102 protein-coding genes, 1 tRNA gene and 1 pseudogene (1 of these 104 only partly in view) are annotated in these 115,343 nt (G+C 61.1%); 42 read left to right on the plus strand and 62 right to left on the minus strand.

Features of this window, described 5'->3' with window-relative positions; all coding sequences use genetic code 11:
* Together phbB and HYPMC_RS18880 are read right to left on the minus strand one after the other, a co-directional pair.
* Positions 1-654, minus strand: the 5' portion of a protein-coding gene (gene phbB, locus HYPMC_RS18875) for an acetoacetyl-CoA reductase (protein WP_013949680.1). It extends 75 nt beyond the left edge of the window; the window shows 654 of its 729 coding nt (coding positions 1-654); its start codon is at positions 652-654; its stop codon lies beyond the left edge, outside the window.
* A 90-nt stretch (positions 655-744) separates the two neighbouring features.
* A complete protein-coding gene (locus tag HYPMC_RS18880) occupies positions 745-1,935 on the minus strand; it encodes an acetyl-CoA C-acetyltransferase (protein ID WP_013949681.1) in 1,191 nt (396 codons plus the stop codon).
* Between the two features lie 278 nt (positions 1,936-2,213).
* Between HYPMC_RS18880 and phaR the strand changes: the two genes are divergently transcribed.
* The gene (gene phaR / locus HYPMC_RS18885; RefSeq protein WP_024276462.1) at positions 2,214-2,855 is read left to right on the plus strand and encodes a polyhydroxyalkanoate synthesis repressor PhaR; all 642 of its coding nucleotides are present in this window, start codon (positions 2,214-2,216) and stop codon (positions 2,853-2,855) included.
* 28 nt (positions 2,856-2,883) lie between these two features.
* Here phaR and HYPMC_RS18890 read toward each other — a convergent pair whose 3' ends face one another.
* The 4 genes from HYPMC_RS18890 to mtgA all read right to left on the minus strand — a co-directional run bounded on the left by HYPMC_RS18890 (position 2,884) and on the right by mtgA (position 6,980).
* Positions 2,884-4,656, minus strand: coding sequence for a bifunctional diguanylate cyclase/phosphodiesterase (locus HYPMC_RS18890; protein WP_013949683.1), 1,773 nt, complete (start codon positions 4,654-4,656; stop codon positions 2,884-2,886).
* Positions 4,657-4,846: 190 nt separating this feature from the next.
* Entirely contained in the window at positions 4,847-5,260 is a 414-nt protein-coding gene (locus HYPMC_RS18895; protein WP_013949684.1) for a hypothetical protein, read from the minus strand.
* 194 nt (positions 5,261-5,454) lie between these two features.
* On the minus strand, positions 5,455-5,640 hold the full coding sequence (rpmF, locus tag HYPMC_RS18900; protein ID WP_013949685.1) for a 50S ribosomal protein L32: 186 nt from the start codon (positions 5,638-5,640) through the stop codon (positions 5,455-5,457).
* A 185-nt stretch (positions 5,641-5,825) separates the two neighbouring features.
* Positions 5,826-6,980 (minus strand): monofunctional biosynthetic peptidoglycan transglycosylase, encoded by a 1,155-nt coding sequence (gene mtgA, locus HYPMC_RS23875; RefSeq protein WP_013949686.1) that lies wholly within the window; start codon positions 6,978-6,980, stop codon positions 5,826-5,828.
* 193 nt (positions 6,981-7,173) lie between these two features.
* On the opposite strand from mtgA, the gene HYPMC_RS18910 reads away from it, so the two are divergent.
* On the plus strand, positions 7,174-8,079 hold the full coding sequence (locus HYPMC_RS18910) for a polyprenyl synthetase family protein (protein ID WP_013949687.1): 906 nt from the start codon (positions 7,174-7,176) through the stop codon (positions 8,077-8,079).
* Positions 8,080-8,099: 20 nt separating this feature from the next.
* Here HYPMC_RS18910 and HYPMC_RS18915 read toward each other — a convergent pair whose 3' ends face one another.
* The 6 genes from HYPMC_RS18915 to HYPMC_RS18940 form a co-directional block, all read right to left on the minus strand.
* On the minus strand, positions 8,100-8,765 hold the full coding sequence (locus HYPMC_RS18915) for an outer membrane protein (protein WP_013949688.1): 666 nt from the start codon (positions 8,763-8,765) through the stop codon (positions 8,100-8,102).
* Positions 8,766-8,964: 199 nt separating this feature from the next.
* Positions 8,965-10,287, minus strand: coding sequence for an NAD(P)/FAD-dependent oxidoreductase (locus tag HYPMC_RS18920; protein ID WP_013949689.1), 1,323 nt, complete (start codon positions 10,285-10,287; stop codon positions 8,965-8,967).
* A gap of 216 nt (positions 10,288-10,503) precedes the next feature.
* Positions 10,504-11,769, minus strand: coding sequence for a flavodoxin-dependent (E)-4-hydroxy-3-methylbut-2-enyl-diphosphate synthase (ispG, locus tag HYPMC_RS18925; protein WP_013949690.1), 1,266 nt, complete (start codon positions 11,767-11,769; stop codon positions 10,504-10,506).
* Positions 11,770-11,815: 46 nt separating this feature from the next.
* Positions 11,816-12,619, minus strand: a complete 804-nt coding sequence (locus HYPMC_RS18930; RefSeq protein ID WP_013949691.1) for a metal ABC transporter permease — start codon at positions 12,617-12,619, stop codon at positions 11,816-11,818.
* Entirely contained in the window at positions 12,620-13,366 is a 747-nt protein-coding gene (locus HYPMC_RS18935; RefSeq protein ID WP_035575856.1) for an ATP-binding cassette domain-containing protein, read from the minus strand.
* A gap of 163 nt (positions 13,367-13,529) precedes the next feature.
* Positions 13,530-14,024 (minus strand): Fur family transcriptional regulator, encoded by a 495-nt coding sequence (locus HYPMC_RS18940; RefSeq protein WP_013949693.1) that lies wholly within the window; start codon positions 14,022-14,024, stop codon positions 13,530-13,532.
* Between the two features lie 300 nt (positions 14,025-14,324).
* On the opposite strand from HYPMC_RS18940, the gene HYPMC_RS18945 reads away from it, so the two are divergent.
* Positions 14,325-17,669 carry a hypothetical protein gene (locus tag HYPMC_RS18945; RefSeq protein WP_024276469.1) on the plus strand — a complete coding sequence of 1,115 codons (3,345 nt, stop codon included), beginning with the start codon at positions 14,325-14,327 and terminating at the stop codon, positions 17,667-17,669.
* A gap of 86 nt (positions 17,670-17,755) precedes the next feature.
* On the opposite strand, the gene HYPMC_RS18950 is transcribed toward HYPMC_RS18945, so the two are convergent.
* Positions 17,756-18,604, minus strand: coding sequence for a fumarylacetoacetate hydrolase family protein (locus tag HYPMC_RS18950; protein ID WP_013949695.1), 849 nt, complete (start codon positions 18,602-18,604; stop codon positions 17,756-17,758).
* A 245-nt stretch (positions 18,605-18,849) separates the two neighbouring features.
* On the opposite strand from HYPMC_RS18950, the gene HYPMC_RS18955 reads away from it, so the two are divergent.
* The 3 genes from HYPMC_RS18955 to HYPMC_RS18965 all read left to right on the plus strand — a co-directional run bounded on the left by HYPMC_RS18955 (position 18,850) and on the right by HYPMC_RS18965 (position 21,850).
* Positions 18,850-19,425: a PRC-barrel domain-containing protein gene (locus HYPMC_RS18955; protein WP_013949696.1), complete on the plus strand. Its 576-nt coding sequence runs from the start codon at positions 18,850-18,852 to the stop codon at positions 19,423-19,425.
* 57 nt (positions 19,426-19,482) lie between these two features.
* Complete coding sequence (locus HYPMC_RS18960; protein ID WP_013949697.1) at positions 19,483-20,742, plus strand: MFS transporter; 1,260 nt, start codon at positions 19,483-19,485, stop codon at positions 20,740-20,742.
* 202 nt (positions 20,743-20,944) lie between these two features.
* On the plus strand, positions 20,945-21,850 hold the full coding sequence (locus HYPMC_RS18965) for a MipA/OmpV family protein (protein WP_013949698.1): 906 nt from the start codon (positions 20,945-20,947) through the stop codon (positions 21,848-21,850).
* 9 nt (positions 21,851-21,859) lie between these two features.
* Here HYPMC_RS18965 and HYPMC_RS18970 read toward each other — a convergent pair whose 3' ends face one another.
* The 3 genes from HYPMC_RS18970 to HYPMC_RS18980 form a co-directional block, all read right to left on the minus strand.
* Positions 21,860-25,006 carry a multidrug efflux RND transporter permease subunit gene (locus tag HYPMC_RS18970; RefSeq protein WP_013949699.1) on the minus strand — a complete coding sequence of 1,049 codons (3,147 nt, stop codon included), beginning with the start codon at positions 25,004-25,006 and terminating at the stop codon, positions 21,860-21,862.
* A 1-nt stretch (position 25,007) separates the two neighbouring features.
* Positions 25,008-26,204, minus strand: coding sequence for an efflux RND transporter periplasmic adaptor subunit (locus tag HYPMC_RS18975; protein ID WP_024276474.1), 1,197 nt, complete (start codon positions 26,202-26,204; stop codon positions 25,008-25,010).
* A gap of 273 nt (positions 26,205-26,477) precedes the next feature.
* Complete coding sequence (locus HYPMC_RS18980; protein WP_041300383.1) at positions 26,478-27,899, minus strand: PLP-dependent aminotransferase family protein; 1,422 nt, start codon at positions 27,897-27,899, stop codon at positions 26,478-26,480.
* A gap of 110 nt (positions 27,900-28,009) precedes the next feature.
* On the opposite strand from HYPMC_RS18980, the gene HYPMC_RS18985 reads away from it, so the two are divergent.
* Entirely contained in the window at positions 28,010-28,870 is an 861-nt protein-coding gene (locus HYPMC_RS18985) for a DMT family transporter (RefSeq protein WP_013949702.1), read from the plus strand.
* A 15-nt stretch (positions 28,871-28,885) separates the two neighbouring features.
* Here HYPMC_RS18985 and HYPMC_RS23440 read toward each other — a convergent pair whose 3' ends face one another.
* The 5 genes from HYPMC_RS23440 to HYPMC_RS19010 form a co-directional block, all read right to left on the minus strand.
* The gene (locus HYPMC_RS23440; RefSeq protein ID WP_050976823.1) at positions 28,886-30,721 is read right to left on the minus strand and encodes a bifunctional 2-polyprenyl-6-hydroxyphenol methylase/3-demethylubiquinol 3-O-methyltransferase UbiG; all 1,836 of its coding nucleotides are present in this window, start codon (positions 30,719-30,721) and stop codon (positions 28,886-28,888) included.
* A gap of 130 nt (positions 30,722-30,851) precedes the next feature.
* Positions 30,852-31,712: a DMT family transporter gene (locus HYPMC_RS18995; protein ID WP_013949704.1), complete on the minus strand. Its 861-nt coding sequence runs from the start codon at positions 31,710-31,712 to the stop codon at positions 30,852-30,854.
* Between the two features lie 240 nt (positions 31,713-31,952).
* Positions 31,953-32,039: transfer RNA gene (locus tag HYPMC_RS19000), tRNA-Leu, on the minus strand.
* Between the two features lie 67 nt (positions 32,040-32,106).
* A complete protein-coding gene (locus HYPMC_RS19005) occupies positions 32,107-32,625 on the minus strand; it encodes a thioredoxin family protein (protein WP_013949706.1) in 519 nt (172 codons plus the stop codon).
* A gap of 115 nt (positions 32,626-32,740) precedes the next feature.
* Entirely contained in the window at positions 32,741-33,670 is a 930-nt protein-coding gene (locus HYPMC_RS19010; protein WP_013949707.1) for a ketopantoate reductase family protein, read from the minus strand.
* A 175-nt stretch (positions 33,671-33,845) separates the two neighbouring features.
* On the opposite strand from HYPMC_RS19010, the gene HYPMC_RS19015 reads away from it, so the two are divergent.
* The gene (locus tag HYPMC_RS19015; RefSeq protein WP_155831283.1) at positions 33,846-34,133 is read left to right on the plus strand and encodes a hypothetical protein; all 288 of its coding nucleotides are present in this window, start codon (positions 33,846-33,848) and stop codon (positions 34,131-34,133) included.
* A gap of 287 nt (positions 34,134-34,420) precedes the next feature.
* On the opposite strand, the gene aspS is transcribed toward HYPMC_RS19015, so the two are convergent.
* Positions 34,421-36,223, minus strand: coding sequence for an aspartate--tRNA ligase (aspS, locus tag HYPMC_RS19025; protein ID WP_024276481.1), 1,803 nt, complete (start codon positions 36,221-36,223; stop codon positions 34,421-34,423).
* A 279-nt stretch (positions 36,224-36,502) separates the two neighbouring features.
* Between aspS and rnd the strand changes: the two genes are divergently transcribed.
* Positions 36,503-37,657, plus strand: coding sequence for a ribonuclease D (gene rnd / locus HYPMC_RS19030; protein WP_024276482.1), 1,155 nt, complete (start codon positions 36,503-36,505; stop codon positions 37,655-37,657).
* Positions 37,658-37,819: 162 nt separating this feature from the next.
* On the opposite strand, the gene HYPMC_RS19035 is transcribed toward rnd, so the two are convergent.
* From HYPMC_RS19035 to HYPMC_RS19065, 7 genes are all read right to left on the minus strand, one after another.
* Positions 37,820-38,758, minus strand: a complete 939-nt coding sequence (locus tag HYPMC_RS19035) for a DnaJ C-terminal domain-containing protein (RefSeq protein WP_013949712.1) — start codon at positions 38,756-38,758, stop codon at positions 37,820-37,822.
* A gap of 77 nt (positions 38,759-38,835) precedes the next feature.
* A complete protein-coding gene (locus tag HYPMC_RS19040) occupies positions 38,836-40,371 on the minus strand; it encodes a Ppx/GppA phosphatase family protein (RefSeq protein WP_013949713.1) in 1,536 nt (511 codons plus the stop codon).
* Between the two features lie 13 nt (positions 40,372-40,384).
* Complete coding sequence (locus HYPMC_RS19045) at positions 40,385-42,553, minus strand: RNA degradosome polyphosphate kinase (protein ID WP_013949714.1); 2,169 nt, start codon at positions 42,551-42,553, stop codon at positions 40,385-40,387.
* A gap of 97 nt (positions 42,554-42,650) precedes the next feature.
* Positions 42,651-43,325 (minus strand): DnaA ATPase domain-containing protein, encoded by a 675-nt coding sequence (locus HYPMC_RS19050; protein WP_013949715.1) that lies wholly within the window; start codon positions 43,323-43,325, stop codon positions 42,651-42,653.
* A gap of 3 nt (positions 43,326-43,328) precedes the next feature.
* On the minus strand, positions 43,329-44,420 hold the full coding sequence (locus HYPMC_RS19055; protein WP_013949716.1) for an AI-2E family transporter: 1,092 nt from the start codon (positions 44,418-44,420) through the stop codon (positions 43,329-43,331).
* Positions 44,421-44,476: 56 nt separating this feature from the next.
* Complete coding sequence (locus tag HYPMC_RS19060; RefSeq protein WP_013949717.1) at positions 44,477-45,031, minus strand: CDP-alcohol phosphatidyltransferase family protein; 555 nt, start codon at positions 45,029-45,031, stop codon at positions 44,477-44,479.
* Between the two features lie 195 nt (positions 45,032-45,226).
* Positions 45,227-46,363, minus strand: coding sequence for a DUF2066 domain-containing protein (locus HYPMC_RS19065; RefSeq protein WP_013949718.1), 1,137 nt, complete (start codon positions 46,361-46,363; stop codon positions 45,227-45,229).
* Positions 46,364-46,602: 239 nt separating this feature from the next.
* Here HYPMC_RS19065 and purM point away from each other — a divergent pair, with 239 nt between their 5' ends.
* Entirely contained in the window at positions 46,603-47,739 is a 1,137-nt protein-coding gene (gene purM / locus HYPMC_RS19070) for a phosphoribosylformylglycinamidine cyclo-ligase (protein ID WP_013949720.1), read from the plus strand.
* A gap of 38 nt (positions 47,740-47,777) precedes the next feature.
* Here purM and HYPMC_RS19075 read toward each other — a convergent pair whose 3' ends face one another.
* Positions 47,778-49,598, minus strand: coding sequence for a methanol/ethanol family PQQ-dependent dehydrogenase (locus HYPMC_RS19075; RefSeq protein ID WP_013949721.1), 1,821 nt, complete (start codon positions 49,596-49,598; stop codon positions 47,778-47,780).
* Positions 49,599-49,850: 252 nt separating this feature from the next.
* Here HYPMC_RS19075 and HYPMC_RS19080 point away from each other — a divergent pair, with 252 nt between their 5' ends.
* Both HYPMC_RS19080 and HYPMC_RS19085 read left to right on the plus strand, forming a co-directional pair.
* Positions 49,851-50,108: a hypothetical protein gene (locus HYPMC_RS19080; RefSeq protein ID WP_013949722.1), complete on the plus strand. Its 258-nt coding sequence runs from the start codon at positions 49,851-49,853 to the stop codon at positions 50,106-50,108.
* Positions 50,109-50,320: 212 nt separating this feature from the next.
* Complete coding sequence (locus HYPMC_RS19085) at positions 50,321-51,424, plus strand: glycosyltransferase family 1 protein (RefSeq protein ID WP_013949723.1); 1,104 nt, start codon at positions 50,321-50,323, stop codon at positions 51,422-51,424.
* A gap of 74 nt (positions 51,425-51,498) precedes the next feature.
* Here the strand turns inward: HYPMC_RS19085 and HYPMC_RS24360 are convergent, their stop codons facing one another.
* Positions 51,499-51,867, minus strand: a complete 369-nt coding sequence (locus HYPMC_RS24360) for a hypothetical protein (RefSeq protein WP_157135475.1) — start codon at positions 51,865-51,867, stop codon at positions 51,499-51,501.
* A 154-nt stretch (positions 51,868-52,021) separates the two neighbouring features.
* A complete protein-coding gene (locus HYPMC_RS19095; RefSeq protein WP_083832134.1) occupies positions 52,022-53,329 on the minus strand; it encodes a glycosyltransferase in 1,308 nt (435 codons plus the stop codon).
* Positions 53,330-53,560: 231 nt separating this feature from the next.
* Between HYPMC_RS19095 and purN the strand changes: the two genes are divergently transcribed.
* The 4 genes from purN (at position 53,561) to HYPMC_RS19115 (ending at position 57,915) form a co-directional block, all read left to right on the plus strand.
* Positions 53,561-54,214 (plus strand): phosphoribosylglycinamide formyltransferase, encoded by a 654-nt coding sequence (gene purN / locus HYPMC_RS19100; RefSeq protein WP_013949726.1) that lies wholly within the window; start codon positions 53,561-53,563, stop codon positions 54,212-54,214.
* A gap of 191 nt (positions 54,215-54,405) precedes the next feature.
* Positions 54,406-55,767, plus strand: a complete 1,362-nt coding sequence (locus HYPMC_RS19105) for a cytochrome P450 (RefSeq protein WP_013949727.1) — start codon at positions 54,406-54,408, stop codon at positions 55,765-55,767.
* 403 nt (positions 55,768-56,170) lie between these two features.
* Positions 56,171-56,368 carry a hypothetical protein gene (locus HYPMC_RS19110; RefSeq protein WP_013949728.1) on the plus strand — a complete coding sequence of 66 codons (198 nt, stop codon included), beginning with the start codon at positions 56,171-56,173 and terminating at the stop codon, positions 56,366-56,368.
* Positions 56,369-56,601: 233 nt separating this feature from the next.
* Positions 56,602-57,915, plus strand: a complete 1,314-nt coding sequence (locus HYPMC_RS19115; protein ID WP_013949730.1) for a dicarboxylate/amino acid:cation symporter — start codon at positions 56,602-56,604, stop codon at positions 57,913-57,915.
* On the opposite strand, the pseudogene HYPMC_RS19120 reads toward HYPMC_RS19115, so the two are convergent.
* Together HYPMC_RS19120 and ndk are read right to left on the minus strand one after the other, a co-directional pair.
* Positions 57,912-58,427, minus strand: a pseudogene (locus tag HYPMC_RS19120) (DinB family protein). The gene HYPMC_RS19115 and the pseudogene HYPMC_RS19120 sit on opposite strands and share 4 nt — an antisense overlap.
* A gap of 49 nt (positions 58,428-58,476) precedes the next feature.
* Positions 58,477-58,899: a nucleoside-diphosphate kinase gene (ndk, locus tag HYPMC_RS19125; RefSeq protein ID WP_013949731.1), complete on the minus strand. Its 423-nt coding sequence runs from the start codon at positions 58,897-58,899 to the stop codon at positions 58,477-58,479.
* A gap of 239 nt (positions 58,900-59,138) precedes the next feature.
* On the opposite strand from ndk, the gene HYPMC_RS19130 reads away from it, so the two are divergent.
* The 4 genes from HYPMC_RS19130 (at position 59,139) to HYPMC_RS19145 (ending at position 63,311) form a co-directional block, all read left to right on the plus strand.
* The gene (locus HYPMC_RS19130) at positions 59,139-60,545 is read left to right on the plus strand and encodes a GYF domain-containing protein (RefSeq protein WP_244420928.1); all 1,407 of its coding nucleotides are present in this window, start codon (positions 59,139-59,141) and stop codon (positions 60,543-60,545) included.
* Positions 60,545-60,895, plus strand: a complete 351-nt coding sequence (locus HYPMC_RS19135; RefSeq protein WP_013949733.1) for a DUF3147 family protein — start codon at positions 60,545-60,547, stop codon at positions 60,893-60,895. The genes HYPMC_RS19130 and HYPMC_RS19135 overlap by 1 nt, the downstream gene beginning before the upstream one ends.
* Positions 60,896-60,934: 39 nt before the next feature.
* Positions 60,935-62,836, plus strand: coding sequence for an ABC-F family ATP-binding cassette domain-containing protein (locus HYPMC_RS19140; protein WP_013949734.1), 1,902 nt, complete (start codon positions 60,935-60,937; stop codon positions 62,834-62,836).
* Positions 62,837-63,026: 190 nt separating this feature from the next.
* On the plus strand, positions 63,027-63,311 hold the full coding sequence (locus HYPMC_RS19145; RefSeq protein WP_013949735.1) for a hypothetical protein: 285 nt from the start codon (positions 63,027-63,029) through the stop codon (positions 63,309-63,311).
* 308 nt (positions 63,312-63,619) lie between these two features.
* Here the strand turns inward: HYPMC_RS19145 and glyS are convergent, their stop codons facing one another.
* The 7 genes from glyS to HYPMC_RS19185 form a co-directional block, all read right to left on the minus strand.
* Positions 63,620-65,833, minus strand: a complete 2,214-nt coding sequence (gene glyS / locus HYPMC_RS19155) for a glycine--tRNA ligase subunit beta (protein WP_013949737.1) — start codon at positions 65,831-65,833, stop codon at positions 63,620-63,622.
* A gap of 142 nt (positions 65,834-65,975) precedes the next feature.
* Positions 65,976-66,497 carry a hypothetical protein gene (locus HYPMC_RS19160; protein ID WP_013949738.1) on the minus strand — a complete coding sequence of 174 codons (522 nt, stop codon included), beginning with the start codon at positions 66,495-66,497 and terminating at the stop codon, positions 65,976-65,978.
* Positions 66,494-67,441, minus strand: a complete 948-nt coding sequence (locus tag HYPMC_RS19165) for a glycine--tRNA ligase subunit alpha (RefSeq protein WP_013949739.1) — start codon at positions 67,439-67,441, stop codon at positions 66,494-66,496. Before HYPMC_RS19165 ends, HYPMC_RS19160 begins: the two co-directional genes overlap by 4 nt.
* 191 nt (positions 67,442-67,632) lie before the next feature.
* The gene (locus HYPMC_RS23880) at positions 67,633-67,836 is read right to left on the minus strand and encodes a hypothetical protein (RefSeq protein WP_013949740.1); all 204 of its coding nucleotides are present in this window, start codon (positions 67,834-67,836) and stop codon (positions 67,633-67,635) included.
* 18 nt (positions 67,837-67,854) lie between these two features.
* Positions 67,855-68,688, minus strand: coding sequence for a S49 family peptidase (locus HYPMC_RS19175; RefSeq protein WP_013949741.1), 834 nt, complete (start codon positions 68,686-68,688; stop codon positions 67,855-67,857).
* Positions 68,689-68,781: 93 nt separating this feature from the next.
* The gene (locus HYPMC_RS19180) at positions 68,782-69,585 is read right to left on the minus strand and encodes a tRNA1(Val) (adenine(37)-N6)-methyltransferase (RefSeq protein WP_050976824.1); all 804 of its coding nucleotides are present in this window, start codon (positions 69,583-69,585) and stop codon (positions 68,782-68,784) included.
* The gene (locus HYPMC_RS19185; protein ID WP_013949743.1) at positions 69,572-69,805 is read right to left on the minus strand and encodes a DUF2007 domain-containing protein; all 234 of its coding nucleotides are present in this window, start codon (positions 69,803-69,805) and stop codon (positions 69,572-69,574) included. Before HYPMC_RS19185 ends, HYPMC_RS19180 begins: the two co-directional genes overlap by 14 nt.
* A gap of 103 nt (positions 69,806-69,908) precedes the next feature.
* On the opposite strand from HYPMC_RS19185, the gene HYPMC_RS19190 reads away from it, so the two are divergent.
* Entirely contained in the window at positions 69,909-70,925 is a 1,017-nt protein-coding gene (locus HYPMC_RS19190; protein ID WP_013949744.1) for a polyprenyl synthetase family protein, read from the plus strand.
* 29 nt (positions 70,926-70,954) lie between these two features.
* On the opposite strand, the gene HYPMC_RS19195 is transcribed toward HYPMC_RS19190, so the two are convergent.
* The 3 genes from HYPMC_RS19195 to HYPMC_RS19205 all read right to left on the minus strand — a co-directional run bounded on the left by HYPMC_RS19195 (position 70,955) and on the right by HYPMC_RS19205 (position 75,626).
* Positions 70,955-71,821 carry a 4-(cytidine 5'-diphospho)-2-C-methyl-D-erythritol kinase gene (locus tag HYPMC_RS19195; RefSeq protein ID WP_041300396.1) on the minus strand — a complete coding sequence of 289 codons (867 nt, stop codon included), beginning with the start codon at positions 71,819-71,821 and terminating at the stop codon, positions 70,955-70,957.
* Between the two features lie 67 nt (positions 71,822-71,888).
* Complete coding sequence (locus tag HYPMC_RS19200) at positions 71,889-73,703, minus strand: tetratricopeptide repeat protein (protein WP_041301123.1); 1,815 nt, start codon at positions 73,701-73,703, stop codon at positions 71,889-71,891.
* A 240-nt stretch (positions 73,704-73,943) separates the two neighbouring features.
* Positions 73,944-75,626: an electron transfer flavoprotein-ubiquinone oxidoreductase gene (locus HYPMC_RS19205; RefSeq protein WP_013949747.1), complete on the minus strand. Its 1,683-nt coding sequence runs from the start codon at positions 75,624-75,626 to the stop codon at positions 73,944-73,946.
* A gap of 139 nt (positions 75,627-75,765) precedes the next feature.
* Between HYPMC_RS19205 and HYPMC_RS19210 the strand changes: the two genes are divergently transcribed.
* Both HYPMC_RS19210 and moaB read left to right on the plus strand, forming a co-directional pair.
* On the plus strand, positions 75,766-76,644 hold the full coding sequence (locus HYPMC_RS19210; RefSeq protein ID WP_013949748.1) for a uracil-DNA glycosylase: 879 nt from the start codon (positions 75,766-75,768) through the stop codon (positions 76,642-76,644).
* Between the two features lie 20 nt (positions 76,645-76,664).
* Positions 76,665-77,207, plus strand: coding sequence for a molybdenum cofactor biosynthesis protein B (gene moaB, locus HYPMC_RS19215; RefSeq protein WP_013949749.1), 543 nt, complete (start codon positions 76,665-76,667; stop codon positions 77,205-77,207).
* An 11-nt stretch (positions 77,208-77,218) separates the two neighbouring features.
* Here the strand turns inward: moaB and HYPMC_RS19220 are convergent, their stop codons facing one another.
* Entirely contained in the window at positions 77,219-77,926 is a 708-nt protein-coding gene (locus HYPMC_RS19220; protein ID WP_013949750.1) for a TIGR04283 family arsenosugar biosynthesis glycosyltransferase, read from the minus strand.
* Positions 77,927-78,079: 153 nt separating this feature from the next.
* Between HYPMC_RS19220 and HYPMC_RS19225 the strand changes: the two genes are divergently transcribed.
* The 4 genes from HYPMC_RS19225 to HYPMC_RS19240 all read left to right on the plus strand — a co-directional run bounded on the left by HYPMC_RS19225 (position 78,080) and on the right by HYPMC_RS19240 (position 83,661).
* On the plus strand, positions 78,080-79,192 hold the full coding sequence (locus HYPMC_RS19225; RefSeq protein ID WP_013949751.1) for a PA0069 family radical SAM protein: 1,113 nt from the start codon (positions 78,080-78,082) through the stop codon (positions 79,190-79,192).
* A gap of 32 nt (positions 79,193-79,224) precedes the next feature.
* On the plus strand, positions 79,225-79,866 hold the full coding sequence (locus HYPMC_RS19230; protein ID WP_013949752.1) for a ribonuclease HII: 642 nt from the start codon (positions 79,225-79,227) through the stop codon (positions 79,864-79,866).
* A 173-nt stretch (positions 79,867-80,039) separates the two neighbouring features.
* Positions 80,040-81,155: a site-specific DNA-methyltransferase gene (locus HYPMC_RS19235; protein ID WP_013949753.1), complete on the plus strand. Its 1,116-nt coding sequence runs from the start codon at positions 80,040-80,042 to the stop codon at positions 81,153-81,155.
* 319 nt (positions 81,156-81,474) lie between these two features.
* On the plus strand, positions 81,475-83,661 hold the full coding sequence (locus HYPMC_RS19240; RefSeq protein ID WP_013949754.1) for a bifunctional diguanylate cyclase/phosphodiesterase: 2,187 nt from the start codon (positions 81,475-81,477) through the stop codon (positions 83,659-83,661).
* 12 nt (positions 83,662-83,673) lie between these two features.
* Here HYPMC_RS19240 and mutY read toward each other — a convergent pair whose 3' ends face one another.
* Complete coding sequence (gene mutY, locus HYPMC_RS19245) at positions 83,674-84,804, minus strand: A/G-specific adenine glycosylase (RefSeq protein ID WP_013949755.1); 1,131 nt, start codon at positions 84,802-84,804, stop codon at positions 83,674-83,676.
* A 98-nt stretch (positions 84,805-84,902) separates the two neighbouring features.
* On the opposite strand from mutY, the gene HYPMC_RS19250 reads away from it, so the two are divergent.
* From HYPMC_RS19250 to HYPMC_RS19290, 10 genes are all read left to right on the plus strand, one after another.
* A complete protein-coding gene (locus tag HYPMC_RS19250) occupies positions 84,903-85,445 on the plus strand; it encodes a DUF721 domain-containing protein (protein ID WP_013949756.1) in 543 nt (180 codons plus the stop codon).
* A gap of 145 nt (positions 85,446-85,590) precedes the next feature.
* Positions 85,591-86,262, plus strand: coding sequence for a DsbA family protein (locus HYPMC_RS19255; protein WP_013949757.1), 672 nt, complete (start codon positions 85,591-85,593; stop codon positions 86,260-86,262).
* A 12-nt stretch (positions 86,263-86,274) separates the two neighbouring features.
* A complete protein-coding gene (locus HYPMC_RS19260; RefSeq protein WP_013949758.1) occupies positions 86,275-87,087 on the plus strand; it encodes a DsbA family protein in 813 nt (270 codons plus the stop codon).
* Between the two features lie 62 nt (positions 87,088-87,149).
* Complete coding sequence (gene smc, locus HYPMC_RS19265) at positions 87,150-90,611, plus strand: chromosome segregation protein SMC (RefSeq protein ID WP_013949759.1); 3,462 nt, start codon at positions 87,150-87,152, stop codon at positions 90,609-90,611.
* A 121-nt stretch (positions 90,612-90,732) separates the two neighbouring features.
* Positions 90,733-91,050 carry a hypothetical protein gene (locus HYPMC_RS24570; RefSeq protein WP_013949760.1) on the plus strand — a complete coding sequence of 106 codons (318 nt, stop codon included), beginning with the start codon at positions 90,733-90,735 and terminating at the stop codon, positions 91,048-91,050.
* A 244-nt stretch (positions 91,051-91,294) separates the two neighbouring features.
* Positions 91,295-91,702 (plus strand): AtpZ/AtpI family protein, encoded by a 408-nt coding sequence (locus HYPMC_RS19270; RefSeq protein ID WP_013949761.1) that lies wholly within the window; start codon positions 91,295-91,297, stop codon positions 91,700-91,702.
* A gap of 20 nt (positions 91,703-91,722) precedes the next feature.
* Positions 91,723-92,472, plus strand: a complete 750-nt coding sequence (locus tag HYPMC_RS19275; protein WP_013949762.1) for a F0F1 ATP synthase subunit A — start codon at positions 91,723-91,725, stop codon at positions 92,470-92,472.
* A gap of 92 nt (positions 92,473-92,564) precedes the next feature.
* The gene (locus HYPMC_RS19280; RefSeq protein WP_013949763.1) at positions 92,565-92,789 is read left to right on the plus strand and encodes a F0F1 ATP synthase subunit C; all 225 of its coding nucleotides are present in this window, start codon (positions 92,565-92,567) and stop codon (positions 92,787-92,789) included.
* Positions 92,790-92,836: 47 nt separating this feature from the next.
* A complete protein-coding gene (locus tag HYPMC_RS19285; RefSeq protein WP_013949764.1) occupies positions 92,837-93,394 on the plus strand; it encodes an ATPase in 558 nt (185 codons plus the stop codon).
* A 12-nt stretch (positions 93,395-93,406) separates the two neighbouring features.
* Entirely contained in the window at positions 93,407-93,898 is a 492-nt protein-coding gene (locus tag HYPMC_RS19290; RefSeq protein ID WP_013949765.1) for a F0F1 ATP synthase subunit B, read from the plus strand.
* A 97-nt stretch (positions 93,899-93,995) separates the two neighbouring features.
* On the opposite strand, the gene HYPMC_RS19295 is transcribed toward HYPMC_RS19290, so the two are convergent.
* Complete coding sequence (locus HYPMC_RS19295; protein WP_244420929.1) at positions 93,996-94,601, minus strand: hypothetical protein; 606 nt, start codon at positions 94,599-94,601, stop codon at positions 93,996-93,998.
* 259 nt (positions 94,602-94,860) lie between these two features.
* Here HYPMC_RS19295 and ispH point away from each other — a divergent pair, with 259 nt between their 5' ends.
* Genes ispH through rnhA form a run of 3 tightly spaced genes read left to right on the plus strand, consistent with a single transcriptional unit; the run spans position 94,861 to position 97,311 of the window.
* Positions 94,861-95,832, plus strand: coding sequence for a 4-hydroxy-3-methylbut-2-enyl diphosphate reductase (ispH, locus tag HYPMC_RS19300; protein WP_024276499.1), 972 nt, complete (start codon positions 94,861-94,863; stop codon positions 95,830-95,832).
* A 22-nt stretch (positions 95,833-95,854) separates the two neighbouring features.
* Complete coding sequence (locus tag HYPMC_RS19305) at positions 95,855-96,826, plus strand: homoserine kinase (RefSeq protein WP_024276500.1); 972 nt, start codon at positions 95,855-95,857, stop codon at positions 96,824-96,826.
* Positions 96,823-97,311: a ribonuclease HI gene (gene rnhA, locus HYPMC_RS19310; protein WP_013949770.1), complete on the plus strand. Its 489-nt coding sequence runs from the start codon at positions 96,823-96,825 to the stop codon at positions 97,309-97,311. Before HYPMC_RS19305 ends, rnhA begins: the two co-directional genes overlap by 4 nt.
* Here the strand turns inward: rnhA and HYPMC_RS19315 are convergent.
* Together HYPMC_RS19315 and HYPMC_RS19320 are read right to left on the minus strand one after the other, a co-directional pair.
* On the minus strand, positions 97,303-97,800 hold the full coding sequence (locus HYPMC_RS19315) for a peroxiredoxin (protein WP_013949771.1): 498 nt from the start codon (positions 97,798-97,800) through the stop codon (positions 97,303-97,305). The genes rnhA and HYPMC_RS19315 overlap by 9 nt on opposite strands.
* A gap of 58 nt (positions 97,801-97,858) precedes the next feature.
* Complete coding sequence (locus tag HYPMC_RS19320; RefSeq protein ID WP_013949772.1) at positions 97,859-98,686, minus strand: protein-disulfide reductase DsbD domain-containing protein; 828 nt, start codon at positions 98,684-98,686, stop codon at positions 97,859-97,861.
* 175 nt (positions 98,687-98,861) lie between these two features.
* Between HYPMC_RS19320 and HYPMC_RS19325 the strand changes: the two genes are divergently transcribed.
* The gene (locus HYPMC_RS19325; RefSeq protein ID WP_024276502.1) at positions 98,862-99,479 is read left to right on the plus strand and encodes a YqgE/AlgH family protein; all 618 of its coding nucleotides are present in this window, start codon (positions 98,862-98,864) and stop codon (positions 99,477-99,479) included.
* Between the two features lie 56 nt (positions 99,480-99,535).
* Here HYPMC_RS19325 and HYPMC_RS19330 read toward each other — a convergent pair whose 3' ends face one another.
* The 12 genes from HYPMC_RS19330 to coxB all read right to left on the minus strand — a co-directional run bounded on the left by HYPMC_RS19330 (position 99,536) and on the right by coxB (position 113,841).
* Positions 99,536-103,519, minus strand: a complete 3,984-nt coding sequence (locus HYPMC_RS19330; protein ID WP_013949774.1) for a bifunctional diguanylate cyclase/phosphodiesterase — start codon at positions 103,517-103,519, stop codon at positions 99,536-99,538.
* The gene (locus tag HYPMC_RS19335; RefSeq protein ID WP_013949775.1) at positions 103,519-104,127 is read right to left on the minus strand and encodes a GNAT family N-acetyltransferase; all 609 of its coding nucleotides are present in this window, start codon (positions 104,125-104,127) and stop codon (positions 103,519-103,521) included. The genes HYPMC_RS19330 and HYPMC_RS19335 overlap by 1 nt, the downstream gene beginning before the upstream one ends.
* Positions 104,128-104,133: 6 nt before the next feature.
* Positions 104,134-105,435 (minus strand): pitrilysin family protein, encoded by a 1,302-nt coding sequence (locus HYPMC_RS19340; protein WP_013949776.1) that lies wholly within the window; start codon positions 105,433-105,435, stop codon positions 104,134-104,136.
* Positions 105,432-106,847 (minus strand): threonine synthase, encoded by a 1,416-nt coding sequence (gene thrC / locus HYPMC_RS19345; RefSeq protein WP_013949777.1) that lies wholly within the window; start codon positions 106,845-106,847, stop codon positions 105,432-105,434. The genes HYPMC_RS19340 and thrC overlap by 4 nt, the downstream gene beginning before the upstream one ends.
* A gap of 97 nt (positions 106,848-106,944) precedes the next feature.
* On the minus strand, positions 106,945-107,739 hold the full coding sequence (locus tag HYPMC_RS19350; RefSeq protein WP_024276507.1) for an SURF1 family protein: 795 nt from the start codon (positions 107,737-107,739) through the stop codon (positions 106,945-106,947).
* A 2-nt stretch (positions 107,740-107,741) separates the two neighbouring features.
* Entirely contained in the window at positions 107,742-108,035 is a 294-nt protein-coding gene (locus HYPMC_RS19355; RefSeq protein WP_348623845.1) for a DUF983 domain-containing protein, read from the minus strand.
* Positions 108,036-108,272: 237 nt separating this feature from the next.
* Positions 108,273-109,211 (minus strand): cytochrome c oxidase subunit 3, encoded by a 939-nt coding sequence (locus tag HYPMC_RS19360; RefSeq protein WP_013949780.1) that lies wholly within the window; start codon positions 109,209-109,211, stop codon positions 108,273-108,275.
* A 122-nt stretch (positions 109,212-109,333) separates the two neighbouring features.
* Positions 109,334-109,951: a cytochrome c oxidase assembly protein gene (locus tag HYPMC_RS19365; RefSeq protein WP_013949781.1), complete on the minus strand. Its 618-nt coding sequence runs from the start codon at positions 109,949-109,951 to the stop codon at positions 109,334-109,336.
* Entirely contained in the window at positions 109,951-110,130 is a 180-nt protein-coding gene (locus HYPMC_RS19370) for a protein CoxF (protein ID WP_013949782.1), read from the minus strand. The genes HYPMC_RS19365 and HYPMC_RS19370 overlap by 1 nt, the downstream gene beginning before the upstream one ends.
* Before the next feature lie 6 nt (positions 110,131-110,136).
* Positions 110,137-111,060 carry a heme o synthase gene (locus tag HYPMC_RS19375; protein WP_013949783.1) on the minus strand — a complete coding sequence of 308 codons (924 nt, stop codon included), beginning with the start codon at positions 111,058-111,060 and terminating at the stop codon, positions 110,137-110,139.
* 87 nt (positions 111,061-111,147) lie between these two features.
* Complete coding sequence (gene ctaD / locus HYPMC_RS19380; RefSeq protein WP_013949784.1) at positions 111,148-112,773, minus strand: cytochrome c oxidase subunit I; 1,626 nt, start codon at positions 112,771-112,773, stop codon at positions 111,148-111,150.
* An 84-nt stretch (positions 112,774-112,857) separates the two neighbouring features.
* Positions 112,858-113,841 (minus strand): cytochrome c oxidase subunit II, encoded by a 984-nt coding sequence (gene coxB, locus HYPMC_RS19385; RefSeq protein ID WP_013949785.1) that lies wholly within the window; start codon positions 113,839-113,841, stop codon positions 112,858-112,860.
* Between the two features lie 353 nt (positions 113,842-114,194).
* On the opposite strand from coxB, the gene HYPMC_RS19390 reads away from it, so the two are divergent.
* A complete protein-coding gene (locus HYPMC_RS19390; RefSeq protein ID WP_244420930.1) occupies positions 114,195-114,839 on the plus strand; it encodes an invasion associated locus B family protein in 645 nt (214 codons plus the stop codon).
* A gap of 42 nt (positions 114,840-114,881) precedes the next feature.
* Here HYPMC_RS19390 and HYPMC_RS19395 read toward each other — a convergent pair whose 3' ends face one another.
* A complete protein-coding gene (locus HYPMC_RS19395; protein ID WP_013949787.1) occupies positions 114,882-115,301 on the minus strand; it encodes a hypothetical protein in 420 nt (139 codons plus the stop codon).
* Positions 115,302-115,343 lie beyond the last annotated feature (42 nt).

Here is a 115,343-nt window from a genome sequence, read left to right on the forward strand (position 1 = left end):
GAACACGACGCAGCGTGCGATCTCGTTCGGCTCGCCCAAACGGCCGACGGGAATTTGCGGAAGAATGCTTTTCTCCAGGACTTCCTGCGGCACAGCCTTGACCATTTCGGTCGCGATATAACCGGGGCAGATAACATTGACCGTAATGCCCGCGCGAGCGCCTTCCTGAGCGAGCGCCTTGGTGAAGCCGATGTCGCCGGCCTTCGACGCCGAATAGTTCACTTGGCCCATCTGGCCTTTCTGGCCGTTGATGGACGAGATGTTGATGACGCGGCCGAACTTGCGCGCGCGCATGCCTTCCCAGACCTGACGCGTGACGTTAAAAAGACCGTTCAGGTTGGTGCCGATGACGTCGTCCCACTGCTGCTTCGTCATTTTGTGGAACATGACGTCACGCGTGATGCCAGCGTTGTTCACGAGCACGTCGATGGGGCCGACATCTTTCGCGATCTGCGCGACGGCCTTCTCCGTTGCTTCGTAGTTGCCGACATCGAACTTGTAGACGGGAATGCCCGTTTCGATCTGAAAGGCTTGTGCAGCCTGATCGTTACCAGCGTAGCTCGCTGCCACCCGATAACCGGCGCTCTTCAGAGCGATCGAAATCGCGTGGCCAATGCCGCGCGTGCCTCCCGTGACGAGGGCAACCCGTGCCATAGCAGTCTCTCCCTAGATTTTCTGATTGTGAGTGTCGATGGAAACGCAGCCGCTTGAATACAAGCGGCTGCGCGATGGATTTGATCCGGCTCAGTCGCGGGCGACGCACATGGCGACGCCCATGCCGCCGCCGATGCACAGCGTGGCGAGACCCTTCTTGGCATCGCGGCGCTGCATCTCATAGACGAGCGTGTTCAGGATGCGCGCGCCCGAGGCGCCGATCGGATGACCGATGGCAATCGCACCGCCGTTGACGTTGACCTTGTCGGTATCCCAGCCAAGGCCCTTGTTCACGGCGATCGCCTGCGCGGCGAACGCTTCGTTGGCTTCGATCAGGTCGAGATCGTTGACCGACCAACCGGCCTTCTCGAGTGCCTTCTTCGACGCCGAGATCGGGCCGGTGCCCATGATCGACGGATCGACACCGGTCGTCGCCCACGAGACGATGCGAGCGAGCGGCTTGATCCCGCGCTTCTTGGCTTCCTCGGCGCTCATCAGCACGACGACGGCCGCACCGTCGTTGATGCCGGACGCGTTGGCGGCGGTGACGGTGCCCTCTTTCGGATCGAAGGCCGGACGCAGCTTGGCGACGCTATCGTAGGTGACGCCGTCCTTGATGTATTCGTCCTGCTCGACGACCGTGTCGCCCTTGCGGCCCTTAATGGTGACGGGGATGATCTCGTCCTTGAACTTGCCAGCCTTGCGCGCGGCTTCAGCTTTGTTCTGCGAGGCAACGGCGAATTTGTCCTGCTCTTCACGCGTGATCTGCCACTGGCGCGCGACGTTCTCGGCCGTCGTGCCCATGTGATAGTTGTTGAAGGCGTCCCAGAGGCCGTCCTTTACCATCGTGTCGATCAATTTCATGTCGCCCATCTTGGTGCCGTCGCGCATGTGCGCGGCGTGGGTCGACTGGCTCATGCTTTCCTGACCGCCCGCGACGACGATCGACGCTGCGCCGGTCTGGATCTGCTGCATGCCGAGAGCGACGGCGCGCAGGCCCGAGCCGCAAATCTGATTGATGCCCCAAGCCGGGGAATCAACCGGGATGCCGGCGCCGACCGACGCCTGACGCGCCGGGCCCTGGCCCTGAGCGGCGGTCAAAACCTGACCGAGGATCACTTCGGAAACGTCGCCTGCCGGCACGTTCGCACGCTGGAGCGCGGCTTTGATCGCAATCTCTCCAAGCTTCGAGGCCGGCAGCGAGGCCAGCGCTCCGTTGAAGGAACCGACGGGTGTACGCGCGGCACCCGCAATAACGATCGTCGAAGCGTCTTGGCTCATTTGCGGCCCCTCCCTGGGCAGAGTAATCTTTTTCGTGAAGATTTATCGAAAGCCTTGCTGCTGCGCCAGTTTTTACGGCGTCAATCTGAAGACGAAAACAGTTTGCAGTGAGCGGCCATATTCAGCAATTGCGACCTCTTGCCTAGACTGCCCAATTGCGCTGGCTCAGGCCCGCCCAAAGGAGTGACAGAAACGTCTGGCGAAGGGCCCCCAGGGTGTGGTACGCTGCCGCAGTGCAGCAACCCGCTGATAAGCCGTCGATAGAGAACGCGAACGCGATGTTGACCAACCCAGATCCTCAAACGCAGGCGCCTAAAAAAGAAGCGGTCGTTATTAAGAAGTACGCCAACAGGCGGCTCTATAACACCGAGACGAGCACCTACGTGACGCTCGAAGATCTCGCGAAGATGGTTCGCGGCGATCGGGACTTCGTCGTTTACGATGCCAAGAACGGCGATGATCTTACTCACGCAGTTCTGACGCAGATCATCGTTGAACAGGAAAGCCGTGAAGGCGGACAGGCCTTGCTGCCGATTCCGTTCCTCCGCCAGCTCATTCGTTTTTACGATGATAGCATCGCGCGGATGGTGCCGAGCTACCTGCAGTTCAGCCTCGAGCATCTGGCGAAAGAGCAATCGCGGTTCCGCGAGCAGTTCGCATCGGCGTTTTCCAATCCGGCCGCGGCCTTCGAGTTCTATCAGCAGCAGGCTCGCCAAAACATGGCGATGTTCGAGCAGGCCATGTCGATGTGGGCGTCGTTCGGGTCGCCCGGCAGCGGCAAGCCTGGCGAAGGTCAGCCGTCTTCCGCGCCAGCCGCGACGACAGAATCTACGGGAGACCGCAACGAGCTCGACGAACTCAAGTCGCAGCTTTCAGCCATGCAGCAGAAGATCGAGAAGCTCTCGCAGTCGCGTCCCTAAGCGACTGCGAAAATGCGCGGCGAGACCGTCAGGCGGCTTCGACGTAGTCGGTGCTGTCGAACGGCATGCCGTAATAATAACCTTGCATGTAGGTTATTCCGGCGCTCTTCAGAAAACGGGCAGAGCGCTCGTCTCCCACCCACTCGGCAACCGTCTCCATACCGAACGTATTGGCGAGTTCGATCATCGTCTTGACGAAGATCTGATCGCTCGTGTCGTCGGCAAGATTTTTGACGAAGGCGCCGTCGATCTTGACCATGTCGACGTTGAGCCGCTTCAAATTCTTAAATGACGTGTAACCGGCGCCGAAATCGTCGATGGCGACACGGCAGCCCAACTCGTTCAACGTATCGACGAAATTCACCGATTGATCGAGTTCTTCGAGCGCAACGGTTTCCGTGATCTCGACGATCATCCGCGGCAACACGTCGGGGCGATCCCGGGTCAGACGGCGCAGCGCCGTCACCCATTCGAGATCGGAACAGGTCAAGCCGGAGACATTCACGGACAGCGTCAGTTCGCGGTGCCGCTTCAGCAGATCGACCGTCAGCTCCAATGTCCGGCGGTCGATCAGACGCGAGAGCCCGAGATGCTCGGCGATCGGCACGAATTCGCCGGCCGAGACGAGGCTGCCATCGGGACGCTCCATGCGGAGCAACGCTTCGTAGATCTCGGCCTTGCCGGTTTTCGTCGAAATCATCGGCTGCAGGACGAGACGCATGCGGTTGTCGTCGAGCGCGGCAATGACGCCCTCGGCGATCGATTTGTTGCGCATGCGGTTGCCTTCGGCCGACGGCGACGGCTCGTGCGCGATAAAGCAATCGAAGCGTTTCGATTTGGCGACATCGAGGGCGCGCAGCGCGAAGTTCACCGTGTCCTGCACCGATTTCGCTTGGTCGGGAATGATGACGCCGCCCAGAGAGATCGTCGCCGACAATTGGACGACTGAGGTTTTGATCGTGGTCTCGCGCACGGCTTTAATGAAGCGGTCGGCGGCAATGCGAAGCGCGCCTTGTCCGCAGCCGAGCATAATGATCCCGAACTTGTTGGACGAATACCGGCCGATGACGTCTCCGCCGCGCAGCTTTTCGCGAATGCGGCGGCCAACCGCAGCGATGACCTGGTCGCCGATTTCGATACCGAACGTCTCGTTGATAACGGCCAAATTGTTGACCGAGATCATCAGGAAGGCGCACGGCTGATAGTGCCGCTCGGCGCGGGCGAGCACGGCACCCAAGGCTTCGGTCAGGCGCGTGCGGTTGAGCAGACCAGTCAATTCGTCGAGATCGTTGCGAACGAGCAGGCGCTGCTGTTCCAGGTATTCCTCGGAGATGATGCGAATGACGCCACGCGCACGCGCCGCATGGCCGTCGGCGCCGGGCCACCAGCGGCCCTGATCTTCGACGCGGATCTCATGTTCGCTGCGCTGGCCGTTTGGACGCAGCCGGTATTGCAGACGATAGGGCACGCCGCGTACGCGGTCGGCGCCGACGCTGCGTGACAAAGCTTCCAGGCGAGAATTCAGATGCTCGGGTGCAATCAGAGCGTGATAGGCGGCACCCGTCGCGATCTTGCTCATGTCTCTGACGCCGAGGATGTCAGCCGCATTGCTTTCCCACTCGACGCGGCCGGTAGTCAGATCCCAGACGTAGGCCGTCTCCTCGATCGACGACAGGATGCCGACGAGATCGAGCCCTTCGGTCTCAGTCAACGGATCGGGACTATCTGGCGAGGCTGACTGCGGCCGAGCCTCTGGAGCCGGGCCGGTACCATTTTCGTCAGCATTCGGCGCGGAAACCACGGCGTGCTCTCGGTTTACTCACAGCAGGCCTTCCAACTTTCGTCGGAGATGGAAGGTGCCGAAACAATCGGGAAATTATTCCGGTTTCGTTAATGAGCCGTGAACACTTGGCCGCCATTGGCGCGCGGCAGACCGAAGGCGGGTGCATGGGCCGCCTTCCGTACCGCCGTCATCGTCGGATTGCTAAAACTTAGTGGTCGGCGCCGATGTTGAGATCGCGGCGGGCGACGCGGATGCCGATCGTGTAACCGCCGATCACGTCGATCAAGCAAGCCACAAGGATCAGGAAGAACACCGACGTTGCGGCCTGCGCGACGAGCAGGAATTCCGCACCGACGGCCATGAAGACGATCATCGACAAAGCATGATCAATTAGCGTCGAGGTGGTCGTGAAGGTGGACTTCACGATCTCGATGAAGAGCAGGATGAGCGTCACGAGCAGGATGAGGTCACCCCAACCGAATTTCCAATCGCCGCCGCTCAGGAGATGGATCCGGAAAATGTAGTGATTGGGGTCCGTCAGAACTTCGGGTCCCATCGTCATTACGACCGCGTTGTAAAGGAGGAAGGCGAGAACCAAGAGCGGAAGGGCTCTGATCGACATGAAGCTCTCCTGAGATTTCAATCACCCCGTGGCCAGCTCGCTCAGACCGGACTTTGCAAGCCAGACTCTCGGGCGCGGCCGGGGTTTATAGGCACGCTCCGCCTCGTTTGCCAAGCAACGGTGACCGGCGCAAGGCAACGCACGCCGGAACCTCGGCTCCGGCGCTACACAACCCTTTTCGTCGCTGAAACGACTTACTCTTCGTTGGCCGGCGGCAGAATCTGGCGGCCGCGGTACTTACCCGACTTGAGGTCGATGTGGTGCGGACGGCGGCGTTCGCCGCTGTCCTTGTCTTCCACGTACGCCCGGGCGGTCAGGGCGTCGTGCGAACGGCGCTGCCCCCGCTTCATCGGGGACGTTTTTTTGCGTGGAACTGCCATCAGTGTTGCTCCAAAAGTGACATCCCACCCCACAAATGCGGGCGGGCCGCCGAACATGCGGCGGAAATGCCGAACGTCTTAATTGCTGGATGAACCGGCGGCGCCTTGTTTTGGGCGCGCTCAGTACCTCGGGCGGGGCTTATACGCAAGTTAGAGGAGAAAAGCCAGTCCCCTGCGAAGCCATCTTAATAGGGCCTTCTGGGCAGGACGCAAGCGAACTGACCCGATGGGGCGAGCCGCATCCGGACTTGGATTGCATTGGCAAGGCGCTGAAGCCCCGGCCCCGGCCGGCCGGCGTTTCGCTCCAATGGGTTAGGCAGCGACACGGCCAAGCGCGCCGCGTCCCGGACCGACAGGCTTCGGGCTGGCTTATCGAAATGATGTTCGGCCGCCGCGCCGATGCCGAAAATGCCCGGCCCCCACTGGGCGATATTGAGGTAAATTTCCATGATCCGGCGCTTCGACCAGATCACCTCCGTTAGATAGGTCAGCGGCAGCTCGATGGCCTTGCGGACGTAACTCTTGGACGGCCACAGAAACAGGTTTTTCACGACCTGCATCGAGATCGTGCTGCCGCCCCGCGCGCGGCCATCCGTGTTTTCTATCGCTTCCTCGATCGCTTCGAGATCGACTCCGGGATGCTGGCAGAAGCGAGCATCTTCACTGAGTATGACGGCACGAACGATGTTCGGCGAAATCTGACCGAACGGCACCCATTCCTGGACCACGGGCTGGCCGGTGAGCCAATGCTGCAGCATCAGCATCGAGGCCGGAGGATTGACGAAACGATAAGCCACGATCAGCGCCAGAACGAGCGCCAGCCAGCCGATGGCGATCCAGGCCAGCAGCTTCAATCCGCGCTTCAAGAGTGCCCAAACGCTTCCAGAGGGCTGCGGAGGGCGATCTACAGCGGTGGCGGGTTCTATTCCCGCGTCGTCTGCCCTTAGCGGTTCGGGGCGCATAGCCGTGTCGATGCGAAGGCCGTCCGAAGCTGCCTGAGGGGGCGTCTGGAAATGCGGCTCGAACATCCGCTGCGGGATCATATGGCCGAGATCGGTGCTCGCGGCGGCTGTGGGGGACGGCAGCACGAGTTCGGCAATATCGAGGGGCTTGTGGGGCTTGATTTCGCGGAGCGCCTCCGCGGCCGCCGTTTCGATTGCTGAGAGCGATCGTGACGAGGCTTCAGCGTCAATCTCGGAAAAGATAGCGTCTGCCGAGAGCGTGCCAGCCGCAGCATGCGCATGGCTGCCCGCAGGCATCGCGAGAGCAGGCGCGGGCGATGTGCTCGGCTCAGGCCGAAAGGCGCGCGCAGGCAGCGGCCGCGGCGGCTGCAGCGACATTTCGGCCTCCGCCGGCCGGGAGGGAGCCCTTTGCGGCACATTCATAGGCGGCGCGGCAGATAACCCCGATGTCTCGTCCGGCCGATCCATGCTTTGCTTCAATCGATCACGTTGTGCTAACCGCGTGCCATATATCGCCGAACCATGGCCATGTTTGAGCAGTGGTCGGATTCTCGGGGGAGAGCATAAGGCAGTGTCACAGTTTCTTGTCCAGCTTGGCAACTCTGCAACAGTCGTCGAAGCCTATTTAACCGCTGCTCTCGCCCGACAGGAAAGCGAGGGCACCCCTGCGCGCCTCGCTGAAGCCATCCGCCATGCCGTCCTGGGCGGCGGCAAACGCTTCCGGCCCTTCCTGGTTTTCCACAGCGCTGCGCTATTCGGCGCGACCAAGGAAGCGGCACTCCCGGCTGCGGGAGCCATAGAATGCATCCATTGCTATTCGCTGGTGCACGACGACCTGCCATCGATGGACAATGACGAGCTTCGGCGCGGCCGCCCGACAGTGTGGAAGGCCTATGACGACTGGACCGCCATTCTCGTTGGCGATGCGCTGCAGGCATTTGCTTTTGAGCTGGTTGGACGGCCGGAGAGCAACAGCAATCCGAGTATCAGAGCCGATCTCGTGCACATTCTTGCCGTCGCCTCAGGCGCGATCGGCATGGTCGGCGGCCAGCAACTCGATCTCGAAGCGGGGAAACTCAGCAATCAGCCGACGCCGACGATCGAAAGCATCATGCGATTGCAGGCGATGAAGACCGGCGCGCTGATTACGGCGGCGTGCGAGATGGGTGCCGTCGTTGGTGGTGCGAAGCCGGAGGAACGCGCGGCGCTGAAGACTTATGGCGAGCACCTGGGTGTTGCGTTCCAGATCAGCGACGATCTGCTCGATGCGGAAGGATCAAGCGCCGATACGGGCAAAGCTACCGGCAAGGATGCCGCCGCCGGAAAAGCGACGCTCATCGGCATGCTCGGAATCAAAAAGGCGCGTAGCCACCTCGACCGTTCGATCGCGGCAGCTATCGCAGCCCTCAACGTGTTCGGAGAAAAGGCAGAGCCTCTCGCCGACGCTGCGCGGCTTATGGGCCGCCGCGACAGCTAGCGAGAGGCGAGATCGGCGCGTTACCAGAACTTGTAGTTCAAGCCGACGCGAACGGTCTGGAAGTCGTTGTTGATGCGATCGCCGCTCGAGAGCGTATCGTCGCCGAAGCCCATGTAGAGATACTCGGCCTTCATGCTCCAGTTCGGAGCAAACGCCCACTCGACACCGCCGCCGGCTGCATAGCCAGCCTTGGTGTCGTTGTCGCGGAAGTTTCCGATGCCTGCGAGGTTGACGTTGGTATCGAAGTCCGCAACGGCGAGACCGGCCGTGCCATAAACCAGGAACGGTCCGCTCGCGTATCCGAGACGTCCGCGCACGGTCGAAAACCAGTTCACACTGCTATGCGCCGTGTCACCGAACTGATCGAACGCGCTGCCGCTGATATCCGCGCCCTGGAAATCGCCTTCAAAGCCGAAGACGAAATTGCCACGCTGCCAATTATAGCCGATCTGACCACCGCCAAAGCCGCCTTCGGGCTTCGTGAAAGTCGAGTTCGACCAGCCGTAGCCGCCGTTGATACCGATATAAGCGCCCTGCCAGATCGAAGGCTCACTATACTGAACAACTGGAGCCGCCGGCGGATTGTAAGGCTGGTAAGGACCGAGATCGGCTGCCCAAGCGCTTCCGCTTGCAGTCAACGCGAGCACAGCTCCGCCCAAGAGGGACTTAGCGATTTGCGATTTCATTTTTAGAACCCCGTCACAGTAGGCCCAGCGGCCCAATCGTACGCACTAACGCCAACAACCCATTTGGGGTTCCAGTTGGACAATTTCGATGCGCAAACCGATACGCTGGTATGCATCAACTAGCGGCCACGAATGGCCTAGGTATTTCTGAAATGCCCTATTAACGGGTGGATACTAATAACGCGTTGATTAAACGCAATCAGACTCGCGCCGCTAATCCACTTTTATCTGCATTGATCTTTTCTTTACGAGCCATCCGCTTATCCCGCAGTTTAAGAAGCGGTAATATCCAGTGTGCGAGCCTAATTTCGCGCCGGGATTTCTCGGGATCGACGAGATGGGACGTCGGCAGTTTCTGCGTGAATGAACTCTCCATGAGTGTACCCAGCGGAAGCTGAAGCTCGTCCTGTAAGGCGATCATACGTGCGTAAAGTTCAGAGAGCGGCGTGATCAATCGACCGAAACCGTTGCGCGCCTGCGCCCAGCCAACAAGATAAAGACCGCGCAATCCTGGCGGAAATGCGCCGCCGTAAACTTGCACGACGTTATTCTTCACATCGACGAGGCCTTCGGGCAGAAACGGGAATGTGGTGTTGAAGCCCGTTGCCGCAACGATCATGTCGTAGGTGCCGGTCGTGCCATCGACGAATGTGACCGTGTCGCCATCGACGTGATCGATAGCCGGACGCGGCTTCACGCGACCCAGGCGAATGGCATTCAACAGATCCGTTCCGAACGCAGGATGACGCTCAAAAATTTTATGTTTGGGACGCGGCAAACCGTAACGACGATAGTCGCCGATACTGATGGCGATGATTGATTTCAAGATCGCGCGCTGCAGGAAGATCGGCAGCCCCCAGATCGGAAGGTCCGTCAGCGGACGACCGAGAAACGTTTTCGGCAAATACCAATAGCCTGACTGCAAGCTGATATCGCACGATTTGCCGAAGCGCCCGGCATCGACAGCCATATCGACACCAGAGTTGCCGCCGCCGATGACAAGCACGCGCTTGTCGTCGAACTGGTGCGGAGCGACATAATCCTTCGAGTGCAGCAGCTCGCCCGTGTAGGTGCCCTGGAACGTCGGGTAGCGCTTATCCCAATGGTGGCCGTTGCAGACGATGACGCCCTTGTACGTCCGCTCCTCACCGTCGGCGAACTTCACGGTCCAATGACCGGCGTCATCCGGCGCGGCGTGAACGACCTGCTTATTGAATTCGGCGTTGGCGTAAAGTCCGCGATCCTTCGCAAAATCGGTCAGATAGCTGAGCATCTGGTCGGCCGACGGAAAATCCGGAAAATCATCCGGCATCGGGTAGTCGGTATATTCCGTCGCCTTTTTGGACGAAACGATGTGCGCGTTACGATAAACGCCGTGCAGCCAGTTGCCACCCACGCCTGGCGCGGCGTCGATCAGATCGAAGGGAACGCCGCGGTGCTTCAAGGCGGCGGCCATCGCTAAACCCACAGGGCCTGCGCCAATGATGATGTGACGCTCGAGCGTGCTTATACCTTCGCTCATTCTCTGAAATATCCTTGATGGCGGATGCTCATGCATCCATCAGCAACGCGTCCGCAAGGCGGAGGGTCCCTGGGAAGCGGTCGTAATCGTCCGCTTCGATACATCATTGACCGACCGCAATGCGAGCGCAGCAACGTCGCAAACGCCGCACTTAGGCGGCGATTTTCCAAGAATTACTTAAGAAATAGCCGCTTTCTTGCTTAATCGGAAGGGCAGCTATTCGGCAGCCTCACCGCCGGCAACGGCGCCCGCGCCGAAGCGGCGAGAAATATAGTCCTCGACGATGGCCTTGAAGTCTCCGGCAATATTAGGACCGCGGAGCGTCATGGCCTTTTTGCCGTCGATGAATACGGGGGCGGCGGGACTTTCTCCCGTGCCCGGCAACGAGATGCCCACGTCGGCGTGCTTGCTCTCGCCGGGGCCGTTCACGATGCAGCCCATCACGGCGAAGTTGAGCGTTTCGACGCCGGGGTACTGCGTCTTCCAGTCGGGCATACGATCGCGGATCATATCCTGGATGTCACGCGCCAGTTCCTGGAATACGGTCGATGTCGTGCGGCCGCAGCCGGGGCATGCGGCGACAACCGGCACGAACGAGCGCAGACCCATCGTTTGCAGAAGTTCCTGCGCGGCGCGGACTTCCTGCGTGCGGTCACCGCCGGGCTCAGGCGTCAGCGAGAAGCGGATGGTATCGCCGATGCCTTGCTGCAAGAGAATGCCCAGAGCAGCGGAAGACGCAACGATGCCCTTCGAGCCCATGCCGGCTTCCGTCAGACCCAAGTGCAGCGCGTAGCGGCAGCGGTCGGCTAGCATGGCGTAGACGGCCAAGAGATCCTGGATCGAGGAGACCTTGCCGGATACGATGATCTTGTTGGCGTTAAGGCCCATTTCCTCGGCACGTTGCGCCGACATCAGCGCCGACTGCACCATGGCTTCGTGCATGACGCTGCGTGCGGGTTTCGGCTCGGCGGACTTGGCGTTCTCGTCCATCAAATGCGTCAGCAGCTCAGCGTCGAGCGAGCCCCAGTTGACGCCGATGCGGACCGGCTTGTTGTACGTCATCGCCATGTCGATGATGGCGCCGAACTGCTTGTCTTTCTTGTCCTTGAAGCCGACGTTGCCGGGATTGATGCGGTATTTGTCGAGAGCTTCAGCGCAATCGGGATTTTCGCCCAGGAGCTTGTGGCCGATGTAGTGGAAATCGCCCACGAGCGGAACGTTGACGCCGCGCTTGCGCAATTGATCGCGAATATGCGGGACGGCTTTCGCGGCTTCGTCGCGATCGACCGTGATACGGACAAGCTCCGAACCGGCGCGCGCCAAGTCTGCGACCTGCTTCACCGTGGAGGCGACGTCCGCCGTATCGGTGTTGGTCATCGATTGCACGACGACCGGCGCTCCGCCGCCGACCTGCACGCCGCCGACCGTCACTGCTGTGGTCTTGTGGCGCGGTTTCATCGTGATGCTGTCGCTATGCAACATCGAATTGCCTTTCCCGTCCCTGGTCCCGCTCCTGGGGCCCCGAGTTCTAGCGCCCTCTCGCGCTTCCCGCCAGAAGCGATATGGCCGCGATTGTGCACAGCGCTATGACGATTGAAGGGCCGCCGGGAACGTCGCTCGATAATGACAGCCAAAGGCCCAGAATTACGCCCAGAATCGCGATTGCGGCGGCCAGGACGGCCATCCGCTCCGGGGTTGTGGATAGTGGCCGGGCGGCCACTGCCGGAACGACAAGAAACGCCATGACGAGCAGAACGCCGACGATTTTCATGGCGACTGCGATGACGATGGCTAGCAAGAGGTCGAAGGCAGCGCGGGACACGCGCGGGTTGATGCCCTCGGCGGTCGCGAGGTCCTCGTGCAGCGACAGGCGGACAAGCGGCTTCCAGAGATAGAGCGTTGCGGCCATCACGGCGGCGCCGCCGACGTAAATCCAGACGAGATCGCCGGACGTGACCGCGAAAACGTCGCCGAAGAGGTAGCTCATCAGGTCGATGCCCGGACCTTTGACGAGCGAGATCGCGGCGATGCCGAGCGCCAGCGTCGCGTGGTGTGTGAGCCCAAGCGCGGAATCGAGCGGCACCGTTTTCTGCCGTCCGAGCAGCGTCAGAATACCCGCAGCAGCAATGGCAGCGATGACGACGGCGAGCGTCAGGTTGATGTCGGCGGCGAGCCCCAGCGCCACGCCGAGCAAGCTCGCCTGCGATAGCGTTTCGCCGACATAGGACATGCGCCGCCAGACGACGATGCAGCCGAGCGGCGCCGCGATGACAGCCAAGCCGACTGCCGCGAAGAAGGCGCGCCAAATGAAAGGATCAAGTCCAGCGATCACTCAGGTGCCTCGCCCCGGCATTGGCGTTTGCGTCGCCGGTTCGATGAGCGGCTCGGTTTCGCCGGTCAAGCCATGCTGATGATCGTGGTGGTGGCGGTAGACGCCGAGCGCCGTTGCGGCGTGCGGCCCGAAGATGCGGACGTATGACGCGTGTTGGGACACATCCTCGGGTTTGCCGGAACAGCAGACGTGGCCGTTGAGGCAAATCACGCGATCGCTCTTCGCCATGACGACATGAAGATCGTGCGAGACGAGCAGGACGCCCAGATTGTGGCGATCGCGCAGGCAGCCGATCATGTCATAGAGGTCGGCTTCACCGGTAAAATCGACGCCGCTCGCCGGTTCATCGAGGATGAGAAGATCGGGACGGCGCAACAGCGCGCGGGCGATCAGAACGCGTTGGGTTTCGCCGCCGGACAGCTTCGAAAGCTGCTGATCAAGCGTGCGAGCAGCGCCCGTTTCTTCCAAGGCGCGCTTGATCTCGTCGGTCGTGACGTTCGCGCCGAGTGCCAGGAACGAGGCGACCGTCATCGGGATTGTGGAATCAACATCGAAGCGTTGCGGGACGTAGCCAATGCGGGTTGAAGCCGGCTTCTCGATGCGTCCGCGGGTCGGCCGTTCGATGCCGAGCAGGAGCCGGACGAGTGTCGTTTTGCCCGCGCCGTTCGGGCCGATGAGCGTGACGATCTCACCGCGGTGAACATCGAGGTCGATATTCCAGAGCACCTCGCGGCTGCCGCGGGTCATCGCCAGCCCGCGTGCCGAGATCAACGCTGTCGTATCGAAGGGCCGAGCCTTTTCTTGTAAAGGCGCGTGCTCGTGATGGTGGCCGCAACTACACGCTGCGGCCTCCTCCGTGAGGGCATTCCCTCGTGCGTCGTCCAAAGCTGACAAAACGGCAGTCTCCGTGTCAGGCCGTGCGGCGGGCGGCGGCGCATTCGCGGCACGTGCCCGAGACTTCGACGAAGCGGACGCGGGTCTCAAATTCGGTGTTGGCCGCAGCCGTGTCGATGGCGCGGAAGATCTCGTCGCCGTCGACCTCTTGCACGGCGCCGCACTTTTCGCAGCTCAGAAAGATCGGCGGGCGGCCGGTGCGCGGCTTGTCCATGCGCCGGCAGGCGAAATAGGCGTTCTTGCTTTCGAGGCGATGGACGACGCCCGCTTCAAGCAGCGCATCGAGGGCGCGGTACACCGAGATCGGGGCGAGGCGCGTGCCCTTCTTGGCCAGCCGGTCGAGGACCTCGTAGGCACCGACGCTGGCCTGGGTCGAGGCGATCTCCTCGAAAACCTTACGGCGAAGGTCGGTGAACCGGATATTCTTTTCAGCGAAAATCGCGGTCGCCTGCTCAAGAGATGTCTTCAAGCGGTCCCTTGCCCTCTGCTCGTCGGCTGCGTTCGCTATCATGGTCATCCTCTAGAGCCCGGCCGAAGGCCAAACCGTGGAACTGATGCCTCTCCGGACGATATAACATGTCGGGATGGCGGACCATCCGGTTCAAGGGCCGCATGCCTTATTTTATCCCCGTGCGGCGCGACCAAGGTAAGATGCGCCGGTGGCTGGCGGAATGGGTGAGATTCTCAAAAGAAGTTCATCCGATGAGCACATTTCGTCTTAATGTCGCCGCCAATCAGCCCGCTGGGGCGCGCAATTTTAACCAACGCGGCCGGCGATTCGACGGGCGCACTGGCTGGGAACGACTTCAGGATGGACGTCAAGTTTTTGATCGACAGACTGGCGGAAAATGCCCGGCCGATCGGTATTGCCGTTGTCATTGCCTGCATCCTCACCCTCCTGCTGCGCAGCCGGATTGCGCGACGGCTGAGGGCCGCCATCGAAGAAACGATTTTTTCCAATTGGCGCCTAGCCTTACTCGGTACGACCGGCCTCGTGCTTTCTGCCGCGGCGGGCTGGCGCACATGGGAAGGCATGTACAATTTCACCGGCGAACCCCTGCTCTCCGGCATGGTGACGTTCGGCATCCAGGGCATCATGCTGATCGTCGCGTGGCTGATCGGCGAGAGTTTCGCTACGGGGATGAACCGGCAATCGCGACCGGGACAATCAGCACTCGCAAGCTCGGGGGCGCAGCCGTGGATCGGCACCTTCATCGGGCTTTTGCTGTTCCTCACCTGTTTCGTGTTGTTTCTGCAGTGGTCGGGAAGCGGCGACGGCCGGCAGGCGACTGGCCTGTCCGATATCGACTGGTCGACGGCGGGAAACAAATTCCTGATGTTCGGGGCCGGGCTTCTGCTCGTGGCGCTGTTCGCGCTCTATGCGGCGAGCGACATCGTCCGCCCTTACATCCAGGTCGTGCGCATCATCCTGCGCAATTCGATGCTGTGGCTGATGTTCCTCGCCTGCATGGCGACGAGCGTGTTCTTCTCGTTCGATAGTTTCTTCACGTCGATCTTCCCGCAGTCGGAGCGCGTGCGCGCAGCCGAACTGCGCGCGCAGAACCAGGTGTCGGGCATCATCACGGATATCGAACAGGCGATCGCGGCCCGGCACGCGGCACTCGCCGACGAACTCTTCAAGACGGACGCTTGGAAAGCTTACGATGCGCAGCTTGAGAAGATCACACAGGCCGCAACGCAATCGCAGGCCGTGATCGAAAAGTTCGTCAACGATCAGATCGAAGAGCGTCGCCGTGCCGTGCAAGAGCAGCAGGAGCGGATGGCGTCGGCGCAGGCAGGGCAAGCGGGCCTCGCCAATCGCAAGGTTTCGCTGACGGACGAAAAAGCGAGCCTTGCGGCGCAGCGCCCCGAACTGGCGGCCGATTATCAGACCAAGAAAGCCGACTACGACCAGAAGCTGAAAGACGTCGATGCCAAGCGCGTCGAGGCGCTGGCCGAAGACAAGGGCGTGGAGGGCAGCGGCAAGGCCGGACGCGGACCGCTTTATCGCCAGCGCATGGCGGAACTCGCCACACTGCAAGGCGCGGCGCAAATCGCGCAGGAGCGCATGGCGAATGCCCAGAAACGTCTGAGCACGGTCGAAACGCGGCTATCGTCTATCGACACCGAGCTTGCAACGCTCGACGGCGATCTCGCCAAGTACAAGGGCGAAGCCCAGACGGCGGAGCAGCGGATCAAGCTCGCCCAGGACAGCGTGCAAACGGACGCCGGACCGAAAATCGATCCGACGCGCATCCTGCCCCTGTTCGAGCGCATCCGGTCAGAGTTCCGCGCCGATCCGACGGTCGCGCATCTCAACAGTGTGCAGCAGATGTGCGGCGATATCTATACGGCGATGCAGGCGACGCCGGAAACGAAGTCGCTTGTCTCCGGCATCGACTGCGATCCGAAGACGACGGCCGATGCGGCGGGCACGCTGTTCGCGCTGCAAGCGGGCACGAAGGTTTTCGAGAACACCTGCGCGGGCGGCGACAAGCTCAATGCCAACACGTCGACCGACGCGCTGTTCGCGTTCGCGCGGCGCTGCCTGTCCGATAGCGCGCTGCCGAGCCACGACACAGATGCGCTGCGGACCGAGATCAACCGCATCGAGCTTTCGCGCGATGACAAGGCGCACCGCTTTGTCGTGACGCTCAATGCGTTCCAGGACGGCAACCACCTCGCCTATCTGGCGCTCGCGATTGCGATCGGACTCGACGGCTTGATCTTCATGTCCGGCCTATTCGGCGCCAATGCCGTGCGCTCGCCGCTGTCGGATATTCCGAGCTATCGCTCGCGGTCGGGTGCTCAGCTCGAAGCGACGATCAACGCCGCGCTCGGTGCGCATCCGCATGAGACGGCGTGGCTGACGCTGACGTCGCTCAGGCCGATCACCAATCAGGACGGATTTTCGGCGCTCGCCGATTTGAGCGCGATGGAGCGGTCGCAGGCCGATCGGGTGCGCATGGTGCTTACGGCGGGCGCCGATATCGGCGCGGTCGAGACGATCAGTCATAACCCTGAGCGTTACCGCGTGCGCAGCGAGTTGCGTGAATATCTCTCGTCGATCTGCGACAAGCAATTCAAGACCGACGCTTCCGCGAAAGACAAAGCGCGGCTCGAACAGCTTGTATCGGCAGCGCTGGCACCGCATCCGCGCGAGCACTCCGAAATCGTGCTGAATACGCTTGAGCCGATCCGTGAGACGGAAGGCTTCACGTCAATGGTGACGCTGTCGGAGATCACCAATGATTACGATTCGCGCGTCGTCCGCCGCGTGATGAATGCGGGGTCGGCGGTGAAGGCCGTTGCGCCCGACGTCAAGATCGACGACCGCTATTACATTCGTCCGGCGCTTTACGAGACGTTGCTGACAATCCGTGCGACGGCGCCGGAAAGCGCTGCGTATGGGCGTGATCGGGCGCGGTTTGAAGGCGTGCAGGAGCGTCCGGCCATTGATGCCGGCGTGCTGCGCGAAGCCAAGCCCGAATTGCCGCCGGAGAAAAAGGGTAGCGTCCCGGAGATCGAACGGCGTCGCGATCCGCCGGCGTTGCCGGGCTTGCTGCCGCTGCCGCGCGAAGAAAAGCAGGAGCTTGCGGCGCATTTCCGCGAAGTGTTGCTCGAAGCCATTCACCTGCGGTCCGATATTGTCGACAACCGGTTCAGTCAACCGCAGTCGCGCGATGCTATCCGGGAAGCCTGGAAAGCGCTCAATGCGCACAGCAAGAAAAACGAAAATCTCGGCTTGCTCCTGCGCGATTTCCAGAACGAGCAAGATCGCTTGTTGAGCGAAGCCTATTCGCGACTTCGCAGTGAAACCGGCGGTGACGAGCGCAAGCTGTCGATCCTTGAAGGGATCGATGGGGCTGTGCGCGACGACCTTTCGCTCTACATGCTGTTTCCCGAGATGAGTCTCGTCACATATCTGATCGACGAACTCGAGACCGCGGCACAGCCGGACGACGGCCTCGCGCACGGCGAGCAGGATCTCAAGGATCAGCTGAAGTTCGTGCGCGAAGCGCTCGGGCGATTGGATCTCGACAATCCGCGGTCGTGGGACGAAATCCGCCAACGGCTCGCGATGCGAACAGGTTCGGATTTCCGCAATTTCTATCGTCCATCCGATAGCGACAGCGAGCCCGGCGACGACGCGTGAGCGCGCACTGAGCGACTTACACGGTTCGCGCCGAAGCTTGACTGGATCCCGGCCTTCGCCGGGATGACGTTGTGAAAGGCGACCGTTCAGAGCTTGAAGTCGACGACTTTCTGGCGCTGCGTGCCGAGGCCGTCGATCTTCAGTTCCATGACGTCGCCAGCTTTGAGGAACTCTTTCGGATTGCGGGCCGTGCCGACGCCGGGTGGCGTGCCGGTCGTGACGATGTCGCCGGGCTCAAGCACCATGAATTCGGTGATGTAAGCGAGCAGCGTCGGGATGCGGAAAATCATCGTCGAGGTCGAGCCGGTCTGCTTACGCTCACCGTTGACGTCGAGCGTCATCGTCAGGTTGTCGAGATCGGTGATCTCGTCAGGGGTCACGAGCCACGGACCGATAGGCCCGAACGTCTCGGCGGATTTGCCCTTCACCCACTGGCCGCCGCGCTTCGATTGGAATCGGCGCTCCGACACGTCGTTACAGATGCAGTAGCCCGCGATGTATTTTGTCCAATCCTGCACATCGACGTAACGGGCACGCGTGCCGATGACGAACGCAATCTCGACCTCCCAATCGAGATGGCGCGAATTGCGCGGGATCATCACATCATCGTCTGGGCCGCAGATCGACGTCGTCGCCTTATTGAACAGGATCGGCTCGGTCGGAATCTCTTGCCCCGTCTCTTTGGCGTGGTCGGCAAAGTTGAGGCCGATGGCAATGAAGTTGTGCGTGTCGGCAACCGGCGGGCCGAGGCGTGCGTCTTTCGGTGCGAGCGGGAGGGACGCGAGATTGAGCTTGCGAATTTCATCTAGCGATGCGGGCGAGAGATATTCGCCGGAAAAATCCGGGATGACTTCCGAGAGATTGCGAATTTCGCCATTGGTGTCGAGAATGCCGGGTCTTTCGGCACCTGGGGCGCCAAAGCGAACGAGTTTCATTTGCGAATATCTCCAGAAAGCATCGCCTTGCGGCGCCGGGGCAGCTTCTAAGCAGAAAAAGTCCGGCCTGCCAATCATGTCGCCACGGATCCAGCGACCATGCGTCCGCGGCTTTGCGCTTTGTGAAGTTAGCGAAGGCGGAACTTGCGCCATGCTCGGCGGTTTCCTCTTGGCCGCTGGGTGTCGGCAAATCGAGCGCGAGGCTGCAATGCCTCGCGTTTCAGCATGGAAATGGGGACCTTCCGATGCGTGTTATGGTTACGGCGCGTGTTTCCTTGATGCTTGCGACAATGTTCGCATTGGCCGCGGGGGGCGTAGCGCGCGCCGACACGGCATCCCCTGAAGCGCAGCCGCCGTCTACCGTCACGCCGGACAAGCACGCGACAGCCCCCCCCGATGCGGACAAGAAGCCCGACGAGCAGACGCCCGGCGACATGCCCGCCGTCGTCGTCGATGACAACAAAGTCGAAAGCCTGCTCGGCAAGGACGTGACGAGCGCGAAGGGCGAGAAGCTCGGGCAGATCACCGATATTCTCGTCAGCCACAGCGGCGAGGTTCGGGCGGCGGTGATCGATTTCGGCGGCTTCCTGGGAGTCGGATCGCGGAAGATCGCCGTCGCATGGAGAACGCTGCAGTTCTCGCCCAAGGCCATCACACTCGGCATGACGCGCGACGAATTGCGCGTGACGCCCGAATACCATCTGGGCGAGCCGGTGGTGATCGTCGGCGCTTCTGCTCCCCCTGCACAGCCGGCGCCCTCGGCGCAACCCGGGCCGCCACAACCTTCAGGACCGCCCGCCACTTCTGCTCCGGCCAAATGATGAGGTCCGTCAGCGCGGGGGCTCACATTCATCTGCTTTGCGCGCCGGACTGACGCTATGCGCGGCATCGCTCGGTTTTGGCGGCGCGCGGGTATCAGGCCGACAGGCAGGAGCCAACTCGGCGTCGACGGCTTTGCGTTTTTCCTCGCCGATGTCCAGGTCGGGTTCGGGCCGTTTCTCACCGTCTATCTGACGTCGGAAAAATGGACGAGCGCCGACATCGGCCTTGTGTTGACGGTCGGCAGCATCATCGCGCTCATCGGACAGGTGCCCGGCGGCGCACTTGTCGATGCGATGGGGCGGGAACGAACACTTGCCGCCACCTCGACATTGATGATCGGCGCGTCGGCGTTTTCGATTGCGATCTGGCCGCAGTTTACCGCGGTCTTCTTCGCGCAAGTCTTTCATTCGCTCGCGAGCGTTGTGACCGGGCCTGCGCTCGCGGCGATCAGCCTGGGGCTCGTCGGGCATAACCTGATCGGCGAGCGGCTCGGTCGAAACGCGCGGTTTGCGTCGCTCGGCAGCATGATCGCGGCAGCGAGCATGGGCGCGTGCGGTTATTATCTTTCGAGCCAGGCTGTGTTCTTCGTCGCGGCGGCGATGACTGTTCCGGCGGTGCTTTCGCTTTATCTGATCTCGCCGGGCGACTTTCATCGCGAGGAAGTGACGCCGAAGCCGAAAGCGCATTACGACATTATCGACGCGGTGCGGACGTTGGCGTCGAACCGGCCGCTGCTGATCCTGGCCGGGACGGTATCGCTGTTTCACCTTTCCAATGCGTCGATCATGCCGCTCGTCGCCAACCTCATCACGCAGCGTGCGAGCGACGCCGCCACGATCCTCGTCGCGCTGTGCATCATCGTTCCGCAATTCGTAGTGGCGATGATCTCCCCGTGGATTGGGCGCTATGGCGACCGCCATGGGCGGCGGCCGCTGCTGATGCTGGGCTTCGCGGCGCTGCCCGTACGCGCCGCGCTGCTGGCATCGAGCTCGGACCCGGTCGTCATGGTGGCGATCCAATGCCTCGACGGCATTTCAGCGGCGGCGCTCGGCGTGCTGGTTTCGGGCGCCGTCGCGGACGTCACGAGAACGTCGGGGAACTTCAATCTGGCGCTCGGCTTTGTCGGCATCGCGATGGGCGTCGGCGCATCTATCAGCACGACGCTGGCGGGTATTATCGCCTACGATTTCGGAGCGTCGACGGCCTTCCTGACGCTGGCGTGCATCGGGCTGGCGGCATTCCTGGCGGTTGTGCTGCTACTGCCTGAAACGCGGACAGCAGAAAGTAAGGAACACGAAAGCAATATCGCGCGTTGAGCCGCAACCAGGGGATCATCCTCATTGGACGGACGGAATTTCGCGATGGCTCAAGTCGTTAGCCGCCGTTTCCTGCGTCTTGATCTGTGTCATCGCCGCTGTCTCGCGGTCGTCAGAACATCTTTTTTACGAATTTATGGTTCTTTAATTTTCCCAATAGGGCGCGTACACCATATCCCGATGGGCGCTGTTGGAGTGTTTTATGGCCCATAATCGGGGCGAGTCCGTTGCTTTGGATGGCGTAGCGGCATCACGCGTTCAGCGTTGGGTGTCTGTTGCCTGCAGCGGTCTCTTGGCGGCGGTGGCCGCCTGTGTGGCTCCTCATGCGGCGTTCGCCGACGGCCCCTTCGACAACTCCATCGCCAATCCGACCATCGCAACCGCATCGTCCGACTGGGTTGTTACGCTCGGCGCCTGGGGAAATATTTCGCCTGAGTTTTCCGGTTCAAGCCATTACGATCTGGGCGGCTCGCCCATCGTCGACTTTCATCGGGTCGGCGATAAGGAATGGCTTAGCCTGCCGAACGACGGCATCGATTACGAGCTGTTCTCGACCGATAATTTCCGCGCCGGTCCCGTCGGCCAGATCCGCTGGGATTTCGGCAACACGCGCGATCGCGGGCTGAAAGAGATCGGCAATACCGGCGTCGACCTTTCGCTTGAGATCGGCGCTTTCGTCGAATATTGGCCGGCGGAATGGCTACGCACGCGCCTTGAAGCGCGCAACGCCGTCTATGGCGCCGAAGGGTGGATTTTCGACCTCAGCTCGGATTTCGTCTGGCATCCGACGACGCAATGGACGGTCGCTGCCGGTCCGCGCCTGTCGATTGCCGACAGCGACTACATGAATGCCTACTACGGTTTGAATGCGGCGCAGGCAGAAAGCGTGCACCTTTCAAAATACGAAGCCTCTGCGGGCGTGCGCTCGGCTGGGGCTGGGCTTTACGGCGAATACAAATGGACCGAACAGTTCTCGACGATGGCGTCGTTCGAATACGAGCGGCTGGTTGGCAGCGCGGCGGATTCGCCGCTGGTCAGCGAAGCCGGATCGCCGGATCAGTTCACCGTTTCATTCGGCGCAAAGTATAAGTTCGTCTGGAGCCACTAGCGGCTTCGGCTATGGCGCGGGCGCGGCGCTCGCAGGACCCGCCTTGTCACTCGGCGCCTTAGTGTCCTCCGCCGGTTTCGTCAGCCAATTCGACAACCGATCCATGTACAGAAAAATAACAGGCGTCGTGAAGAGCGTCAGGATCTGGCTGATCGCAAGACCACCGACCATCGCATAGCCAAGCGGCTGGCGGATTTCAGCGCCGGTTCCGGCACCGATCATCAGCGGGACGCCACCGAGCAGGGCCGCAAGTGTCGTCATCATGATCGGGCGGAACCGCAGCAGCGCCGCCTTGCGGATGGCTTCGACCGGCGACAGGTGCTCGTTGCGCTCGGCGTGAATGGCGAAGTCGACGAGCATGATGCCGTTCTTCTTGACGATGCCGATCAACAGGATAACGCCGATCATGGCGACCAGGCTGAAGTCGAAGCCGAACAGCATCAAGGTGATGAGCGCACCCGCACCCGCCGATGGCAACGTGGACAGGATGGTGATCGGGTGAATGTAGCTCTCGTAGAGGATACCGAGGATCAGATAGACGACGAAAAGCGCCGCTGCGATCAACAGCGGGATCGTCGTCAGCGATGCCTGGAAGGCTTGAGCGTTGCCCTGGAATGTCGTCTGCATCGAGGCCGGCAGGCGCAACTCGCGCTCAGCGGCCCTGATCTGGTTGGTCGCCGTGCCGAGCGAAGCGCCGGGCGCGAGATTGAAGCTGATCGTTACGGCCGGAAACTGCCCCTGATGCGAGATCGACAGCGGTTCGGTCTTGCGCGTCGTCCACGAAGCGATCGTCCCGAGCGGGATGAGGCCGCCGGTCGTCGGCGAGTGGATGTAAAGCTTGTCGAGGCTGTGCGGATCGGCCTGCACCTCGGGTGATGCTTCCATGATGACGTGGTAGCTGTTCTGCTGCGTGAAGTACTGCGCGACCTGCCGCTGGCCGAACGCATCATAAAGCGTCGCATCGACCTCGTCGGGCGTCAGGCCGTAACGCGAGGCCTGATCGCGATTGACTTCGACCTTCAGCGTCGTGCCTGCCATCTGCTGATCGGTCGCGACGTCGCGGAGCGTCGGCAGCGTCTTCAGTTTTTCGAGGATTCGCGGCGCCCAGGTATTAAGCTCGTTGGTGTCGGCGTCCTCAAGCGTGTACTGGAATTGCGTGCGCGACGCGCGGCCGCCGACATTCACATCCTGCGCCGCCTGCATGAAGAGGCGAACGCCTTCGAGCTTTGCGAGCTTCGGCTGCAAACGGCGGATGACCTGGAATGCCGACGCATCGCGCTCGGACTTGGGTTTCAATGTGATATAGACGCGGCCGCTGTTGAGCGCAGGCGTCGTGCCGCCGGCTCCGATCGCCATTGCCACCGTCGCGACGGCCGGATCGCTGGAAACAACTTTGCCGACTTCCTCCTGATACTTCATCATGGCGTCGAATGAGGTGTCTTCGGCCGCTTCGGAGATGCCGATAATGAGGCCGGTATCCTGCTGCGGGAAGAAGCCTTTCGGGATGGTGACGAAGAGATAAGCGGTCAATCCCAATGTCGCGAAGAATGTCATCAGCGTCAGGAACTGATGGCGAAGAACGAAATCGAGGCCGCGGCCGTAGCCATTGAGCAGCGCGTCGAAGCCGCGTTCGCTCAGTTTGTAAAGGCGGCCGCGCTGCACGTCCTTTTCGCTTTTCAGGAAGCGCGAGGCCATCATCGGCGTCAGCGTCAGCGCGACGAAGCCCGAGACGGCAATCGTCATTGTGACGGTGACCGCAAATTCGCGGAACAGGCGGCCGATGATGCCGCCCATCATCAGCAACGGGATGAAGACGGCGACGAGCGAAATGCTGATCGAGACGACGGTGAAGCCGATTTCGCGCGCCCCCTTCATCGCCGCATCGAACGGCTTTTCGCCGTCTTCGACGTAGCGCACGATGTTTTCAAGAACGACGATGGCGTCATCGACGACGAAGCCGACGGCGATCGTCAGGGCCATGAGCGACAAGTTATCAAGGCTATAGCCCAAGACATACATCAGCGCGCAGGCACCGAACAGCGCCAGCGGTACCGTCACGCTGGGAATGATCGTCGCCCAGAGACTGCGCAGGAAAACAAAAATAACGGCGACAACGAGCGCCACCGAGAGCAGCAGTGTGAATTCGACGTCCTCGATGGACGCGCGAATCGTCTGCGTGCGATCGCTCAGAATATGCACCTTGAGCGCCTTGGGCATCGCCGCCTGAAGCCGCGGCAGCTCGGCCTTGATGCGATCGACTGTCTCGATGACGTTGGCGCCCGGCTCCTTGAAGATAATCAGGAAGACGCCGCGCTTGTTGTTGGCCCACGCCGCTTCCTGATCGTTTTCCGGCCCAACGATTGCCTTGCCGACGTCCTTGATGCGGATCGGGGCGCCGTTGCGGTAGGCGATGATGACGTCGTCCCAGGACTTCGCGTCAGTCAGCTGATCGTTGGTGTAGATCGTATAGCCGCGATTGGCGGATTGGACTGAGCCCTTAGGGCTGTTCACCGTGGTGATCGAGAGCGGCGGTCGCACATCTTCGAGCGTCAGCCCGCGGGCATAGAGCTTCGCGGGGTCGAGCTGAACGCGGATCGAAGGCTTTTGCTCGCCACCGATCACGACCTGACCGACGCCGTTGATCTGGCTGATCTGCTGCGCAAGTTTCGTATCGGCGTTGTCGTCAACCTCGGTCAGCGGCATGGCGTCGGAGGTGGCGGAAAGCAGCAGGATCGGACTGTCGGCGGGATTGACCTTGCGATAAATCGGCGGCTGCGGAAGGTCTTGCGGCAGCTGACCGCCAGCGGCGTTGATCGCAGATTGGATGTCGTTGGCCGCGCCGTCGATATCGCGATCGAGATCGAACTGCACGACGATGGTCGTGACACCGAGGCCGCTGGTCGAAGTCGTTTGCGTCACGCCAGGAATCTGCGCGAATTGCCGCTCAAGGGGCTGCGCCACGTTCGACGCCATCGTCTCGGGGCTCGCACCCGGAAGATTGGCCGAAACCTGAATGGTCGGAAAATCGATTTGCGGCAACGGCGCAACCGGCAGATTCATAAATGCGATCACGCCGACGAACAGAATGCCGACCATGATCAGCGACGTCGCGATCGGGTAGCGAATGAACGGACCTGAAATGCCGCCGCTCTCCATGTTACTCGGCCTCGCCGGACGGGCGCTTCGGGCGCGCGGTCATATCTGACGCGGTGGTGTGGGCAGCCTTTTCCTTGCGGTCGTTCTGCTCCGTCAAATCAACGAGCGTTCCGGGCGCAAGGCGATAGTAGCCGGATGTAACCACGCGCTCTCCGGGTTCGACGCCACTTTTGATCACGGCTTCACCATCCTGGATCTCACCGACGATGAGCTTGCGCATCTCGATCCGATTGTCGGGACGCACGACGTAGGCGAACAAATTTTCAGGGCCGCGCTGGACAGCTGCATCGGGAATGACGACGACGTTCTTTTCCGTTCGGATGAGCAATCGCGTCGACACCGAGAGGCCGGGCCAAAGCACATGATCGGCGTTGGCGAATTTTCCCTTCAGCTTGATCGTGCCCGTCGTCATGTCGACCTGATTGTCTACGAGTGACAACTCGCCCTTGCCCAGTTCGCGCTGACCATCCGGAGTATAGGCTGCGACCTGCAGCGCACCGTGCTTCAATTGATCGAGGATGCTCAAAAGCTTTTGCTCAGGCTCCGTAAAGATCACCGCAATCGGCTCGATCTGCATGATGGTTGCAACGCCGCCGGTATCGGTCGCGTGGATGATATTGCCTTGATCGACGAGGCGAAACCCCATGCGGCCCGAGATCGGCGCGCGGATCGTCGTATACGTGAGCTGCACTTTGGCGTCGTCGATGGCGCCGGCGTCGGCAGCGATCAATGCTTCCTGCTGCTTCACGGCCGAGCGCTGCGTGTCGATCTGCTGTTGCGTTGTCGCCAACGGTCCCGCATTCACGAAACGATCGAGATCGCGTTTTAGATTGACGAGGTCAGCTTCGTCCTGAGCCTTTTTTGCGACGGCTTGATCGAGTGTCGCTTGAAACGGCCGCGGATCGATTTGGATCAGAAGATCTCCGGCCTTGACGAACTGGCCTTCCTGGAACGCAACCTTGTCGATCTCGCCATCGACACGCGAACGCACGGTCACGGTATTCCATGCTTGCACGTTGCCTAAGCTATCATAGTAAACGGGAAAGTCTTTTCGTTCCGCGGTCGCGACGGTGGCGGGAACGGCTTCTTCCGGCTTCTTCTTTTCGGCGCCGGCAGGATGCTCGCGCATCCACGCCGCATAACCCGCGCCCGCAACTAGCGCGATGATTATCGGCAGGACAAAACTTTTGGCACGCATCCGCGACACGTCCGTTTCCTAATGCGTTTCCATGCAAAGTATCCGAGGCCAGTCGTCGCCCCCGATTAACGACGGTTCAGAAAGGCAGTTCCGTCGCTGCCTGTCCGACAAATCGCGTTACAAAGTGGCAAGGGACAGCCCGAGGCCCACGCTATCGCTTAAACAAGCGGAACTCTTTCCCACAGTGAATGACGCGTATGATTTGCGTGCGTATTTGAAAATTCTTTAGCAACGGCGTCGCGAGGGTAATCGGTCACGCGACATTCGAAAATATCATTCTGCCGCACCGCGATTTCCGGCGTCGATGGCGCGGCGCATAACGTCCCATACCCGCGGATCGGTCGATTGTGCGACGTTGACGCGCAGAAATTCCGACGCGGTGTCCGATACGCTGAAAACGTTTCCTGGAGCGAGCACAACGTCTTCCTTAAGCGCCGCTCGCGCGACAGCCGCCGAATCCCGTGCATTCGGCAGCTTGCACCAGAGGTGAAAGCCGCCGCGGGGCATCACCCACGGCTCGATGTTCAGATCATGTAGTTTATCTGCCGTCCGGCGGCGCAACCTTGCCAGCTTCGATCGAAGCTCATCCATGTGCTTGCGATAGCCGCCGCCGGTGAGCACGTCGGCCAGAACTTCGGTCGCGACGGGGCTCGGGCCGCCGAAACTGGTCGCGACCTGGAGGTCAACGAGATCTTCGATCCAGTCGGGCCGCGTGGCGATGTAACCGCAGCGTAGGGACGCAGAAAGTGTTTTCGAGAAACTGCCGATACGAATGACGCGTCTCAAACCGTCCAATGCGGCGAGGCGCGGAGACGGGTCGGGTTCGAGATCGGCGAAGATGTCATCCTCGACGATCGTCAGGTCGTGCGCCTCTGCTGCGCTCAACAGGCGATGGGCGGTTTGCAACGACATCGTTGCACCGGTCGGATTATGCAGTGCGGAATTGGTGATGTAGAGGCGCGGCCGTTCGGAAGCGAGGATGGCTTCAAAACGTGCAACGTCTGGACCCGACGGCGTGTAGGGCACGCCGACGATCTTCACCTGATGCACGCGCAAAAGCGCCCGAAAATTGAAGTAGCAGGGATCGTCAATCAAAGCCGTATCGCCCGGACGCAGCAGGAAGCGGCAAATCAGATCAATCGCCTGCGTGCCCGATGCGGTCAGCAGCAGCTGATCCGGCGTCAACTCAAGCGCGTCCTCTGCAAAGCGCGCGAGCAGATGGCGGCGCAAATTTATCGCTCCACGCGTGCTGCCGTATTCGGTCAGCAGATGATCGTCGGCGCGCGCAAACTTGCGAAAGGCCCGACGCAAGTCCTCGCCCGGCATCCAATCTGACGGTAGCCAACCGCAGCCCGGCTTCAAGACGCGTGCATCCGCTTCGAGAGATTGACGCGAAACCCAAAACGGATCGACGGCGCGATCGAGCTTGGGGCCGGTTTCCTTGAAGGCGAGCGGCGGCAGCGCCGTTCCCGACACGTAGAAGCCGGAACCTCTCCGCGCCCGGATCAGGCCCTCGGCCGCCAGCCGGTCGTAGGCTTCGACAACGGTCGACGGGGAGACACCCATTGTCGCCGCGAACCGGCGGACGGACGGCAATCGGTCTCCGACCGCCAAAGTACGTTTTGCGACTTTGGCCCGGATCTCGCGCATGACGATGTCGGTGCGGGTTGCGCCGCGATTCTTCGGTTTCTTCATGTGTATGGCTTTTTGTATCAGTACAGTTTCTTGAAATTGTACTGCATTGTGTCTGGGCGCGCCAGTCAGCCCCATCTAAGTCTATCGACCTTCAGCACTATGGAGGCGACATGAAATCCTCGGCCGACGGATGGATCAGCGGCCTGATCGGCGTGATCATTTTCAGCGGATCCCTGCCGGCGACGCGCGTCGCCGTTTCTGGATTTTCTCCCTTATTCTTGACGTCCGCCCGCGCCGTCATCGCTGCCCTGCTGGCGGCGATGCTGCTGATCGCTCTGCGGCAGAAAAAGCCCGACCGCAGCGAGCTTCTGCCGCTCGGCATCGTGGCAGCGGGCGTCGTTATCGGCTTTCCGTTGCTGACGGCGATCGCGCTCCAACACATCACGTCGGCGCATTCGATCGTGTTTATCGGTCTCTTGCCGCTTGCGACTGCGATCTTCGCCGTCGTGCGTGGGGGCGAGCGACCGAAGCCGTTGTTCTGGCTCTTCTCAATCGTGGGAAGCGCGACGGTTGCTGGCTCCGCCTTCGGTCACGAGGGAAATGCGTCGCCCGTCGGTGATATTCTGATGATCTGTGCGATCATCGTTTGCGGCTTGGGCTACGCCGAAGGCGCCAAACTCGCTCGCCAGTACGGCGGATGGCAAGTCATATCATGGGCGCTGGTCTTTGCCGCGCCGGCAATGTTGCTGATTGCAATTGCGACGCTGCCATCGTCGTGGGCCGACATTGGATCGTCCGCGTGGATGGGCCTGGCCTATGTCTCGGTCTTCAGCATGCTTATCGGTTTTGTCTTCTGGTATCGCGGACTGGCAATCGGAGGCACTGCAAGCGTCGGTCAGCTGCAGTTGCTGCAGCCGTTTCTCGGCCTCGCGTTCGCAGGGCTTGTTCTACACGAGCCCGTCGCCTGGACAATGATCGCGGCAACGGGCGTGGTCGTGGTTTGCGTCATGTTCGCCAGGCGCTTTGCATGACGCGACACAATTCCCTTATCCGGCGGCGGGTTTGTCCTGACGTTCGACCCAGAAGTAGTACATGCCGTCGAACGTGTGGGGTTTCAGCCGCTCGAAAGCCGCCCAGTAGGCAAGCGTGCCGGCGGGGGCGGCAGCGGGAAACAGAGTTGCGAATTCCTGCAGCACGTTCGCGTCCAATACGAAACCGCGAAACACGAGGCCTTCATCATCGAGGAACTGTGCTATCTCCTCGATCGTCACGGTCGCTTCGCTTTCATGCAGGACGAGATCGCGGAATGTGTTGAGCGCAAAGAAATCGCGGCTTTGCTTGACGTAGCTCGCCGGAGTTTCATCATCGCGCAACAGTAGCGACCGGCGGTAGATGCGCGCGGCAGAATCCGTACAGCCCGCGCCGGGATAATCCTTATCGTCGCGCAAGTCGCGAAGACCTTGCCGCGCCGTCGCGCTGTAGAGCCCGATGTTCATTAGGCCCGACGGTTTCAAGCACGACAGCAATGCGCGCCAGCCTGCACGCCAGTCAGCCATGTGGTGCAGAACGCCGACGCAATAGATGAGATCGAAGCGACGTTCCAGGCGCGCAACATCGAGAATGTCGGCCTGAACGAACGAGACGTTGGTGACCTTCTCACGCGCGGCCATGACACTGGCGTAGGCGAGGCTCGCCCGCGAGATGTCGATGGCGAGCAGCCGCGCCTTGGGGCCATGCGCCGTCGCCGACATCAAAGCCTGTTGCCCGGTGCCGCAGCCCGCAATCAGGACGTCACATTCCTTGTCCACGAATGCAAAGCGATCCGCAGGCATCAAGCGGCCGAGATAGCGTTGCAGCGCGCCGGGCGCGGAACGCTGAACCGTTTTCCAGCGCGGATAGGGCGAGGCTTCGTACTGGCGCGCAACCTTCAGCGAGGTTGCATCAGAAAGCGCACCGACTGCCGGGATCGACTTGGCGGCAGCGTCTCTGTCGGCGCGTTCGAGAATTTGTGCGCTGAGTGTTTCGCGGAAACTTTTAGGCTTCAAGACGCGCATATCGTCCACGCCGAGCGGCGGCGACACAATCTCCTCCAGCGGTCGATACAGGGCCGCGCACAGGAATGCGTGCGTCGTCGGCATATCGGCCGCCAGCAGCGCGGCGCGCTCGATCTTCACAGCGGAAAGTGCGTCCGTCTCTTGCGAGGTTTCGGCCCAGGCAAAGTCGTTGTTCCAGCCTTGAACCATCAGTGCCAGTGCAAGATTGAAATGATCGCGGTCGTCGAACAACGTGCGGCCGGCATCGAGCAGGATCGCTGCGCGCACGCCTGTGAGCAGGCGTTCGTTGTCGATGCTCTTGACGATACCCTCGCGCAGGCAGAGGCAAAGCATTTCGTGTTCGGCGCGGCCGAGGTGACGTAGCTTACCGAGGATCGCGCGGCCCGCTTCCAGCTCACTCATTTCGCCGCTTGCGATACGACGAATGCCATCACGCCAATCTGCATTCTGTGTCGACAACCATCGCAGGCCCGCCTCGGTGAGCGGCTGAAGCGCGACGTCGCGGGTTTGCAGCGCGGTGCTTAAGCCGGCAGCCGTCAAAACGGCACCGTCGTCGACGCGATAGCGGGTGAACAGCCGCGACAACTGCGAAGCCGCCGCGAACGGGCTCACCGGCTTGCGTTGCAAAACCTGGATGAGCAGAGACGCGGCCTTGCCGATGTGGCCCAAGTTTTCTTCAACCACGGCGAGGTTGTATCGCAGATCGAGATTGCCAGCGTCGAGCGCGATGGCTTGCTCGAAAAATGCGGCGGCGCCTTCGAATTCGCCGACCTGCGCCAAGCGCAGAGCGTGTTCGGCAAGCTGGGCTATCGATTCACGCTTTCGCAAGGCGCTTACGACTCTGTTTGGAAATGCGGGCTGGGCACCAGCGTACATACCCGCGATCGTTGTCAATTCGACAAATGGTGCGGACGGAGGGACTCGAACCCTCACGACGTTACCTTCCCGGCACTCAGCATTATGGTATGGCCGGTGCGCGGACGGCGGGCGCAAGATACCAAACAACCGCCGAGAGCACGATAGCACCCCCCGCCAGCACGGCATTTTCGGGCTGCTCTGCAAAGAAAATCCAGACCAGCACTGGGCCGAGCACGACGTCGAGCATTTGAATGAATCCGGATTCGCCGGCGGTAATGTAGCGACCACCGTTGAGCGCCAGAACGTAAGCAAGCCCGGACGTCAAGCCACCATACAAAGCGCAGGCCAGAAGGGCCCTCGGCGATGGAAGCCCAGGATTCATGAAGGGAATGGCAATCAGGGCGCACGCTCCAGCCGCCAATGCCATGACAACGTTCAAGTCAAGCTTGGGGTAAACTTTCGCGTGAACGATCTGCGACGCAAAGGTTGCCGTCATGACGAAAGCTGCGATGATACCGAGGATATCTTTCGCCGTTGCCGCTGACCCGGCCATAATGGCGATGCCAATAAAGGCCGTGATCCCCGCGCCGAGCAGACGCACGGTCACCCGTTCGCTGATCCAGACATAGCTGATGAGCGCAGCGATGAATGGCAACGTCGCATACACAATCATGACGTTGGCAACGGTCGTCAGGTTCAATGCGAAGATGTATGCGATCGTTGACAGAACAGAGAGCGTGATCGCAACAACTCCAGAAGACCCCACCCCCGTTACGGCTTTTATCAAATTATTCTGATGCTCGTAGGCTGCAAACCCGGCGAGCGTCACGAATGCAAACAGGGACCGCCACCCAATAAGCGTCCACGAATCAAGGTTTGCCATCCTCACGAAGGCACCGGCAGTGCTCCAAAGAATAGCTGACAAGATAACGAGCAACATTCCATAGGTTCGGCTCGCCATTGTGATCCTCTTTCGCTAAGCGGGCTAACCGGATCCACTTTGCTCCGCCGATGGACCAAAACTATCCCAAAGGCGACGCGAACCAGAGCTTGGGTGCTTACGAGTTGCGAAGCGCACACGTCGTTGACGCGGGAGCGCCCCCAAGTGTCAACGGGGAGTTGATGGGCAGTGTCCTAATGCATCAGTCGCAGGACAACATGGTCATCGCATCATGTCTGCTGTTTGCATCGCAGATGGATTTGGTGCGGACGGAGGGACTCGAACCCTCACGACGTTACCGTCTCAGGATTTTAAGTCCTGTGTGTCTACCGGTTCCACCACGTCCGCGTCGCTGGACCTTATGGCGGGTCAGAGGGGCGAGCGCAACACGCTGAGGAAAAGTTCCGAAGAATTATCAGATCGGGCTTTCGCTGGATGGCTGTGGGTCGGTCGCAGCAGGCGCAATGTTGTAGACGCTGTGCGCTTTCTTCATCAGCGCAAGCAGTTCAGCCGGACTGTCGACGTTGACGGAATGGGGATACTGCGGATCGGTCCCGATGAGCTTGTCGGAGACGTTACCATCCGAATCAAGAAAGAGCGTGCGCGGGACGTAAGAGCCGTCCGGCTGGAAGGCGCCATTGACCTCTTTTTCCTGGTCGGCATCGACCAGGATCATCACAAAATCGCGCGAAGCTGCAACCACGGCCGGGTCCTTGAAGACCTGGCGGAACCGTTTGCAGACGGAGCACCATGTGGCGTGAAATACCATGATGACAGGCCGGCCCGTGTGCGCCGATTCATAAATGCCGGACCGCGCGTCGCGCCAGTTGATCTCGGCGCCGTTCCATTCGTCAGCGTGTGCAGGGGCACGCGCATCCGCCGATGCTGTCAGAACGAACAGTGCGAACACAGCGGCGGCGAGCGTACGGATCATGCCGGATCTCCAGGCTGCAGATGATTTCCGTATTAGTCTCGCATCGGCGGATTGGAAACAAGGCAGACGCCGCAGCCGGATTAACAAGTCGTAATCCTACGGGCCTCGATAGCGATCAACCGGGCTTAACGGCCGCACGGCGGTTCTCATAAGCCTGCAAATAGAGATAAGCGAGATCGAGAAGCGGCGTCGCAACGCCGTGCGCCCTGCCGCGGCGGATCATGTCGCCGACGATCTGGTCCGCCTCGATTTGCCCACCGCGCTGGATATCGCGCAGCATCGAAGCCGACAGCGTCGAAGCCGGGTCAGTCAAGAAAGTCCGCGAAAATTCCATCGTCTCGGGCTGAGGCGGATAACCGTTTGCACCAGCGATGGCGGTGCATTCGTTCAGCACATTCAGTGTAAACTCTGCTCCGTGCGCGGCCCGCACGATGTCGCCAACGCCGGCGCGCATCAGACACGTCGATGCTGCGAAGGCGGCGAGGAAGTACCACTTCTCCCACATCGCAAAGATAATGTCGTCGGCGTGGCGTACTTCGATGCCGCGAGCGAGTGTCTCGTAAAGCGCCGTCGCCGCCACCTTCTGCCCGGCGAAGCGCGCGCCCATCGTCAGCGTCGACAATTGCCCAAACTGGCGGATTATGCCGTCCTCGGTCAGCGTCACACTGATATGGGTAAGACCGCCGAGCACGCGCGCAGCGCCGAACGCAGCGTCGAGCGTATCAAGATGCTTCATGCCGTTGAGCACCGGCAAAATCAGTGTCTTGTCGCCGACAGCCGGGCGGATCGCATCTATCGCGCTGTCGAGGTCGTAGGCTTTCGCGCTGAGGATGACTGCATCATACGGAGCGACGATCTCGTCGCGGGTTATGGCTTTGACGGGGATATCGAGACGGCCGTCCGCGCTTTCGATCTTGAGGCCATCGCGTGCCAGCTGTTCGCGGCGCTTGGGGCGGACGAGAAACGTCACATCGACACCAGCCTTCGCCAAATAGCCGCCGAAATAGCCGCCAGTCGCACCGGCGCCGAGGAACAGCAGTTTCATTGCGTTTCGCCTCTCATTTCAATCATTCGATGCAACCGAACGGGGCGTCGATCACATCTTGTTCACGACATTCGCGATCGGACGCACGGGGAGTTGTGTGGCGGTGAACGGGTTGGGTGTCTATCTCAGATTCATCACAGGCGGCATGTGCGCCGCGCAGTTTAATGGAGCTTACATGACTCGCATAATGTTAATTGGATTGGCGCTGACCGGCATGGCGCTTCCGGCTTATGCCGACGAAGCAGCAACGAACAACGGCGCGTCAGCGGCTGCCTTGAGTGCCGAACTCGCGAACGCGGCAAACGCCGAGCAGGCGCGCGTGCAGTTGGCACATCAGGGATATACCGGAATTTCTCCGCTTTATCGCGGCGAGCAAGGCCAGTGGGTCGGCAATGCCGTGAAGGATGGCAGAACAGTCATCGTGTCGGTGCTGCTGCCGCAGGCGCGGGGCCTTACAAACTAATCTCGGCGATTACCCCGACCGGATTTCAAGCCCAGTAGTCCGGATAAAACTTAAGCGCCTTTCACTTGAAAGGCGCTTTTTTTGTTGGCGATTGGCGACTCCCCGGTGGGAAGCAGGCAGCCAATCGCACGCATTTATCGTCATGCCGACGAAGGTCGGCATCCAGGCGGCCTTTAGCATGACGGATGGCGCGAGTTGGCTGGATCCCGGCCTGCGCCGGGATGACGTCAGAGAAGGTGAGACGTTGATTGTCATCCTCGGTGCAAAGCCGAGGATGACAAAGAGCTCTAGGCTTTCTTCTCCGGCGTGACGACACGGATGGAGAGTTCGCGCAGTTGCTTGGGCGAGGCTTCGCTCGGCGCGCCCATCAGAAGATCTGCCGCCTGCTGGTTCATCGGGAAGAGCGCAACTTCGCGAACGGTCTTGCCGCCTGTCAGCAGCATGACGATGCGTTCGATGCCAGCCGCCATACCGCCGTGCGGCGGCGCGCCATATTGGAATGCGCGGTAGAGACCACCGAAGCGCGCTTCGACATCGGCCTTCGAAAGCCCGGTGATCTCGAACGCTTTCACCATCGTCTCGGGGACATGGTTACGAACCGAGCCCGAGGCAATCTCGTAGCCGTTGCAGACGATGTCGTACTGGTTCGCCTTGAGCGCGAGAAGCGCATCGCGGCCGGATTTCTCGGCGGCTTCCAGCGCCTCACGGCCGCCCTTTGGCATCGAGAACGGGTTGTGAGAGAAGTCGATCTTCTTGTCTTCCTCGTTCCATTCGTAGAACGGGAAGTCGACGATCCAGGCGAGCGCGAAGCGGTTCTCGTCGATCAGCTTCAATTCATGACCGGCGCGATCGCGGGCCGCGCCTGCGAACTTGTAGAAGTTCGCGGGGTTGCCGCCGACGAAGAAGACGGCGTCGCCGTCCTTCAGGCCGAGCTGGTTCTTGATCGCAATCGTGCGTTCGGGGCCGATGTTCTTCGCAATCGGACCGGCGCCCGCTTCGTCGCCGTCGCGCCAGAAGATATAGCCGAGGCCCGGCTGCCCTTCGCCTTGCGCCCAGGAGTTCATGCGGTCGCAGAATGCGCGGCTGCCGCCGGTCGGCGCGGGGATTGCCCAAATGCGCGTCTTGGCATCCTTCTCGATCATGCCCGCGAAGACCTTGAAGCCCGAGCCGCGGAAGTGCTCGGTGACATCGGCCATCTCGATCGGGTTGCGCAGATCGGGCTTGTCGGAGCCGTACTTGGCGATGGCCGTATCGTAAGGAATGCGCGGCCAGCCTTTCGTGACCGGCTTGCCGTTGCCGAATTCCTCGAACAGGCCGGTGATGACTGGCTCCATCGTCTGGAACACGTCTTCCTGCTCGACGAAGCTCATCTCGACGTCAAGCTGGTAGAACTCGCCGGGCAGACGGTCGGCGCGCGGGTCTTCGTCGCGAAAGCAAGGTGCGATCTGGAAATAGCGGTCGAAGCCAGAGACCATCAAAAGTTGCTTGTACTGCTGTGGGGCCTGCGGCAGGGCGTAGAATTTGCCCGAATGAATGCGGCTCGGCACGAGGAAGTCGCGCGCGCCTTCGGGGCTCGATGCGGTCAGGATCGGCGTCGGGAATTCGTTGAAGCCTACGTCATGCATGCGGCGGCGAATCGAGCGCGTGATGTCGAGCCGCTTCATGATGATGCCGTGCAGCGTCTCGCGGCGCAGATCGAGGAAGCGATATTGCAGGCGCAGGTCTTCCGGGTAATCGGGCTCGCCGAAGACCGGAACGGGAAGCTCTTTCGCGGCGGAAAGCACTTCGATTTCAGTGGCGTAAAGCTCGACCTCACCCGTCGGCAGCTCCGGGTTGACAGTGCCTTCGGGCCGGTCGCGGACCTTCCCGTCGACGCGGACAACCCATTCTGAACGCAGAGTTTCGGCGACCTTGAACGCCGGGCTGTCGGGATCGGCCACCACCTGGGTCAGGCCGTAATGATCGCGCAGGTCAATAAACAGAACGCCGCCGTGGTCACGCACGCGGTGCACCCAGCCCGAAAGACGTACGTCGGAGCCGACGTCGCTCTTCCGGAGCGCGCCGCAGGTGTGCGAGCGATAACGATGCAGCTTAGCCTCGGCCATGGCCGGAAAACCCTTTGGTCATGTGGGTGAAAATCGCCGCGGAAAAGCGCATGTGGGCGGCGGAAAGTCAAGGTTACCGCCCGACAGAGTTTCCGGCTGGCCCTCCGCACGGATATTCGGGCGTGCGGGCCCCGTAATTCCAGGGATTTCATAGTGGGGATTTCCGGGCCACCCTTGGAGGCCGCCGGCGTCCAAAAGCCTGTTCACGCCGCGACCAAGCTGATGGCGACAACAACAAATCCATGCGCTATAGGCGTTGCCCTGATGCGAATGATCACGACCACGTCCGAACTGTCGGCACTCTGCGATGTGCTGGCGAAAAGTGAATATGTTGCCGTTGACACCGAATTTCTGCGCGAGCAGACGTTCTGGCCGTTGCTGTGCCTTATCCAGCTCGCGGGGCCGGAAGCCGAGGCGGTCGTCGACCCGTTGAGTCCCGGCATCGACCTGACACCATTCTATAATTTGATGGCGAACGAGTCGGTCGTGAAAGTGTTTCACGCCGCGCGGCAGGATATCGAAATTGTCTATCTGAAGTCGCAAGTCGTGCCGACGCCGGTGTTCGACAGTCAGGTCGCCGCGATGGTCTGCGGCTATGGCGACAGCATCAGCTATGTGAACCTCGTCAAGAAGACGACGGGCGTCGATCTCGACAAAAGTTCCCGCTTCACGGACTGGAGCCGCCGGCCCCTGTCCGACAAGCAGCTCGACTACGCGCTGGCCGACGTCACGCACCTGCGCGACGTCTATGTGCGTCTCAAGCAGATGCTGGAAAAGACCGGCCGGACGCCGTGGCTGCAGGAAGAGATGGAAGTGCTCATCAGCCCTTCCACCTACGATGCGAAACCGGAAAATGCCTGGCAGCGGCTGAAGCTGCGCGTGAAGGGACGCAAGTCGCTCGCCGTGCTGATCGAGCTTGCCGCGTGGCGTGAACGGATGGCGCAACAGCTCGACGTGCCGCGCGGCCGCGTGCTGCGCGACGATGCGCTTTACGATATCGCCAATCAGTTGCCCGCCAGCGCCGATGCGCTTGGGCAATTGCGTACGCTGTCGGACGGTTTTGCGCGCTCGCAGCGGGCGAAGGAAATCATCGATGTCGTGAAGGCGGGTCTGGCGCGCGATCCGAAGACGCTGCCGAAGATCGAGCGCAACGAAGCGCTCTCGGCCGAAGCGAGCGCGACGCTGGAGCTTTTAAAAGTACTGCTGAAGGCGGCCGCTGCCGAGCATGGCGTGGCGCCGCGCATCATTGCCGATAGCGATGATCTGGAACAGCTCGCGACATCGGATGAAGCCGATATTCTGGCCCTGCAGGGTTGGCGGCGGACGCTGTTTGGCGATGCCGCGCTGAAGCTCAAGCGTGGTGAGCTTGCGCTGACCCTCGTCAACGGCGAAGTGCGCGCGGTGCCTGCTGCGAGGTAGAGTTTGTAGTTGCAATTGGCGACTCGCATTCCGTAAGGCCGCCAATCGCGGACACACGCCACCGTCATGCCGACGAAGGTCGGCACCCAGACAAGCCTCGACAAGACAGATATTGCAATTTCACTGGATCCCGGCCTTCGCCGGGATGACGTTAGGGACTGGCTACTTCCGGCCCGGATCGTACGAGTGAGTCTGGCGCCATTCGGAGAAGAAGTACGACAGGCTATCGTCGATCTCGGACGGCATGACAATCTTGACGGTGACGAGCTGATCGCCGACGTGGCCGTTCTTGCCGCGCGCCCCCTTGCCCTTCAGGCGAAACGTCTTGCCGGAACTCGTGCCCTTGGGAAGCGTCAACTGCACGCGGCCCGTGGCGGTCGGAACTTCGACACGGCCGCCGAGAACCGCTTCGTCGATCGTGATCGGCAGCTCAAGCAGCAGATCATCACCCTCACGGCGGAAATCGGGATGCGGGCGAACCTTGATTTCGACCAGAGCGTCGCCCGCCTCGCCACCGATGGCGCCGGGCGCGCCCTTACCTTTGAGCCGCAGAACCTGACCGTCGACCACGCCTTCGGGAACGTTGAGATCGAGTGTGCCGCCGTCAGGCAGCGTGACGCGCTTCTTGGTGCCTTGAACTGCGTCGAGAAAATCGACCTCTAGCGAATAGCGGACATCGTTGCCGCGGGGACCCGCTCCCTGCGCATCGCGGCGGGCGCGGGTGCCGGCGGCGCCGAAGACGTCTGAAAAAATGTCGGAGAAGCTGAAGTCATCGAAACCGCCACCCGCCCCTGCCCGGCCCTCGAAACCGCGGGCGCCGAACGGGCTGTGACGCCCGGCACCGGCTCCGGCCCGGCTCCATTGCGGGCGGCGCGGATCGCCTTTGGCGTCGATTTCGCCCGCATCGTACTGGCGGCGCTTTTCCGGATCGCTCAGGATGTCGTTGGCGGCGGTGATTTTCTTGAAGCGCTCGGCCGCGCCGGCATTGCCGGGATTGACGTCAGGATGGCTGGCTTTCGCGAGCTTGCGAAATGCACTGCGTATTTCATCCTCTGACGCCCCGCGCGATACGCCGAGAATATCGTAAAGATCTTCCGCCATGGAGGCTGTCTTCATCCTGCGAACTTTAATCCGAGATTATCAGAAATTGTTGCGACGCAAGCGAGGCGTACTGCCTCTCAACCGCTAAATCGGATTTCCGCCCGCTTGCCGACCAATTCGGCGAGTGCTCCGAATCGCCGCCGCAGCCTTTCCCCGTCCAGGGCCGCATAAACCGGGGGAAGGGTCAGGACAAGCGCGCCGTCTTCAAAGCTGAGGGGCGTCTGGTCGATGACGCCCGCCATGCCGATCGAGAGCATATGGGCAGCCCGGATCGCCGCACCAAGAATCCGGGCTCGACGCTGCACACGTTTACTAACAAGGCTGCGCAGGCGGTCCGAAAGCCCGGCGCTGCTATCCTCGGATGTCTCGTGGCGGTGAAAAACCGAGAGGGCCAGAAATATCCGCCCCTGGTGGTCCACGCCGCCCAGCCCGGCATGGGCGATGGTGTTGATGCTCTGCTCGCCACGGTAGTCGGGATGCGCCCGCCAGCCGGCATCCGACAACAGGCAGGCTGCGTGTCTCAGGCGTCGTTCATCCGCCGTTTCTTCGAGGGCTGGATCGGAGAAGAGTTGGTCGGTCCAGGCGCAAAGCTCGTAAGCGTGCTCGACCGAACGGGAGCGGAGCGCGGCGTAATCCTCACAGAAACTGATCAGCGGATCGCGCGCTTTCTCGTAGGGCGGCAGAAGTCCGTAGATCAAGCCTTCGCGGATGCCGAACACGGAGAATACGACTTGGCGCGGTTCCATCTGCCGCAACAGGCGCTCCAGCACGAGGGCGCCGAACGGCAGGACTTCGCGGCGGGCCCGGGCGACGCCGGTGATGCCGGGCAAATCGAGCGGCTTCTTGACCTTGCGGAACTGCTCGCACAGGTCGAGCGCTTCGCGCGTGGTCAACCGATAGCCCTGCATGACGCGCAACGGATAATCGACGCGGTCCATCTGCATTTTCGCGAGCGCGCGCCACGTGCCGCCGACGGCATAGAACGTGCGCCCCGTGCCGTTTCTGAGCCAGGGCAAACTTGCCAGCGCGTTGTCGATGATATCGGTCGCGCGTTCGATCTTGTTGCCGGTGGTGTCGATCAGGCGCAGACCGCCGAGCGGCAAGGTCGCGGCTTCCTTAAGGCGATCCTGCTCCAGATCGATCAATTCGAGGCTGCCGCCGCCCAGATCGCCCGCGACGCCGTCGGCATCGATGAAACCCATCATGATGCCCTGGGCGGCGAGGCGAGCTTCCGTTTCGCCAGAGAGGACTTCGATCTTCGCGCCGATCGCCTTCTCGCCACGGGTGATGAAGTCATGGCCATTCTGAGCGTCGCGAACGGCCGCGGTGGCAATCACCATGATGTTCTTGACGCTGAGGATATGCGCGATCACGCGGAAGCGTGACAGGGCCGCGATGGCGCGTTCGACGGCATCGGCCGCGAGACTGCCGGTCGTTGCGACCGAGCGCCCGAGACCGCAAAGGATCTTTTCGTTGAAGACCGGCGTCGGTGCCCGCACGGCGCCTTCATAGACGACAAGGCGCACGGAGTTGGAGCCGATGTCGACAACGGCGATAGGCTCCATTTCTGCGGTGCGCTCATTCGCGCCCGAGATTTCTTTCCACCGTGTCATTCAAGCTCCGGGCCTAACCAGGCTGGCGGAAACGTTGCGGGAAGCTCTCTTTCAGAGACTGTCCGCGGCCCGAAAGCGAAGGATTGGTCATGAAGTACTTATGGGCATTGAAGGCTTCCTCCCCCGGACCCGGTTCGATCCGGGTCGCGCTGCCGTCGGAATTGATCCGCCAGCTCTGCTGGTTGTCTTTCAGGTTCGCAACCATGATCTGATTCAGAACTTGCTCGTGGACTGTCGGATTCTTAATCGGCGCCAAGGCTTCGACGCGCCGGTCAAGATTTCGAGGCATCATATCGGCGGAGCTGATGTAGACGGCGGCCTTGGGGGAAGGCAAGGCCTCTCCATTGGCAAAACAGTAAATGCGCGAGTGTTCAAGAAAGCGGCCGACGATGCTTTTTACGCGGATGTTGCTCGATAGCCCCGGAATCCCCGGACGCAGGCAGCAAATGCCGCGCACGACGAGATCGATCGGCACACCGGCGTTGCTGGCATCATAAAGCGAAGAAATGATCTGCTGATCGACGAGCGCGTTCATTTTCCACCAGATGCCGGACGGTTTTCCCGCCTTCGCATTCCTGATCTCTTCGGCAATGTGCGTCATGATGCGGTTGCGAATGCCGTGCGGGCTCGCGGCCATGCATTCTAGTTCCACAGGCTCACCGTAGCCCGTGACGAAGTTTAGAATGCGCGTGACGTCGCGTGCGACCATCGGGTCGGTCGTGAAGAGGGAAAGGTCCGTATACACACGCGCCGTTTGCGGATGGTAGTTGCCGGTGCCAATGTGGCAGTAAGTCGTGAGGTCGGTGCCTTCGCGGCGGACAACGAAGCCAAGCTTGGCGTGGGTCTTCAATTCGGTGAAGCCGTAGACGACGTGGACGCCCGCACTTTCGAGATCGCGCGCCCAGCGGATGTTCGCCGCTTCGTCAAAGCGCGCCTTGAGCTCAACAACGGCCGTTACCGACTTACCGGCTTCCACGGCTTCTTTCAGCGCCTGAATGATCGGGCTGTCGCGCGAGGTGCGATAGAGCGTCCATTTGATCGCCATGACGTTCGGATCGGCAACGGCCTGGCGCAGGTACTGCACGACGACGTCGAAGCTTTCGTAGGGATGATGGACGAGGATGTCCTTGTTGCGGATCGCGGCGAAACAGTCGCCGGAAAATTCGCGAATGCGTTCGGGAAAGCGGATCGTGAACGGCTTGAACAACAATTCCGGTCGGTCGGAGACGATGAGCTGGGTAGTATCGGCGAGCGCCAGAATACCTTCCTTCACGAAAACGCTTTCATCGCGCACTTCGAGTTCGTCGATGACGAACTTGCGAAGCTTTTCAGGCATGCGTGAATCGATCTCGAGCCGGATGACGTTGCCGCGGCGGCGGCGCTTCAACTGGCTTTCGTAGGAGCGGACGAGATCTTCGGCTTCTTCCTGGAATTCGATATCGCTGTCGCGCAGCACGCGGAACGTGCCCTGGCTCTTGATTTCGAAGCCTGAGAACAGTTCAGACAAATGCATGCCGATGACGTTTTCGAGCTGAATGAAACGCACGTCGTGCGGCTTGTCGGGATGTGTTTCGAGACGAATGAAACGTTCGAGCTGACCGGGAATGGGGATCAGGCCGTTCATGGTCTTGCCGTCGATCGGGCGCACCATGTCCACCGCGATCGTCATGGCCCTGTTGAGGATGAACGGGAACGGATGCGCAGGATCGGCGGCGATGGGCGTCAGGATCGGAAAGATGTGACTCAGAAAGAGCTTTTCCAACCAGGCGCGTTCGCCGTCGGTCAAATCTTCCGGTTGAAGAACATGCAGCCCGGCGGCGCTAAGCTCGTCCTTGATGGTTCGCCAATTCGACTGCTCGTCGGCGACGAGGCCTGTCACAAACTTATTGATGGCGGCGAGCTGCTGCATCGGCGTCATGCCGTCTTGTGACAGCGTCGTGACACCGGCTCGGATCTGGCCATACACGCCCGCCGCGCGCACCATGTAGAATTCGTCGAGGTTGGCGGCGGCGATCGACAGGAAGCGCAACCGTTCGAGAAGCGGGTGCTGCCGATTGCCCGCTTCTTCAAGAACACGGCGATTGAACTGGAGCCACGATAGCTCGCGATTGTAGAAGCGGTCCGGCCCCTCGGGCACGGCTGGAACGTTTGCCTTGCTGCTTCTGCTTTTCACGGTTGCCATGATGGGGAAATGCTCCGAAATCCGGTTCGAGAAATCCATATAGTAGGTTTACACCCAAATGACGAATGGGTGGGTGACAGCCGATTCTTAAGCTGATTCAATAGCCCAGTGCGTCGAGCGTGGCAGCGGCAATCGCGCGCGTCAGCCGCCGCTGCAGGGCGAGCGCCCGGCGGTCCGCCGCCGACACGAACCGTTCTGCCGCCAGCATCGATCGCTCCATGCGAACGAGCACGTAATCGACGAGTTGCGGCTCGACACTCAACTGCCGGTCGGCGAAGAGCTTGACGAGGACGGCGCGCAACAGCGCATCGTCAGGCGGATCGATGGTCGCGAGCGGCAGGGCTTTCAGACGGGAGCGGAAGTCCGGCAGGGTGATCGGGAGATCGCCCGGCGCCGTATCCGTCGTCAGCAGAATCTGCAGCCGCTGCTCGCGCACAAGGTTCAAGAGGTGAAACAGCGCAGCTTCGTCAGCGGCGTTCTGGATGTCCTCGATCAGAACCGCGCCGGCTGCCGCAACCTTGGGAACGGTTTCGCGCGAGATCTGGGATGCCTCGAACGCCGTCGCGCCAGCGCGCGTCAGCCAGACGTTCGCAAGATGGGTTTTTCCGCTGCCCTTGGCGCCCGCGATAACCGCCGCGCCGATGGGCCAATCGGGCCAACGATCGACAAGGCTCACCGCGGCCGCGTTCGACTCTGAGACGAGAAAATCTTCAAGTCCCATTGCCGCGCGGTGGGGAAGTTCAAAGACAAGCTGCTGTGGCGTCGTGGTCATGGGCTAGGGTTGCTGCGGATCCTTTGGCGCCGCTTCGACCTCTCCCTGATAGACAGAGGAGTTGAGATACTTTCGGAGCGCGAAACGTACGAGCACGCCGATTGCGGCGGAAACCGGCACGGCAACGAGAAGACCTAAAAATCCGAACAGATAGCTGAAGGTCAACAGCGCAAAAATTACCCAGACAGGATGAAGCCCGACTTCGGAGCCGATAATGTAGGGGCTCAGGATCGCAGATTCGAGCGCCTGTCCGACGAGTAGGATGCCGACAATGACCAGGATGGGCGTGAACTCGGGCCAATACTGAACTATCGCAAGCAGCATGGCCGTTATTGCGCCAATCGACCATCCGAATACAGGAATGAAGGACGCGAGCCCTGTCGCCACGCCGACGAGAAGGCCGTAATTCAGTCCAGCCACGCTGTAGGCGCCCGCGTAGTAGATTGCGAGCAGAATGCAAACGACGCCTTGGCCGCGGATGAAAGCCGAGATGCGTGAATCGATTTCAGTGGCGAGTCCACGAATCTCATCGGCTCCGTCGCGGGGCAGCCAGGAATCGATTTTCGCTACGATGCTGGGCCAATCAAGGAGCACGTAGAAAAAGACGACCGGCGTGATGAGCACGACCGTAAAAAAGTTGTAGGCGGCAGTGCCTTGATTCCAGATGCTTCCCGCAAAGCTTGCGAGCAATGATGGAACGGCCTTGCTGAGGCTGTCCAGAGCGTTGCGAACCGTTGCCTCCGCCTCAGGATAGTGGGGTCCGAGATGGTCGCGCGCAGTGGTTTCAATCAGTGACTTCAGGCGGTCGATTGCTCCTGGCGCAGACTCGATGAAACCCGCCGCCTGTTGAAAGAGAATGGGGACGACGAAGACGAGCGCTAAAATGATCAGCAAAGTCGAAAACGTGAGCAGCAGGATCGTCGCGATCCAGCGCGGAATACCGATGCGGCCCATCGCATCGACGACGGGGCTCAGAAAGTAGGCGAGCGTCAGACCGATGGCGAACGGCAGCAATGCCGGAGCGATGAGCTGCACGATATAGGCAAACAGCAACGCCGTCGCCGTCCAGAACAGCGCGTGCCGCTCAAAATGCATAGCTCCCGATCCTCACCCAATTGCCGAAGCACCCCGAACAGCATGGCCTTAAATGCTCAGCTTTTCGAGCCGGGAGTTTCGTATACCGTCATGTGCCGCAGCCAGACGCGCAAATAAGCAACGAGGGAGGCGACCGTGGTGGCTGCGGCGAGCAAGGTTAGCAGTTGTACCGGCCCTTTCAGCCTCAGACCGAACGCTTCATCGGCAAGCACGGTTCCGGCCAGCACGATTTGAGCAACAGTGTTCATCTTGCTAATGGCGAGTGGCTTCATCGGCGTGGGGTGGTCGAGAAGCCAAGACAGGACGACGGCGATGACGATCAGCACGTCGCGCGATACGACCAGGATCACCAGCCACGACGGCAGGCGGCCCGTCACGCCCAGCGCCACGAAGATGCAGACGATCAGCAATTTATCAGCTAGCGGATCGAGATAAGCGCCAAGCTCGGTTTCCCAATTGAAGCGCTTGGCCAAGAAGCCATCGACCGCATCGGAAATACCGGCGACGACGAATGCCAGAAATGCCGCTTGCAGCTCACCGGTCAGCAAAAGCCAGAAGACCACAGGTACGAGGATAACCCGACCGAGCGTAATTAAATTTGGAATGCTCACGCCGTTATTGACCCCGTCTCTCCCTGCAACCCGGCCGTCTCGATATCCGGGCGGCGCGAACCTACCCTCTCGACGTTTGTCTCGTCGAGAACAACCTCCTTTGCAGTGCGATAAAACAAAAGGGAGAAACACGCATCGTTCCCCGTGCGACGACGCGATCTGCGGTAGGTCAGAGTTTTATATTTTCTATGTTTTTCAGTAACTTGGACGAAGAACCCAACCGGAGGATGTGTTTGCGAGGCTTAACCCACGAGCGCCCAGCGCGTTCGCAAGACTTGCCGCGCCGCCGGGATATTTAAGTGACACGTCGGCGCTTCGGTCTGACACGGACCCGATATTCAGGGCGTCGACGCCGGGCGTGTCGAGAAGTTGCCCACGCATCTCGTCCCACTGATCGGAATTGCCGAAGACCACGGTCAACCTCACGTCTTCGCCGCTGCCGGTCGTCGAGGCGGCCCAGACAGGCATGTTCGAAGGCGGCGCAGCTGCCGTGTCGAGGACGCCGGCTTTGACCGCCTTCCAGCGTCCTTCCAAGATGCCGAGCGAGATGACAGCCGCCAACTGCGAGGCGTAATCGAGATCACCGTCGTTAATGCGATACACCCGCTTCAACAAAAGTCCGCCGACGGCGTCACTGCCCGCGATCGTTACGTTGAGCCGCTTGGCCGCCATGTCCGGCTCGGCAATGGCGAGAACGACTAGGCCCTCACCGTACTCGGCTTTGAGCTTCTGCAATGCGCTGTCCTGGCCGGACATCAGCGCGGTTATCGTGTCGGTCTGGATCGAGGGCTTCAAATCCTTCATGACGACAGGCGTAATCGTGTGCGTGAGATCGAGGCTCGACCAAGCGCGGTGCCACAGGCCTCTGTCGTTGCTCGCCGTTGGCGGGGTGCCCTGCAAGAGCACCGTCACGACCGTCACCGGCGGGGCCTGCTGATCGACGAAGGGAATGCCCTGCTGCGTCAGAAGTGAACGCACGCCGTCCGGCTGAAACGAGAAATCGAGGCCGGCATAGTAGGTCGTCGAGGAATTGCGTTCCGAACGCACCGAGATGCCCGAGATGAGATCCCCTGCCTTCACGTCGCGGAGCCGATCCAACTGCTTATACGCGGTGACAGGAACCAGGCGCTTCAACAGCGAGCGAAACGCGGCCTGCTGGCCTTCGCTCATGGCCTGCTCCTTGGCGGCAACCGCATTGGCGGCCGTCGCCTCGACAGGGTAGTTCCCGACCGTGTACGGGGCGTCGGCATCGGCGCGCGCGGGCGCGACATCAAAGCCTGCCAGAACGGACGAAATCAGAATAGCAATGGCGAGGCAGCGGCTCGCAAGCACCGTTAATCCCCCATCTTTGTCGTGTTGCAGGGCCACTCAAGCCGGCAAGACCAGCGCTGCGACATCCCGTGGAACCCAGAGGTCAGTGCTTCGTTTGCTCTCAGGTCCAGTCGCTGCTACGACCCCCATGACGGGTTGGCAATGGGGCAAAAGTGAGTTTAACCCAACCTTCTCCCCGCTGCGATGCTTCGAGACAGCACCGCCCGTTGCATCCTGCATTCAAACGACGACGAGGATTGATGTCCGCGGCTGATCAAAATTCGCAGAAACCCATCACCTACGCCGACGCGGGTGTCGATATTGACGCAGGAAATGCGCTTGTCGCAGCTATCAAACCGCTGGCGAAGGCGACAAGCCGTCCGGGCGCCGACGTCGACCTCGGCGGGTTCGGCGGCCTCTTCGATCTGAAACGCACCGGCTTTCGCGATCCGATCCTGGTCGCTGCAAACGACGGCGTCGGTACGAAGCTCAAGATCGCGATCGACACGGGGCGGCACGCGACCATCGGCATCGACCTCGTCGCGATGTGCGTCAACGATCTTGTCGTGCAGGGCGCGGAGCCGCTTTTCTTTCTCGATTATTTCGCGGTCGGGAAGCTCGACGTGAACGTGGCGCGCGATGTCATCGCGGGAATTGCGGAAGGCTGCCGGCTTGCGGGCTGCGCGCTGATCGGTGGTGAGACGGCGGAGATGCCCGGCGTCTACAAAGGCGGCGATTACGATCTCGCTGGGTTCTCGGTCGGTGCGGTCGAACGCGACGAAATTCTGCCGCGCGCCGATGTCGGCGTCGGCGATATTCTAATCGGCCTTAAATCATCGGGCGTGCATTCGAACGGCTACAGCCTCGTGCGCAAGCTTGTCGAGCACGCCAAGCTCGACTGGAACGCGCCCGCGCCGTTTGCCCATTCGCAAAACGAGTCGTTGTCGGAAGCGCTGCTGACGCCGACGCGGATCTACGTCAAACCGCTCATCAATGCGATCCGCGCGACGGGCGGCTCGGGCTTGAAGGGCGCGATCAAGGCGCTGTCGCACATCACCGGCGGCGGACTTTCGGAGAACGTGCCACGGGTCATGCCGAAGGACGTTGCGGCCCGGATCGACCTGTCGTCATTCACAGCGCCGGGGGTGTTCGAATGGCTGGCGAAGACGGGCAACATTCCGGACGCGGAGCTGCTGCGCACGTTCAACTGCGGCATCGGCATGATCGCAATCGTATCGAAGGCGCGCGCTGACGATGTGATCGCGGCGCTGACATCGGCGGGTGAAGAGCCTGTCGTCATCGGCGACGTTATTCCGCCGACAGGTGAAAAATCGGAAGCCAAAGGTAAGGGCGAAGCCTGGGCCGTGAAGTACGACGGCAAGCTGCGGTTTTCCTGATCGTCGAGCCGATGGATCTCCGCGGCTTGAGCCGCCTTTCACGGCAGCGCGAACACCGTCAGTGTGCCGCCGAGACCTGTATAGCTCGATAGAGAAGCAAAGCCGCCGACGGCGCCGGAACCGTCTTCCGGATCGGTCAATCCGGCGGCGAGGCCGATGCCCGCCCATCCACCGACGCCTGAGAGGACGGCGACATATTGCTTGCCGTCGTGCATGTAGGTCATCGGATTGCCGACGATGCCGGACGGCGTCTTGAACTTGAAAAGTTCCTTGCCGGTCTTCTGGTCTACCGCTTTCAGATAGCCTTCTAGCGTGCCGTAAAAGACGATGCCGCCCGCCGTCGTCAGCGCACCCGACCACACGGCGAAGCGTTCCGGCTTCGACCACACGGTTTTGCCTTTGGCGCCGTCCCACGCGATGAAAGCCCCTGTGTTGCCGTTGGCGCCGGGCGCGGGAAACATCGTCAACGTCGCGCCGACATAGGGCTGCCCGACCTGATAGGAGACCTTGAAGGCTTCCATATCCATGCAGAGGCGCGTGACCGGAACGTAGAACAAGCCGGTGAGCGGTGAATAGGCGGCGGGCTGCTGGTTCTTTGCGCCCATCGACGAGGGACAAATGCCTTTCGTCACATCGTCCGTTCCCGTCTCGAAGGGCGAGAACTTTTTATTGATGAGCGGGCGTCCGTATTGCGGATCGCTCTTGTCCGTCACGACTTTCGTCGCCCAATTGACGTCCGGCTCGAATTTTTCCGCGACGAGCAGTTCGCCAGTCACGCGGTCCAACGTATAGCCGAAGCCGTTACGGTCGAAGTGGGTCAGCGCCTTGCGCTTGACGCCATCGATATCGAGGTCGGTCAAGATAGGTTCATTGACGCCGTCATAGTCCCACTCATCGAACGGGGTCATCTGATAGACCCACTTGGCGATGCCGGTGTCGGCGTCACGGGCGAAAATCGTCTGCGACCATTTCTGGTCGATGCGCTTACCGCCGGGCCCTGCGCGCTGCACCGGGTTCCATGTAGAAGGATTGCCGGAGCCATAGTAAACCAGATTGAGAGCCGGATCGTAGGCCATGTAGCCCCAGACCGGTCCGCCGCCGATCTTCCATTGGTCACCGTTCCAAGTCTTGAGCGAGGAATCCTTGCCGACCGGCTTGCCGAGCGACGTTGTTTTGTCGGGGTCGATCAGCATGTCGGCGTCCGGTCCCATCGAATAGGCGCGCCAGACGCGATGGCCGGAATTCAAATCGTAGGCGGTGATGTAGCAGCGGACGCCAAACTCGCCGCCCGAGACACCGACGATCACCTTGTCTTTCACGACGAGCGGCGCACCGGTTCCTGACGCGCCATTCTTCGGATCGTCTTCCTTGACCTTCCAGATTTCCACGCCGGTCTTGGCATCGAGCGCGATGAGCGAAGTATCCGCCGTATGCACGAGGATTTTGCCCTCGGCATACTGCACTCCGCGGTCTACCGTGTCGCAACACATCACGGCAGCGGCGAACGGATCCTGCTTGGGCTGGTACTTCCAGAGAATCTTCTGCTCATGCGCGAGGTCGAGCGCCATCACGACGTTCGGAAACGGCGTCACGAGGTACATGACATCGCCAATGACCAGCGGGCCGCCTTCGTGGCCTCGTAACACGCCGGTCGAGAACGTCCACGCGACGCGAAGGTCGCCGACGTTCGAGGCGTTGATCTGATCGAGCTTCGAATAGCGGTGGCCGCTGTAGTCTCCCGATTGGATCGCCCAGTTGGCGGGATCGCTGGCGAGAGCTTGGACATCCTGGTTCGCTGACGCCTGGGCCGCGAAGCCTAATGCCGCCAAGACGGCCACGAGGCCCAAACACTTCCTCATTCCAATTCCTCCCGAGATCCGGCTTGATCTCGGGCCCGGCATATCAGGACCCAAGAGCCGGGCGTACCAGACTTTTGTCGGCCGGAGATGAAAACGCGGCAAGCTGAAGCGCCTACGGGGAAAATCCCGCAATTGCGTTGTTACTCGCGTCGCGCATTAACGACTTGCAATCCGGCGGTCAGAGAACTGCCACGGAACTGAAAAATTCCGCGTCTACTCACGCCGCTCCGTAAACTATACAGGAGCACCCACATGGCTGGCCGTACCTCAGACCTCGCTGTGGGCGAAATCATCGAGATCAAATATCGCGTGCCGCGTCCGGCATTCGACGGGCTGGCGGACGAGCAATTTTCCGACCGCTGGATCATGGCCGAGATCATCCATCAGGATGAGGACGCGCCGCCGATCGCCCGTCTCGCCGACGGGCAGTTTACCGATATCCGCGCCTATATGACGTGGCGCCGGATCGCCCAGCTTAGCGCGACTGACGCCGCACGATGCAAGTCTTGAGGCTTCCTAGAGGTTAAATTGCAGATTGTTCGTGCAATTCCCGCCAACTGTCACACAATCGAAAAATGCTGAGGTCAGAAGCGGATTAAAATACGCCGCTAGATAGATTCGGACCTGCTTCTCGTCATGCTCTCTGGCCCGCCCGGCGACCTTGCGGATCGCGCCGCTTCCTGCCTGTCATCGGCGCGGCGCCCCAACATCGAGGTAGCGTGATGCGAATTTTCATCGCCACCGACGCTTGGAAGCCGCAGGTCAACGGTGTGGTGCGCACCTACGAGAACCTGAAGCGCGAGCTTGAAGCCGCGGGCCACATGGTCACGATCCTATCGCCGTTGGATTTCGCGACGCTGCCGTGTCCCGGCTATCGCGAGATCCGGTTGGCGCTGGCGCGGCGGTCGCAGGTTGCCGCGCTGCTGAAAGAGGGCAATTACGATCACGTGCATATCGCGACGGAAGGGCCGATCGGGCTTGCTACGCGCGGCGTCTGCCTGCGCAAGGGCATTCGCTTCACGACGTCGTTCCATACGCGGTTTCCGGAATACATCGAGGCCTACACCGGCCTGCCGGCGTGGATCAGCTACGCGTTTCAGCGTTGGTTTCACCGGCCCGGCATCGGCATGTTCGTGGCAACGCGATCGCTGAAGACGGAATTGTCGGGACGCGGGTTCCGGCGGCTGATGCTGTGGTCGCGCGGCGTCGATACTGCGCAATTCAAGCCGCGCGCGAAAATGCGCGACGCGGGTGACGCCGGCGCCAAAGCCGGACCGACGTTTCTCTACGTCGGCCGCGTCTCGCGCGAAAAGAATGTCGAGGCGTTCCTCAATCTCGATCTGCCGGGCCGAAAGGTCGTTGTCGGCGACGGGCCGATCCTCGGGCTTCTGCGGAGCCGGTATCCCGATGTCGTCTTCAAGGGCGCCAAGACGGGCGAAGATCTGGCACAGGAATATTCCAACGCCGACGTGTTCGTGTTTCCGAGCCGCACCGACACGTTCGGCTTGGTGCTGCTCGAAGCCATGGCTTCAGGCCTCGGCGTTGCGGCCTATCCAGTGACGGGTCCGATCGATGTCGTGACGCCCGGCGTGACCGGCTGCCTCGATGATGACCTGCGGGCGGCGGCACTCGCCGCGTTGAAGCTCGACCGCGATCAGGTGCGGGTGCAGGCTATGCGGCACGACTGGTCGCGCGTCGCCAATCTTTTCCTAGCGAACATCTATCAGGCGCGACGGGCAGCAGGGCTTGGCAAGCGTCTTGTCAAAGCACACGCGGCGAAACACCTGCATATCAAGCCGCGGGCGACGGCGCGCCCGATCAGCTGATCGTTTCTCGCGGGGCGCAAACAAAAAAGCCGGAGCAACGCTCCGGCCTTTCGTTATCCTGATGTGTCGTGCGATCAGCGACGGTCGTCAAAGTCGCCCAGACGATTGAAGCAATCCTGAAGTCCCTGAGACCGGAAGAGCTGATCGCGTGCCAAGTCGGCGCGCCGGGCCCATCTGCACCAGCGAAAATGGTTGCGGGTATCAGTATCCCATTGCGGACCACGGAAACCACAGCGATAGCGGATATTGGCATCAGCCTGAACCTGCGCGATGCGGGCATAGACTTCGCAGCTCGCGCGTTTGCCTTCGACATCGCCACGGCGATCGTCCTTGCCGAAGCGGAAGCTGAAGCCGCGATCATCCAGCCGAATGGCCTGAGATGTGGCGGTCCCGGCAGTTCCTGCGATGATGATAGCAGCCAGGATGATCCTTGAGCTGAGCATGTTTTCTCCTCGTTCTTTGACGCTCGCGCCTATACGAGGAGAATTTGGCCTGACTGTTGCGCTAACATGGCGTCATCGCGGTGCGCATCGAAAACGAAGTTCACTGCCGATTGCGGGCGACTGCATTCGTCCGTTGACGTCTTCGTTGCGCACTTTAAGCGGCGACGACTTGCGAAGCGCCGGTGTGCGCGGCGTCGCCTGCTGGCCCGCCGAGGAGCTTCTTGACAATCTCGACGGCGTTGGCGGCGCCGTCTTCCTGCTCCATGGCGCGGCCGATCTCGGCGGCCTTCAGCGCATACGATGGATTGGTCGCCACGTCGCGGATGCGGGCCGTCAGCGCCTCAAGCGTCCAGTCCTGGATCGGGAGCTGGTCCGGCCCGGCGCCGAGCTGGAAGATCCGATGGCCCCAGTATTTTTGATCCATCATGAAGGGACCGACGAAGCTTGGGCGTCCGGCACGCAAGGCCGACGTCGTCGTGCCGAGGCCGCCATGATGTATGACGGCGCCGACTTCGCGGAACAGTTTATCGTGCGGCACGAACTGGTCGATCAGATGGAAGTTGCTGGATAATGGCACGCGATCGAACTCGCCGCGCCCCTTGCCGAGGATCACACGCTGTCCGGCCGCCTCGCAAGCGCGCAAGATCATCTCGGTGCGTTCAAGGCCAAGCGCGGGCATGCTGCCGAAGCCGACGTAGATCGGACGCGGTCCGGCGGCCAGAAACTCCGCGAGCTTGCCGGATGGACGCCAATTCGGCGCCTCATCGCGGAACCAGTAACCTGTGAAGTAGATCTCGTCGCCTTCCGTGCTCGCGCGCGGCTGCAGAACGGGGCTGACGGGGTAGAGAACGGACGCACGCTTGCCGTGGACGCGATGCGGATGCTTCATCCAGAACGACCGGCCAAGGCCCAGCGACTTGCGGATCTCGCCGATGACACGCCGATAGGCCAGCCGCTGCAGTCCGAGCGTCTTGTAGCCGTACCGGTTCCAGGCCGGGATGCCGGTTCCGGGAATGACCGACAACAGGTTTTCCGCCGACGGCGAAACGGAGCCGAGACCGGCCATGACGGCGGGGATGTTTCGTGCTTCGGCGATTTCACCGGCGACCGAGATGACGGGATGGAAGATCATGGCATCGGCATCCGCCGTGGCCGCGACGGAATCGAGAAGGATGCTCTCGAACAGCGATCGCATGTCGGGGCCGGGGCTCAGCCATTTCTTGACCGTGACCAGCGTGTGGGCGCCGGCGATCTCCGCCATTTCGCCCTCTTTCATGAACTTCGAAAAATCCGTGCCGCAGCGGCGCGCTTCGAGCCCCTTGCTGCGGACGTAGTCCATGAAGTCTTCGGGAGCTGCGACGCTGACTTCGTAGCCAGCCTCTTTGAGCGCCAAGCCGAGGGCAACCATGGGCCCGACGTCGCCCAGCGTTCCAACGGTAAGCAATAAAATCCGGCGTGCCATTTCGACCCGATTTTGCAGATAACTGACCGCCGCGCGGCAGAAAGCGCCGCTGACGTATCAGTCGCCCATTTCTGCGATCGTGGCCCCCGATCCCTTTCAGAATGCGTAAGGTGACACCCTGCTGCAACAACGGTCGTCAACCATGGCTAACAAACCCTGCGGCTCGTGGCGTTCATGTCTCACCTCAGATGCACTCGCGCACCGAAGCCTGCTCTGCTATTCCGGGCGGCCATGAGCACCAAGAAACGCACCGCCATTTTGATCTCCGGCCGCGGCTCGAACATGCAGTCGCTGGTGGCTGCTGCACGCGCCCCCGACTATCCGGCCGAGATCGTGCTTGTCGCTTCGAACCGGCCCGATGCCGCGGGTATCGCGTGGGCAGTGGAGCAGGGGCTGCCGACGGTCATTATCGACCACAAGGGCTACGGGTCACGAGCGGCGTTCGAGCGGGCGCTCCAGTCGGCGCTTGATACGCACCATGTCGAGCTTGTCGCGCTCGCGGGCTTCATGCGGCTGATGACGCCCGAATTCGTCGCGCATTGGCAGAATCGGATGATCAACATCCATCCGTCTCTGCTGCCGAGCTTCAAGGGCCTGCACACGCACGAGCATGCTATTGCGGCTGGCGTGAAGATCGCGGGATGCACGGTTCATTATGTCCGGCCGGAGATGGATGCCGGTCCAATCATCGCGCAGGCGGCCGTTCCAGTCCTATCGAGTGATACCGCGGAGACACTCGCGGCCAAGATCCTCAAAGTAGAACACCGAGTTTACCCGGCAGCGTTAAGACTTGTCGCCGCAGGGCAGGTATGCTGCGAAGGTGAGAAAATTGTTATATCTTCGGAAGTTAGCGAAACGGACCCACTGTACTCTCCAGTGATCTGATCCACAGCGTCATTTGCTGGTTACCTTGCACTGGCCGTCGCATGGACAGGCACCCCCCAAACCGTGGTATTTCTATGGCTTCCGGAGAGGGAGATCCGGCGACCGAAGTGCAGCGCGAGCCCGATGGGCGCACGAAGCGCCCGCAAGGCTGATACGCGCACCGCTCCTCCGGTCCCGAATGGAGAATGCCTATGGAAACGACCCCCAGCCACACCCTGGGTCTCGGCGACGAATCTAGCATCTGGTTCAACCTGACGCCGCTATTGCGCGGCGATCCGGATAACCCGATGCGCATTCTGATGCAGATGATGGACCGTTACGGTCCTGTCCTGCCGGTCAATATGGCCAATCAACGTGTCGTGCTTATTTCAGAGCCTGAATATTTCAAGCACGTGCTGGTCACTAAAGCCGACAACTACATCAAATACTTCGACGGCCTGAAGCCGATCTTCGGCAAGTCGATGATCACGAACGACGGTGCGCTCTGGCAGAAGATCCGGATGCCGCAGCAGCCCGCGTTCCACCCCGACATGTTCGCCGAGTACATTCCGTACTTCCTGCGCGCGATCGATACGAAGATGGCGCTCTGGGCCGACCTTGCAAAAAGCGGCGAGACGGTCGAGATGGTCGAGCAGACGTGGACGCTCGCAGCCGACATGATCTGCAAGGCGCTGTTTGACCGCGATATGCCGTTCAATCCGCACGTCGTGTTCAAGTGCGTGAAAACCTATACCGACGTCATGAACCATCGCGACATCCGTCTGCGCAAGCAGGCAGGTGAAGTCTTCGAGATGACGGACGAAGATCCGGCGAAGGCGATGGAAGTGTGGGCGAGCGTGCCCCCGGCCGTCATGGGCGCCGATCCGCGCGAGATGCGCGAGCGCACGCTGCTGAAGATGATCGAGGCGACGGTTGCCGATCCTTCCGTTCCGGAATTCGACCAGCAGCAGGCCATCGACGAGCTGAAACAGTATCTGTGGGCGGGCACCGAGACGACGGCTTTGACGCTGGCGTGGGCGCTGTATGAGACGTCGCGCCGTCCGGAAATGGCGGAGCGCATCCGGCAGGAAGGCGAGCAGGTCTACGGGGATCGCGAACCGACGGCGGCGGATTATTCCGGCCTCGCCTATACGCGCGCCGTCATCCAGGAAACGATGCGCATCTATCCGCCGGTCTGGAGCCTCATCCGCATCGCAGCGGCCGAAGACGAAATCGGCGGCGTGAAGATCAACCCAGGTGACCGCGTGTCGATCTTCAGCTACGGCGCGCACCACAATCCGAAATTCTGGCCCGAACCCGAATCCTTCCAGCCTGAGCGCTGGATGGCGGGCAACGCCAAGAAGCAGGTAAAGTACAGCTATCTGCCGTTCGGCGCTGGTAAGCGTTCGTGCATTGGCGGCGCGATGAGCCAAGTCGAGAACACGCTGGCGCTGTCGCGTCTTCTGCGGCGCTTCCGTCCCGAGTATGTCGGCAAGGATCCGGCTGGGCTCAACGCGACGGTCACGCTGACGCCGAAGGGCGGCTTGAAATTCAAAATCCACGAGCTGAGCTGACGCTTGTTGCCAGCGAATGGACGTTGAGATGCAGAATGGCCAGGAGATCGTCCCGGCCATTTTCTTTTTCAGAACTTTTCAGCCGGATTTGCACTCAAGTCGTGCGCGTAACATCGCGTTACTCAATTTGATTCCTTGTCCGTGAATACCATTCGCAATGTTTTCCACAGGCAATATCGCGCCGCGATACAGGCTTTTACGCCCGCAAAGTGCTCAGGAAAGTGCAAATTCGAGTTGTAGAGCGGCTCGCATACGCGAGAGTGCCGGGTTTCCTGCACTGGTTAATGCTGTCATAGTCTCTGCACGTTAATGAATTAATAGCACATTCTGGATGTCACTGCCCCCCCGTGTCGTCCAGACACAGCCGAAACGCCTACGTTCCAAACTCCAGGAGGCCCTCACCATGGAGTCCGTGAGAACCGTCGTACTTGGCAAGCCCGTCTTCTTGTTGACGGGTGCAAAACCGCGCAGATCGAAAGAAAAGAACGTCGCGGTTGCGCTAGACGTGGAAGCGCCCGAGAAATTGATAGAAACTGCACGCCGCAACCCCGATGCCGTTGCCTTCGGGTTCGTCGCGGGAAGTTGGGTCGCGGCCGCCTAAGCGCCGTCCACCGTCCGGTCTGCGGATGCGTCGGTGCGCATCTTTGGCAGCCGGACGAAGCGCCACGAGGGTCTGTTCCGCCGCATTCGGCGCGACCCTCGCGGCGAATTCACATTCCACCGTCTTTCGCATTCAACCATCGAACGAGATATTTCTGCGGCCGGAAACTATCGCGCCCGGAATGTCACCATTAGTGTGCCGCCTCTCAATCGAGCGAGGCGCTAACGTCTTTCATGCAGCAAGACCACGAAACTATGCTCGCGGAGCCACGTGGGAGGCCTTTCTATACCCATCTCTACTTCCAGGTCCTGACGGCGATCGCTCTGGGCGTTGGTCTTGGGCATCTCTATCCGTCCGCAGGCGAGGCGATGAAGCCGCTGGGCGACGGCTTCGTCAAACTCATCAAGATGCTGATCGGGCCGATCATATTCGTTACGGTCGTGCACGGTATCGCGTCGATGGGCGACCTGAAAAAGGTCGGACGGGTCGGCATTAAAGCCCTCATCTACTTCGAGGTCCTCACGACGCTGGCGCTCGTCATCGGGCTGGTCGTCGTCAACGTTCTGAAGCCCGGTGCCGGCATGAACGTCGATATCGCGTCGCTCGATGCGAAGGCCGTCGCAAGCTTCGTTGCGAAATCGAAGGAAGAGTCGGCGGTCGGCTTCATTCTCGACATCATTCCGAACACGTTTCTCAGCGGCTTCGTCGACGGCAATATCCTGCAGGTTTTGCTGGTCGCCCTGCTCTTTGCGTTCGGGCTGCAATCGCTTGGGCCGCGCGGCAAACCCATGCTTGATCTGGTCGCACAGATCGGCGACGTGCTGTTCAAGATGGTCGGCTTCATCATGAAGCTGGCACCCATGGGCGCATTCGGCGCGATGGCCTTCACGATTGGACGATACGGCATCGACAAGCTGTCGAGCCTCGCCTTTCTGATGTTCGCCTTCTATTTGACGTGTCTTATTTTTCTGTTCGGCGTGCTGGGCGTAATCGCGCGGCTGTCAGGCTTTTCAATCATTCGCTATCTCGCCTACATCAAGGACGAGTTGCTGATCGTTCTTGGAACGTCGTCGTCGGAGAGCGTCCTGCCGCGCCTCATTGCCAAGATGCGCAAGGCCGGCTGCGAGGAAAGCGTGGTCGGGCTCGTCGTCCCGACCGGGTATTCGTTCAATCTCGACGGCACGTGCATTTACCTGACGATGGCCGCGATTTTCCTGGCGCAGGCGACGAACACCGAGCTCACGATCTGGCATGAGGTGTCGATCCTCGGCGTATTGCTTCTCACGTCGAAAGGCGCTGCAGGCGTTACGGGATCGGGCTTCATCACGTTGGCCGCAACGCTCAGCACGACATCGCATATTCCGGTTGCGTCGCTGGCGCTGATCCTCGGGATCGACCGCTTCATGTCGGAAGGCCGGGCGCTTATGAACCTGATCGGCAATGGCATCGCGACCATTGTGATCGCCAAGTCGGAAGGTGCGATCGATGCGGAGACGTTCGAGCGGGAGCTGGGCGGAAACGGCGGTGTTATCGCCGACGCCGCCTAGGCGGGATCGGGCGAAAACGGCAGATCCGTCACGCCGGGATTGATGCCGAAGCCCGTCAGCATCGCATTCACCTGACCGCGATGATGGGTCTGGTGATTGAAGATGTGCATGAGGATCAGGGCTTTCGGACGGGTCATCTCGCGACCGGCCGAACCTGAATACCAGGTCAAATCGCCTTCACAGCCGGATGCTTCGAAGCGATCGGTCCAATCTTCAATGACGCGGTCGAAGCGCTGGCGCTCGGCTTTCAGGTCGTCCCAGTCCTCGAATTAGGTTGTGCTATCGGAAAGAGCGGGCTTGGCTGGCGGCGAAGCGGCTTCGAACCGCGACAGCCAGATCTGATCAGCCCAGAGAATATGGTTCAGCGTGGCGTGGATCGAGCTGAAGAATGCACCGCGATCATCTTTCCGCTGGGCGTCCGTCAGTTGTTCGCAGGCCCGGTAGACGCTGGCGTTCTGCCAACTGTTGTAGCGGGCCATTGTGCGTAGGTAGGACGGCGAAATCAGCGCCATTTTCCTTGGAAATGCAGAGGCCGGAGCGCACGCGCCCCGGCCAAGATTTTTAACCAACGATCTCGTCGAGGCGGAAATTCAAGGCAATTTCGCGCTCGGCTGCTGCCGCGCTATCGGAGCCGTGCGTCGAATTGGAGCCCTTCGATTCCGCAAAAAGCTTGCGAATGGTGCCTTCGGCAGCTTCCTTCGGGTCGGTCGCGCCCATCACTTCACGATACTTTGCGATGGCGTTTTCGCCTTCCAGCGCCTGCAGAACGATCGGGCCGGAGGTCATGAAATCCACGAGTTCGCCGTAAAAAGGCCGTGCCTTGTGTTCTTCATAGAACTTCTCGGCCTGGGCGCGGGTCCAGCGGACGCGCTTTTGAGCCACGATGCGCAGACCCGCATCTTCGATCACGGCGTTGATCTTACCGGTAAGATTGCGGCGCGTGGCGTCGGGTTTGATGATAGAAAACGTGCGTTCGATGGCCATAAGTCTGTCTCGCTTTACGGATTTTATGTGGGTTACGCGGGCTTATAGCGACGCGCACCGCCGCCAGCAAGCGCTGGACCGTCGCCCCGCAGAGCATTCGGTTGCACGTCACACGCGAAAGTGGAGTTTTACCGCATAATCGCCCGATTGACGCGCGCAACTACGTATGAACAGTGTGGGCCGGCGAAGAGCGCACGGTCTGGGGGTTAGGCAGCGATGCCTACGTGTGCGAAGAAGCGATGATGACGGCACAGGCCAACGACATTCAGTGGTATATCGCCCGCGACGGTAAGCAGCACGGGCCGTTGACCGATATCGAAATGCGCACATTCGTCGCGCATAACTATCTGCGTATCAGCGATCTGATCTGGCGGCCCGGAATGCCGGAATGGCAATCGGCGCCGAATGTTTTTCCGACGGCGTTCGAGGCGCTCGGACAAGAGCCGAAGCAGATCGCTGCTTCGCCGTCCGCGCCAGCCGCTCAGCCACAAGCGATGTCCTACGGGCAAGCAACAGCGCAACACGATCAGCGCGGCATCGACTATGAGAGCGACGCGGCCCCTCGGCCCGACCGCAGCAATCTCATCAAACGGCTGGCGCTTGCCGGCGTCGCGATCATGGTCATTGGCGGCGGCGCGTTCGCATTCACGAATTACCGGGGCGCCATCATGGGTATGGTCGGCGGCTCGAATAGCACGACCGCGGACAATGCGCCGGTTGTCGCCGCGCCATCCGATCCATCGTCGACTGCGACGGCGGCTTCAGAGCCTGCCACAACTGATGCGGCGCAGACCGCGTCCAATGCAAGCGCTCCGGCCGCTGCGCCGACGAACGACGTGATTTCGTCCGCGCCGCCGGCTGACGCAACGACGACGTCGTCGGTCTCGCCATCCGCAACGGACGCATCTTCGTCGCCGCCGCCGGCGTCGCAGACGCAGGTTGCTGCCGTCGAACCGCAATCTCCGACACCGCCGCCACCACCCGCCGTTGACGGTTCGCCACTCGATCTGCGCCTGCAAACCGTTCCGGTTTGGGCACTCATCAAGCGCGAATATCCGGATTGGTATTCGAACGAAATCTCATCAGCCAACAAGCTCGTTGCTGACAACAAGCCCGATAGCGATGTCGCGACACTCTTAGCCCAGGGCCTCGTTACGCTTCGCCGCCAGAATGCGGACAAGGCGCTTGAGGCAAGCCCGGAGAAGCTGCAAGCCATCGCGGAAGCGTTCCTCAATCATCTCAAAGCGCTCAGGGCGCAAAGCGTAAGCGCCTGCTTCGGCTTCATCTCAAAGGGCGAGATGAGCCCGGCCGTGATCCAGACAATGGAACACCCCGAGACCGCGACGGCGCTTAACGCCCAAACCGACGCAATTTTCGAAGCCATTTCGGAAGGCTCGAAAAATCCGGTCAAGCACGACTCGGCGGTCAAGAGCGACTACGACATTCTGATCAAGGAACTCGGCAAGCTCGGCTGGAAGGAAGAAGACCTGCAGGTGTTCTCCAATCCGACGCTGCTTGCGAAGCGCGAGCCGGAGCAAGTGTGCAAGATGGTGCAGGAGTGGTTCATCGCGCACCTTGCCGTGCAGGATAAAGCCGTCCGCGACCGCCTGCTCTACGAAACGCTGAAGCCTGTGGTGTCCGGCTGATGCTTTACACCGCGCTCAAAGTTTTTTTGACCGCGGGGTTGGTTGTTGCCATTTCGGAAATCGCCAAACGCTCGACGGTCTTTGGCGGCATCGTTGCTTCGCTGCCGTTGACGTCGCTCCTGGCTTTCATCTGGCTCTACGGCGAGACCGGCGACACGGCCAAGATCGCGAGCCTGTCGACCAGCATCTTCTGGTACGTTCTGCCGTCGCTGGTGCTGTTTCTGGCGCTACCCATCCTGCTGGGGCACGGGCTCAACTTTTGGTTAAGCCTCGCCATCGCCTCGGCGCTGACGTTCGCTGCCTATCTGGTGATGACGGCAGCGCTCGCCCGCTTCGGCGTTACGCTCTGACCCGGTGACAGCGGGCGGCGGACCGGCTATCGCGATGCCATGCTGCATATCAACGATCTCACCTATCGCATCGAAGGCCGGCCGATCCTGGATCAGGCGACAGCCGCCATTCCGTCAGGCCATAAAGTCGGGCTCGTCGGCCGCAACGGCGCAGGCAAATCCACGCTGCTGCGTTTGCTGAAAGGCGAGATCGCGCCCGACGACGGCTCGATTTCCATTCCGAAGAATGCGCGGCTCGGTCATGTAGCGCAGGAAGCGCCGGGCGGCGACGAGAGCCTGATCGACTGGGTGCTGTCAGCCGATACCGAGCGCGCGAGCCTGCTGGCCGAGGCGGAGACCGCAACCGATCCGGAACGCATCGCGGAAATTCAAATGCGTTTGACCGACATCGATGCGCATTCGGCACCGGCGCGGGCGGCGCGCATTCTATCGGGCCTCGGTTTCGATGAAGAGGCGCAGCGGCGCGCGTGTCGGGAATTTTCAGGTGGCTGGCGCATGCGCGTTGCGCTCGGTGCGATCCTGTTCCTGAAGCCCGACATCCTGCTGCTCGACGAACCGACGAACTATCTCGATCTCGAAGGAACGCTCTGGCTCGAAAACCATCTGAAGAGCTATCCGCACACGGTGCTGATCGTCAGTCACGACCGCGATCTGTTGAACAGCGCGGTGACCGAGATCCTGCATTTGGACAAGGGCAAGCTGACGCTTTACGCGGGCGGCTACGACGATTTCGAGGAAACGCGCCGCGAGCGGCAGCGCCTCGAAATGAAGCTCAAGAAGAAGCAGGACGAGCAGCGCAAGCATTTGCAGGCATTCATCGACCGCTTCAAGGCGAAGGCGAGCAAAGCCGCGCAGGCGCAGAGCCGTGTCAAGGCGCTCGCCAAGATGCAGCCGATTGCGGCGCAGGTCGATGATCGCGTCGTGCCGTTTCATTTTCCCGATCCGCAGAAGATCATCGCCAGTCCGCTGCTGCGGATCGAGAAGGCGAGCGCGGGCTATGAAGCCGATCATCCGATTTTGTCAGGCATCGACTTGCGTATCGACAACGACGACCGCATTGCGCTGCTGGGCCAGAACGGCAACGGTAAATCGACGCTCGCGAAACTGATCGCGGGGCGGCTGAAGCCGTTGTCGGGCGAGGTTTTCGGCGCGCAGAAAATCGAAGTCGGATACTTCGCGCAGCATCAGCTCGATGACCTGCTGCCGAACGCGACGCCCTACGACTACATGGTGAAGCTGATGCCGGAGGCGACGGAAGCGCAGCGACGCACCAAGCTTGGTACGTTCGGCTTCAGCGCCGACAAAGCCGATACGGCGTGCGGAAAGCTTTCGGGCGGCGAAAAAGCGCGGCTGCTGTTGGCGCTGACCGCATTCCATGGACCGCACGTTCTCATCCTCGACGAGCCGACGAACCATCTCGACGTCGATAGCCGCGAGGCGCTCATTCACGCACTGATGGAATACAACGGCGCTGTCATCCTCATCAGCCACGACCGGCATTTGATCGAGGCGACGGCCGACCGGCTTTGGCTGGTGCGCAACGGCACGGTGAAGCCTTACGACGGCGACATGGAAAGCTATCGCGCGTTGCTGCTCGAAGAGCGTGGGGCGCGAACGTCGGAACGGCGCGACGAAAACGGAAGCGACGCGCGGACGTCGCGCACGGATCAACGCCGGGCCGCCGCCGAAAAGCGGGCCGAGTTGGCGCCGCTCAAGAAAGCCATGCAGGCCGCCGAAAAGCACGTCGATAAGCTGGCAAAGGAGATTGCGGCGCTTGATGCGCTCCTGGGCGACGCGGAGATTTATTCCTCCAACCCGCAAAAAGCGCAGGCCGCCGCCCAGCAGCGCGGCCAGTTCGCCCGCGACCTGCAGGCCGCCGAGGATGCCTGGCTGGAGGCCACGGAAGCCTATGAAGAAGCTTCGGCCGCCGCGGAGGCATAGGCCAAGCAGCTAGCACCCCAATTTTTCAGTGCGATTCGAAAAAGATGGGCGATTTTGCGAAATCGCCGCGCCTATCCACATCTGGACGAAACGAATTTCGGAACCCATTTCACGATCCAGAAGTTCAATGGAACGCGCAGGCTAAGTGCTCCCCCCATTTCCCCCGCGTACTGCGCAAGCGAGAACGATCATGGACCAGAAATTCGTCTACCATCCCCTCAATCGCACGAATGCGCCGCGCGCCCGTGTTGCGAGCGCGAAGTTGGTCGTTTCTGAGTATCTTGCGTACGTTACGATGCTTTCCGCGGCGGTCGTTATTGCGATCATTACGTTCGCTTACGCCGCGAACGTCACAGTGCATTGGCTTCACATCATGAACGGCCCTGGCTTCTTCACGTCCGAGGCGCAGCCGGTTTCACAGTCCGCTGTGAAGCCGTTCGCGCCCGCGAAGGTCGCAATGATTTCCGCGCATTGAGTTTGTTGTTCCTCCACGCCTCGTGATCCTGATCCTCGGGCTTAAACCCGAGGACTTTTTTGGAGCGATTGCGGTCGGCGTAGATGGCCATCAGCGCGGCCATGAGGACATTCCCGAACGTGTGCAATTATGCTTCCGCGACGAACGCCATCCCGGCGCAGGCCGGGATCCAGGCAAGCCTTTAGCAAGCGATAAGCTGAAGCTTGTCTGGGTGCCGACCTCCGTCGGCATGACGGTGGTGGGGCTATAGTGAGGCCATCACCTTTCGGCGTCGGCGACCCGCATTCCACGCCCGTCGCCGATGTTTTTCAGCCGCTGATTTTTGAGAAGTCGGCGACGGTGAGCGTCGCTGCGCGGATTTCCGACAAGAGGCGCAGACGGTTTTCGCGGACCTGCTTATCGTCGGCGTTGACGAGGATCTTCTCGAAGAACGCATCGACCGGCGCGCGAAGTTCCGACAGCGCGCGCATGGCGCCAGCGAAATTTTCCACCTGGATGGCCGACGTCGTGTCCTGCTTCACCGCTTCGATGGCGGCCGCGAGCGCGATTTCCTCTTTCTCTTTCAGAAGCGCCAAGTCGTAGGGACCGGCGTAGGATTTCTTATCCTTCTTCTCTTCGATCGAGAGGATGTTAGCGGCCCGCTTGACGCCTGCGAGCAGATTTGTGCCGTCATCAGTTTTCAGGAACGCATCGAGCGCTTCGACGCGCTTCACAATGAGGGCCAGATCGTCCTGGCCGCCCAGCGAGAACACGGCGTCGATCAGGTCGTGGCGCTTGCCCTGGTCTTTGAGGAAGACTTTCAGACGGTCGGCGAAGAAGGAGAGGAGGTCTGCTGCAATGACTTGGCCCTCTTTTTCGTAGGCTTCAAATCTCCACTCGTGCTCCCACAAGCCCTCGATATTTTCATTGTTCTGCTGTTCTTCCGAAAGATGCCGTTCGACCAAACCCCCAACGTAATCAAATTCCTCATCGGACTGCAGTTCGAGATAAGGAGCGAATGGAAGATACGCCTTCGCGATGATTGATTTCAGCGGCACGCGCAGATCATTCTCCAGCACGATGCGGATGACGCCCAAGGCGGCGCGGCGGAGCTGGTAGGGGTCGCCCGAGCCAGTCGGTTTTTCGCCGATGGCCCAGAAGCCGACGAGCGTATCGAGTTTATCGGCGACCGCGACGGCGACCGCGACGGCGTCGCCCTGATCCTCACGCGGAACCGTATCCGTCGGGCCTTTCGGTTTGTAGTGCAGCTCCAGCGCGCGGGCGATCTCGGGCTTGGTGCCGACATGCTCCGCATAGTAACGGCCCATCAGGCCTTGAAGCTCGGGGAATTCGCCGACCATTTCCGAGACGAGATCGGCCTTGCACAGACCCGCGGCGCGGCGCGCGTCTTGCGGGTCGGCGTCGCATGCGCCAGCGAGTTCAAACGCCAACTGCTCGATGCGCTCGACGCGATCTTTCTGGCTCCCGAGCTTTTCGTGGAACGTGATGTGCGCGAGCTTACCCGCCATCTCACCCAGCGGATGTTTCAGGTCCTGCTCCCAGAAGAACTTCGCATCCGACAAGCGCGCGCGAATGACCTTCTCGTTGCCCGACACGATCTGCGCGCCACCGTCTTTTGCGACGAGGTTCGAGACGAGCAGGAATTTGTTCGCGAGCTTCTTCGATTTCGGATCGCGCACGGAGAAGCACTTCTGATGCATCTTCATCGATGTGGTCAGAACTTCGCCGGGCACTTCAAGAAACGCTTTTTCGAATGAGCCCATAAGCACCACCGGCCATTCGGTGAGACCGGCGTTCTCGGCCATCAGCGCGTCGTCTTCGACGAGTTCGAGCTTGGCTTCCTTGGCGAGCGCGTGCGCCTGCTCGGAGATCGCAGCGGCGCGTTTCGCGGGATCGAGAATGACGTGATGGCTCTCAAGCTTCTCCTGATAGTCGGCGAAGCTTTTGACTTTGAACGGCCCGGGACCGAGGAAACGATGGCCGCGCGTCTCGTGGCCGGACGCGATCCCGTTGATTTCGAACGGCACCACTTTGCCGCCGAGCAGGCACAGAACCGACTGCAACGGGCGCACCCACTGGAAGGTCGAGGAGCCCCAGCGCATCGACTTCGGCCAGGGGAATTTGGCGGCGACGTCCGTCACCGTCTCCGCGATGATCTCCGGCGCGTCACGGCCGGGCTTTTCGATCTTGGCGACGTAGTAGTCGCCTTTCTTCTCATCCTTGACGACGGTCGCATCGGCGATCGACGCGAGACCAGCGGACTTCAGAAAACCTTGAACGGCCTGCTCAGGTGCGCCGACGCGCGGGCCTTTCTTTTCTTCGGAAATGGCGGGCGAGCCGTGCGGGACGTTTTCGATAACGAGCGTCAGGCGGCGCGGGGTCGAAAAGGCGCGCGCTTCGCCGACGTCGAGGCCGCGTGCTTTCAGGCCTTCAACGACGAGGCGCTTCAAATCATCCGCCGCACGCAATTGCATGCGCGCCGGAATCTCCTCCGACAGAAGCTCAAGTAGAAGTTCAGACATTCAGGATCGATCTCGCGAGACTGGCTCTTTCCCAGTCATACAGGAAAGAGTGGGATGAGGGGTGGAATTGCAGGGTGCTGCTTTCGCCCCCTCACCCTGTGTCTCTCCCCGTCGCGAAGCTGCAACGGGGAGAGCGGTTGCGTTATGGGTTCGTCGGCGCCGGAGCAGGAGCTGCAGGCGGCGTCGTGGATTCTTCCGGTTTGCTTTCCGGAGCGGGTGCTGTTTCCGGTGCAGCAGGCGCCGGTTCCGTCGTCGACGGCGTTGACGGCGTCGCTTCCGGTGCAGGCGTTGCGGGCTCGGTCGACTGCGGAAGCGCCTTCATGGCACCGCCATCTGGTGGCGTGCTTTCAGGAGCCGAAGACGCAGGCGGCGCGGGTGGCGTTGGAGCAGGCTCGGCCGGTGGCGGGAGCGCCTTCATCGCCCCGCCTTCGGCGGGCTCGGCTTCTTCAGCCTTCTTGTGTTCCGGGATCATGCCCGCCGGGAGCGCAACACGCACCTGGTGGCCGATGTCCTTCACCGCACCGGTCGTATGCAGATAGCCGATGCCAACGGCAACGAGCGCTATGAAAAATGCGAAGACCCAAGGCAGCCGTCGAAGAGCGAAGAAGCCGATGATGATCAGCGGCACGGCTAAAGCGATTATCCCAAGCGTTGTGTCGTTCATGCGCGTCCTCCTTCTGTCTTTAGCCAGGCGCCGCAGCAGGCTTTCGCCAACTCGCGGACGCGTAGGATGTAGCTCTGGCGCTCCGTGACCGAGATCACACCGCGAGCGTCGAGCAGGTTGAAGATGTGGCTCGCCTTGATGCACTGGTCGTAGGCGGGGAGCGCGAGCAAGTGCTCCTCACCATTCTTGGCGCCAGCCTCAAGCAAGGCCATGCATTCCGCTTCGGCGTCCTTGAAATGGCGCAGCAGCGCCTCAGTGTTGGCGTGCTCGAAATTGTAGCGAGAGTACTCGCGCTCGGCCTGCAGGAAGACATCGCCGTAGGTCAGGCGTTTATCGTCGTCGCGGCCGTTGAAATTCAGATCGAAGACGCGATCGACGCCCTGGACGTACATGGCGAGGCGCTCAAGGCCGTAGGTGATTTCGCCCGCTACCGGATTGCAGTCGAAGCCGCCGACCTGCTGGAAGTATGTGAACTGCGAAACTTCCATGCCATTGCACCAGACTTCCCAGCCGAGACCCCAGGCGCCGAGCGTCGGGCTTTCCCAGTCGTCCTCGACGAAGCGAATGTCGTTCAGCGAGGTATCGATGCCGATGGCGTCGAGGCTCGCGAGGTAGAGCTCCTGCATATTCGCAGGCGACGGCTTCATGATGACCTGGAACTGGTAATAGTGCTGGAGCCGGTTAGGGTTTTCGCCGTAGCGGCCGTCTTTCGGGCGGCGCGAGGGCTGGACGTATGCCGCCGACCACGGTTTCGGCCCGAGTGAGCGCAACGTCGTTGCCGGGTGAAAGGTGCCGGCACCCACTTCCATGTCATAGGGCTGAAGGATGACGCAGCCTTCAGCGCTCCAGAAGCTTTGCAGGGTCAGGATAAGATCCTGGAAGGCGGCTTTAGGGCGCAACGCGGGGAGGCGTCCGGCTTTCGTTGCAACCGACGTCTGGGGCATGTCTTTTGGCTCGTTCCGGCTGAATTTTCGGCCGCAATATACGCGTTAAGGGCCCCTTGTCACGCACCGCTGAGGCGATTTTACGGGCTTGCCAGTCGAAAGGCGGACGCAATGGCGCGGCGGCGAGAATGCTGCGGTGCCTCGCCGAGGAACGGAAACGCGATAGGGGAGATAACAGGGCCTTCGATCTTTTAATTGTCGCGCTGGCGGGGACGATAAACGCCAGCCGTTTCATCCCATTCGAGATTGCCCAGGTCGCGGACCGGCGCGGTGGCGCGGCGCATGCGGGCTTCCTGCTCGCGTACGGCTTGGCCTTGGCGGGCCAGAGCCGACAGTAGACGGTATCCGGCCAGACCGGCAGCACCAATAACGGCTAGAAAGATGACTGGGGGCATTGCACGGCCCTCCGGGCCCTAAATCCCAAAACGCGACCAGAGGGTGCGCGCTTCGATAGCCGACACCAGATCGTCGGCAAAAGCAAGACCGCCATCGCCTAGGCCGGATGCGCCAGGCACACGGCGGAGGCGCGACAAAAGCCCTCCACGATCCGGCTCGACGACCTTGAGCCGCACCTTGCTTCCGAACACCTCGTGCATCTTCGAACGGATGTCTGTTATGCCGTCGATGAGGCCAAATTCAACCGCTTTGGCCGCCGACCAGAATGCCCCGGAAAAAAGCTCGTCGTCTGGGGCTTTGAGCTTGCCGACGCGGCGTTCCTTGACGAGGCCGATGAAGACGTCGTGCACGTCCTTCTGGATGGCTTTCAGGCGTGCGATGTCATCCTGATCTTCGGGCAGGAAAGGATCGAGCTGGTTCTTGTTGGCTCCGGCCGTGTAGACGCGGCGTTCGACACCCATCCGTTCGATCAGGTCGACGAAGCCGAAGCTGCGCGAGACGACGCCGATGGAGCCCACGATCGAGGATGGGTCGGCATAGATTTCATCGCCTGCGATGGCGAGAAAGTATCCGCCCGATGCCGCCACGTCTTCGCAGAAAACATAGATTTTCTTGTCTTTTTCGGCCGCCAACTGACGAAGACGCTTGAAAATCAGGTTCGACTGCACCGGCGATCCGCCCGGCGAATTGATAACCACCGCGACGCCCGGAAGCTTCGACAGCGAGAACGCCTTGTCGATAGCGCCCGCATAGCTTGCAAGCGACAGCCCAGGCCGCAGCGGTGTCGCCATGCCGATCGGGCCGCTGAAGCGAAGAACTGGAACGACGGGCGTGCGCGAAAACGGCCACATAAATTCAAACTCCTGCGGGCGACTTTGGGAGGATTGGTTTGCATGACAGGAAGAGCGGATTGTCTAGTGCAATCACGGGCCTGCTGCCAGTGGCTATCGGCCGCCAATTTGCGACGGCAGCGCCGCGCCGTGGCGGAAGACGGCTTCGATTTCGGGTAGGAACGCCTGATCGGGGCCATGGAGCACGAGGCCCGGCTTGATCGAGATCGGAGCGCGGCTGCCTTTGATGCCGGAGACGATCACACGAATGGCCGATTCGTCCGCACGCGCATGAATGGGCAGCACGCTCAGTCCGCCAAACCGGCCTTCGAAAGCTGAAAGAATGCGCGGCAGGGCTTCCACTTTGTGGATCATCGCGGCACGGCCACCAGGAGCGGCCATGCGGTTCATGAACCGCGCCCAGATTTCCAGTGCGTCCTGCGGCATCTGGTGGGACGCGGCCCGGAGATGGTTTCCCGCGGCAGTGCTGCGTCCGGCTTCGTGATATGGCGGGTTGGCGAGGACAAAAGCGAACGTCTCGGATGCAATTGCTGCGGCATCCAACGCACACGTTGCGCGCGAAATATCCGTTTCAACAACCGATACGCGAGCGGATAAGTTGTTGCGATCAACATTGTGCCGGGCGAGCGCGGCGAGTTTCGACTCACGCTCGAGCAGGACAACCCTGGCGCCTGGACAACGCACCGCCACGCACAGCCCGACGACGCCGACCCCAGAACCGACATCCAAGACCGTCTCTTCACCGATGAATTCCGGCGCCAGCGTCGCAGCCAGCAGCACCGCGTCGGTTCCGGCGCGATATCCGCCCCGCGGCTGACGCACAATCAAGGCATCGCCGAGAAACAGGTCCTCGCTGACGTTTTCGCTGTGCGGCAGATCGGTCTCAAGCACGCTCATGGTCAACGACCCATTCACCAAGTCCGGCCTCCCTCAGAATCCGGCTTGCCTTGTTCCAATCGTCATCTATGACGACAAGACGTCGCGGGAATGCTCCGATTGACCCTTCCATCAAACTCATATTTCGATCAAATATGACCGCTTCGATGCCCTGACCTGCGAGCAGAGCCTCGACATAACTGATAAGCACAAGGTCGTTCGTCAAAATTAACTCGCGCATGGCAATTCCCAAAATGAACGATAATTTTTGCCACGCCCGATGCCGCGTGACGGTCTAAAGACGACTGCCTATATTAGCATGGTCTAGAACATTGGGGGCCACCTTGGGTCGCGTAATACCGCTCGAAGACGTCCGCGAAACGAGCCAGAAGCTGCAACCGCTTCTCGATCTCGTGGCCGATGACATGGAAGCGATCAATCGCATCATCCTCGACAAGGCCGTGTCCGATGTCGACATGATCCCGGAACTCGCGCACCACCTGATCGACAGCGGCGGCAAGCGGCTGCGGCCGATGCTGGCGCTCGCGGCGGCAAAACTGTGCGGTTACACGGGCAACGGCCACATCCGCACGGCGTCGGCCGTCGAATTCATGCACACCGCAACGCTGCTGCATGACGACGTCGTTGATGAAAGCGCGACGCGGCGCGGACGCAAAACTGCGCGGATGATCTGGGGCAACCAGGCGAGCGTGCTCGTCGGCGATTTTCTGCTCGGCCAGGCCTTCAAGATGTTCGTCGACGTCGGATCGCTTTCGGTGTTGCGCATCATGTCGAATGCCGCGGCGACGATTGCCGAAGGCGAAGTGATGCAGCTTGCGGCGGCGAAGAATACGTCGACGACGGAAGACGACTACCTCACGATCATCAATTCCAAGACGGCGGCGCTCTTCTCGGCGGCGGCGGAGTCCGGTGCGGCGCTGACGCAGCGACCGACCGAAGAGCAGGCGGCACTGCGATCATACGGCAAAAATCTCGGGCTGGCGTTCCAGCTCGTCGATGACGCGCTCGACTACGCGGGCGACAGCACGCGGCTCGGCAAGTCAGTCGGCGACGATTTCCGCGAAGGCAAGATCACGCTGCCCGTCATCCTGTCGTTCCGGCGGGGATCGAACGACGAGCGACAATTCTGGAACCGGACGATCGCCGAGGGCAACATCACCGACGGCGACCTGGAGCATGCGATCAGCCTGATGCGCCGTCACAAGGCGATCGAGGCAACGTTCGAGCGGGCGCGTTCGTATGGCGCAATTGCGCGTGACGCCCTGGCGATCTTCCCGGAAAGCCGCGAAAAAGACGCGCTCGAACAAGTCATCGAGTTCTGTATCGGCCGTTCACACTGATCGGTGCTCGAACGCGGCGGCCAGTGGCCTCAAGTCAACCTTGAGGCTGCGACCCACCAGTTTGGCTGGCGCGTCTTGAGCATACGCGCGCCGGTCTGCGCCGCGGATTCGGATTCGAACAAAGCGAAACATGTCGGGCCGGCGCCGGACAATTGCGCGACCCGCGACCGCGGCAGCTTCGCGAGTTCCGACAGCACGTTGATGATTTCGGGAAAAAGCCGGCGCGCAGGCGCTTCGAGTGAGTTGCCGCGCAAAGCCGCGTAACGGATCACGTCGCCGATGCTTGAGAACATCGGCGGATTTTCCGGCGCCAGATCTGCGGGCAATGGCCCGGCATTGAGAAGGCGGAAAACTTCGGCCGTCTTCTTGGCGGGCACCTCAACGAGAGGATTGGCGAGCACTGCGTAAAGCTCGGCCGGCAGGACGATATCGGCGATGTTTTCGCCGGTTCCCGTCATCACGGCGCTTTGGCTTTTCAGACAGACCGGAACGTCTGCGCCAAGTGTGCGCGCGATGTCAGTAAGATCACGCGACACCAAGTCGGAACGGCTGGCACTGAGAAGGCGCAGCGCCGCGGCCGCGTCTGCCGATCCGCCGCCAATGCCGCTCGCGACAGGGAGATTTTTCTCCAATGTCAGACGACCGGCGACGAAATTCGGCACCAAGCGCGAGATCGCTGCGACGGCCTCATCGACAAGATTGGCATCGCCGAGGCCAGCCGCGAACGGTCCGGTAATTTCGGTTTTAGACGTGGGGCCAGCTTCGCGCGTCAGGCGATCGCCGACGTCGGCCGCAAAGGCGACGAGGCTGCGCAGCTCATGATAGCCATCAGAACGGCGCCCTAAGACTTCAAGCGTTAGATTGATCTTGGCTGGTGCGAATTCCAATTTCGACATGCATTCCACGATACGAAAACGGGCGCTCAAGCGCCCGTCTTCTACAATTAATATTGACGCGCAGTTACTACTCAACTGCTCGGCCGGAAGTTCCTGTCTTGTTTTCGCTGCGTCGGCGTAATGTCTCGGTTTGAACCTGACGCGTCTTGCCGGACGCGTTGGCTTCGCCCTTTGAATCCAGACCACGTTCAAGCTTGGTCTTGATCTTGTCGACGTCCTCCGGCTCCGGGTCGAGCGACAAAGCCTGTGCCCACTGGAAGCGCGCTTCGCGCTCGCGGCCGACCTTCCAGAAGGCATCGCCCAGATGATCGTTCAGGGTCGGATCTTCCGGCTTGATCTCAACGGCGCGCTCCAGATAGCGGACGGCTTCCTTGAAGTTGCCTTGCTTGTAGTGCGCCCAGCCAAGACTATCGACGATGTAGCCATCGTCCGGCTTGAGTTGCACGGCCTTCTCGATCAGGCGCGTGCCCTCTTTCAGGTTTTTACCCTGATCGACCCAGGAATACCCGAGATAGTTCAGAACGAGAGGCTGGTCGGGAGCGAGCGTCAAAGCACGCTTCAGATCCGCTTCGGCGGCGGGCCAGTTCTTCAGCCGCTCATAGGACGTGCCGCGGGCATAGAAGTAGCCCCAGTTGCGCGGGTCGGATTTGTTGATGACCTTGAGCGCCTTGGTGAAATACGTGACGGCGCCGGCATAATCCTTGCGCGCACGCATGATATTGCCGAGCGCTTCCAACGGCCGAACGTCTTTCGGATTTTCCTCAGACAGCTTGACCAAAATCGCCTTGGCCTCGTCCGTCTTGTCGAGCGAGTTCAGATCGAACGCACGGCGAATGTCGATCGCGCTCTGCAGCGGCGTGCCCTTGGGGATCTTGTCGTACGTTTGCAGCGCCTCGTCGTAGCGCTTCACAGCTTCCTGCGCGTTGGCGAGCGCAGCGAGTGCGAAAATGTGATCGGGCTTAGCGTCGAGCGCGAGCTGGAGATAGATCGTGCCCAGGCTTACACCGCCTTCACCGGCGAGCGCTTCACCCAACCCATAAAAGACTTCCGATAGGCCGTCGGTCGCATTGGCGATGAGAAACGGCGGTTTCTTTTTCTGCTTGATAATATCCAGCATCTCCTTGGCGAGGGGATGTGGATCGCCCTGGCTCTTGGCGAGCTGCTTACTGATGACCATGCGCGCGGTTTTGAAGTCGCCGTAATGAGCAGCTGACTGAGCGTAGGCGAGCGACGTTCTGAGCGTGCGGCTGTCCTGACGGAAAACCTTTTCATACGACGCGCGCGCGATCGCCTTGCGGCCGGCGATGTCGGCGATCAGCGCGCGGTGATAGCGCAGATAGAACTGCGCCCAGTCCGGCTGCTTGGGAAGATCGAGCGCCTTCAACGCGCCGTCCGTATCTCCGGCGGCGAGACGCGTCCAGCCGATGGCAATCGCGCTGGTGAGTTCGCCAATCGGATTTTCGGATGCTGCCGCGAAACGCTCCTCGGCTTTCTTGTAGTCGCCGGCCTTGAACGCCGTGACGCCAAGAAGGAACTGCGACATGCGATGCGATCCCTGCGAAGCAGAGAGCTGCTCCGCAAGCGGGATGGCTTTCGGCCAATCGCCGGACATCGTTTCCATCTGGAAGGCCTGCTCGAGCAGAACCTCGTTGTCCGGATCGCGCTCAAGCGCGCGGCCGTAGAATTCAGCGGCTTCTTCGGTGTCCTGCGCGGCGCGAGCGAAACGACCCGCGAGGTAGTTGCCGAGAATGGAATTTGAAACTTCGTCCTGACCAGGTTCCTGATCTTGCGAGCGGGCCGGAGCCTCGCTGAAAAACCCGGCAACCGTCAGAGCGACCGCTACTAGGCATACACTCAGCCCACGCCCGAGGAGTCCCCGCATCGACTTTTTCCCTTTGCTGCCGGAAGCCAATTCGATTCCTGCGGCGGCGAGCCTAGCAAAGATATCGCGAGCTTGGCGACAAGCTTTACGTGAAAAATAAGACATGAGCCGAAATTGCTAACTGTTATCAACCGTCAACGCCTATCGGCATAACGCTCAGCCAGCGCAGCAATTAAGCCCCCGCATGCTGGAACGGCGCCGAATTTCGGACGCCGGATTACCAGCATTTGAAGTACATCGTCACATTCCGGCGTAATTTGGCCCGCCGCCACCTTCGGGGCACGTCCAATTGATATTTTGGCTCGGGTCTTTGATGTCGCAGGTTTTGCAATGGACGCAATTCTGCGCGTTGATCTGGAAACGCGGCTCGCCGCCATCGCCTTGTACGACCTCATAAACGGCGGCAGGGCAATAACGCTGCGCCGGTTCGGCGTATTCCGGCAGATTGACCGTAATCGGCACGGTCGGATCGAGAAGCTTCAAGTGAACCGGCTGATCTTCTTCGTGATTGGTCGCCGAGAATGACACATTTGTCAGCCGGTCAAACGTCAGCTTACCGTCGGGTTTGGGATAGGCGATCGGCTTGAAGTTCTTGGCCTTGCTCGTTGCCAGCGCGTCGTTCTTGCCGTGCTTCAACGTGAAGCCAAGGCCAACGCCGGAAATGATGGTGTTGAGCCAAAGATCTGTGCCGCCCAGCAGCACGCCGAGTACCGTTCCGAAGCGGGACCAGAACGGCTTCATATTGCGCACGCGCTTCAGATCGCGCGCGATGTCGCCGGTGCGGACTTCCGTCTCGTAGGCATCGAGCCTGTCGTGCGCACGACCTGCCGCGATCGCGTCCGTGACGGCGTCTGCCGCAGCGATGCCGGACAGGATGGCGTTATGGCTGCCTTTGATACGCGGCAAGTTGACCATTCCAGCTGCGCAACCCAGAAGCGCGCCGCCGGGAAAGACGAGATCGGGGAGCGACTGCCAGCCGCCTTCCGTGATCGCGCGCGCGCCGTAGCCGATCCGCTTGCCACCTTCGAACGTGTCGCGAATGGCGGGATGGGTCTTGAAGCGCTGAAACTCTTCGTATGGCGAGAGGTACGGGTTGGCGTAGTTCAAGTGAACGACGAAGCCGACCGCAACGAGATTCTCGCCGTAGTGATAAAGAAAGGAGCCGCCGCCGGTTTTGTTGTCGAGCGGCCAGCCGAAAGAGTGCTGCACGTAGCCCGGCCGATGTTTCTCCGGCGCGACCTGCCAAAGTTCCTTGAGGCCGATGCCGTACTTCTGCGGCTCGTGGTCGTTGGCAAGGTCAAAATGGCGGATGAGGCCTTTGGCCAGCGATCCGCGAGCACCTTCCGCGATCAGCGTGTACTTGCCGCGCAGTTCCATGCCGCGCACGAAACTGTCCTTCGGCTCACCATCGCGGCCGACGCCCATATCGCCCGTCGCGACGCCGACGACGGCGCCCTTCTCATCGTAGAGCACTTCGCTTGCAGCAAAGCCCGGATAGATCTCGACGCCCAGTTCCGCCGCCTGATCGCCAAGCCATTTGCACAGTGCGCCGAGGCTGACGATGTAATTGCCGTGGTTGTGCATCAGCGGCGGCATCGGCCAGTTCGGCAGGCGCAATTTGCCCGCGGGGCCAAGGACCAAGAACACGTCTTCTGTAACGGGCGTTTCGACAGGCGCGCCGCGCTCTTTCCAATCGGGGATGAGACGATTGAGACCAATCGGATCGATGACCGCGCCGGACAGAATATGGGCGCCGACCTCGGAGCCCTTCTCGACCACCACGACGGAGATATCGGACCCTGTTTCGGCTGCTTTCTGCTTCAAGCGGATCGCTGCGGCCAGCCCGGCAGGGCCAGCGCCCACGATCACTACGTCGAAGTCCATTGCCTCGCGGGCCGGCAGGTCGGCGGCGTCAACGGCCATCATCACCTCTTTTGGATGTTCGAAAGTCCATCGGTTTCGATTAGGTTGCGGGAGGGAAAGCGTCAAGTTGACCAATAACGCGCCATAGTCTGTTGCCGATGCGTGCAATTGACGGCGCGCATCTTTATTGTCGGCCCCAATGACGAACTCTTACGATAAAGACGAAATGCTGGCGCTGCTCGATTGGTTTCAAGCCATGGGCGTCGATGCGGCCGTTGGCGAAACGGCGCACGATTGGCTGGCGCGCGGAGATGAGGCGCCAGGGGCCGGTTTTTCCTGGCCGGAACGCGACGCGCCGGAGCGCGAAAAAGCCGCGCCGACCGCCCGTCCGGCAGCACCGTCACAATCGGCGCGACCGGGAACCGCGCGAAGTGCGCCGGGGCTCGATCCGAGCCGACCACGCGCCGCGACGCCGCTCGGCGCCAGCGAAGCCGAAACGGGCGCCCGCCGCATCGCGCGCGCCGTCACATCGCTTGAAGGGCTGGAAGCAGCGCTGCAGGCTTTCGACGGCTGCGGCCTCAAATCGACGGCAACGAAGCTGTGCTTCTATCGCGGCGCGCCGCAGTCCGACATTATGTTCATCGGCGAAGCGCCGGGACGAGACGAGGATTTGGCGGGCAAACCGTTTGTCGGCCGCGCGGGGCAACTGCTCGACAAGATGCTTGCCGCAATCGGGCTGTCTGAAGCTGACGTGCACATCACCAATATCGTCTATTGGCGGCCGCCTGGAAACCGCACGCCGACGCCACAGGAAGCGCTGTCCTGCCGGCCTTTTCTCGAACGGCAAATCGAGCTTGTCGCGCCGAAGATGCTGGTCGCCGTGGGCGGCGCGGCGGCGAAGGAAGTGCTTGGCGCAACGGAAGGCATCATGCGGCTTCGAGGCAGATGGCGCGAGGTGCAAGTCGGGGAGCGTAAAATCCCGGCTATCGCCACGTTGCATCCGGCGTATCTACTGCGAACACCTGCCGCCAAGCAGCTCGCGTGGATGGATCTGCTACAAATCAAGTCGAAGCTTTAGACAACACAACGAGGCTTGCCATGGCCGGCATCGACGCCGAACGCCAATTCGTTCCCATCCGCATCGCAATCCTGACGATGTCGGATTCCCGCACGCTCGCGGAAGATACATCGGGCGCCTATCTCGAGCGCGCCATTGGCGAAGCGGGACACGAACTCGCCGACCGCAAGCTCGCGAAAGATGACAAGGCACAAATCCGCAGCATCGTGGAGGGATGGATCAACGATGCGTCCGTCGATTGCGTCATCACGACTGGCGGGACGGGCTTCACGGGACGGGATGTTACGCCGGAAGCGGTGAAGCCGCTGTTTGAGAAGGAGATCGAAGGGTTCGCGATCCTGTTTCACATGCTGTCGTATCAGAAGGTCGGCACGTCGACGATCCAGTCGCGCGCATGCGGGGGCGTGGCGCGCGGAACCTATATTTTCTGTCTGCCGGGCTCGACGGGCGCATGCAAAGACGCCTGGGAAGGCATCCTCAAGCTCCAGCTCGATATGCGCCACAGGCCGTGCAATTTCATCGAAATCCTGCCACGGCTCGAAGAGCATCGCACATCGGCGTGAGACAAGCGCGCTTAAGCGCCGGTTTCGACCTTGCCCTGAAGACGCGCGATCATGCTGACCGGAATGCCCGCGCCGTACAGCATATGACAGATCTGGTTGCGGAACGATCGCGAGAGATACCCGTCGCGCCGATAACGCTCCGCCGACGTCACGGCATTGGCATCGAGAATTGTGAGGCGCCGGCGTCCGATACGGCGCGCCAAGTCCAGATCTTCCATGATCGGCAGATTGCGGTAGCCGCCGACGTCATCGAACAGGCGGCGCGGAATCAGCAAGCCCTGATCGCCATAAGGCACGCGCAGGAGCTTACAGCGCAACTGCACGACCAGTTCGAGCAGCCGCGGCGCCAGGCCCTTGTCATCGAGACGGAACGTGAAGGCGCCCGCGGCCATCGACCGTTCGCCGAAATCGACGCGGCGCATGAACGACGTTGCACTGCGTTCCCAGCCGTCTTCCAGGACGGTATCCGCATTCAAAAAAAGGAGCCAAGGAAAGCGGGCGATTTCAGCGCCCTGGGCCAACTGGCCGCCACGTCCGGGCGCGCTCTTGACGATATCGGCCCCGGCCTGATCGGCTACCTCAGCAGTCTTGTCCGTCGACCCGCCATCGACGACGATGACCTGCTTAACGAGTCCGTCCACTGCCGCCGGAACCAGGGCAGACAGCGTCGCCGGTAACGTATGTTCAGCATTCCGAGCGGGAATGATTACTGAGATCATTCTCTTTTCCTGACACGTCAATCCGCGCACGGCAAGGCGCGCCGAGTCGCGGGGCTTAACCAATCGCAATGGCGCGGTTTGGCTGCCGCTTGTTCTTTCTTTGTTCTTTGTTATGTGCTATTGGCTGATCATATTCAGCAACGACCTCGAACAATGGCGCCCGACCGAGACCATCAGAACCCCCTCCCCGCCCCTCATGCCGTCGATTCGGAGCGGCGGCGCGGGCGGGGCGCACGGACGAATAAAACCGGCCGGTTCGAAGCCGAGGTCCACGAAGCCTTCGACGACGGCTGGGAAAGCCTCGGCGATCTCGACGCCTTCAAGACCGAGGTGATCGAAGAAGCCGCAAAGTCGATCATCTCCCACAACGACAGCCCGGACGTTTCGTTCGAAAGCTCGATCAATCCGTATCGGGGGTGCGAGCATGGCTGCATTTATTGCTACGCGCGACCAAGCCATTGCTATCTGGGGCATTCGGCGGGCCTCGACTTTGAAACGAAGCTCTATGCTAAGCCGAACGCCGCCACTCTGCTGGAGCGTGAATTCAAGAAGCCGAGCTACCGACCGCACACAATTGCGCTCGGCGGCAACACCGACCCTTATCAGCCCATCGAGCGGGAGCGGCGGATTACGCGCTCGATCCTAGAGGTGATGGCGCAGACAAACCATCCGGTCGGCATCATCACGAAGTCGGCGCTGGTGGCGCGCGACATCGATATCCTGGCGCCGATGGCCGAGAAAAATCTGGCGCGCGTCGCGGTGTCGATCACCACGCTCGACCGCCGCGTAGCGCGGGCGATGGAACCTCGGGCCGCGACGCCGCCGAAGCGTCTCGAAACCGTGAAGAAGCTTGCCGACGCCGGAATACCCGTCACAGTCATGGTCGCTCCGATCATTCCCGGGCTGACCGACCACGAGATCGAACCCATCCTGGAAGCGGCGCGCGATGCCGGTGCTTGCAATGCTGGATATGTGCTTCTGCGCCTGCCGCTCGAAATCAAAGATCTCTTTCGCGAATGGCTGGCGGAAGAATTTCCAAACCGTGCCGACAGAGTGATTTCGCTTTTGCGATCGATGCACGGCGGGCGCGATTACACACCGGACTTCGGAGTGCGCCAGGTCGGGCGCGGACCATATGCGACGCAAATCGCGCTGCGCTTTCGGCTGGCCAAGAAGCGTCTCGGTCTCGGCGAAGAACGAGTTGCCTTGCGAACCGATCTCTTCCTGCGTCCCGGTAACGGTGGACAACAGCTCTCCCTGCTTTGACAGCTTGATCTGCGCGATGACCAAACTGGCGAATGAAAATCGCCGATTCGCGCATCAAGCCGACGTTCGAACTCGAAGCTGCCGAACATCAGCTCGGGTTTCGGCCGATCGCGGGCGTTGACGAAGCCGGGCGCGGCCCGTGGGCGGGACCGGTCGTTGCGGCGGCCGTCATTCTCGATCCCGATAAAATTCCAGCGAATATCGACGACAGCAAAGCGCTTGATGAAGAGTCCCGCGCCTATCTCTTCAATCGCATCATGAAGGTCGCCATCGTCGGCGTCGGCATCGCGGAGGTCGATCGCATCGATCGCGATAACATTCTTGCCGCGACGCTGTGGGCGATGGCGCAGGCCATCGGGCAACTCGCCAACGCGCCGAAGCTTGTTCTGGTTGACGGCAATAAGGCGCCGCGGGTCGCGATGACGACGCGAACCATCATCAAAGGCGACGCGAAGTGTCTGTCCATTGCGGCGGCTTCGATCATCGCGAAAGTCACACGCGACCGCATCATGGTACAGATGTCGCGCGATTATCCGGGATACGGCTTCGAGCGTCACAAGGGTTACGGCACGCCGGAACATCAGGCTGCCATCAACAAGCTCGGCGTTTCGCCGCTGCACCGGCGCTCATTCAAGCCCGTGCAGCTCGCGCTCGGCCTCGGCGCCCTCGTCTAAACGATATGTTTTCCGTAAACGGATCAGGTTGCAGATCGAATCAAAAAATATAAATCGCTTGCGCGTCGTTTGAGCGTATCCAAGCCCGATTCCCATGATGTACAAAGCTCGGCAGCCCGTTGCGTAAGTTGATGGCGGGCGCTCAGTTCATAGTAGCGTACAGGTTCGAGTTCATGGGTTCGCGTCGCGTCAAGGGCCGCTCGGAAAGCGGAAAGATTCTTATTGGTGATTGCATTGCTGAGCTGAAGAAGCTCGAAAGCTCCAGCGTCGATCTCATCTTCGCCGACCCGCCGTATAATTTGCAGCTTGCGGGCGACCTCCTCAGACCGAACAACACAAAAGTCGACGGCGTCGACGATCAGTGGGACAAATTCGACGACTTCGCCGCCTATGATTCCTTTTGCCGCGCCTGGCTTGCCGAATGCCGCCGCGTGCTGAAACCGGATGGCGCGATCTGGGTGATCGGCTCCTATCACAACATCTTTCGCCTCGGCGTCGCGATCCAGGACCTCGGCTTCTGGATTCAGAATGACGTTATCTGGCGCAAAGTGAACCCGATGCCGAACTTCCGCGGCAAACGCTTCACCAACGCGCATGAAACAATGATCTGGGCGGGCCGCGATAAGAAATCGCGCGTGACGTTCAACTACGAAAGTCTGAAAGCATCGAACGATGACGTTCAAATGCGTTCCGATTGGCTGTTTCCGATCTGCTCGGGACCTGAGCGCCTGAAGGACGACGGTGGCCGCAAGGCGCATCCGACGCAAAAGCCAGAAGCGCTACTTCATCGCATTCTGATCGCTTCGACGAAGCCTGGCGATACGGTGCTCGATCCGTTCTTTGGCACAGGCACGACGGGCGCCGTCGCCAAGCGGCTCGGCCGCAAGTTCATCGGCATCGAGCGGGACGTCGATTATGCGAAAGCGGCGGACGAGCGGATCGCGAAGGTTCGGCCGCTCGATCTCGACTCGATCGAAGCGATCCCGTCGAAGCGCAACGAGCCGCGCATTCCGTTCGGGCAGATCCTGGAACTCGGCATTCTCGAACCGGGCCGCAAGCTGTTCGATCCGCGCCGCGAAGTGCGCGCCGAAGTTCGCGCCGACGGCACGCTGTTCTATGCCGGGCAGCAAGCTTCCATTCATCGGCTTGGCGCCATCGTTCAAGGCAAGTCGGCGTGTAACGGCTGGACGTTCTGGCACTACGAGGTCGAAGGAAAACTTAAGCCCATCGACGCACTCCGCTCCGAGGCTAAGCGTCAGCTCGGGTTGAACGGCCGCATCGCGATCTGAAGTCATTTGCGAGGCGATAGCTGCCGATAGCACCGGTTATCGCCTCGCAGGCACACACAAACGCCTGCGATTTAAGACATCCATAACCATACTTGGCGAAATGGACTGCCCATCGGCTCGGCAGAAAAGTCCCGCGAAGCGCCGACAACCGATCATTTTTGGCTATTCGCTGGTCAGCTTGCTGCAAGCCTCAGCAGGCGCGGGCATAGTCTGAACAGATAACGAGCAGCGCCGCGTTTTTCCGAACTGAACGCGGTGAAGCTCCATTAACGAGCCGCGCAAATACTCCGCCGCTGCATTTATAGCGTGGGGGACAGCAATGGCTCACGAACTTCTTCGTAAGTCTCAAATTTCGATGGCGCCGGACGCGACACGTCCGAGCCGCCTCAGGACGCGGCGCCTACTGAGCGCAATGCCGAAGCGACTGAAGCGGGATGACGATGAGGTGATGCAGCGGCTCGAACGCGCCGAAGCCACCAACAGACAGCTCCGTGAAGCCATCGACATGCTGCCGCAAGGCGTTGTGGTTCTCGACAGCGACGGCCGATACGTTCTGTGGAATCAGCAATATGCGGACATCTACAAAAAGAGCGCGGACCTGTTTGAAATCGGCGTTCGTCTCGAAGACACGCTGAGGATCGGCGTCGCGCGGGGCGATTATCCGGAAGCACGGGGCCGCGAAGAGCAGTGGATCGCCGAACGCGTCCGGCGGCTCTATCAGCCGAAAGATCGGCATGAACAATGGATCTCGGACGGACGCTGCATTCTCATCGACGAACGCCTGACGACCGATGGCGGCGTCGTCGGTCTGCGCGTCGATATCAGCGAACTCAAGGAACGGGAAGCATCGTTCCGGATGCTTTTTGAAGCCAATCCCGTGCCGATGTTCGTCGCGCGCCGGGAAGACAAAGTCATTCTCAGCGCCAACAGAGCCGCGCTACGACACTATGGGTTTGCGTTGGAGGATCTCCACACCAAAACTCTGTTCGACCTTCATCATCCCGACGATCATCAGAATCTGGACAGCCTTTACGACGGCAGGGCCGAGCAGTTTGCAGGCCAAACCTGGCGTCATCTCAAAGCCGACAAGACGTCGATCGACGTTGCCATCTATTCAAGCTCGATCACGCAAGGGCAGACGCCTGCGATCCTGTTCGCAGCAATCGACATTACAGAGCGTAAAGCGGCGGAAGCGAAGGTTGCTTATCTTGCGCACCATGATGCGCTGACGGGCCTCGCCAATCGCGTATTCCTGCGCAAGCGCCTCAACGACATGCTGATGTCGAGGAAGCGCTCGGGCACCGGCGTTGCCGTGCTTTGCATCGACTTGGACAATTTCAAAATCATCAACGACTCGATGGGGCATGCCGCCGGTGACTCGCTGCTGCAGCAGTTGAGCGAACGCATTCAAGGCACGCTGCGCAAAGACGACATGGCTGCGCGATTGGGCGGCGATGAGTTTGCCGTCGTTCTCGCCAACGCAAACCATGCCGTCGAGGTCAGCTCAGTTGCACAGCGGATCATCGATGTTCTGCGCGAGCCGTTCAGAGTTGACGATCACACGATCAACGTGACGGCGAGCGTCGGTATCGCGCTCTGCCCGAGCGATGGCGAGGAGGCCGAGGTCCTATTGAAGAATGCCGATCTTGCGCTTTATCAGGCGAAGGAAGACGGCAAAGGTTGCTACCGCTATTTCGAAGCCGAGATGAACGTTCGCGTTCAGGCGCGGCGCAAGATCGAAGCCGATCTGCATCAAGCCTTCCTCAACGGCGGCCTCGAAATTCACTATCAGCCGCTCGTTTCTCTAAGCTCGCGCGAGGTGTCCGGATTCGAGGCGCTGCTGCGCTGGCCACACCCCGAACGCGGCTATATCCCGCCGTCGGAATTCATTCCGATTGCAGAAGAATGCGGGCTTATCGGCTCCATCACCGATTTCGTGCTGCAGCGTGCCTGCCACGATGCGGCCCGGTGGCCGAAGAAGGCACGGCTCGCCGTGAACATGTCGCCCCAGCGCTTCCGTATCGGGAACGTCTTCAATGCTGTGTCGGATGCGCTGCGCTCATCGGGTCTCGAACCGGGGCGGCTGGAACTCGAAATCACCGAGGCGCTGCTGCTTGAGAACTCCGAAAGCGTGCTGACGATCCTGCATGCCATCAGAGGTCTCGGCGTCCGCATCTCAATGGACGACTTCGGCACCGGCTATTCGTCGCTCAGCTATCTGCGGATGTTCCCGTTCGACAAAATCAAGATCGACGGATCGTTCGTTCGCGGCATCGGGTTCGGCAATGAATCGCAGGCGATCATTCGCGCCATCATGGGCCTGGGTTCAAGCCTCGGCATGACGATCACGGCCGAAGGCATCGAAACTGAATCCGAGCAGGAATTCCTCCGCGCCGTCGGATGCGACGAAGGCCAGGGCTTCCTCTACAGCAAGGCGCGGCCGGTGACGGAAGTGCCCGAGATCCTGGACACGCTCAACCAGCAAAGCCAGTTCCGCCTGGTATAGGTGGCTGGCGCTTCAGTTGTCGGCGAGGCCGTGCGCGATGATTTTTTTCATCACGCTCGGCAGCGCTTGGCCGTGAAGATCGCGGCGATGGACCCAGCGGCAGCGCTCCGGCTCAGCCCAGAGCGTGAAGCCGGCGTCGACCGACACGAGCGCGCGATAGACGACGAGTTCCAGACGAAAGTGGGTGAAGACGTGCACGACTGTGCCCGGCACCGGCATCCATGACGCCGATACGGGCGCCGAGCGCATCGCTTGCATCTTGGTCGGCAGCGCGTCTCCCCATGCGGTGGAGGGCACTTCGAGCATGCCTCCGAGCAAGCCCGCCTCGGGACGCTGGCGCAGCAGCACCGCGCCGTCTTCCCGCTGCACAAGAAACGCGATGCCGTAGCGTGAGGGGCGCGCCGTTTTCGCGGCTTTCAGCGGCAGCAGCTCGGCGAGGTTCTGAGCGCTTGCGGCGCAATCCTGCTGCACCGGGCAGACGAGGCACGAAGGTTTTTTCGGCGTGCAGATTTCAGCACCCAAATCCATCATCGCCTGGGCGAAGTCTCCCGCCCGGCGCTGCGGCGTAAGCGTTGCAGCGAGCCTGCGGATCTCGGGCTTGGCGGCGGGCAACGGCTGTCTTACGGCGAACAGGCGCGACACCACCCGCTCGACGTTGCCGTCAACGGGCGTCGCTTTTTCGCCGAACGCGATCGCCGATATGGCCGCGGCGGTATAGGGGCCAATGCCGGGGAGCTTCAGAAGCTCGATCTCAGCGCGGGGAAACGCGCCGTCGTAATCGCGCACCACCACGTCGGCGCAGGCTTTCAAGTTGCGAGCGCGCGAATAGTAGCCGAGGCCCGCCCATTGCTGCAGGACCTCTTCAAGCGGGGCAGCCGCAAGTGCGGTGACGGTCGGCCAGCGGGCGACGAATTTCTGGAAGTACGGGACGACCGCCTTCACCGTCGTCTGCTGCAGCATGATTTCCGACAGCCAGACGCGATAAGGGTCGGCGGCCTTGCGGGGGCCGTAGCGCCACGGAAGATCGCGCCTCTCGGCCGCGTACCAGTCGAGGAGAGCCTTGACCGTCAACGGACCGGCGGGCCGCAGCGGAAGCTGCTGCTGCTTTCGTCGCTCAGCGATATTTTCCTGGACCGCGCCCATGCGCTTGGCGTCTCCGGTTGCGCGGGAAGCTCGAATCGCATCGACAATGGTATCTGTCCTATACGTCACCACAAGACCGCCAGGCGGGGGAAACGCCGTTGTCAGACTATGAACCCACAGCCCAGATGAAGGCGCTGCCTGCGGACATGCGCCCGGCCAAAGGCGTGTTCGCAAAAGCGGTGGGCGCGTTCGTGCCCAAGGTAACATCGGCCGTATTCCAGAAATTCGGCTTCCACAGCGCCGAGATCATGTCGTCGTGGGAGACGATCGTCGGCAAGGACCTTGCCCGGCTGACACGACCGGACTCGATCAAATGGCCGCGGGGCGGCAAAGCGCCGGTGGATGCCGACGACGAGGGCCGCAGCTCAGGCGCGACGCTGATTGTCGCGACCGACCCGGCGTTTGCACTGGATGTTTCCTACCGGCATGGGGAAATCATCGACCGGATCAATCGGTATTTCGGTTATCGCGCCATTGCCCAGATCAAGATCCGGCAGGTCCCGCGGATGGAAGAGCCGATTGCGGCCAAGGACTTAATCGCTCAAAGCGCGCCGAGAGAACCCGTGCTCCCGGCGTCGGGGGATTTCGACACGGCGCTGCAGACGCTCCGCAGAAGTGTCGCGGCGGCAAGCGCACGCTGAGACGGCCAGTTTCCCATAGTGTTGATCGCTCCGTTCGGTTGCTATTCACTCGGGATTGGGCTTATTCGGGCGCCGGAACGGTTTCTGGCGGACGTTCTTTTACCGCCATTCTGTTGCGAGATGCATTCCCAGAGGAGTTGGGACCTTGAACACGTTCAAAAAAATCATTCCGGGCCTGCTCGCTTTGGCGGCCGTCATCGGCGTTGCGTTTACGAGCGCCGAGCCGAGCTTCGCGCAGCGCAAAGACGGCCCGGCAGAAGTCCCGGTCGCCGAACTGATGAAGGCCCCGGACGGGCTCGACGAATTGTCGCTTGGCTCGGCGGATGCCAAGGTCACGGTCGTCGAATACGCGTCGATGACGTGCCCGCACTGCGCGCACTTCACCAACGAAGTCTTCGAGCCTTTCAAGAAGAAATACATCGACACCGGCAAGGTCCGGTACATCTTCCGCGATTTCCCGCTCGATAATCTCGCCGCCGCTGTTTCGATGCTGGCGCGCTGTGCAGGCAAAGACAAAGCCCTGCCGCTGATCGAGACGTTCTATGAAAAACAGTCGGATTGGGCGTTCACCGGCGGCAGCCCGGTGCCTAAGCTGTTCGACATTGCCAAGCAGGCCGGCTTCACGCAGGAGAGCTTCGATAAGTGTCTGACAGATCAGAAACTTCTCGATGCGATCACGGCCGAGCGGTCGCGCGCCAGCGAGACGTTTGGCGTCAATGCCACACCGACCTTCTTTATCAACGGCAAAAAGCTGCAGGAAGCGCCAACGATGGAAGCATTTGATAAGGTGCTCGAACCGCTGCTGGCGGGGAAGTAACCGGGAAATCAAATGTCTCTCGCTCGACCGCTCAAACTTGCTGTCGCCTTGCTGTTGACCGGCTGGCTCGCAGGGTGCGGTTCGACACTGCCGTCGCTGTCACCGGCGACGGCAAGCATCTCGTCCGATAGCAGCGGCCTCGGTGCTTATCCGTCGACAAGCTCGGATACGCCGGATGACGGTATGCCGACGCCGTTCGGCGATCCGACAGCCACGGCTTCGACCACCGGACGGCAGGTCATCCAGAACCCGACGATTGCCGACATCATGGCGCCGAGCCCGCTGCCCGAGATGAGCTGGGGGCGGCAGGATGCGCCGGTCACGATCGTGCAATACGCCTCGCTGACGTGTCCGCACTGCCGGAACTTCCATTTGACGGTCTATCCGGAGCTCAAGCGGCGGTTCATCGATACGGGCCGGGTCCGGTATATCCTGCGGGAATTCCCGATCGGCAAAAGCTCCGGCAACGCCACCATCGCCCTGCGCTGCGCTCCGCCCGACAAGTATCTGGAACTTTACGGGAAATTTCTTGAGCAGCAGCCGTCCTGGGTAAGCCTGGAGGTGCGGCTCGATGCCATCTACGCGGTCGCCAAACAGGTGGGGATGACTCGCCCGCAGTTTGACGCTTGTCTGCAGAATCAAGACATGATCGCCAAGTTGAAGTGGGTTAAGGATCGTGGGCGCAAGCTCGGCATCATCGGAACGCCGAACTTTTTCATCGGCACCAAGCTCATTAAGAAAGAGCTGACGATTGCCGAAATCGCCGATTACGTCGAACAGGCGACCCGGCCGCAGAATACGCCGACGGCCTCGGCAAGTCCCTAACGGGCACGTCGCGACGGTCTTGAGCCACGGCAACACCGGCATCGAGGACTGACGCGACCGACATGAAAATCACCCGGCTCAGGCTTCTCGGCTTCAAGTCCTTCGTGGACGCGACCGAGCTCGTGATCGAGCCGGGGCTGACGGGTGTCGTCGGTCCCAACGGTTGCGGCAAGTCGAACCTTCTCGAAGCGCTTCGTTGGGTGATGGGCGAAAGCTCGCATAAGTCGATGCGTGCCGCCGCTATGGACGACGTCATTTTTTCCGGCAGCGGCGGACGGCCGGAACGGCAAAGCGCCGAAGTTACGATGTTCCTCGACAACAGCGCGCGGAAGGCTCCGTCCGAGTTCAACGGCAGCGACGTCATCGAAATTACGCGGCGCATCGAACGCGATGCGGGCTCGGCCTATCGCATCAACGGACGCGAAGTGCGGGCGCGCGACGTCAAAGTGCTGTTCGAAGATGCGGCGACTGGATCGCGCTCGCCGGCGCTCGTCCGGCAGGGGCAGATCGGCGAACTCGTCAATGCCAAGCCCGAACAGCGGCGGCGCATTCTGGAAGATGCGGCGGGCATCGCGGGTCTACACACGCGTCGCCATGAGGCGGAGCTGAAGCTCAGGGCAGCCGAAGCCAACATCGAGCGGGTCAGCGACGTTGCAGGGCAACTGCAATCGCAGACGGAATCATTGAAGCGGCAGGCGCGGCAGGCGCGTCGCTATAAAGAGCTTTCAACCGAGATCAGGCAGCAGGAAGCTCTCACGCTGCATCTCACGTGGCAGGATGCGCAGCACAGCGTCGAAGCAGAAGAGGCGCAACTCGCCGATGCCATGATGCGGCTCGGCGCTGCGACGGAAGCCGAGGCGAAGGCGCTCAACGATGAGCTTCGTTTCGGCGAAGCATTGCCGCCGCTGCGCGAAGCGGAAGCCGTAAAGGGCGCGGCGCTGGCGCGGTTCAAAATCGAGCAGGAAAATCTCGAACGCGAAGCGGCGAGGGCCGCAGAGCGGGCCCGCGAACTCGAAGCCCGGGCGAAACAGCTCGACACGGATTTAACGCGTGAAACAGGCTTCATTCACGAAGCCAAGGAGACGCTCGTCCATCTCGAAGCCGATCTGAAAGCGATCCAGGACGCCGACGGCAAGGCGATCGATGAAGAGACGGCAGAGAAAGCCCGCTTCGAAGGAGCCGAAGCCCGGCAGACCGCAGCAGATGCACATTTCGCCGACATCACGCATCGTGCGGCGGAAGCGCGTGCCAAACTCAGAAGCCTCGAAGCGGCGCTTGGCGAGCGCAAGGACGTCGTCGCCAAAATCACGCGGCAGATCACGGCATTCGACGCGCAGATCGCCGATCTCACCGCCAAGGCACCGGACGGCGAAAAAGTTGCGGATATGGCGCAGCGCGGGCAGGCCTTGGCGCAAGAGATCAGCAAGATCGAGGCCGATGCGCTCACCGCCGAGGAGACCGTCAAGACTTCACAGGTCGAAGCGAAAGCGCGTCGCGACGAAGCGCAGCGCGTGCGTCTGGCGGCCAATGCTTTTTCAACGGAACGCGAGACGATTGCCAAGCTGCTCGCGCGCGGTGACGAAGACGCTTATCCGCCAGCCGTCGATTTCATTCGCGTATCGCCCGGATACGAAGCCGCGCTCGGTGCGGCGCTCGGTGACGATCTCGAAGCGCCAATCAATCCGGAAGCGGCGGTGCATTGGCGCCGTCTTGATCTGCCGGCGGAAGACCATGCGCTTCCTGCTGACGCAGAACCGCTCGATATGCACGTCGAAGCACCGCTGGAATTGACGCGGCGGCTGCGGCAGATCGGTGTCGTCAAGCGCGAGGACGGTGCGCGGCTGCAGCCGCATCTGAAGCCCGGCCAGCGGCTCGTCTCACCGGAGGGCGATCTGTGGCGGTGGGATGGGTTTGTTGCGGCGTCGGACGGCGTGACGCCTGCCGCCCAGCGCCTCGCGCACAAGAACCGGCTGGCGGAACTCGACCGCAGTGCGCAGGCGGTGCTCAACGAAGCCAAAGACACGATCGAAGCCGAACGCGCGGCGGCGGCAGCCGCGCAGCAGGCTGAAGCGGAAGAGCGGCGGCTGCGTCAGCTTTATCGCGAAAAGCAGAACGAGCTCGCTCAGGTTCGCCAGCAGCTCACGGCGCTGGAAAAACTTCAGCGTGAGAGCGAAACGAAGCTCGCCGCCGTCGTCGCGCAACGAGCGCGCGCAGATGAAGAACTGACCACAGCGCAGGCGCGCCACGTCGAGATCGAAGCCCACATCGTGACGATGAACGAAGGCGAAGATCTCGAACCATTGCTCAAAGCCGCGCAAGCCGAAGCCGAGCAGGCGCGGCGCGACGTTTCAGAGTCCCGCATCCGGCTTGGCAGCCTCGATCGCGACAAGCAAATCCGCGCCGAACGCATCCGGCATTCGAATGCCGAGATCGCGCGCTGGAAGGGGCGGCAGGCGAGCGCCGAAGCCCAGGTCGAAAGCCTCAGCAGCCGCCTGAAAGAGGCTCGCGACGAGATCGCGGCTACGGCGGACCTGCCGGAAAAGATTGCGGCCCAGCGCGAAACGTTGCTTTCGGCCCTGTCGCGCGCAGATCAGGAGCGGCGCGAAGCAGCCGACGCACTGGCGGCGGCAGAGTCTGCCGTCAAGACTGCGACGGACGCTCTCCGGTCGGCGCAATCGGACGTGTCAGGCGCGCGGGAAGCCAAGGCGCGGATCGAGACGCGGCTTGAGAACGCTCGGCACAAACGGCAAGAGGCGGCGCGCCACATTCGCGAGACGTTCGAAGTCGCGCCGGAAGATTGCTTGGCGTTGGCTGCGCTCCCCGAGGCGTCGTCCATTCCGGCGCTCATCGACGTCGAGCGGTCCCTGGCGAAGCTCAAGGCCGACCGCGAGCGGCTCGGCGGCGTCAACCTTCAGGCCGACGAGGATCTGGCCGAAGTTTCGAAACAGCTCGAAACCCTGGTGGCCGAGCGCGAAGACCTCGAACAAGGCATCGCGAAACTCCGCCAGGCGATCCAGCAGCTCAATCGCGAGGCCAAGTCGCGGTTGGATGGCGCCTTCCAGACGGTCAACGGCCATTTCGAACGGCTGTTCACGCATCTTTTCGGTGGCGGCGAAGCGCGCCTCGAAATGATCGAAAGCCCGGAAGATCCGCTGGAGGGCGGGCTTGAGATCATCGCTAAGCCGCCCGGCAAGAAGCCCGCCACACTATCGCTGCTTTCGGGCGGCGAGCAGACGCTGACGGCGCTATCGCTGATCTTTGCAGTCTTCCTGACAAACCCGTCGCCGATCTGCGTGCTCGACGAGGTCGATGCGCCGCTTGATGATGCCAACGTCGATCGCTTCTGCCGCCTGATGGAGCAGATGGCGGCGGAGACCGAGACACGGTTCCTCGCCATCACGCACCATCCGATGACGATGGCGCGCATGAACCGGCTGTTCGGCGTGACGATGGCGGAGAAAGGCGTGTCGCAGCTCGTTTCCGTCGACCTGCAGACCGCGCAGAGCTTCCGCGAAGCCAGCTGACCGCTAAATCCCGAGGGTTCCACGCACTCCGGCACCGGCCGGCCCGGGTCGGTCACGCCCTCGTGCGGGAACCTGTCACAGGGGGAGGCGTTCCGTCTCATCAGGAGAAAGGAGCCTCCCAATGCAACCACAGCTAGATCCCCGGGCGCGACGCTCGTCCATCGAACCGACGGACGCGCGGCAAGCCAGCCCCCGCAAAACGAACTTTCGGGTATTGCTCGCCTCGATGGCCCTGGCGGTCGCTGTGGGCGTGGTGCTTGTCGTCGGCTTCTGGCGTGCGACGCCGCCACGGGTCGATGCATCGTCCGGCGGCAACCCTAGCCAGAACACCCAGCAGGCGGCTCCTCCGTCCGCTACGGCCCAGCCAGGGGCCGGTGGCGCGCCAGAGACCGCCCCGGCAACGACAACCCCACCTGCACAAAATCCGTCCACCCCTTAACCATTGCGCAAAAAGCCCTCAGAATAATGCGCCCTCGTCTGCGCAGGCGACTGTGCCGGACGAGGGCTTTCCCTTGCAGATCAGACTGAAAATAGTTCAGCAAAAGCCTGCGCGGTTTCGCCGTACCCTCATGGTAGAAAGCGTTATGCCCAATTCCTTGACACCCCCAGACCCCCTAACTATGGTCCGCGCCGTCGATCTCCCTGAGCGGCCGGTTTTCCGCAATATCTGGATGGTTTGAGCCATGTCAGCCGATGGCAAGGGTCAAAGTCCGGAACGCGGCGAAATCAGCCCGGAAGACCGTGATGCGTTTCGCAAGCGGTCGGCGGAGCTTGGTCAGAAGCTTGACGCGCTGAAAGCGCAGAAGGCAAAGGCTGAACGATCGGCGGGCGGAGGACCTCAAGATCAATCCGCCTATGGAGCCGCCTTCAAGTTCGCGGCCGAGCTGATCGTCGGCGTCGTTTTCGGCGGCGGCGTTGGCTGGCTTCTGGACAGGCAGTTCGGCACGGCGCCCTGGCTGATGATCGTGATGGTCATAATCGGCTTTGCGGCAGGTCTTTTGAATGTTGTCCGCGCCGCTCAAGAGGCGCAGGCAAAAAACGAACCGCTACAAAAGGCGGCGCCGTCAGTCAAAAATGACGACGACGAATGAGAGAGACTAGGGGGTAGGCCTTGGCCGCTGAAGGCGCCGGACATCATGGTCCGATGGAGCAGTTCGAGATCACGAAGATCGTTGATCTCGATCTTTTCGGTCACGACATCTCGTTCACCAATTCATCGCTGATGATGGTTCTCGCGTTTGCGGTCATCGTCGGCTACCTGCTCTATGCCATGCGCGGCCGTGCGCTCGTTCCGACCCGTCTCCAGTCGACGGCGGAAGTGACGTACGAATACATCGCCGGCATGGTGAAAGAGAACATCGGCGAGGAAGGCATGAAGTTCTTCCCCTGGGTGTTCACGATCTTCATTTTCATCCTGGTTCTCAATATCTTCGGCCTCATCCCAGGCAACTTTGCCGTCACCAGCCACATCATCGTGACGTTCGCGCTGGCTGCCATGGTCTGGCTCGTGGCGACGTTCGTTGGCTTCTGGAAGCATGGCGTTGGCTATCTGAGATTGTTCGCGCCGGCCGGCGTGCCGCTCTGGCTCATGCCGATCATCATTCCGATCGAACTGACGTCTTATCTGATCCGCCCGATCAGCCACTCGGTGCGTCTCTTCGCCAACATCATGGCGGGCCACACCATGCTCGAAGTCTTTGCAGGCTTTGCGGTGCTGCTGCCCTGGTGGGGCAAGATCGCGCCCACCGGCTTCATGGTGGCTTTCACGGGTCTTGAACTGCTCGTTGCATTTCTGCAGGCGTTCATCTTCACGGTTTTGACCTGCATCTACCTGAACGACGCGGTCAACATGCACCATTGAACATTTCAGGGCGAAGGCGGGCCACCCGTCGGCGCCCTGTTTTGCTTGTCAATCTGAAACCTCTAAAACCGAACACAAAGGGAGATACTCCAATGGATCCGCAAGCCGCCAAGTTTATCGGCGCCGGCCTCGCCTGCTTCGCGCTCATCGGCGCCGGCATCGGCATCGGCAACATCTTCGGCAACTACCTCTCGGGCGCGCTGCGCAATCCGTCGGCTGCCGCTTCGCAGTTCACGAACCTGCTGATCGGCTTCGCTCTCGCTGAAGCGACGGGCCTTTTCGGCCTTCTGATCGCGCTCATCATCCTCTACGGTTGAGACTGGGCCGGGACTACTGAACCAAGCCCGATCAACCGGAGGCTATGATGTTTGCCGGCACGACAATGCTGTTCGCGGTCGCCGCTGAGGCGGCCGAGGAAGCCGCCAAGTCCGGTGGCTTGCCGCAGCTCAATCCGCATACCTTCGAGACCCAGCTCTTCTGGCTCGTCGTAACGTTCCTGGCTTTGTTTTTCGTCATGTCGAAGATCGCGCTTCCGCGCGTCGGCGAAGTGATCGAAGAGCGCCGGGACCGGATCAAGCGCGATCTCGATGCTGCTGGACGCCTGAAGGACGAAACCGACAAGGCGCTCGCCGACTACGAAAAGGCGCTCGCCGACGCGCGTGCTAACGCTTCGAGCATCGCCAAGGATACGCGCGAGAAGCTCGCCGCCGAAACGGAGGCCGAGCGTCACCGTGTCGATGAGCAGATCGCAGGAAAGCTGCGCGACGCCGATACACGTATTGCCGCGACAAAGACCAAGGCGTTGTCGGCAATTGGCGATATCGCGACGGACACGACGCGTGCCGTCGTCGAGAAGCTCATCGGCCAGGACGTTCCTGCCGAGGACGTGAAGAAGGTGCTGCGTCCGGTAGCGGGCAGTTGAGGATTTAGGACCATGTTCGATCCAACTAATCCGCTTTTCTGGGTGCTTGTCGCCTTCGTGGCGTTCCTTGCTCTGCTCGTCTACTATGGCGTTCCGGGTGTCGTCGCGAAGGCGCTCGACAATCGTGCCGACAGCATCCGCAAGGAACTCGATGAAGCGCGTAAGCTTCGCGAAGAAGCGCAGTCCCTGCTGATGGACTATCAACGCAAGGCCCGCGAAGCCGAGGTTGAAGCTCAGTCGATCATCGAGCAGGCCAAGCGCGAGGCGGAAGCGCTCGCAAGCGAATCTCGCAAGGCCCTCACTGAGAGCCTGGAGCGGCGCTCGAAAATCGCTGAAGACAAGATTGCACGCGCCGAAGCACAGGCCCTGGGCGAAGTTCGCTCCGTCGCCGTGGAAACGGCGCTCGCAGCGGCGCACGAAATCCTGAAGACGCGCGCAACAGGTGCGACCGGCGACTCGCTGGTTTCGCAGTCGATCGGCGATCTCAGCGGCAAGCTCAACTGAGCGAATCGCAGACGGCCAGAACGTTTAAAGCCGGGCTTCATGCTCGGCTTTTTTGTTGGCTTGAATTTCGGTTTAGCGAAAGCGGGCAGCTGACGGATCAACCGGAGCTTGGCGCTCTGCCGTCGAAGCCGACGACGAGCTGATACTCGCCAGGCCGCGTGCCTTCAGCAATCGGGAACGTGACGGTGCGGACGGTCGAGAAATAGCTGATCGGCTTATCGAGGCCGACGTTGACATCAAGCTTCACGCTGTCGGTCGCAATGCGCGTGCGCTTGCCATCGTTGACGGATACCGTAATCGGCAAAGTGACGTTGCCAGGCTGGCCTTTGGGTCCCAGCAGCACACGACCTGAGAAGCCATATTTCACAGTCACGCGGCCAGGCTCGACTTGGCACTCGCGCGCCGTCTTGGTGATTTCGCCGCGCTGTGCGACTGCCAGCGCATCGCCGACATGGCCGATTTCGTAGAACGTGATGTAGTTGTCATGCGGCGCGATGACGAGACGCGGGCAACCGGCGTCAACATCGCCGACGAACGTGCTTCCTGTCGCACTCGTATCGTTGGATTTGGCCGCGTCGAGCAATTGGGCTTCGTTGACGGATGCGACTTGGGTATTTCCCGAAGAGCCGCCTCCAAACATTCCGCCGCCGAGGCCAGACGTCAGCGAGGACATGCCGCAGCCACCAAGGGCCGTAAGCGGCATAACAAGCGTCACCGCTGCCATTATTCGGGCGGACGGTGCAAAGAAGCGACGCGTCAACGTCACATCCCTGTTAAAAGGATGCCGATAACCCCAGTTGCGCAACACTGTCCCCCGAGGTTCGGACCCCCGGCCCCTTGTATTGTCCGAAAAGCACCGTAGCATCCGACGCCACTGGTCCCCAAATGCATTTTCATGCATGCCGAACGAATATAGAGGACGTCTTTCTTCCATGTCCGGCCTTAACCAAAGCAATGCGACCATGAAAAAGCCGCCCCTCAAGATCCTTCTCGCTGCGCCGCGCGGCTTCTGTGCCGGCGTTGATCGCGCAATTCAAATTGTAGAACAGGCTTTGACCAAATTCGGCGCCCCCGTCTACGTCCGTCATGAGATCGTACACAACCGTTATGTTGTTGATTCCCTGCGGGCGAAAGGCGCCGTTTTTGTGAAAGAGCTGGATGAGATTCCAGATACCGAACAGCCCGTGATCTTTTCAGCACACGGTGTGAGCAAGGCCATACCTGCTGCGGCACGCAGCCGTAACATGTTCGTCGTCGACGCGACGTGTCCGCTGGTTTCGAAAGTTCACATGGAAACGGCCCGTCACCACGAGCAAGGCCGCGAAATCATTCTCGTCGGACACGCTGGCCACCCGGAAGTGGTCGGCACGCTGGGGCAACTGCCGCAAGGCGCGATTACGCTCATCGAATCGGTCGAGGACGCGCAGGCGTTCATGCCGAAAGATGCATCCAATCTGGCCTATGTCACACAAACGACGCTGTCGCTCGACGACACTGCTGAAATCGTCGCCGTGCTGAAGGAGCGTTTTCCCGGCATCGGCGGCCCGGTGAAGGAAGACATCTGCTACGCGACGACCAATCGTCAGAACGCTGTTAAAGCGCTCGCTCCGCAGATCGACGGATTGCTAGTGGTCGGCGGCCCGAAAAGCTCGAACTCGCTGCGTCTTGTCGAAGTCGCGTCGCGCGCCGGTTGCCGCTTCTCGTTCCTCGTCGAGCGGGCGGCCGATATTCCGTGGGACAAACTCGAAGGCGCAGAGACCGTCGGGATCACGGCAGGCGCATCGGCGCCGGAAGTCATCGTCGAAGAAGTGGTCGAAGCGTTCCGCGACCGCTATGATGTAACGATCGATATCATCACGACACTCGAGGAGCGCGTGGTCTTCAATGTGCCGCGTGAGGTCCGGGTCGCTCGCGCTCCGGCCGAACAGCACTAGCTCCCATTCGGCGCACAGGAACATGGCGGTCTATACGGAAGTCAGCGACGACGAGCTTGCGCGCTTTATCGCCGGGTATGATCTCGGGAAGCTGCTTTCGTTCAAGGGCATCGCGGAAGGCGTCGAGAACACCAATTATCTGGTGCACACGACCGGCGGCACGTTCGTTCTGACGCTTTATGAAAAGCGCGTCGACGTCGCCGATCTACCGTTCTTCCTCGGCCTAATGGAACATCTGTGCGCGCGCGGTGTCACGTGTCCGCTGCCGGTTCGAGATCGGAACGGCAACATTCTCAACGAGCTTGCCGGACGCAATGCGGTGCTCATCACGTTTCTTAAGGGAGTGTGGCCGAAACGGCCGAAGGTTGAGCATTGTCTCGAGCTCGGCAAAGCGCTGGCGCGCATGCACTTGGCGGGCGAGGACTTTCCCTTGCACCGCGCCAACGCTCTGGGGCTTGCGGGCTGGCGGCCGCTCTACGACAAATTTGCGGAGCGGACGGAAGAGATCTGTCCGGGCCTTGGAGCGCTGATCGCGACCGAGCTGCGTTTCCTTGAAGAGAAATGGCCGACGGATCTGCCGCATGGCGTCATTCATGCCGATCTCTTTCCGGACAACGTTTTCTTCCTCGACGACAAGCTCTCCGGGATCATCGATTTCTATTTCGCGTGCGATGATGCGCTGGCTTACGACATCGCGGTCTGTCTCAACGCCTGGTGCTTCGACGCGGCATCGGCATTCGAACCGGCAAAAGGCGCAGCCCTGCTGAAAGGCTATGACAGCGTTCGGCCGCTTACCGATCGCGAACGAGACGCAATGCCGATCTTAGCGCGCGGCGCGGCGATGCGCTTTCTGCTGACGCGCAGCTATGATTGGCTTAACACGCCGAAAGATGCGCTCGTTGCGCGCAAGGATCCCGCGGACTATGTCCGGCGGCTCAAATTCCACCAATCGGTCGGAAGCATCGCAGACTACGCACCACAATTGATTTCATGACAGACGAACAACGACCGAAAGTTCAAATCTACAGCGACGGCGCCTGCTCGGGTAATCCCGGACCCGGAGGCTGGGGCGCCATTCTCATTTCCGGCGCGCACCGCAAAGAGATCAACGGCGGCGAAAAGCTGACGACGAACAATCGCATGGAGTTGAAGGGCGCGATCTCGGCGCTCGAAGCCCTCAAGCGAAAAAGCGACGTCGATCTGTGGACCGACAGCAACTACGTACGCCAGGGCATCACGGCGTGGATTCACGGCTGGAAGAAGAACGGCTGGAAGACGGCCGACAAGAAGCCCGTCAAGAATGCCGAGCTGTGGCAGGAGCTGGACGCGCTGCGCGCCAAGCATCACGTCACGTGGCATTGGCTGAAGGGCCACGCGGGACATCCGGAAAACGAGCGCGCCGACCAATTGGCGCGCCTCGCAATGGCGCCGTTCAAACGCCGGGGAGCCGCGAAGCTCCCCGCCGACGACTTAGATTGAGCGGTCGATCATCGAACAGAGCGTTGCGGCGCTCGATTTGTCAGCGATGGGCGGCGAGTCCTCGACGTTCAGAACTTTGACGACGCCGTCATCGACCAGCATGGCATAACGCTTCGAGCGCAGACCCAGCCCGAAATTCGAGAGGTCGATTTCAAGGCCGATGGCTTTAGCGAAATCGCCGGAACCGTCGGCAAGCATTTCGATCTTGCCGGTCGCGCCCATGTCCTTCGCCCAGTTCGTCAGGACGAAGACGTCGTTCACGGCCGTGCAGGCGATCGTGTCGATGCCCTTAGCGTGTAATTCATCGACTCGATCGACAAAGCCCGGCATGTGGCTCTTGCTGCACGTCGGCGTATAAGCGCCCGGCACCGCGAACATCGCGACCTTCTTGCCGGCGAAGATTTCGCCGACTGTTTTGGGCTGTGGACCGTCTGGCCCCATCACCGTGAATTTTCCGTCCGGCAGGCGATCTCCGACCTTGAGCGTCATGGGCATGTCCTCTGCGTTTCAGGCCTCGTCGGCCGGTCCTCTATGTAGACCGGAAGCCTTACTTCTCAAGGACAATCGTTGTCTCGGACTGGCCTTTGGCGTCGATCATCGTGACCGTCAGAGGCTTGCCTTTGAGGTCCTTGATGTTGACGCCGTCGGTCAGATCGACCTCGAATACCGCCTTGCCGGATTGATCGGCTGAGCGTTTCGGCAACGGAACGTAAATTCCGCCTGGCCCTTCGACGAAGGCATCGGCAGTCTTGGGATCGGAGCTGGCGATATCGAGAATAAGCTTCGGCTTGCCCGCACTGTCATTCAGATGCCAGGACGCCAGGGTCGGGTCGATGCCCGATCGCGCCGCTTTGTCGGGCACACGCGCAAGACTTGCTGTCAGCTCTGCGGAGGTCCCGACGTCCGGCGGAATTGTGAGTTGCAGCTCGGCTTCGGCGGGAATGCAAATGTCCTTGCAGATGCCGTACTGAACCTTGCCTTCGAGCGTGACGGGCTTGCTTGGGTCTTTCGGCGTCACCAGAACCGGGAACAACACGGCGTTCTTGTAGCCGACGACGTCGCCTGCCTTGTCGTGAATGCGGTGCGGTGCCGGATAAAGGACTGTCGCCGAGGCGAGATTATCGGAACCTGTCCAATCGAAATCGGGTGGGACGCCGCCCGCGTCGCCCGGTGTGCGCCAATAGGTTTTCCAGCCCCCGGGCATTGAAACGTCGACGCCGGCATAGAGCGCCGTCTTGCCATCGCGGGAGGCGTGTCCGGCAATCAGGCGCGCCTGATTGTCCATGCCGCGAAACCAGTCGGAGGCAACGGGTCCGGCATCGCTCCATGCCGCCGTGCCGCTCAGTAGAAAGAATGCCAAAGCCAGTCTGATCACGCTCGCTTGCCTTCCAATGCTTAATTCATTGTCATGTCGGCCGGGGACCGGGCTCTCGTTCGACCTCACGAGCCCTTATATGCGGCGGGATCGCCTCTCGTTACAGGTCCCGGCGCTGCTTTGCCGGACTTTAAAGATCTTCACGCCGCCGTTGTATGAGGTTAGTCTGGACAATATGAAGGTCAGCCGACAGTTGAGCCCAGACGACGGCTCAGAGATCAAGCTCGAAGGCCAGCTCCTCATCGCTATGCCGTCGATGACGGACAAGCGCTTCCAGCGCTCGGTCATTTACATGTGCGCGCATTCTGCCGAAGGCGCGATGGGACTGATCATCAATCAACGCGCCAACCATATTACAGCGCCCGATCTTCTCGAACGGCTCGGTATTTCGCCGCGTGATCCTGACGACGAAATTACGAGCGAGGTGCTGTCGCTGCCGATTCAGGTCGGCGGACCGGTCGAGACGGGGCGCGGGTTCGTGCTGCACAGCTCCGACTATTTCTCCGAAGATTCAACGCTTGCGATCGAACAGGGGGTCTGCCTGACGGCAACCATCGACATTCTGAAGGCCATCGCACAGGGACGCGGGCCGGAGCGGGCGTTGCTGGCACTCGGCTATGCGGGCTGGTCGCCAGGGCAGCTCGAAACGGAGCTGCAGGCGAACGGCTGGCTGCACTGCCCGGCCGATCCCGACATCATTTTCGATGATGACCTGGAGAGCAAATACTCGCGGGCGTTGGCCAAGATCGGGATTGATCTTTCACATCTCGTCAGCGACGCCGGACACGCCTAAGCGCGCTGCAGCGGCGTCGGCCGCGGTCTCTCTTCTCTCATGAGGCTACTGGGTGCCTAAACGCCGGCGGAGCCGACCTTTGACGGTTTCTTCGGCTCTCTAGACGCGCTGTCACTCGAGGCCGGACCGCCGCTGGTGCTGCCGTTGCCCGGCAGTGGGGCGCCGGCGAGACGGGCGAGGCTCTGAGCAATCGACGGCGGCAGCGTCGAGAAATCAGGCTGCGTCGACGGCTGAGAGGGAAATCCCGAGCCGTTGCCATTGCCCGGAAGCGGTGGTGGCGCGGTGGGCGGGATGATGGTCGGCGTATCGCTGCGCAGCGACGCAGGGATAGGCGTTCCGGTCCGCGGCGGTGGTGATGCCGCTTGAGATGGGGCGGAAGGCGCGCCGGGAGGCGGCGGCGCCGGAGACGCGCTGGCGCGCGCAAGCGCCTCGGCGAGCGGTGAAACGATATTCTTGCTGCGCTCGTCCTGTTGCGCGCGATCCGGCGCCTGCCGAGATGGCGGCGAGACCGTCGTCGGTACGCCATTGGCGTGCGGCGGCGGCGCAGGCATATGGGGGGCTTGCCGGTTCGACGGCTGGGGCGACAACGAAGGCGGCGGCATGGTTTGTGGCGACGGCGCCAGCGGCCCGCCAGGACCCGACGGACCGGCGTCGGCCAGTCTCGGCGCTGCCGTTCGCGTCTGGGGCGACTGCGTGATCGGACCGGCGCCGTGGTTGCCGTTGCGATTGCTCAAGGGGTTGGGAGGAACCGGAGCCAACGCCGAGAGCGTCGGCGGAGCCGTAGCCGGGTCGGGATTGCGCGAAGGCGTATCGGCGGGCTTTGCCGAACCGTTCAAAGCACCGTTGAGAGCAGCGACGGTCGCCGGGGCGATGCCGTTGACGCCATTCGGCTTGGCGGCAGCGGGAGCGGCCGGTTTCTGACGCTGCCGGACGACCGATCCGGACGGCAAAGCCGCCGGTTTCGTCGCAGGCGAACCGGCCGTTGCCGGGACTGCGGCGGGATTGGCTGTCTTGGGATCTTGCGGCGGCGCTTTGGCCGATGCCGTAATGAGCTTTCCAGACTTCTTCGTCACCTCTTTGCCGGGCGTTTTCGCCTTTGGCCGGAAGAACCCGCGCGGCTGCAGCTTGCGCTCCGAACGCCGGACCATTTTCAAGAGCTGCGAGACGGCGCGCTCCGGGATCGGCTCGCCGAAGTGATAGCCCTGTGCGTATTCGCAACCGATCGAGCGCAGGAATGCGGCCTCGTCGGCCCGTTCGATGCCTTCTGCCGCGATGGTCATCGACAGCTCGTGCGCGAGCGCCACCATCGACCTCATGATCGCGGCACCGTCTCCAGTGCCGCTGCCGCGGACTAGCGTGCTGTTGATCTTGATCGTATCGAAGGGGAAACGATGCAGATAGGCGAGCGATGAGAAGCCGTTGCCAAAGTCATCGAGCGTCAGCTCGACGCCCGAGCCGCTGAGCATCTTCAAAACTTCGACCGCCTGCTCTGGGTTGTCCATGAGCAGGCTCTCGGAGATTTCGAGCCGCATGGTGCCGGCGGGTGCAATATTACGGCCGAGCACATGGCGGACTTCCTGAACCGACTCCGGACGGAAGAACTGACGGCCGGAGACATTCACCGAAACGAAGATCGGCCGCTCCGAGCGTGGCAGCTCAAGCACCCAGCGTGCAACGTCGCGCGAGGCGCGCAGGAGCAGGTGCGAGCAAAGCTTGATCAGGATCTCGCTGTCGCCAGCATCAGCCAACTGCGCCATCGGGTTGACGAGACCGAGGTTGGGATGCTCCCAGCGCAACTGGGCTTCGAAGCCGGCCAGCTCTTTGGTCGGCAGATAAACGATGGGCTGATAGAGAACCTTGAGATGGTTCTTCTCGATGGCCCGCGCCAGATCGGATTCGATCTGAGCGTCAGAATCGCGGTCGCGGCGCATCGACGGCTCGAAGACCTCGATACGGTCCGGGCCGCCGCGCTTGGCGCGATACATTGCCAGTTCGGCATCCTTCAGGAGATCGCCGTCGGCGCCTTGCGTTCCATCCCACAGCGCGACACCCATCGATCCCGTCAAGATCACTTCCTGGTTCGCAAGTGGTATCGGGGCGCGCAAGGAGCGGCGAATGCGTTCAGCGAGCGCTGGCAGATTGCGCGCTTCCCGCTCACCGATGAAGAGCAATGCGAACTGATCGCCGCCAACGCGAGCAACCGTATCCTGCGGCCCAAGATGGCGTTGCAGGCGGCGCGCGACCGTCAGCAGCAGGCTGTCGCCGCGAACGAGGCCGAACGAAGCGTTCACGCTCTTGAACTTGTCGAGGTCGATGAAGATCACCGACGGTTTGACGGTGTTGTCAGTCTTGGCGCGGACGATGACTGACTTCAGCCGGTCGATGAACAGTTCGCGGTTGGGCAGGCCTGTCAGGCTGCAATGCACCGCGTCGTGCAATAAGCGTTCGTGCGCGCGCTTGCTGTCGGAGACATCGCGGATCAGGCCGACGCAGCGCAGGGTACGGCCGTCGGCATTGGGAACGCTGGCGGCTTCAAGCTCGAACCAGCGCCAACTGTTGTCGGCGTGGCGAAGACGGAAATCGCTCTTGATGCGAATGCCGGAGCGTTCCTGTGCCGACATCAACGTGACGCGGAAACGCTCTTTATCGGTCGGATGGACGTGTTTGAGGAAATCGTCGACTTTCGACGTCAATTCGCCCGGCATGAGAGACAAGGCGATCTCAACCTCCGGCCCGACCTTGATCTCGTCGCGGCGGATATTCCATTCCCAGATGGTCGATCCGGATGCAGCCAGCGCCAGCGACCGACCCTGCAGCTCGGTGGGAGCGCCGGTGTAAATGGCATCCGACGAGCGGAACGCAAATTGCGTGACCGTAAAGCCCATCAGAATGACGACCAGTACGAGGCCGGCGACGAGACTGGAGACGACCACGTCGCCCGACATGCGGCCGGTAAGCGTCATGCCAGTCGCGAAAATCCAGACCAGGAACAGAACCCAGGTCGGCACGAGCGACAGGGCGCGATCCTGTCCCTTGAAAGCCAGGAAGAGCGTAAAGAGCGCGCCAATACTACCGATGGCCAGGAACGATAATCGGGCAAACGTCGCCGCCAGCCGCGGATCGATGACGGCGACGGCGATCAACGTCAGCTGCGCGACGATCCAGACGCCGATCATCATGCGCACGATGCCGTGCCAGAGCCCCAAGCGCAGGAACGTCGAGAAGAACATCACGAAGCTCGCCGCCATCGCCGCTTCGCCAGCGGCTCGATAGACGGCGTTGTCTTCCGGTCTCAAATTGAAGAGCTTATGGAAGAAGCCGAAATCGACACACAGATAGTTGAGGACCGTCCACGCGACCAAGGCCGCGGCGGGAAAGATCAGCTTATGGTTGGCGGCGAAGATCGACGTCAGGAAGATCGCGAGCAGGCCCGTCAGGCCGAGCATCGCACCATTAAATAGCTGGCGGTCGCGGGTTTTGATTTCGTAGTCGATCGGCTGCCAGAGATACATGCGGGCGTAGCGATCACCCGCAAGCTCAGCGACGTAGGTGATCGTCTGCCCCGGTTCGAGCGTGATGCGGAAAACGTCCGCCTTATCACTCTTGATGCGTTCGGGCACGAAACCGACCGACGGCGTAACGCTCTCGATGCGGCGGGCGTCGAGGTCGGGCCAGACGGCGCCGGAGCCCACAACGTTGTAGCGGTCGGCTGTCAACAGGCGTTCAAGGGATTTGTCGGTCTTGTTCGTCAACGCGAAGACGACCCAGTTCGGACTGGTGCCCGGAACGGAGGCGCGAACGGTCATGCGGCCGGAAACGCCGTCGGGACCGGCGGCCGTCTCGACCTGCAGGCTGTCGCCGCGGCCTTCGTAGGCTTCTCCGAGGGTCGTGATCTCGATCCGGTCCTGGTCGCCTTCGACGGGAATGGGGGTCAGCGCTTCGGCTCGTCCGACGAGCGTAACGAGGCACGTGACAACGAGGCCCAGCAACGCCAGCCAGGACCGTGCCCGTTTCCCTCCGTCAACCCCCCAGACTGCCATTACCCCCCCAGTTCCGAAGTGCCTGACGATGGCCCCTCAGCCAGACGCGCGTAAAGCAGATGGTCTTCCCATCGGCCATTAATCTTCAGGTATCCGCGCGCCAACCCTTCGCGCTGAAAACCGACGGATTCAAGGACGCGCATCGAAGCAAAGTTTTTCAACATCGTCGCCGCCTCGATGCGGTGGAGCCGCAAGGCGTTGAAGGCCATCGGCAGCAGCATAGCGACGGCTTCCCGCATGTGGCCGCGACCGGCGAACGGCGCGCCCATCCAATAGCCGAGCGATGCCGTCTGCGCCGACCCGCGGCGGACGTTGGAAAGCGTGACGCCGCCGAGCAGCGTGCCCGTCGTGTTCTCGAAGATGAAGTAGGGATAGGAGACGTCGTTGTGGATGTCCTTGGCGTAAGCGCGAAGGCGGCGCCGATACATGGCGCGGGACAGATCGTCCGGCGACCACGTCGGCTCCCACGGCGTCAGGTGCGCCCGGCTGGCGGACCGGAGTTCGGCCCAGGCCGTATAGTCGGCAGGCGCCGGCTGACGCAACGTCAGGGCGCGGCCGTGGACGACCTCGAAATCTTCATCGGGACGTATCGAACGAAGGAATGCCACGCCCTGTCACCTCGCGACCTTGCCAACCGCAGCCGGAACATGGCGCGATGTGAACTGCGCCGCAATGCGCGAAGCTTGTCCCGACGATTTCCGGCCAGACCCGATGACGGCGACAGACGGCGCTTCCTCGGTCAACGTTTGGGCAAAAGCCTTGATCCGAGCGTGGTCAACAGCGTCGACGTGCTCGATCAGCTCGGTAACCGGGATGAGGCGCCCTTGGGTCAGAAGCTGACGCGCCATCTGCTCGGCGTTGACCGCCGAACTTTCAAGCGCCATCAGCAGACCCGCCTTGAGCTGCGCCTTCGAACGCTGCAATTCGGCTTCCGTCGGGCCGGTGTCGGCAATTTCCGCAAGCTGCGCTGCGACGACGTCGGCGAGTTCGCCAACCATCTCCGGGGAAGTCGCGGCATGCACAGACAGCATTCCAGTGTCCCTAAGTCCCCAAACCGAGGAGTCGATCGAGTAGCACAAGCCTCGATCCTCCCTGATTTCCTGAAACAAACGCGACGACATTCCGCCGCCGAACAACCCCGAAAACACCTGCGCGGTGTAGAACCCCGGCTCCAGATACGATGGGGACGGCAATCCGATCAAAACGTGGCTTTGCTCGAACGGCTTGCTCGACGCAGCGAAGCCGCCCCTGTAGAGCGCAAGCGATTCAGTTCCCTGTTGCCGGGAAGTGAGCCCCCCGAATAGGGCCTCAACGTGGCGAACGATGGTTTCGTGGTGTACAGCCCCCGCGGCCGAAACGACAATCGCCTCAGGCAGATAGTGCTCATCGAGGTAGGATTTGAAATCGGTGGCCTGAAAGCTGCCGACACTTGCCTTGGTGCCGAGGATCGGGCGGCCGATCGATTGGCCCGGAAAGGCAACGCCCTGCATCAGGTCGAAGGCCATGTCGTCGGGGTTGTCATCGGAGGCGGCGATCTCCTGCTGGATGACGACGCGCTCGCGGTCGATGTCCTCGTCGGCAAATTTCGAATTGAGCAGAATGTCGGCGATGACATCGAGCGCGATCTTATCGTCGCCCTTCAGGACGCGGGCGAAATAGGCGGTCGTATCAAGGCCGGTCGAGGCATTGAGGTCGCCGCCAATGCCTTCGATTTCGTCCGCGATCTGACGGGCAGAGCGCGTCTTCGTGCCCTTGAAGGCCATATGCTCCAGGAAGTGAGCGAGGCCATGCTGATCTTCACGCTCATGCCGCGCGCCGACGGCGACCCAGACGCCGAGCGACACTGTCTCAAGGCCGGGCATATGTTGCGTAACGACGCGCAGTCCGTTCGGCAGCGTCGAGATTGCAATCGTCATCGCGATACCCCCGGCGCAGCGCGGCTGTGGTTCAGAACGAACTCTTCGACCGCCGCGAGGCTGTTCGGCAAGACTTCGAAATGTTCGTCGTCGGTCATCAAATGCTCAAAGCCGGGCGGCAGCGGCGGCCGCTTGCCGGTGATCCGTTCGATGGCGTCGGGAAATTTGGCGGGGTGCGCCGTCGAGAGAACGACGGTGTCGCCCGCGCTCGTGCGTTCGGCGGCAACGAAGGCGCAGGCGGTATGGGGATCGAGCAGATAGCCGTAGCGCGTTTCCGTCTCGCGGATGCAATCGGCCACGTCCTGCTCAGTCGCGGAGACGGCGGCGAAATCAGCCTGCAAAATTGGGGCGACGCGCCCCAGCTCGAAAGAGCCTTTGGCGGCCAAAGAGGTCATCAGGCTGCGGACCAAGTCGGCGTCGCGACCTGAGGCTTCGAACAGATAGCGTTCGAAATTCGAGGAAATCTGAATGTCCATCGACGGCGAGGACGTCGCGATGACGTCGCGCATGGCGTAGACGCCGGTCGAGACGGCGCGCGGCAGAATATCGTTTTCGTTGGAGGCAATGATGAGCTTTGCGATCGGCAAGCCCATGCGCTTGGCGACGTAGCCGGCAAAGATATCGCCGAAGTTTCCGGTCGGCACCGCGAACGACAGCGCGCCGTTCGAACCGCCGCCAAGGCGCGAAGCGGCATAAAAGTAATACGTCACCTGTGCGACGATGCGTGCCCAATTTATCGAATTGACGCCCGACAGCTCGACGCGATCGCGGAAGGCGTGATCGTTGAACATCGCTTTGACGAGCGCCTGGCAGTCGTCGAACGTGCCGCGGATGGCGAGCGCGTGGACGTTTTTCTCTGAAGGCGTCGTCATCATCCGGCGCTGGACGTCGGAGACACGGCCTTCGGGAAACAGGATGACGACGTCAACGCGCTTCGAGCTTCTGAAGGCTTCAATCGCGGCGCCGCCGGTATCGCCGGACGTCGCGCCGACGATCGTCGCGCGGCGGCTGCGCTTCGCCAGCACGTGATCCATCAGGCGCGAGAGCAACTGCATCGCGACGTCCTTGAAGGCGAGCGTCGGGCCGTGGAACAGTTCGAGGATCGTCAAGCCGGGCTTCACGGCATGCAGCGGCGTGACTTCATCGCTCGCGAATGTGGCGTAAGCCTCGCTCGCCATGCGAAAGAGATCGTCGCGGGAGATCTCATCGCCGGTGAACGGATGAATGACCTCGACCGCGATTTCGGCGAAGGATTTTCCGGCGAAGAACGTGATCGTTTCGGAAGAAAGGACCGGCCAGACTTCCGGCACGTAAAGGCCGCCGTCGCGAGCAAGTCCCGCGAGGACAACGTCCTCAAATCCCAGTTTTTCGACTTCGCCGCGCGTTGAAATGTAGTTCAAATTATCTCTCATTCTGCGGTGGATCGGACGAATGTCGCCCGGCCGGCAAGCCTAATTCGACAGCCTCGGACGAACAACTTATTCGCCCGCTGTCCGGCTGCACCGCGACTTACTCTTTCTTAGATTGCAGGCCATCATCTTCCACAGCCGCAAGTCGCTGTCGAGCAAAGACCGCAAACACGGCGATGAGCGTCAGCGCCAGCCCGTACCACGTTACGACGTACTGGAGATGATTGTTGGGCAGATTGATCTCGGTCGTGCCGCCGCGCGGCCATCCGCCCGGATTGGGGGGCGCTGCGTCGGCATCCAGGGAAAACGGGGCGTAGGCCTGACGCTTCTCGGTGTTGAACTGGAGCGGGGTCGGGGGGCCTTCCGGACCCCACTGCATGCCCTCCAGGTCCGGCCAATACCAGCGGTTGCCAGCATAGTCGTTGTCGGGCGCGAACCAGGGTTTCGGTTGCGCTAGGCGCACGAGGCCGGTGACGGTCACGGGTCCGGCCACTTGGCCTTCGGCGCGCTTCGAGGGATCCTTCAGCGTCTCGGGCACCCAGCCACGGTTCACGAAGAGCGGCGGCAGTCCGCCGTCAGGAATAAGCAGCGTGTAGACGTCCCAGCCCTGCGACTGATCGGTCGGGTGATAGAGGTGGCGCTCGCGGCTGTAATCGAAGCGGCCGGTGACGCGCATGTGCATGTATTCGACGTCGCCCGTTTTCACATATTCGGCGAGGACGGCCGGATAGGAGATGGGCTCCGCCGTCCGTCGCGTCTCGATGCGCGAGATCAGCGCCTCTTTCCAGGACTTTCGGTGCCACTGCCAGTTGCCCAGCCCGATGAGGACCGGCAGCAGGGCAAGCGTCAAAAGTCCCGGGACGATGAGGCCGGCGGCGCGCCAGCGCGCAAACATGCTCATCCTTCCTTAGAGAGACGGCCTTCTTCGGCCTTGTTCTTGAACTGCAAGGCGATCAACAGCGCCTTGAGAAAACGAAGCAGCAAAACCGCAAGTAGCGGCGTCAGAATTCCCCATAGGAGAACGTGGACCCACCAGGGCACGCCAAACTTGAACTCGGCGATGAGGGCGCCACCGATGCAGAGAAAGCCGAGGATGAAGATCGCGAAAACGGCAGGCCCGTCACCCGTATCGACGAACTTGTAGTCGAGGCCGCAGACATCGCACTTGTCGCGCATGTTCAGGACATTCACGAAAAGCTTGCCTTTGCCACAGCGGGGACAACGGCAGGTGACGGCCGTGACCAATGGCGAAACGGATTGAGTGTGGCTGTGCACGACCATCTCGATTTCTGCATCGTCGCGTTTGTCGCGACTCCTGCCTATCTGGCGCGGACATTCAACTGCGAAGAGCGCCGCGCTTCAAACGACAAAAGGCGGCACATTAGCCGCCTTCTGCCTTGGATCTCATTTCTCGACGCCACCGGCCGCTTATTCGGCGCCCGGAACGATCGGACCGGCGCCCCAAACGTAGATGCAGGCAAACAGGAACAGCCAGACGACGTCAACGAAGTGCCAGTACCAGGCTGCAGCCTCGAAGCCGAAGTGCTGTTGCGGCGTGAAAGCGCCCCGCAGCGCACGGATGAGGCACACGAGCAGGAAGATCGTGCCGATGATCACGTGCGCGCCATGGAAGCCGGTCGCCATGAAGAACGTCGCGCCATAGGAATGGCCCGGGAAGCTGAAGCCGGCATGGCTGTATTCCAGCGCCTGGCAGGCCGTGAACGTCATGCCGAGGATGACGGTCAGCACGAGACCGATCACGAGACCACGACGGTCGTTCTTCAGAAGCGCGTGGTGCGCCCACGTCACCGTGCAGCCCGACGTCAGCAGGATGAGCGTGTTGACGAGCGGCAGACCCCACGGGTTGAAGGTGTGCTTGAAGAAGCCGGGGATCGGGGCATCCGTTGCGGCGACGGGCACCGGCGGCCACTTGCCGCCGAAGACTTGGTCGCGCGTTGTGGTGCCGACGACGGAGGCGGCATTGTTCATCAGGTCGTGTACGCCGGCCGGGAAGAAAGCGAAATCGAAGTAAGCCCAGAACCAAGCGACGAAGAACATCACTTCCGAGGCGATGAACAGGATCATGCCGTAACGGAGGTGAAGCTGGACCACGGGCGTCTGATAGCCCTGGTTGGCTTCGCGGATGACGTCGATCCACCAAGCCCAGGCCGAGGCGACCACCGCGGTCATGCCGATGGCAAAGAGCCAGGGCCCCTTCATGCCGAGGACGCCAAGACCGTCGACGTGCGTGCGCATCCAGACGATGGCGCCGACCGCCATGATAAGCGCCGACACCGACGAGGCGAGCGGCCAGGGGCTCGGATTTACAAGATGGTAGTCATGGTGCTTCGCGTGCGTATCCGCCATTTCCGTCTCCGTCCCCTTCAGGCTTATGCCTGTTCTTGCTTGAACCTATGCGCGGCACCGCAGGGTTGGTCTCTGGTCTGCCGAGCTTTCAGTTCGTTTTCTCAACCTTCTTCTTGCTGACCTCAGCCCCCGTTCTTCTGAGCCGGCGAAGCATCGGCGGTCGCAGCCGGATGATCGACAGGATAGAAGACGTAGGAAAGCGTGACTTCCGACTGCACCGCCGCATCCCGATCCTCGACGATCTTCGGATCGATGAAGAACGTGACCGGCATCTCGACCGTCTGATGCGGCTGGAGCGTTTGCTGGGTGAAGCAGAAGCATTGGATCTTATTGAAGTACAAGCCGAAGATTTCCGGCGTCACGTTGTAGATGGCCTGACCAGTGACCGGCTTGTCCGAATTGTTGGTGGCGCGGAAGAACGCGAGACCGGTTTCGCCGATCTTGACGTCCATCTTGCTAATCTCCGGCTCGAACTTCCACGGCAGGCCGGGGGCGGTGCTGGAGTCGAAGCGCACGGTTATGGTGCGATCGAGCACCTTGTTCGTATTCGCCTTCACGCGCTGCGTCGTGCCGTTATAGCCGGTCGCCTTGCAGAACATCGTGTAAAGCGTCGGCGACATGGCGGTGATCGAACCCATGACGCCGAGGGCGCCAAGGCAAATCATGACGGCCCGTCGGTTGTTGCGAGAGGATTTCGCCGGCTTGTCCTTGTCGATCTCCACAGCGCGATCCTTTTCCATCAGCCGATGCCGTTGATCACGTTGCCGCCGAGGCGAACGAACGTGGCGATGTAAAACGCCAGGACCATAAAGCCGAGCGCAAGCCCGATGGCGATCGACCGGCGGCGACGGATCTTCTCGCTGCGCGGGTCGAGACGCTCAGGGGCTTTCGGTTCAGGAGCTTTAGGTTCTTCCGTCACGCCGCCTCACGCAAAAATGCGGCTGAAGACGGCTTCACCAAGAAGCACGGCAAACAGCACGTAGAGATAAAGGATCGAGAACCAGAAGAGTTGCCGCGCGGCGGTGTCGGCCTCGCGCCCTTCGGTCGTGGAATAGACGCGCACGGCAAGCGCCAGGAAGACCGCGCCGAGCACGGAAGCGCTGACGAGGTACGCGATGCCGCCGAGGCCGACGAAATACGGCACGACGGCCAGCGGCACGAGCAGCACGGAATAGAAGAGGATCTGGCGGCGCGTTTCCTTCAGGCCGGCCACGACCGGCAGCATCGGCACGCCGACGCGCTCATAATCACGGCAGCGATAGAGCGAGAGCGCCCAGAAGTGGGGCGGCGTCCACATGAAGATGATGAGGAACAGCAAGAGGCTGTCGATGCTGATGCCGCCCGTCACGGCCGCCCAGCCGATCATGGGCGGGAAGGCTCCGGCGGCGCCGCCGATGACGATGTTGTAGGGCGTCCGGCGCTTCAGCCACATCGTGTAGACGAAGAGATAGAAGGCGATGGTGATTGCGAGCAGCGCTCCGGCCGTCCAGTTGACGAGAACACCGAGCGTCAGAACGGAGCAGACGGCGAGCACGCCACCGAAGCTCAGGGCTTCGTCGGCGGTGACGCGGCCGCGCGGCAGAGGCCGGGCCGCGGTACGCGCCATTCGGGCGTCGATGTCGGCGTCGTACCACATGTTGAGAGCGCCCGATGCGCCGGCGCCGATAGCGATGGTGATAATCGCGATGACGCCGAGAATCGGGTTGATCGGGCCGGGAGCGGCCAGCATCGCGGCGAGCGCAGTGAAGACGACCAGCGTCATCACGCGCGGCTTCATCAGCTGAATGAAATCGCCGACACTTGGCTCAAGTATCAGTTCGCCGTCGCTGATTTCACTTTGAATGCTCATAAGCCGAAGCGCCGTCCTGGAAGTTATTTGTTTTTATTGTAGGTGGCTGCGGACCGGCTAGGCCAGCCCGCAGCGCGTCGTGTTTCCTTAATGATGGTCTGTCGCAGCGATGCGCGGCAGCGTCTCATACGAATGAAATGCCGGCGGAGACGACAGGGTCCATTCGAGCGTCGTTGCGCCGACGCCCCACGGATTGGCGGCCGCCTTTTCCTTCTTGATGAAGTAGGCATAGAACATGCCGAACAGGAAGACGAGCAGGCCAGCCGTCGTAATGTACGACCCGATCGACGAGACTCGGTTCCAATAGGTGAAGGCTTCCGGATAGTCGGCGTAGTGGCGCGGCATGCCGGCGAGGCCGAGGAAGTGCTGCGGGAAGAACAGGACGTTCGCACCGATGAACGTCAGCCAGAAGTGCAGCTTTCCAAGGAATTCGCTGTACATGTAGCCCGACATCTTCGGGAACCAGTAGTACCAGCCCGCGAAGATCGAGAACACGGCGCCGAGCGACAGCACGTAATGGAAGTGCGCGACGACGTAATAGGTGTTGTGCAGCGAACGGTCGATACCGGCGTTGGAGCACATCACACCCGTCACGCCACCGATCGTGAAGAGGAAGATGAAGCCGAGCGCCCAGATCATCGGCGTGCGGAACTGGATCGAGCCACCCCACATCGTCGCGATCCAGGAGAAGATCTTGATGCCCGTCGGGACGGCGATGACCATCGTCGCGAACATGAAGTAGGCCTGCGTATCGACGCTCAGGCCCGCCGTATACATGTGGTGCGCCCACACGACGAAGCCGACGAGGCCGATGGCGACCATCGCGTAGGCCATGCCGAGATAGCCAAAGATCGGCTTACGCGAGAAGGTCGACACGATGTGGCTGATCATGCCGAAGCCCGGCAGGATGAGAATGTAGACCTCGGGGTGACCGAAGAACCAGAACAAGTGCGCGTAGAGCAGCGGGTCGCCGCCGCCGGCCGGATCATAGAAGGTCGTACCGAAGTTACGGTCCGTCAGCAGCATGGTGATCGCACCAGCAAGAACCGGCAGCGAGAGCAGCAGCAGGAAGGCGGTGACCAGCACCGACCAGGCAAAGAGCGGCATCTTGTGCAGCGTCATGCCCGGAGCGCGCATGTTGAAAATGGTCGTGATGAAGTTGATGGCACCGAGAATAGAGGACGCGCCAGCAAGGTGAAGCGAGAGAATGGCGAAGTCGACCGCCGGTCCCGGATGGCCGATCTTGCTCGACAGCGGCGCGACGACGATCCAGCCCGTGCCGACGCCGTTGGCATCGCCCGTACCCGGAACGAACAGCGAGATCAGCAGCAGCGTGAACGCAATCGGGAGCAGCCAGAACGAGATGTTGTTCATGCGCGGGAACGCCATGTCCGGCGCGCCGATCATCAGCGGCACGAACCAGTTGCCGAAGCCGCCAATCATGGCGGGCATGACCATGAAGAACACCATGATGAGGCCGTGGGCCGTAACGAAGACGTTGTAGACGCCTTCATTCGAGAAATACTGAAGGCCCGGCTCTTGAAGCTCCAGTCGCATCATTACCGAAAGGAACGCACCGATGCAGCCCGCGAAGATTGCGAACAACAGATAGAGAGTGCCGATGTCCTTATGGTTGGTCGATAAGAACCAGCGCCTGAAGAATGGCGGGGCGTGATCGTGATCACTGCCCGCTACGTGTGCCGTGCTTCCCATTTCGTTGAGCCCTTGTCCCGGTAGTTTGTCTGATCTTTTTATTGGGTTGAACGTTTGCTGCGCCGGGCAGCTGCCGCTTTGCCGTTACTGCGCCTGAGCCACGGATTGTTGGATGACAGGCTGGCTTGCGGTATCCGCGTCCAGGATCTGCTGAGCCTTCTTGCTGTCCTTGGCTTTCAGGGCCGCCATCCAGGCGTCATAGACCGGCTGTTCGACGACACGAACTTCGATCGGCATGGCCGAGTGCAGCTTACCACACAGCACCGAGCACTGACCGAAGTATGTGCCAATCTTCGTTGCCTTGAACCAGACAGCTGCCGTACGGCCCGGAACGGCCTGCTGCTTCACGCCGAAGGACGGGATCGTCCAAGAATGAATGACATCATTGGAGGTGACGAGAACGACGACGTTCTTATTGACCGGAACGGCGATTTCTTGGTCGACCGAAAGACGGCGGATCTTCTTTTCCTCGCCCCAGAGCGGCAGCGAATCTTTGTAGAGCGCCTCGTGCAGGGCGGCACCATCGAGCGAGCCGTACTTCTTATCGAAGGCGTCGTCGCCGATCTTATTGCGCAACACTTCCTCGTCGCTGACCATGTTGGACGTCACGGTCACCTTGTCGTCCATATACTCATGTTCCCAGAACCAGGCGTTGCCGGTGGCCTTGATGGTCACGTCGGCCTTGGGGAACGTGTACTGGTTGAAGAGGAGGTGGAACGACGGAATCGAAATGAAGACCAGGATCAGAATCGGGACGATAGTCCAAGCGACTTCCAGAAGCGTGTGGTGTGTCGTGCGGGAGGGATTCGGGTTGCTCTTCTCGTTGAAGCGAAACATCACGTAGACCATCAGCACGAGTACGAAGAGCACGATGACCGTGATGATGATGTTAATGACGCTGAAGAGGCTCGAAATCTCGTCCATGATGGGGGATGCAGAAAGCTGCAGTCCAAGCTCGCCATCCGTCGGCTGACCCAGACCGGCCAACGCCGGCGTCACAGCACCGAGAGCAACCGCCAAACACGCGGCCACCATGACGGCAACCGCGCCAAACATCCTCTTCGACATTCCTTCGCTCCCAGTTTGTCGCGCCGGATCCCTCAGAACGCGACAGCCTCCCATTGACTTGACGCGGCAGGCCAGCGGCCAATCCCCGTTTGATTATTGCCCGGCTTCGCAACCAGGAACGCTCCGAACAAACTCGGACCGTATGCCTCATCGATTTGTTAAAGCGGGTTGATAAAGAGCACAATCCATTCGCGTGTCTCAAGTGAACTTTTCTGCGTCATTTATTCGCGAAAGTATGCGAGGGATCAGCGAATCAGTGACCTTGGGCGATCAGACGTCGCTATCCCGCCGCGACAGAATTCGGCCGAATTCCTGGTCGACGAAGCGCGTCTCCTGCCGTCGCTTTACACGCATTGGGCGTCGCCCGCGAAATCGAGGACAACCGCTTGTTGCCAGAAACCGAGGGTTCTATCGACCGAGGCCCATTTTGCGGGCGCCTGGGCAAAATGTTTGCCGCCAAAAACTGGACTTTCGTAGCGCATCTGTGCGGCGCGGCCATGCTGTTCGCATTCGCACAAGCCGCGACCATGCTGGCGACGTCGAAGGCCGCGTTCGCAGTCGATGCACCGGAGGGAACCGTCAAGGCCCAGTACGGCGACTGGCAAGTTGTATGCAAAGACCCACCGCCGGGCGCCAAGAACCCCGTCTGCGCCCTGGTCCAGAGCGTGACCGCCGAGGACAAGAACAATATCGGGCTCACGGTCTATTTTCAGAAGTTCTCGAACGGCACGCGGGTGCTTCGCGTGTTTGCGCCGCTCGGCGTGCTGCTCCCGCCGGGGCTTGGCCTCAAGATCGACAATAAGGATGTCGGCCATGCGCCGTTCCTGCGCTGTCACAGTTTCGCGTGCTATGCGCAAGTTGTGGTCGAGGATCCACTGATCGAGCAGCTCAAGACCGGCAAGACGGCGATCTTCATCATCTTCCAGACCGAGGAAGCGGGCATCGGCATCCCGATTTCCCTCAAGGGCTTTGGGGACGCGCTGAAGGAACTGAAGTAAAAGCCGATGCCTAGGGCGGCCTCCGGGAGCCGCGCACTGCTCTTAGGCGACTTTACGGACGCTCTCGCCAGCGGGGTCGCGGTCCAACAGGATCAGCGTATCGCGCATTGGTTTATGCGGCAGCTCAAGCACTTTCGGCGCGACCGATTCTGCGGCCGTTTCGACGACAGCCGCCACGCGCGGCGCAGTCTCGAAACACTCCAGCATCACCGCTGCCCAGAGCTGCATGTTGGCGTGAAAAAAGTCAGCGGGTGTCGCTGGGCGTGTCATCTGATGCGCCCAATGCACGACCGCACGGGATTGCCGGGACTGCGAGCTTGCGAATTCCAGATGGGTCCGGCCGATAGCCTTAAGTATCGGCTGCCACGCGAAAGACGTCACGTCCACAAGCTCGAACATATTCTGGAAAAATGGATAGTATAGCGAAGTCGTTTTTACGGATACTTGCGTATCACCTGTCATTGACGCGTCCTCCCAGACACTCAATTGTTCGGCTCCGTTCGG

Source organism: Hyphomicrobium sp. MC1 (genome assembly GCF_000253295.1).
Taxonomy (GTDB): domain Bacteria; phylum Pseudomonadota; class Alphaproteobacteria; order Rhizobiales; family Hyphomicrobiaceae; genus Hyphomicrobium_B.

Coding starts and splice junctions, on each gene's coding strand:
- HYPMC_RS18945 (WP_024276469.1), top strand. CDS start 14,325: ATGGACGTCAAGTTTTTGATCGACAGACTGGCGGAAAATGCCCGGCCG.
- HYPMC_RS19315 (WP_013949771.1), bottom strand. CDS start 97,800: ATGACGCTCAAGGTCGGAGATCGCCTGCCGGACGGAAAATTCACGGTG.
- HYPMC_RS18955 (WP_013949696.1), top strand. CDS start 18,850: ATGCGTGTTATGGTTACGGCGCGTGTTTCCTTGATGCTTGCGACAATG.
- HYPMC_RS18950 (WP_013949695.1), bottom strand. CDS start 18,604: ATGAAACTCGTTCGCTTTGGCGCCCCAGGTGCCGAAAGACCCGGCATT.
- HYPMC_RS19375 (WP_013949783.1), bottom strand. CDS start 111,060: ATGAGCATTCAAAGTGAAATCAGCGACGGCGAACTGATACTTGAGCCA.
- HYPMC_RS19240 (WP_013949754.1), top strand. CDS start 81,475: ATGGCTCACGAACTTCTTCGTAAGTCTCAAATTTCGATGGCGCCGGAC.
- HYPMC_RS18995 (WP_013949704.1), bottom strand. CDS start 31,712: ATGGCGAGCCGAACCTATGGAATGTTGCTCGTTATCTTGTCAGCTATT.
- HYPMC_RS18920 (WP_013949689.1), bottom strand. CDS start 10,287: ATGAGCGAAGGTATAAGCACGCTCGAGCGTCACATCATCATTGGCGCA.
- HYPMC_RS19280 (WP_013949763.1), top strand. CDS start 92,565: ATGGATCCGCAAGCCGCCAAGTTTATCGGCGCCGGCCTCGCCTGCTTC.
- HYPMC_RS19220 (WP_013949750.1), bottom strand. CDS start 77,926: ATGATCTCAGTAATCATTCCCGCTCGGAATGCTGAACATACGTTACCG.
- HYPMC_RS19285 (WP_013949764.1), top strand. CDS start 92,837: ATGTTTGCCGGCACGACAATGCTGTTCGCGGTCGCCGCTGAGGCGGCC.
- HYPMC_RS19040 (WP_013949713.1), bottom strand. CDS start 40,371: ATGACACGGTGGAAAGAAATCTCGGGCGCGAATGAGCGCACCGCAGAA.
- HYPMC_RS19160 (WP_013949738.1), bottom strand. CDS start 66,497: ATGAACGACACAACGCTTGGGATAATCGCTTTAGCCGTGCCGCTGATC.
- HYPMC_RS19205 (WP_013949747.1), bottom strand. CDS start 75,626: ATGGCCGTTGACGCCGCCGACCTGCCGGCCCGCGAGGCAATGGACTTC.
- HYPMC_RS19350 (WP_024276507.1), bottom strand. CDS start 107,739: ATGTTTGCGCGCTGGCGCGCCGCCGGCCTCATCGTCCCGGGACTTTTG.
- rnd (WP_024276482.1), top strand. CDS start 36,503: ATGCGAATGATCACGACCACGTCCGAACTGTCGGCACTCTGCGATGTG.
- HYPMC_RS18935 (WP_035575856.1), bottom strand. CDS start 13,366: ATGACCCGCGGCAGCCGCGAGGTGCTCTGGAATATCGACCTCGATGTT.
- HYPMC_RS19235 (WP_013949753.1), top strand. CDS start 80,040: ATGGGTTCGCGTCGCGTCAAGGGCCGCTCGGAAAGCGGAAAGATTCTT.
- mutY (WP_013949755.1), bottom strand. CDS start 84,804: ATGGGCGCGGTCCAGGAAAATATCGCTGAGCGACGAAAGCAGCAGCAG.
- smc (WP_013949759.1), top strand. CDS start 87,150: ATGAAAATCACCCGGCTCAGGCTTCTCGGCTTCAAGTCCTTCGTGGAC.
- HYPMC_RS18970 (WP_013949699.1), bottom strand. CDS start 25,006: ATGGAGAGCGGCGGCATTTCAGGTCCGTTCATTCGCTACCCGATCGCG.
- thrC (WP_013949777.1), bottom strand. CDS start 106,847: ATGAGAGATAATTTGAACTACATTTCAACGCGCGGCGAAGTCGAAAAA.
- HYPMC_RS19095 (WP_083832134.1), bottom strand. CDS start 53,329: ATGGCACGCCGGATTTTATTGCTTACCGTTGGAACGCTGGGCGACGTC.
- HYPMC_RS19110 (WP_013949728.1), top strand. CDS start 56,171: ATGGAGTCCGTGAGAACCGTCGTACTTGGCAAGCCCGTCTTCTTGTTG.
- HYPMC_RS19340 (WP_013949776.1), bottom strand. CDS start 105,435: ATGACGATTGCAATCTCGACGCTGCCGAACGGACTGCGCGTCGTTACG.
- moaB (WP_013949749.1), top strand. CDS start 76,665: ATGGCCGGCATCGACGCCGAACGCCAATTCGTTCCCATCCGCATCGCA.
- coxB (WP_013949785.1), bottom strand. CDS start 113,841: ATGTCGAAGAGGATGTTTGGCGCGGTTGCCGTCATGGTGGCCGCGTGT.
- HYPMC_RS19290 (WP_013949765.1), top strand. CDS start 93,407: ATGTTCGATCCAACTAATCCGCTTTTCTGGGTGCTTGTCGCCTTCGTG.
- purN (WP_013949726.1), top strand. CDS start 53,561: ATGAGCACCAAGAAACGCACCGCCATTTTGATCTCCGGCCGCGGCTCG.
- HYPMC_RS19140 (WP_013949734.1), top strand. CDS start 60,935: ATGCTGCATATCAACGATCTCACCTATCGCATCGAAGGCCGGCCGATC.
- HYPMC_RS19085 (WP_013949723.1), top strand. CDS start 50,321: ATGCGAATTTTCATCGCCACCGACGCTTGGAAGCCGCAGGTCAACGGT.
- HYPMC_RS19035 (WP_013949712.1), bottom strand. CDS start 38,758: ATGGCGGAAGATCTTTACGATATTCTCGGCGTATCGCGCGGGGCGTCA.
- HYPMC_RS18985 (WP_013949702.1), top strand. CDS start 28,010: ATGAAATCCTCGGCCGACGGATGGATCAGCGGCCTGATCGGCGTGATC.
- ctaD (WP_013949784.1), bottom strand. CDS start 112,773: ATGGGAAGCACGGCACACGTAGCGGGCAGTGATCACGATCACGCCCCG.
- HYPMC_RS18915 (WP_013949688.1), bottom strand. CDS start 8,765: ATGAAATCGCAAATCGCTAAGTCCCTCTTGGGCGGAGCTGTGCTCGCG.
- HYPMC_RS19185 (WP_013949743.1), bottom strand. CDS start 69,805: ATGCGCGAGTTAATTTTGACGAACGACCTTGTGCTTATCAGTTATGTC.
- HYPMC_RS19165 (WP_013949739.1), bottom strand. CDS start 67,441: ATGCCCCAGACGTCGGTTGCAACGAAAGCCGGACGCCTCCCCGCGTTG.
- HYPMC_RS19115 (WP_013949730.1), top strand. CDS start 56,602: ATGCAGCAAGACCACGAAACTATGCTCGCGGAGCCACGTGGGAGGCCT.
- HYPMC_RS19045 (WP_013949714.1), bottom strand. CDS start 42,553: ATGGCAACCGTGAAAAGCAGAAGCAGCAAGGCAAACGTTCCAGCCGTG.
- glyS (WP_013949737.1), bottom strand. CDS start 65,833: ATGTCTGAACTTCTACTTGAGCTTCTGTCGGAGGAGATTCCGGCGCGC.
- HYPMC_RS19135 (WP_013949733.1), top strand. CDS start 60,545: ATGCTTTACACCGCGCTCAAAGTTTTTTTGACCGCGGGGTTGGTTGTT.
- HYPMC_RS19365 (WP_013949781.1), bottom strand. CDS start 109,951: ATGGAAAAGGATCGCGCTGTGGAGATCGACAAGGACAAGCCGGCGAAA.
- HYPMC_RS24360 (WP_157135475.1), bottom strand. CDS start 51,867: ATGCTCAGCTCAAGGATCATCCTGGCTGCTATCATCATCGCAGGAACT.
- HYPMC_RS18975 (WP_024276474.1), bottom strand. CDS start 26,204: ATGCGTGCCAAAAGTTTTGTCCTGCCGATAATCATCGCGCTAGTTGCG.
- purM (WP_013949720.1), top strand. CDS start 46,603: ATGTCCGCGGCTGATCAAAATTCGCAGAAACCCATCACCTACGCCGAC.
- HYPMC_RS19075 (WP_013949721.1), bottom strand. CDS start 49,598: ATGAGGAAGTGTTTGGGCCTCGTGGCCGTCTTGGCGGCATTAGGCTTC.
- HYPMC_RS18880 (WP_013949681.1), bottom strand. CDS start 1,935: ATGAGCCAAGACGCTTCGACGATCGTTATTGCGGGTGCCGCGCGTACA.
- HYPMC_RS19230 (WP_013949752.1), top strand. CDS start 79,225: ATGAAAATCGCCGATTCGCGCATCAAGCCGACGTTCGAACTCGAAGCT.
- HYPMC_RS19195 (WP_041300396.1), bottom strand. CDS start 71,821: ATGTCGAAATTGGAATTCGCACCAGCCAAGATCAATCTAACGCTTGAA.
- HYPMC_RS19130 (WP_244420928.1), top strand. CDS start 59,139: ATGATGACGGCACAGGCCAACGACATTCAGTGGTATATCGCCCGCGAC.
- HYPMC_RS19330 (WP_013949774.1), bottom strand. CDS start 103,519: ATGGCAGTCTGGGGGGTTGACGGAGGGAAACGGGCACGGTCCTGGCTG.
- ispG (WP_013949690.1), bottom strand. CDS start 11,769: ATGTTGCATAGCGACAGCATCACGATGAAACCGCGCCACAAGACCACA.
- HYPMC_RS19055 (WP_013949716.1), bottom strand. CDS start 44,420: ATGCATTTTGAGCGGCACGCGCTGTTCTGGACGGCGACGGCGTTGCTG.
- HYPMC_RS19080 (WP_013949722.1), top strand. CDS start 49,851: ATGGCTGGCCGTACCTCAGACCTCGCTGTGGGCGAAATCATCGAGATC.
- mtgA (WP_013949686.1), bottom strand. CDS start 6,980: ATGTCGCTGCAGCCGCCGCGGCCGCTGCCTGCGCGCGCCTTTCGGCCT.
- HYPMC_RS19395 (WP_013949787.1), bottom strand. CDS start 115,301: ATGACAGGTGATACGCAAGTATCCGTAAAAACGACTTCGCTATACTAT.
- phaR (WP_024276462.1), top strand. CDS start 2,214: ATGTTGACCAACCCAGATCCTCAAACGCAGGCGCCTAAAAAAGAAGCG.
- HYPMC_RS19305 (WP_024276500.1), top strand. CDS start 95,855: ATGGCGGTCTATACGGAAGTCAGCGACGACGAGCTTGCGCGCTTTATC.
- HYPMC_RS19325 (WP_024276502.1), top strand. CDS start 98,862: ATGAAGGTCAGCCGACAGTTGAGCCCAGACGACGGCTCAGAGATCAAG.
- HYPMC_RS19050 (WP_013949715.1), bottom strand. CDS start 43,325: ATGACCACGACGCCACAGCAGCTTGTCTTTGAACTTCCCCACCGCGCG.
- HYPMC_RS19015 (WP_155831283.1), top strand. CDS start 33,846: ATGACTCGCATAATGTTAATTGGATTGGCGCTGACCGGCATGGCGCTT.
- ispH (WP_024276499.1), top strand. CDS start 94,861: ATGAAAAAGCCGCCCCTCAAGATCCTTCTCGCTGCGCCGCGCGGCTTC.
- HYPMC_RS19200 (WP_041301123.1), bottom strand. CDS start 73,703: ATGCGGGGACTCCTCGGGCGTGGGCTGAGTGTATGCCTAGTAGCGGTC.
- HYPMC_RS18960 (WP_013949697.1), top strand. CDS start 19,483: ATGCGCGGCATCGCTCGGTTTTGGCGGCGCGCGGGTATCAGGCCGACA.
- HYPMC_RS19010 (WP_013949707.1), bottom strand. CDS start 33,670: ATGAAACTGCTGTTCCTCGGCGCCGGTGCGACTGGCGGCTATTTCGGC.
- HYPMC_RS19270 (WP_013949761.1), top strand. CDS start 91,295: ATGTCAGCCGATGGCAAGGGTCAAAGTCCGGAACGCGGCGAAATCAGC.
- HYPMC_RS19210 (WP_013949748.1), top strand. CDS start 75,766: ATGACGAACTCTTACGATAAAGACGAAATGCTGGCGCTGCTCGATTGG.
- rnhA (WP_013949770.1), top strand. CDS start 96,823: ATGACAGACGAACAACGACCGAAAGTTCAAATCTACAGCGACGGCGCC.
- HYPMC_RS18895 (WP_013949684.1), bottom strand. CDS start 5,260: ATGTCGATCAGAGCCCTTCCGCTCTTGGTTCTCGCCTTCCTCCTTTAC.
- HYPMC_RS19145 (WP_013949735.1), top strand. CDS start 63,027: ATGGACCAGAAATTCGTCTACCATCCCCTCAATCGCACGAATGCGCCG.
- HYPMC_RS19295 (WP_244420929.1), bottom strand. CDS start 94,601: ATGCCGCTTACGGCCCTTGGTGGCTGCGGCATGTCCTCGCTGACGTCT.
- HYPMC_RS18980 (WP_041300383.1), bottom strand. CDS start 27,899: ATGAAGAAACCGAAGAATCGCGGCGCAACCCGCACCGACATCGTCATG.
- ndk (WP_013949731.1), bottom strand. CDS start 58,899: ATGGCCATCGAACGCACGTTTTCTATCATCAAACCCGACGCCACGCGC.
- HYPMC_RS24570 (WP_013949760.1), top strand. CDS start 90,733: ATGCAACCACAGCTAGATCCCCGGGCGCGACGCTCGTCCATCGAACCG.
- HYPMC_RS19005 (WP_013949706.1), bottom strand. CDS start 32,625: ATGATCCGTACGCTCGCCGCCGCTGTGTTCGCACTGTTCGTTCTGACA.
- HYPMC_RS18965 (WP_013949698.1), top strand. CDS start 20,945: ATGGCCCATAATCGGGGCGAGTCCGTTGCTTTGGATGGCGTAGCGGCA.
- HYPMC_RS19175 (WP_013949741.1), bottom strand. CDS start 68,688: ATGTGGCCGTTTTCGCGCACGCCCGTCGTTCCAGTTCTTCGCTTCAGC.
- HYPMC_RS18940 (WP_013949693.1), bottom strand. CDS start 14,024: ATGATAGCGAACGCAGCCGACGAGCAGAGGGCAAGGGACCGCTTGAAG.
- HYPMC_RS23880 (WP_013949740.1), bottom strand. CDS start 67,836: ATGCCCCCAGTCATCTTTCTAGCCGTTATTGGTGCTGCCGGTCTGGCC.
- rpmF (WP_013949685.1), bottom strand. CDS start 5,640: ATGGCAGTTCCACGCAAAAAAACGTCCCCGATGAAGCGGGGGCAGCGC.
- HYPMC_RS19225 (WP_013949751.1), top strand. CDS start 78,080: ATGGCGCCCGACCGAGACCATCAGAACCCCCTCCCCGCCCCTCATGCC.
- HYPMC_RS19260 (WP_013949758.1), top strand. CDS start 86,275: ATGTCTCTCGCTCGACCGCTCAAACTTGCTGTCGCCTTGCTGTTGACC.
- HYPMC_RS19180 (WP_050976824.1), bottom strand. CDS start 69,585: ATGAGCGTGCTTGAGACCGATCTGCCGCACAGCGAAAACGTCAGCGAG.
- HYPMC_RS19105 (WP_013949727.1), top strand. CDS start 54,406: ATGGAAACGACCCCCAGCCACACCCTGGGTCTCGGCGACGAATCTAGC.
- HYPMC_RS19360 (WP_013949780.1), bottom strand. CDS start 109,211: ATGGCGGATACGCACGCGAAGCACCATGACTACCATCTTGTAAATCCG.